This window comes from Pseudoalteromonas luteoviolacea (assembly GCF_000814765.1).
Lineage (GTDB): Bacteria > Pseudomonadota > Gammaproteobacteria > Enterobacterales > Alteromonadaceae > Pseudoalteromonas > Pseudoalteromonas luteoviolacea_H.
Genome location: NZ_JWIC01000010.1, coordinates 125,344 through 240,686 on the forward strand (window position 1 = coordinate 125,344; position 115,343 = coordinate 240,686).

Consider the following 115,343-nt stretch of genomic DNA (forward strand, 5'->3'; position numbering starts at 1 on the left):
CAATATGAAGTGAAAATAGAGTCTACAAAGTCAGGGCATGGCTTCGCCTAAATCACTGACTACCTGACTCACTCTCACTAATTGGCCTGAACTATTGCGCCATGGCTTGGCGTAAGCTTAACGGGCGCATATCAGTCCAATGCGTTTTGATATGTTCAAGGCAAGTTGCTTTATCGCCACTCACACCTGTGTCTTGCCAGCCACCGGGTATCGTCTTGTAACTCGGCCATAAAGAGTATTGTTCTTCGTGGTTAATGATTACTTTAAAAGTGCCATTTTCGTTGTCAAAGCTCATCACATTTTTCCAAAAATTAGACTGTCGCCACTGTGACGCGCGACAGTCTAGGATTTTTAGTCTTTTTTCACGCTAAGTGTGATTTCACTGACTTTATTTTGCTTGATCTGTGCATCTGTGTACGGCAAATCAATCAATCCCTTACCTGCAGCATAGTGCTCGCTGGCATCAGAGAAGTGTGGTGAATTTGGATTATTACTCTGCGAATAAGTCAATAGACCACGGGCTTGCGGACCATGCTGATCGAAGCCGACCACCATCATCCAGCTAGAGCCATAGTTAATTGGATAACCATCTGTGCTCAAGCCAGTGCTCACTGTCCAGTTTTCGTTTAATACTTCTTTTAACGGCGGCGCCAATTGCGGAGCAAACGAGGTCAGATCCATCGCATTGGTTGTCGAGTAGATGTTAAAACCACCACTATTGTGCTCAGCACCTGGCCAAGGGATACGTCGATCCCCCTTTTGCAAATACTGTAACTCGCCCAGTGGTGCATCAATGGCGAAGCCTGCATTTTCAAGGTGCTTACTTGCAGCCAATAGCTTAACCAAGGTTGCCTTGTCCGCTTTGACAATGCTTGGCGTCACAGCAGGAAATACGGGGTTAAATTGCACCAGTAAATTTTCATCTTCTAGTAAGCTGAAGAACTCTTTTGCAAGCGGCGCAGACACAGAATTCGCATTAAATTTGCCATCCCACTTTGCAAATGCACGACATGCAGGGTCGACAGGCATGCTTAAGGTGTCCGTCACTTTTAACGTTTGGCCAGCATACAGTGCACACGCAGCCATCACCGTCGGTTTATAAAGCTCAAACGACGCACTGGTGCCTGTGACGATGCTTTCTAGTTCATGACGATCAAATTTACCATCTGCGCCACGAGCAAAACGCAGTAAGTTTAAGTTATAACGAGTACGACGCGTTTGCTTATAGTCAGTGTGACCATAGAGCGGCGAGTAGCCGGTCAATTTTTCATTTAGGTTCGTTAGCCAGTATGAATTATTGGCATTTTGCACGTAATCTTGACGACGTAACTTTGGTGCGCGCTCATACGGGATTTCTTGCTGGTAGACCAATGCACTGCTGGTACCCGGTAAAACTGCCATACGCGTGTTTTTATACACTTGTGAAATCACCGGATGTGAACGCAATAGCTCTTCACCCATCGCAGGTAAATCCGGCACATTAGAATCATCAATGTAGAACACTTCACCTTGGTTGTCTGCCACAAGGGTATTGTTAAACGCTAACCCATCGAGCGTTTTAAAGGTCTCGATGAACTCGTCTAGGTTGTTAGCACGGTTCATTGCCAACCAGTGGTCAATGCCTTCCAAGTTATTTAAATTGGTATCGCGGACAACATAGGCATTTTTGTCATCCCACTTAAAGTTTTTCTGATCTTCAAGCACATAACCAATTGGCGTTGTGAAGTAGTCTTTCTTCATGGTGATCACGCCCATAGGCGTTAACACATCAACGTTAACCTGTTTCTTCTCAATATCTAGCCACTGACCATCGAATTTATACTGCAGCGGGTTCGCTGGGTTTAACTCAAGCTGATAAATCACTTCATGACGTGCTGCTGAGTAGGTATGTGTCCAAGCAATGTTTTGGTTAAAACCAATATTCACAATCCCTGGTACACCCACCACTGACGCCCCCATGGTGCTAAAGTCACCTTCTACACTGGCGTGATTAGCCCAAAATCTCAGGTTACCATTAAATGGGAAATGTGGATTTGCTAGTAATAAACCACGGCCATTGTCAGTCACTTGATGACCCAATGCCCAACCGTTTGAGCCCTGCGTAAGTTGCTTTGGCTTATAATCCGTATTGCTGGCCATTAACCACGGCTGTGACGCTTCACTTTCTTGTTTGGCAATCACAGGGAGCCATTCTGTGCCTGTACCTGGATTTGCTTGAAGAATTTGTACCAGTAAACGACCTATGCTGTTTTGAACCGCAGACGCTAATACCGATGCAACCACATCTACGCCTTCAATCGGCTTAACCCATGCTTTGCCGTCACATGCTGGTGCCAAAGTCGCGTTGCCCAGATTGACATCTTGAAGGTACTGGTTATAACCCGCAGCAAACCCCTCTGCCAATGCGCGTGTATCCGCAGACAGATTGGCATACTCACGTTCAACTCGACCACGTAAGTCAATGATTTTATAGCCCAAATCTAGACTAACAAAAAAGTTATCCTGGCCGTTTTTATGTGGCCCAAGATACTTAGCACGTTCACCTTTCACGCGCACATAGCCATCCGCCAAAATACACGCATGATCTTGTGCCTGCGCATACGCATTACCATACCCTAAGCCGAATAGAGACTTTGCTTGAATATGCGGAATACCATGCTCTGTGCGCGTGATCTTAACATCTTCATTCAAATTCACGGACGCTGTGCTTGCCTGTGCGCCAATGTGGACACCAGACAAGGCAAAAGCAGCCAAAATAGGTACTAATGTAGATTTTAACTTCATAACTTTCCTTAAGTTCTTAAACACTGTTAAAAATTTAAACCCGTGCACTCAAGACGATACAAACCGTAAAAAACCAAAGAAAATAACAAGAATATTTGTTGCAAAATAAGCAATTAAGGTTGCAAAAAAGCACTTATTTTTAACCCGTGGTTAATTTGTATTTAATTAGCAAAACCACACAAAACACTTGACTGTTAATAGAAGATCAAAATAACATAATAGTGATAATAATTCGCATTATCTATTACGGATTAACTTTTAGGACAAATAGGAGTAAATGACAGTGCAGCTGTGCAACAAGTGGTCTAAGGTGATTGCTGAGAATGAAGCAAAATTACTGGCTTATTTGAATAATATCCTACGCTGCCCATATCTGGCCGAGGACGCCTTACAGGATACGTTTTTACGCTTATCAGGTATGTCAAAGTGTCAGGATTGTCAGGTTAAAAACACCAAAAGCTATTGCTATCAAGTTGCTAGAAACATTGCCATTGATATGATCCGAAAACAAAATCGCGAATCTCTGGTTGATTTAGAATCAATCCAAACAGAACAGTTCGACGATGAAAGCTCCAATATTGAAGAAAGATATATTGACGCGCAGTTGTCTGACAAAGTAAATAGCACCATAGGTAAGCTGTCTAAACGCCATCAAAATGTGGTGAGCTTTTATCGAGATGGGCGCTTAAAACAAAAAGAAATCGCCAAGATGTACCATATTTCACCAACATTAGTGAATTTTATGATCAAAGAAGCCATTCAATCATGCCAAAATGAATTGCAGGCAGGTGCCGTTGTAGCGCACTAATCAGGTAAACCTAAAATACCTTTTACATTGAGCTTGGCGGCAATAAAGTCGCCATGAGATACGTACATCAGCCCCGCTAACTTGCGAACGGTGTAATCTTCCTGAGGATCCAATTTGCCATCTGCGAATGCAACCATCCACAATAACTCAATCACTTCAATGCGCGCTTCTTCACTGGTATTGTCATTGACAACTTTAACAAAACGGTGCAAATCTATCGCTTCATCGACTAACTGCTGTGCCTCACTACAGATAAGATCACTGCTATGCGCCGATAACTGACAATGCTGCTGTAACAACTGAGTTATCATCTTTAACTCATCAGGCGCAATATCATTATCAGCCCTCATCACCTCTACCATCAATGCACCCAATGCAGTCGCAAAGTCTACGGGTGCCTCTTGTTGAGGCTGAGCGTCTAATTTAGCCAAAAATAATCGTATACGTTCTAACAATTGTTGCCCCTTTTGATACACTTAACAGACAGATACCCTTTTCAATGGTGCTAAGTAAGCATGCAATCTCGCACAACACTTATCCACAAAATCACTGTAAAAGTGCTAATATTAACGTCACTTAGCTTGCTCAGTGCGTGTAGCTTCTCACCAAATAAGATAGGTGTTGCTGAAAAGTACTATGATTTTGACCACCAAATCCATTACGAACAAATTAAGTATAACGATGACCACTACTATTTGCAGATAAAAGCTGATTCTTACGAGCACTTTTCACAACAAAGTATTTTTTTACTGCGCCACAGTCAAACCTTATGCCGTGGCGATAGCCCCCAAATACTATTGCATGGTGGCGTACAAAAATTTGACCGTTTACCGCTTTACCCCCGCCCTTATCAACCGGATCTGAGAGCAGAAGTGAAGTGTGTAAAGGAAATAAATCGTGCATTAAAAACCAGCACTCAGCGATAACGTGCTGGTTCATCAAAGCAAATTAGTCTTTATATCCCCAAGGCGCTTTAGGTGCTTTCACCGGCTTAGTTAAGTCAAAGTCGACTCTAAACTCACGCCCTTCACGCACTAAACGATACGTAAATTTGTCATCATAGATAAACATTTGCCAAGTGTTCCCCATCGATTGAGGAATAGCATGTTCAATAAATAGCTCTTTAGAATATTGATCCGCTGGGAATGATTGCACATTGTCAAAACCTGCATCGACCGTGTGACCACCATACATAGTCGATTTATCATCACTGCCATCTTTATGACGGTGGTCGTGTTTCAGGCTTAGACCACTACCTGTTTTAGTAATGATCCAAGTACGTGACGCATCTTTACCTACGTGAAACGGTACTTGTAGCTCACGCTCGTTACAACGACGAACATGCATTACCAGCCTTTCTTCGCTAAATGCACTTGGACCCTGATTATCAACAGTCACCTTGCCTTCATATGCCTTGCCACAATGCGCTTTGATTTTGTCAAAAAAAGCATCATGAGTTGGGATAGATACAAGCGGAGCAGGACGGGCAAAAGCGGCACTACTGGCAAACACCGTTGCAGCAGCCAACAGAGAAGCTGAAAACTTATTCATCGATATGTTCCTAAATATGAAAAGCCAAAGACTAAAACGCCTTTGGCATAATGGCAAAAAAATGCGATGGTTAGCCAGAAATCTATCTGATCACTGCCACGGTCTTGCAGACTTTAACTGTTGTTCAAAGGCATCAATATGGTGATTCAGTTGCTCCGTCTCTCCAATAAAATCTAAGCCACTGAGTAATCTTGCTTTAATATCTGAGCGAACCTCGAAGGAAATATCCGCAAAATACTCACTACAGATCACCTGCTTTTCTAGATCAATTTCAATATGTACCTGTGGATGCGCGTCACACACTGCAAACAGCGCATCCAGTACCTCTGCAGGCAGCGCAATGCAAAGCATCTGATTGTTACCACAGTTATTGAAAAAGATATCTGCGAAACTCTCTGCCAAGATGACACTAAAGCCATACTGCTTGAGTGCCCAAGGGGCATGCTCACGAGATGAACCACAGCCAAAATTATCACGGGTCAATAATATAGTCGCGCCTTGATAGCGTTCAAAATTTAACACAAACTCTGGATCAGACTCGCCATTGTCTAAATATCTCCAATCATAAAATAGCGCTTTATCAAAGCCATCTCGGCTTGTCGACGTAAGAAATTGTTTAGGAATAATTTGGTCTGTATCGACATTATTCTTATCTAATGGCGCCATCAATCCACTATGATATTTACTCATCTCTGCGCTCCTCGAATATCAGTAAATCGACCTGCAATTGCCGCCGCCGCAGCCATTGCAGGACTGACTAAGTGAGTACGTCCACCTCGGCCTTGACGTCCTTCAAAGTTACGATTAGAGGTAGATGCACAGCGCTTACCTGAACCTAACCTGTCGTCATTCATCGCCAAACACATCGAGCACCCAGGCTCACGCCACTCAAAACCTGCCGCGATAAATATATCAGCTAACCCTTCTTGCTCAGCTTGCTGTTTGACTAAACCAGAACCCGGTACTATCAGCGCTTCGACGCCGTGCGCCACTTGCTTACCTTCCACAATTTTTGCCGCGGCACGTAGGTCTTCAATACGGCTATTGGTACAAGACCCAATGAATACGGTATCAACCGTGGCATCTGATAATCGCTGCCCAGCTTCAAGCCCCATATATCGCAATGCCGAACGCATGGAATCTGCTTTGATCAGATCTTGCTCTTCATCAGGGTTGGGAATGGGCTCATCAATGCCAATTACTTGTTCAGGGCTTGTGCCCCACGTCACCTGAGGCTGAATGTCTTCCGCCTCCATTTCAACCACACGATCAAACTGCGCACCCTCATCCGAATGTAGCGTTTTCCAGTAGGCAACAGCGTGCTTGAAGTCTGCCCCTTTTGGTGCAAAAGGACGTCCCTCTAGATACGCATAGGTTATGTCATCGGGCGCGATCAGCCCTGCTTTTGCCCCCATCTCAATGCTCATATTACATAACGTCATACGTGATTCCATCGACAATGCTTCGATGGCTGTACCGCAAAACTCTGCAACATAGCCGGTACCACCTGCGGTACCTAGCTCACCGATCACCGCCATGATTAAGTCTTTCGCAGTCACCGTTGGGCGAAGTAACCCATTGATCTGAATTTTAAGCGCCTTGGCTTTTTTCTGTTGCAGTGTTTGCGTTGCCAGCACGTGCTCAACTTCTGAAGTGCCAATACCATGTGCTAATGCCCCAAAAGCACCATGGGTCGACGTATGGCTATCACCACAAACTATGGTTGTACCGGGTAATGTGATCCCTTGCTCAGGCCCCATAACATGGACAATACCCTGATTAATCGACTCTAAGTCATAAAGTTGAACACCAAATTCAGCGCAATTATTTGCCAGTGCTTGAAGCTGATTTTTGCTCACTTCACTGGCCGCATCAATTGAGCGACTTTTAGTAGATACGTTATGATCCATAGTCGCAAAGGTTTTTTCTGGACAACGTACTGGACGGTTTTTCTCTCTCAGGCCGGCAAATGCTTGCGGTGACGTTACCTCATGCACTAAATGCCTATCGATATACAGTAAATCTGTCTGCTCATTAATTTGTGCAACCACATGAGATTGCCAAATTTTATCGTATAAAGTCTGTGCCACTTGCTACATCCTTCCTTTAAAAACGAATCTTAAATACGATCAACAATCGCTTGGGCAACATCTTGTGTGGTATACCCAGCCTGTGGGTAGATATCTGGCGTACCCACCCCTTGTGCTACGGCCTCCGCCACGGCTTTTTCAATGCGTCTGGCCGCTTCATCTTCACCCAGTGAGTAACGCAGCATTAATGCCGCACTTAAAATTTGCGCAATAGGGTTTGCAATGCCCTTCCCTGCAATATCGGGGGCCGAGCCACCAGCAGGTTCATACAAACCAAACCCTGACTGATTTAAACTCGCTGACGGTAACAGTCCCATAGAGCCGGTGATCATGGCGCATTCATCAGACAATATATCGCCAAATAAATTGTCACATAACAGCACATCAAACTGACTAGGTTGCTTCACTAGCTGCATGGCCGCATTATCGATATAGATATGCTCAAGCGTCACATCAGGATAGTCTTGACTGACTTCAATCACCACTTCACGCCATAACACACTCGAAGCGAGTACATTAGATTTATCAACCGATGTCACATGATTACGACGTAAACGCGCAGCATCAAAGGCAAACCGTGCAATACGCTCGATTTCTTTACGGCTATATTTTTGCGTATCAAAAGCAAATTCACTTTCGCCACTGCCTTGGCGGCCCTTTTCACCAAAATAAATACCGCCTGTCAGCTCTCGCACACACAAAATATCAAACCCTTGTGCACTGATGTCTTCGCGCAGTGGAGACGCGGCGCTCAGAGCAGGTAAAAGCTGCGCAGGCCTAAGGTTACAAAACAAACCAAAGTGTTTTCTGAGCGGCAATAAGGAAGCGCGCTCGGGCTGTTGTTCTGGTGGCAAATCGGCCCATTTTGGCCCACCTACAGAGCCAAATAAAATCGCATCCGCTTGCTCGCACGCTGATAGCGTATGAGCTGGCAGAGCTTCACCAAATTCATCGATTGCAGCACCGCCAATGGCTTGATGAGCCAAATTTAATTTAAACGCAAACTCTTCGCTGACACGTTCAAGCACTTGCTGGGCGGCTGTCATGACTTCTGGGCCTATGCCATCACCAGCCAATACCGCAACTTGGTAACTTTTTTGACTCATCCTGCTTTCCTTTGTTGTTTAAGATCTGACACTTTTCGCGCCCTATCAATTAAGTTGTAAACGCGGATCATTGCTCGGGCTGATGCTTCAACGACATCTGCTGCAAGACCTGCGCCGTGATACTGTCGACCATCACATTTCGCAATGATGTTGACCTGACCAAGTGAGCTCGCTCCTTGGCCCGTGGCATCAAGGTTATATTCAATCATCTCCACAGCTTGACCTGTGATCCGCTCAATCGCTAAAAATGCAGCTTCGACGGGGCCATTGCCTGTCGCCGCTTCCTGAATGAGTTCACCACCAAGGCTCATGCCCACCGTCGCACTGGCAATGGATTGAGAATTAGAAGACGCGTTAACAAACTGCAACTGGTAAAACTCATCTTGTTCTGCAAGTTTGTTAAAGTAAATCATGGCTTCTAAGTCGTAGTCATATACCGTGCCTTTCTGGTCCGCGAGTTCTAAAAAGCTGCGATACAGCTGGTCCATATCATAATCTTCAGCTTGATAGCCCAACTCAGATAAACGGTGTTCAATGACGTGTCGACCAGAACGTGAGGTCATATTCAGTTGGTTATTTGGTACACCAACCATCTCTGGAGCCATAATTTCATAGGTATTTTGCGCTTTTAGAACGCCGTCTTGGTGAATACCAGAGCTGTGTGCAAACGCATTCTCGCCCACAATGGCTTTATTTGGCTGTACTGGCATATTGCAAATGGTCGCGACTTGTCGAGAAGCACGATAAATTTCTTCACTGCGAATATCCGTATGAACTTTCAAATGATCTGCTCGCATTTTCATGATCATCGCCACTTCTTCCAACGAACAGTTACCCGCACGCTCCCCAATTCCATTGATGGTGCACTCAATTTGTCTCGCCCCTGCTTGCACAGCGGCAATAGAGTTTGACACCGCTAAACCAAGGTCGTTGTGACAATGTACACTCAGCCTTGCTTTATCAATATTAGGCACGTTATTACGCAAATGGTGGATAATGGCTGAAAACTCATCAGGCGTGGTGTAACCCACCGTGTCGGGAATATTAATCGTTGTGGCACCGGCAGTTATGGCACGCTCAACCACTTTACATAAGTCTGCGTATGGCGTACGACCGGCATCCTCACAGGAAAACTCAACATCATCGGTATACTTTAAAGCTTGTCTTATCGAACGCTCTGCCATCTCAATAACATCATCTAATGATTTACGCAATTTATGCTCTAAATGCAGTGGGCTCGTCGCGATAAAGGTATGAATACGGGGTCTTTGCGCCCCTTGCAAGGCTAACCCACACGCCTCAATGTCTTTTGGCATTGCACGCGCTAGGCCGCATATCACAGGCCCCTTAACCTCATGTGCGATACGCTGAACAGCCCGAAAATCAGCAGGACTCGATACCGGGAAGCCCACTTCCATCACATCAACATTCAGTCGACTAATGGTGTGTGCCAGCTGAATCTTGTCTTCTTCTGTCAAGCTCGCTTTAAGTGCTTGCTCTCCATCTCTTAATGTTGTGTCAAAAATCCAAACCTTGTCCTGCATTCCTATTTCCTCGCTCGCGCAAAATAAAAAACCCCGCTCGTTGGCGGGGTTTGCTATTTGGTTGCTCATAAACGCAACTAAGCCCCGCCCTTATCTAAATTAATCAGTAAGAGGTTAAGCAAAGTTGTCAGTAACGTGATGTTTTCCATTGTGAGCAATCGTACCTGTTGATGTATTAATTATGTTGTAACATGCCTAAAAACAGCAAATCAAGCATAAAAATTTCAATTAAAACCAAAAAACACCTAGATTAAAAAACAAAAAAACCCCAAAAAAACACAATATAGAATATATAATGCATTCTATGTGCAATTTACCCTATGTGTTACTACAAATCTTGCTCAAGGCTAAATTAAATATTAAGTGTAAAAAAACCGCCAAAAAAGGCGGTTTTTTATGGTTTATCTTCGTCTGCGTATAGCTAAAAATAATAATCCCAACAAGCTCACGATACCCCAGCTCCCTCCCCCATCACTTTGATCAGGGCTTTTATTCGGTGTCTCATTTTTGCCATCATCTGGGTCCGTGCCACCGTCACCCGGGTCCGTGTCACCGTCACCAGGGTCCTTACCGCCATCACCTGGGTCTGTGTCGCCATCGCCCGGGTCCGTGCCGCCATCACCTGGGTCTGTGTCGCCATCACCCGGGTCTGTGTCGCCATCACCTGGGTCCGTGTCGCCATCACCTGGGTCTGTGTCACCGTCACCAGGATCCTTACCGCCATCACCTGGGTCTGTATTATCATTTTGCTCTTCAACAACGACGTCAACTTCAAACGATCGCACAGTCGTCTGCTCCCACAGCACATTCAATGTCAATACATATGTGCCCGCATCACTGAACACGTGTGTGATTACGGGATCACTTAATGCATCGCCCAGTGACTGTTCATCTACATACCATTGGTATCGAATCGCCTCCAAGGGCTCGCTTGTGATGAACTTTGCAGTAAGCTGAGTTTGCTCTTTTTCAGTGATCGATTGAGGTAAGGTAATATCCAGTTCAACAATCTTTGGGCTGACTAAATCAACCACTTTCTCGCTTTTGTCGACCAGAACACCATGTTGATACACTTCCCTTTTAACCGTATAAATGCCGGCAGCTTCATATTGATGCTCTGGCTCAGCGAGATAGGAAACTGTGCCGTCTCCAAAGTCCCAAAAGTATCCCGAGCTATCGTTTGCCAAAACCAGTGGGGAACTTAAACAACATAAAACTGCACACACATTCCTTATTTTCCAATCCATGAATCAATTCCAATTTTCAAATTTGAGTATATTAACTTATGCCTAGTGTATATATAACACACAAACCCATCAGCAGTAACGCAATTACTAATACATAGGTATTAATTACAAATCTAATGACCAATAGGTATAATGAAAATTGGCTAACAAACGCGCTTATTTACTTCCATACCTACACAAGTCACATTCCTTTGTATAGTACCAAATTTAAATATAATTTAACACTTTATACACATGATATTTTTTTAATAAACTTTTATTTACTTCTTCGAGCTTTTACTTTAGCATCTAAAACAGGTCAATTAATAGACAACTTAGAATGCCAAAAGGAAACGGCTTTTGATGTTTTTAAAGCTTAACGGAAAATGACTGTTTGGCATTTTACGCATTAAATTCACACAAGGAGATTAAAATGCGCATTGGTGGTTTCCCCTTCGCATTGGGGATGGTAAGTCTATCTTTTATAGGTGCTAGCAGCATTCAAGCAGCTGAATTAAAACCTATCATCAATCAGGAGCATTTATGGGGTTCACCGATCTCAAGTCCTGTACTCAAACCCACTTATTTTACTGCAAAAAATGTAAGCGCCCCAAAAACTAAAAATACGTCAGGCGCATTAGAGCACCGCCTTGTCAAAGTGAAAGGTAACAAAACAAAGTATGAGCATTATCAATCCTACTTTAATGGTTACCCCGTTGTAGATGGGCAATTTGTTCTGATTAAAAATAATGGCGAGATAATCCAAGGTTTAGGTCAAGTCCTGTCGTTAGATAAATCAACACAGTTTATTGACGATGTCATTTTTCAACTTGATGATAAACGTATCAAAACACAACTTGAATCGGTGTTGAAAACAGCAGATTTTGAAAGTTTTACCTTCTCAAAAGTATATAAAGCCTGGAAGGGCAACCTGATCCCAGCATTTTCAGTTCGCGTTAAATATAAAGACAGAATCGAAGATCAACTATTACATGCGAGCACTTTACAAGTATTAGATAAGAAAAGTGGCGTTGATAAATTCACGCCCGCAAATACTGAGTATGTTGCGGCAGGTGGTATTGGGGGCAATGAAAAACTCGGCGCGATTTGCTACTCACCAAGCCCATCCAGTATGACAAATTGTGTTGCCTATCAATTTGATCAATATACCACTGCGAGTACAGAGCTGATTTTTGCAGATACGACCGTAAATAGCCCGCTCATTTTCAGTGATTTTAGCGGTTACCCATTTATTGTCAAAAAAGTCGGTAATCAATGCTTCTTTGAGAATCAATATGTTAAAACAATTGACTATCCAGTCGATCAGGAAGCCGCCTTTTCTTTTGATTGCAGCACCAGCACCGAACACTTTAATAAAACGCAAATAGATGACTTTTATTGGAATAACTTTAGCTACTCGGGACTAAATGACGCCCATTTTTATGGCGGCTTAGTCATGCAGTATTACCATAAGCTATTCTCAGATCTTTACCCAACACTCAATAATGACTGTAGTTATTCAGGCTATTGTATTAAGCAGTTAATGCAACGTGTGAGCAACGACTCATTAGGATCAGCACAAGCCTTTTGGGATGATATCTATACGAATTACGGCACCGGTGATGGTGGCGCAACCAGTTATTCCCATACAACTTTAAGCCTTATCGCACACGAGTCTGCACATGCGATAACCTACTGGAACAGCGGTCTTGGTGGCAATGGTGAAGCGGGCGCATTCAATGAAGCATTCTCAGACATAGCAAGTATTGCTGCACTAAGCTATCTTCAAACAGGCGTGAGTGGCAGCTATACAACCTCTCAGGCGTATTTAAACCAAACAGCTGACAATAACAATGCTTTAAAAGATAGAAAGTGGTGGTACGCGTGGGATGTGTTCTATTCAGACGTCGCTGGTCGACATTTTGCGCTGCCTTCAGCTGATGGTAAAGGGTTAGATCATCTTTCCATGCTTACCCCAGGTGAGTCGCACTATAATATCGCTGGCCTATTTAGAAAGGCATTTTATGAGTTAGTTAAATCCAAAAACTGGACTGTAGAGGAAGCATTCAAGCTGTTTATTAAGGCCAATGTTGACTGCCTTCCAAGTAATGCCAGCCTTGCTGATGCTTCATTCTGCTTGCTTTCTCAAGCATCAAACTTCAATGAAAACCGCACAGCAGCGCAAGCTGAAGAGGATGTGGATTCGGTTTTAGTGTCTGTTGGCTTAGTGGCACAAAATTCTAATAAATCCACTTTCGATTTAGACGTCTTTGCGCAGTATGACGAAATTGCGTTTGATTTAACCACTATCCCTGCCAACGAAATCGCACGCATTGATATCAAGTGGGGAGATGGCACCTCTGACTCATGGTCTAGTAATGGCACTCAAGCTATCCAGCCATATTTAGCACGTAGACAGTCTGTGGCAATCGACGCGCTCAATTTATTTGAGCTCACGGTGACTAAACATAACAACTCGCAGCTTTATGCAGGTCGACACTATTTTAGTAAAGCCTATGACAGTTGTGCACCGACCATTAATCAGCCCAATACTGTATTGTCTACCGAAGTAAGCTTAAACGAGACACCTTTGACACTGACAGCTCAAAGCTACCAGTCTGTCACCGCTGATGCCGCCGTTTTAAACCGTGGCACACAAAACACATTATTTGTCGGTCAGAATCTGAACGGTCAGTCAGTTACGGTGTTATTAGATAGCAACTATGATGGCATTTACAGTGCAGAAGAAGCGCTCACTCAAAATGCGACCGTATCCAATGGCCAAATCACATTTAATATCGACAGCCAAGTGGGCCTTGGAAAGTCTCTATTAAGAGTCGTGCTAGGGAGTAGCTATGATTACTTTACAACATGTGGCTATTTAAGCAGTGGACAAGTCGTTGACTTCAAGGTGACAACAGAACAGCCTGCTATTCCAATCTCAGCGGATTTTGAATATACCATCCTAGACGGTAATAAGGTTAAATTCACCAATACCACGACACTGGATGAAACAAGAAACCCGGCTTATCATTGGGACTTTGGATTTGATACGCCGACCAGTGACCGTAGAGATCCTTCAGACGTACAATACCCAGATGTCACAGCAAGTTACGATGTCACGCTCACAGTGAGTTACCAGGATGGTTCAGGCGAGTCAGCCACGGTCAATAAACAGATCAGCATCACTGAGCAACCGCCAGGTTCCGATCTTTGTTCAGTCGGTCGCATTATACCGGCATCCGAAAACGCGTTATATATTGACGAGCTGTCGCTCTCGACAGACTGGAACAACCTAACCTATATCGATGGCTCACTCGGTTCGAATGCGTCTGGCTACAGTTCACATATCACTGATGTGACTTTCAAACAACAACGCGAACTGACGGTTAATGTGCTATCCAACGTCATCCCTAAATCGACTGCCCAAACATTGATAGAAGACACCAACAATCATGTGCGCTTCACAATTTGGATAGACGAAAATAACGATGGGAAACTGTGGAGACGAGAGGCAAACTTCTCTAATTCAAGCAGTAATTATTTGCTGGACTGTAATGTAGACGATACTTGTCGGATCAAAGTCAGTCAGTCTCTGAGGTTACCGTACCTATACTCATGGGATCCAAAACGCTTTACGCTCAGAGCTAAACTCGAAGAATACCCATCGAATAGTCGCAGAGCAGATGGTTGTAAAAACTTCTATGACGGCGAGGTCTCGGATGTCAGTTTCATTGTTGAAGCAATCTAACTCCTAGCTCACACCTTTTAATTTTTAGTAGTAAGGACTCACCAAACAAAGTTTGGTGAGTGCCTGAGCATGCGCTCGAAAACTTTTTAACTGTTTTTAAGGGAATAACATACCTATGAAATTATTAAGTCTTTCTGTTGCACTCGCTTTAGGTGCAACTTCAACACTGGCACTTGCAAATAACATTAATCCGGTTATTGGCGAAGCTAATTATGAGCTTTCTCAAGCACAGGTAATTGATAAAAATGCGGCGCTCACTAAGCGCTTAGCGCAGCATGGTCTGAATGCTAAAACAAGACCGCATTTATTCAACCTGATCGAACAAAGAGCCAACTCAAAAGTGAGCGGTGTCATACCTTCGACTTTGAACCAGGCACAAGCAAACTGTACTAGTGCAAACAAAGAGCTGTGTTCATTTTTTATACACACAGGTGTGAGTATCAGAACCGATACCAGAACAAATAAACCACACCTTGTCGTTACTGCATTGAACTCAAAGTCTTACAATACTGAATACACAATGCTAGATATTGTGTTGATGAACGAAAAAGGCGAGTCCCTCACGCTACCAAAATACGTGGAGTTTTTTGGTGAAGGGGAAGAGCAAAAACGTAAAGAAATTCTTTCATCAACACCATTAGAAAATATCCTAACGAAATTACAAGGATCTGAAGCTATCTATGCTGATGCATGGGTAACCGTTATCTACACCAATGCAAATGGTACTCAAGTGGTCGAAGATCAGAACGTCATCGTTGAGTACTCACTACCAACATTGCTTGATCAAATCGCTGGTGTAAATGCAAAAGCAAAAGCTAAAGGCGCTGATTTTACAGTGATGGCCGGCCCAGAGCCAATTATTCACCACCCGAAAGACACGCGTTCAAAAACAAATACACCAGATAATAAAATCACAATTTGCTTGAACCGTAATTATGGGGATTGTGACTATGAAAATATTTATCCAATTTCAACACCAAATGATCAGCTGAAATTGAAGATCCCATTCCAAGGTGAGTACACGTTAACTGGTAAAGTTAAGCGTATTTATCGCCCTGACTGGACTGTCCTTGACGCTGTCGAAACAGCTAATGGCGTTAAACTTGAAGTTGGTAATGGTGGCAAACCTGTTCCTAAACCAGCTGTCGTTAATTTAGGATCCAATATCTTTATTCAAACCAAAGAAGGCGGTGGTGCCAATGAAATTGCCGGTGACCAATACCAAGATATCGCCAACTTCTTCGCGAACAATATCAAACTAGAGTATATCCCAGTAGGTAATATCATAAAGACGAAAGTTTCTTGGAATATCCCACGCGCACAAGGTGTATTTGGTGACGCTGCGCTATATGGACGTTATGCCGATGCAAACTGGATATTAAACATTGCAGCAGATATTGAGACAAGACCAGGTCGTCCAACACGTGCAAATACACTGGTGATCGGTTCAACACCTGAGAAAGGATCATGGGAATTTACCAATTTCCCACAAATGCAAATTGTTTATAGCTGTTTAGCGGAAGGCTCACTGATCACCTTACCTGGTGGCAAGCAAGTGCCAATTGAATCATTACAGATCGGCGACACAGTATTGGGTGCGAGTGAATATTCACCTTCAAACCATACACAGCTGACAATTGCTGATATTTCTGTTGGTGTAGAAGCCATTCCAATGACACAAATCACCACACGTTCAGGTAAAGAGCTCTTACTTACCGAGTCTCACCCAGTTGTAATGAATTCAGGTAAATCAATATGGGCGAGTAAAGTTGAACTTGGTGACGTGATCCACACGCAAGATGGTCCAGAGTCAGTAACTCAGATAGAAACTGTCAAATTCGTAGACAATGTTTATAACCTTCGCTTAGAGCGCAGCAAGGATGATCCGCAATATAAAGTGGGTGAAACATTCAGCTTATTCGCAAATGGCGTTCAAGTGGGTGACTTAGGCATGCAAAGTGACAATGAATTCACTGAAATTGTTGAAACTGAGCAAGATATTCTAAATCGCCTACCTGAAGCATGGCACAAAGATTACCTTAACAGTCTAAAGCAGTAAGGATATGGCCAATGTAAGGGGCCGTTTTGGCCCTTTTCACGGAGTGAAAATGATGAAAAACATAAATTATCTAATTGCGGCTTTTGCATTTCCAGTATGTGTAAGTGCAACGCCAGAAAAAGCGCCTGCTAACAACATGGCAGCGATGGACTTTCAAACAGAAGCCATAGATTTAGTGCCTCTAGGAACAGCTCATAAAAGCAAAGGCAATATCATGTTAGGCCTTAAATCAGTAGAGGGCATGGCTGTAGAGCACTTAGGCAATACCAATATCGATTTTCGTGTTGGCGTAGACTTAAGCTATCAAGAAACACTTAAGCTGATTGATGGACAAGTCGATGCAGGTTTCAACTTTCCTGTGGTTCGTGTTGATGCAGGCGCAAATTACGCCAAAGACATCAGTGCGGATCGCTACACAGGCACTTATACGGTTTACTCGTCAGTCAAACCAAAGTCTCGCATTTTAATGCCATCAAATGAAAGCGGATATAAGCCAACTGCGGCGGCTTCGGAACTAGCACAAGCCTACCCGGGCAATAAAGCAAATAACTTAGGTGACGGCTTTGTACAAGGCTTTGCTTATGGCTCCAATGTCGTTATCAATATGAAAATTGATTACCGCAATGAAGCTGACAAGCGCGAAATTGGTGGTTACCTAGGCGTAGAATGGGTTGGTAGTGTCGATGTGGACGGTCGCTTGCAAAACATCGATGAGCAGAGAAAGCAATCGGTTAAAATCACCATCAGTGGCTATCAAAGCGGTGGCGATCCAAACCGACTACTGCAAATAATTCCAAATGGCATTATGCAGTGTACGTTGTTGAACCCTGAGCCTTGCTTCAACTTATTTGAGTCAGCTGTTAATTATCTAAAAACAGATTATATCAATCAATTTAATACATTAGACGATTACAACGTCACTGAAACTTATATCACTAAATATCTTGATTCTGGTGCCCAGTTACAAACATTGATCCCAGCAGATGGCTATCAACCAGTGAACTATTTAACAAAGTTGGTTATTAAAGAGCTCGTATCACGTTGGATTGAAGAACGTTTAACTTACAGAAGAGCAAAGAATTTACAGCGCTATTATGCAGCACAGTTTGATGCCAATCAGCTTAGAGATTTAGGCGAAATTGAACGTGCTAGCCGCGCGAATGCAAATTTATTTGCAGACATTGTAGATTACTGTGAAAGAAACCCAGAAGGTAACTACTGTATCGATTATGAGGTACAAAGTGTCGGGTACTATCAGGATTATAGCGCCATCAGTGCTATCTTAAGGTAAGGACGATAAGATGAAAAACACAAATTTACAGATCACTTTACCAGCTCTCACCTTACTATCTATTGCGACAACCAATGTGATGGCCAACGAAGATCCCAAGGCAATCATACAACAAGCGCAATACAGTGAGCTTGGAGATGTGTTAACAGTATCTCAAGCACAGGGACGATTCGCTTGGTTGAAAAAATGCTACGACGGTTTACTTGTTGAGCTTTGGGAACAGATGTATGACTCCAGAGCGATCGTGCCGAAAGAGCAAAAACTGAATCAACTTAAAGCGTTATGGCTATCTAACACAAAAATTGCAGCGGGTAAGGCGCAATATCTTACATTTGCCAATCCTGACTTTTCCAACCCATATGATTGGTATGCAGGCACCAGCGAAGCGCAGGCGTGTACAACCATGCCACCAGAGTATCGCCCTATCGCATTAAAAACGACTCTCTTATCTCGTTCTTACTGTGAAAACCGCAGCTATGACAATGACTGGGAATGGATTGAGTCGGTCAAAGTAGATACGTTTGAGCACACATCAGGCAGTAAAAGTCACACCATGGTGTCTGGAAAAGTGCTCACCCTTAGTGCGAATAAGACAGTTAGCTTCACCATCACACCAGGAAATGAAGATCCGACTTTCCCGTCTTATGTTGCTGCAAGGGTGTGGATTGACTGGAACCACAACGGCCAATTTGATGCCAATGAGCGCGTATACCGTGGTGCTTCTGACCAACCATTTACTTTCAATGTAGACGTCCCTAATAATGTTCCTGAGGGCATTACCTTGATGCGAGTAGCCACGGATGCAGGTGGCGGTTTTGATGACGCCTGTGAGCGTATTCACTATGGCGAAGTAGAAGACTACCTCGTAACAGTTCGTTAAGGAATGATGATATGAAACCAATCTATTTATCTGTGCTGTCATTAGCGCTATCTGGTGCAGCATTAGCTGGTGAAAAAATAGAGTCACAGCCAAGTACTTCAACACTATCTGGTTCTGTGGTCTCTGGGCTTATCAATGATCATGTTGCAATCGGCACAGCCTATGATAGCCAGAAAAAACGTTTTTTAAATGTACAGCCTGTTGCAGGTGTCGTTGATGAATCCTTCGGTAACACCGAGTTAAAATTCACTACGGGCATCGACCTAAACTATGATGACATGCTGAGATCACTCAATGGTAGTGTGGATGTTGACGTCAACTTCCCTGTCGTTAGGGTATCCGCTGGGGCTTCTCTTGCCAAAGAAATGGCCGCGAGCACTTATTCAAGTTCATATACATTTAGTGCCTCAAGTACGCCTAAAAAACATTTATTTTTACCTAAAAATGTAAACCAAGGGTATGCCCTATCTGAGGTAGGTGAAAATATCGCCAATAACTACCAAACTAAAATTCAAACGCTGGCAGGTGATGAGTTTGTAACCGGTATTGAATACGGTGCAAGCGTACTTGTAAACCTGAAGATAGATTACGGTAGTAACCGTGATAAATCTGAAATTGGTGGTTACTTGGATGTGGACCTATACGGTGGTGTGTTTAATGTGGGTGGTCAGCTTAAGTACCTAAAAGACGATACTAAGTCGTCCATTAAAATTACGGTACGTGCTGTGCAACAAGGGGGGGATCCTAAGCAATTGCTGAGCATTATTCCAAACAACATCATTACCTGTTCTTTGGATAATCCGAAGCCATGTTTCGACATGTTCTATGAAGCTGTGAACTATTCTAAAAACAGCTTTAGACAGCAGTTAAACAACTTGTCTGATTACAATGTCGTACGCTATTACACAACCAGATATGACAACTCATCACTGGCACTACGTGCACTAGTACCTGAGTATCAGGTTGTGAGAAATGCGACAAAGTGGCTAATTAGTGAACTAGAGGATGACTTCAAACAGTCAATCCTTGATGAGCAACGAGCTCAGAGTTTATTAAATAGTTATTACGCATATCTACCTGAAGCACAACGAGTTTCTGTAGAGCGGATCAAAGACTTTGCTTATGATAATGCTTGGTTCTTCTTTAATGCAGCACAGTTTTGTCGAGACAATCCATTTGGCCATGCGTGTGAAAACAAAGTACGTGAAATGAAGCAAGCTTGCGAGCAACGCGGCCGTGCTTGTCCAGCAAACTATGATGTCACGCAGCTACAATTACCGAGCAGTGATAGCCTTGATTGGAAAAAATGCGAGCTCGCACGTCAAGAAGCTGTACGCTCTGGTGTTGTTACTGAAGATGAAAGCGCAAAGTTCCGTAACATGCGTTGGGCACCAACGTTTATTGACGTAAATGCACCAGCCAGAGGGATTTTAAACTGGCGTCTTTGCGAGGGTGCACTCAGCACCTATGGTAACGCATTCGCACAATAAACCACCAAAAGACCACAGTGGCTATGCCACTGTGGTCGCTTCCAGGAGCAGATATGAAACTAACATTGTTTCTGCTGACGATGATTTGGTCGTTTGATGCGTTTAGTAAGGTGTATTACAGTAAACAAATCAAGGATACAGATCTTGGAAAAGCATTCTCGACCCAGTCACATCAAGTCGGTGACCATTGCTTAGTTGGTCATATCTCTTATCACAAAGACTTATCTGGTAGCCTAGACTACTTTCAAAGAGTGAATAGCTCAAACATACGAAGAAGAACGTTCGGTGAAGTGCATGGTGGTGTTAATTTATTTATTGTCGCAGGCAGTGTGTCTACATCTATGACACATAGAAACGCCACAGATAATAAAACCATGACATCACAGCTGCACCTCAAACTTGACGAAGGCTACAGTACGTTAGAGCAAAGATCGGTCAAAAATGGTAAAGATTTGAGCCAATGTGGTACCCACTTTATTTACCAAGTGAACTATGGTCGAGATATTTTTATAAATACCCGACTTCACTTTAGGACAGAGGAAGATTTCAAACGTTTTGTCATTAAGATAAAAATTCGTTTGTTATTTTTCAAAAAAACCTTTACCAAAATACGTGAAATCGAGAAGTATGCTGAAAATGCAGTCTTCAGTGTTGATGTTAACTCAAACGGCCCTTTGCCCGCAGAGTTACAAGCAAAGTTAAATGCCAAGCCGACACACTGTAGCGGTAAAAACATTTCACCTTGTTTAGAAACGTTAGCAAGCCTTGTTGACTACAGTTTTGATGCCAATGGATTGGTCAAAGATTTAGCCCAATTGGAGAAGGTCCCGCGTAGCTTTGTTGTCGCTGGATTTCAAGACTCAGGACACTACGGTGCACAGGATTGGCAAGCAATACAGCAAAATTATTTGTACGAACAAACTTGGCATGCGGTAGAAGCGCATTTTGGTGATGCAGTTCGCACACTGCAAAGAGCAGAGGCCTTTTTAGCCGTTGCTTCTGAGAGTGAAAAACCACAACTTGAAGCACAAAAAGCCGCGGCGGAACAAGCCTTGTTAGATGCCACACAATTAAGAGAAACCTGTTTTGCATCTCCTTGGCTCAGCCAATGTCAATTATAAATAATAGGGCCTCTGGCCCTATTTATTCTGACTTTTTTTGATAACCTGACGCACCTTTTGCAATATACCTTAGTTGCCAAATTAGCCTATCTGTTAGCTCAGCGCGTTGTTGTGAGTCTTGATCGAGCGCTTCTGCACCTGAACTAAATACTAGCGTTACCATGGCTTCTGCCTGCATATAAGCATGGTGCGGATCAACCTTAGTCTCTGATTCAAGATAATGCGCTAACTCTAAAATAAAGTGCTTAATCTCTCTGGCGACTGCGGCACGAAAAGCTGGCGAAGTACCAGAGCGCTCTCTGAGCAATAACCTAAATTGGTTACTCGACGTCTCAATAAACTCCATAAACGTTTGCACAGACGTATCTATCACACTACCGCCACTGGCAATGCGCCGTCTGGCTTGACGCATAAGCTGCCTTAACGTCAGTCCGGCTTCATCCACCAGCGTCAGTCCCAATTCATTCATATCTTTGAAATGTCGATAAAAAGAGGTTGGTGCAATACCTGCCTCACGGGCCACCTCGCGTAAACTCAAATTAGAAAAGCTGTGCTCAGCACTGAGCTGATTAAACGCTGCTTCTATCAGTGCCTGTCGAGTTTTTTGTTTTTGTTGTGCACGCACACCTGACATGAATGACCCCTAATTTATTTGCCCCAATACGCTAATTGAGCAGTCTAATACTTGACGGCACAAGAATGAAATACTATTTTAGCGTACAAGTGTACGCTGAGATTTTGAAAAATGAAAAAACCGCCTATTATTTGGACTAATGTGATCTTTTTTAGTCTGTCTTTTTTAGCTGCCGTCACCTTAGTGCCTTGGTACGGATTTGAATATGGGTATACCCTTACTCACTGGTTAGCCTTTATTGCTTGTATGTTTTACGCTGGCATGTCTATTACCGCTGGTTATCACCGTCTTTGGGCGCATAAAGCCTATGAAACCCACCCAGTGATCCAAGTGTTTTTTGCACTTGGCGGCGCATTTGCTCTGCAAAATAGCATTTTACATTGGAGTAGTGACCACCGCGTACACCATGGCCAGGTAGATGACCCAGTCAAAGACCCATATGCCGCCACACGCGGGTTTTGGTACAGTCACATTGGCTGGATGCTGCGTGATTACCAAGGGGAAAGCTATGGTGACTATAACAATGCACGCGACCTACAACGCAACAAGATTGTGATGTGGCAGCACAAACATTATCTCAAACTGGTATTGCTCACTAATATCGGTATACCGCTGTTACTTGGTCTAGCCCTTGGTGATGTATTCGGCATGCTGTTATTAGCTGGAGTACTGCGCTTGGTGCTATCGCAACACTTTACGTTTTTCATTAACTCACTGGCCCATATCTGGGGAAGTCGTCCTTACACAGAAAAAAATACTGCCCGTGACAATGGGTTTTTAGCCCTACTCACTTATGGCGAAGGCTACCATAACTTCCACCATATTTTTGCCAGTGACTACCGCAATGGGATCCGCTGGTATCATTATGACCCAACCAAATGGATGATCCGTGCTCTGTCATTCTTTGGGCTTGCTAGCAAATTAAAACGCACACCGGTGGAGCGCATCGAAAAAGCCAAAGCAGAAACCTTGTTGAATAAAACAAAAGTTACCCTTGCAAAATTGCCTTTGGCACAAGATAAGCTTACATTGTTACAACAAGAATATGATTTGCTTTTGAAAAAGTTACAGAACTTTTGTGCAATTCAAAAACAATTACTCGAAGCTAAAAAACATGCCGTTTTAGAACAGTGTGAACAATCTGCGCTACACAAACAATACTCTGAATTAGAGCAAGCGTGGCATTCACAAAAACAAGCATGGTTGGCACTAAACTCGAGGCTGTTAAAAGGCGCAGCGAGCTAACCGCCCCTTATCGGCCTCCCCAATTAGCAAGTAAGGCGAGGCCGTGACTAAATCGAAATCCAAAGACAAACCCAGCGAGCAACCTGCACAATCTTTTCAATATGACGCCATAATCATTGGTACAGGCCCAGGTGGTGAAGGCGCTGCAATGAACTTATCCAAAAGCCAGCGCAAAGTAGCCGTCATAGAAAAGCAAACATCTGTTGGCGGTGGCTGCGTTCATTGGGGTACGATACCTTCTAAAGCACTCAGACATTCTGTCAGTCGACTTATCGAATACAAAGCCAACCCTTTATACCGATTTACGGAGCGTCCAAAGCGTTTAACGTTTCAAGACATTTTAAATCATGCCAGTGATGTGATTGGCAAACAGTCATCGCTACGTTCGAGTTTTTATGATCGCAATCGCATTCACCTTTACCAAGGTGAAGCCAGCTTTATTGATGCGAATACCGTACGAGTAACCCATCTTGACGGCTCTCAAGATGTACTCACCGCTAAAACCATTGTCATCGCCACAGGCTCTAGGCCTTACCGTCCACCTGAAATCGACTTTGATCACCCGCGCGTCTACGACAGTGATACCATTCTTGGCCTTGAACACAACCCACAGCGTGTCATCGTGTACGGTGCGGGGGTGATTGGCTGTGAGTATGCCTCTATTTTCAAAGGCCTTGGCGCGAAAGTTGACTTGATCAATACTCGAGATAGGTTGCTTTCTTTTATGGATGATGAAATTTCAGATGCATTGAGCTACCACTTTTGGAATAGCGGCATTGTGATCCGTCACAACGAAGAGTTTGCCAAGGTAGAAACCAGTGACAAAGGCGTCATTTTACATCTCCAGTCAGGTAAAAAAGTGAAAGCAGACTGCATCTTATGGGCCAATGGCCGTACCGGCAATACCGACAGCTTAAACCTAGGGGCTGTTGGTTTAAAAGCCGATAGTCGCGGACAATTGCGAGTCAACGAGTACTATCAAACACAAGTAGACAATATTTATGCTGTCGGCGATGTCATTGGTTACCCAAGCCTTGCGAGTGCAGCGTTTGACCAAGGACGTATAGCTGCCAATGCCATTGCAAATGGACAGTGTGACGAGCGCTTAATCACTGACATACCAACTGGGATTTATACCATTCCTGAAATGAGTTCCGTTGGTAAAACAGAGCAAGAACTGACCGCAGCGAAAATCCCTTATGAAGTCGGCAGAGCACAGTTCAAACACCTTGCACGCGCACAAATCGCCAGCACAGAAGTAGGTAGTTTAAAAATACTATTTCATAGCAAAACCAAAGAAATTTTGGGGATCCACTGCTTTGGCGAACGGGCGTCGGAAATTGTGCACATCGGTCAAGCCATTATGGAGCAAAAAGGCGAGGGCAATAACGTCGAGTATTTCGTTAATACGACCTTCAATTACCCAACCATGGCAGAAGCCTATCGCGTTGCGGCCCTCAATGGCCTCAATAGGCTATGTGACTAACCCATCATAAAGCGGCTGTGTCCTCAGCCGCTGATTAAAAGCGGTATTCCCCGCTGAGTCGCCATAATTGCTCGATTTGACGCGTGGGTAAATTGTCATCAGCGCGATTAGCCACTTTTGTCTCTAGGTATTGAAACTCGGCCCCAAAGCGCCAACTTTTAGAATAACGCCACTTAACCGTCGCCGTCACAGCACCGCCGTCACTTTCATTGGGGTCGAACGCCCAATGATCCATATCTTGCACTCTAAATTGCTCTACACGGCCACTGACTCTAAATTGCTGCCAGCGATGTGTCAGCAGTATAAATTGACTATCGAAGTCATTATCCACACCACGAGACACCCCCATCGCCGTATTCCCTGCCATGGCTTGGGCAATCACATGGGTTTGCTTCGTTATTTTGTACTTATATGCCAGGCTCCAAAATTTGGTGTCCCAAGCATATTGCCCCGTTTTATAATTGAGTACTTCTGGATCGCCGTTGTTGTCATACCAATATGCGCGCAAGTCATGACGATTTTGATAGCTCCAATGTGCGCCAACATAGTAACCAAAACGACCATCAATCTCCGTAAACGGCTCTATTTGCCACGCTTGTTTACTTAACTGCGGTGTCATAAATCCCGCTGTCGGACGCAGCGCCAACACCTCATTAAAAACAGATTGCCTATCGTGTGGTGCAAAACCACGCCATGCCAGCACCGCACCGAGCGGATCATTGCCTTTATAAAGTCCTGCTACCCATTGCCAATTGTGTAAACTGGGTTTTACCAACCGCTTGCCATTTCGCTTAATACTGGCCTCGATACCTATCACTCTGAGTTCTTCACCAAGCCAAGCGTTAATCGCGGAGTAGCCATAGTTATATGGCGAAGACCAGCCAATATCGGGGTTTTCCAACGACATTTTCGGGTAAAACCCACCCACACGTATTTGCGGTTGATAGGCCCCTTCGACCACGGGTTTATATTCTGCAAATAATTCCGTAAACCCGACTTTGGCCTCAGGATCTGGCACATATTGCACACTGCTGTGTGCCGACCAGCTATCTCCCAGCTCAAAGCGAGATTGCAACAAGGCTCTGCTGATATTGACGCCATCATCTCCCTGACCAAATCGATTCACCGATGCACCCCATGCATACCAGGACGGGTAGGCACTACTCGATTGCCAACTGACCTGAATTTGCCCTTTATGCTGCGCAGCATGACTTAGTATCGGTATCCCACTAAGTCCAGCAAACAGCAAATACATAGACGGTACAGCAAGTATATTTAAAGTGGCCTTATTCATAATCATCAAACTCATCTGAGAAGTCTTCTTTGGGCTTAAACAACGACTGATCAAGTTGATAGATCAAAGCATTGGAAGTGGGTAACATTTTGAATGTTTTGCTTTCAGGTTTATCTAGATTGGCAAACCCTTCATGCCAGACTTGCATGGTTAGACTATCAATTGGAGTATCAGGCAGCTCGATAGTGGCTTCTCCCTGTCCATTGGTAAGCGCAAAATAGGTGGAGTCCACCACCAAAATATAACCCAACATCCAATCATGAATATTACAGCCCAATTCAACAACCCCCGTGTTACCAAAGTTGAGAGATTGCGGGCTATCTCGATATAGCTTAAATTCAAATGGTTGTGCTGAGGAAAACGAATAAACATGATGCAAAATTGAGTCATAATTGGGAAATGATACCTCAGCACCTTTGGGTACCACCAATATGTGCGGTGTAAAAGCACGATCTTTTTGACCCATTTTATAGGCTTGCTGAAGTGTATTAGCGGACAACGGCAGTTGCTTACTTTCAAACCACACCACCGCATCTTTAACCGCTTCTCCCCCGGCATCTTTCACCTGCACAGTGATAGGTTTTGCCAATAGCCAGGGTGATACCAAGCATGTACTCAGCATGAGCCCATATTGCCATCCTGCTAGTTTTTTATTTACCCTATTTACTTGCTGCGTCAGTTGCATCTAGCACAATCCTTATCCGACTTTATTTTTCATTTGAGTATAGACCGGACGACGTAAATTATGCATTCATCGCATTTTAATTTTGAATACGTATGCAAACCATTTAGGGCTTGAAACTAAGCCCGTAAGCTAACAGTAACTCGTTGCCATATGGAAAAAAACATGCGCTATTCAAGTTCATTTTGCTCAGCAGTTGGCCTTACCGTCAGTTTATTCACTCTCTCATCTAATGTGTTTGCTGCTCGCTTTAATGTCTCCTCTCCTAATCAACAACTCACCTTCACCATCAGTGATGACCACACCCAACCCAGATATCAAGTCGCATTTAAAGGTCAAACAGTGATCAACCCTTCAACATTGGGGTTTGACTTTGCCAGAGCGCCATCAATGCGAAACAGCTTGTATATCAGCAGTGCTGAGCGTAACTCGCATCATGAAACTTGGCAGCAACCTTGGGGTGAAGCGAGAAACATTGTCGATCACCACAATGAACTACTGGTTACTTTTACTGATAAAGACAGCAAAACGGTGCAATATCGAGTGCGTATTCGTGTTTTTGATGACGGCCTTGGATTTCGTTATGAAGTCAATCAAGATGAAGCCAGATATATTACCCGCGAACTGACTGAATTCAGCATTACGGATAGTGGCGACAGTACCGCATGGTGGATCCCGGCGCGAGGCTGGAACCGCTATGAATACACTTACAATACCACGCCACTGCATGATGCTGCCCATGTGCACACGCCTTTCACGTTTAAAAACAAACAGGGCGTACATTTAAGTATTCATGAAGCCGCACTGGTAGATTATGCCGGTATGACACTGAATCAGCGCAGGCCGGGTACCTTCATAAGTGATCTCACGCCTTGGTCAGATGGCATCGCGGTGAAAACCAACGGTCGCTTTAATTCCCCATGGCGCACCATTCAAGTGGGTGAGCAAGCCAAAGATTTATTGAACTCGCACTTGATCTTAAACCTCAATGAGCCTAACAAACTCGGTGACGTATCTTGGGTTGAGCCGGGTAAATATACAGGGATTTGGTGGGGCATGCATATCGGCAAGCACACTTGGGGCAGCGGCGACAAACATGGTGCCACCACAGAGCGCACTAAAGCGTATTTGAGCTTTGCCGCTGAACATGGCTTTGATGGCGTATTGGTCGAAGGCTGGAACACAGGATGGGATGGCGACTGGTTCTATAACGGTGATGTATTTAGCTTTACGCAGCCATATCCTGATTTTGACTTTAAGGCCATCAAGGCCCATGCCGATAAGGTCGGTGCAAAGCTCATCGGTCATCATGAAACCTCTGGCAACGTCAGTAACTACCGCAATCAAATGGACGCAGCGTTTTCGTTATACGCAAAAAATAATGTCAGCCAAATCAAAACAGGTTACGTCGCTGATGGTGGCAATATAAAACGTATCGATGAGCGCGGCCATGCACGCTTTGAATGGCATGATGGTCAGTTTATGGTCAATGAATACCTAGACAACATCAAACTTGCTGCCAAGTACAAACTCAGCATTAACACCCATGAACCAATCAAGGACACGGGCTTACGCCGTACTTATCCAAACTGGATGACCCGCGAAGGTGCGCGCGGACAAGAGTTTAATGCATGGGGCACACCACCTAACCCACCAGAGCACATTCCCATGCTGGCATTTACGCGCATGCTATCGGGCCCGATGGACTTTACACCGGGAATTTTTGACATGGGCTTTAACGGCCTAGGAGATAAAACAAACCGTCCACAAACCACACTGGCTAAGCAACTAGCTCAATATGTGGTGTTATATAGCCCTGTGCAAATGGCGGCTGATTTACCAGAAAATTACCTTGCTAGACCAGACGCATTTCAATTTATCAAAGATGTGCCAACAGACTGGGAGCAGAGTATCGCACTGGCCGGTGAAGTCGGCGATTATGTGGTATTCGCTCGCCAAGAGCGTGCTCGCGGCAAGTACACAGGTAAAGATTGGTACTTAGGCGCAATCACAGATGAACATGCACGAAAAATTGAGGTGAAACTCGACTTTTTAGCAATTGATACACGCTACGAAGCGCACATTTATCAAGATGGTAAAGGGGCCAATTGGCAAAACAATCCATACGCACTGGACATCAAAAAGCAAATCGTCACCGCCAAAGACAGCTTAACACTGCAACTGGCCACCAGCGGCGGCACGGCAATTCGCTTTAAAGCCCTTTAAAACGCAAAAAAGAGCAGGTTTTCCTGCTCTTTTTCATCTCATATCAGCACTGACTGTACAACCTGAATCATGCCCCGTCTGAAGCTACTTCAGCGGCATTTAATTTACGTAAGTGCGGGGTAATAAACTGGCTTAATAGTAAAGAGCAAGCAGCCAGTGCAGCACCGAAATAAAACACCAATGACTGGTCGTATAACCACACCACACCAAAGCTGGCAGGGATCACCACAGCGGCAATATGGTTGATGGTAAAGCTCACTCCAGCAGTGGCAGCAATATCTTCAGGTCGCGCAATCTTTTGAAAATACGTTTTTAGCGCAATGGCCATCGCAAAGAAAATATGGTCTACCACATATAACACTGCCGCTAACTGTGCCGACTCCACCAGCGCATATCCGACAAATACTAGGATCAAACCAGTATACTCAACAGTGAGCGCTTTTTGCTCGCCAATACGCCCTATCCAACTGCCTATTTTTGGTGCCAAAAAGATATTAATGACGTGGTTAAGCATATATAACGCGGTAATTTCTGCGACGTCATAGCCGAACTTCTCAACCATCAAAAAGCCTGCAAACACCATAAAAATTTGTCGACGTGCACCGGAGAAGAATACCAACAAGTAATACAAGCTGTATTCTTTGCGCAGTATGAGCTTTTTATTCTGTGGTGATGCTGCCACAAACTGCCGATGCGTCACCGCCATAAACAACGTCACAGCAAGGCCTGCCCCACCAATTAATAAGTACATCCACACATAGTCACTTTGCAACCAAGTAAATCCCACCCAGATCACTGCAAATGTGCCCAGCGCAGCCATTGATTTAATGGATAAAAGCTTACCTAACTTCTCGGCTGCTTCGTCCTTTTTAAACCATTGTAAGCTCAATGATTGATTGAGTGTCTCGAAATAATGAAAGCCAATCGACATCAACACTGTGGTGGCGTACAAGCCATAAATAGTCGGAAAGAACCCTGTGATCGCCACCCCAATAGACAGCACACACAAGCTCACCACAGCAAAAGTTTGTTCTTTTAACACCAATAAAATAAACACCGCGGTAAAGGCGAGAAAGCCGGGAATTTCTCGTAAAGATTGCAACATCCCCATATTGGCACCGGTAAAGTCCGCCGCTTCCACCGCGAAGTTATTTAACATGGCAGTCCAGCCAGCAAAAGCCATCGCCATAACGATGGTGGCCAATACTAAAAAGCTCATCGGTGAGGGGGTAAACCGCCCAAATGATTGTTTTTCCATTTACTATCCTAAGCACATTGAGTGAAACGCCTGTCTAGTATATGCTCAATGAATACTGGCCAAAATCCAAAAATATGACAGAGAATTTATCAAAACAGACAAATCAGCCATGGCTAACGGTACAGTCTCGCTTTAAACGCACACAGCTTGGCAGGCCGGTATTCCCTCGAGCGACAACCATGCCAGAGTGGGAACATGTTGAAGCACACACGCATACATGGGGACAGCTCACGTATATCAGTGACGGTGTCATGACCATTTTCACGCCGCAAGGCAGCTTTGTGATCCCACCCCAACAAGCATTGTGGATCCCGCCAAATGTCGCACACGAAACCTATTGTCGATATGGCGGGCATTTTCGCAGTGTGTACATAGATCAAAAGTATCAATGCGTGCTGGGTAGTCAGGCTAACTCTTTGGTTGTCGACCCGTTATTAAAGGCCATGATCTTAGAAATATGCACTTGGTCTGATGATTACACCTTAGACGATAAAACGCTGCGCTTTGTAGAAGTCTTTATCGATCGTCTAGAGCAAGCACCCACCAGCGACTTTTTTATTCCCAGAGCCCAAGACTCACGCCTTCACCCAATTGTATCTGAGCTCTACGCCAATCCGGGCAGTCCACTCACTTTGGAGCAATGGGGGCAAACTGTCGGCGCATCAAGTCGCACATTAAATCGCTTATTTCACAAAAGCTTTGATATGGGGTTTAGCCAATGGAAGCAAAAGCTCAGGGCACTGCGCGCAGTAGAAATGCTCAACGCTGGACAGTCTCAACAAGCCATTGCACAGCAATTAGGATTTGAATCCAGTAGCGCGTTTAATACCGCATTTAAAAAAGTGCTGGGTGTGCCACCCAAACAATACATCAAAGCATAACCACTCACTTGCAGTGTGATTTTCTGCCAGACTTTGCTAACGTAAGTGAATAAAAAAACGCCACACAGGTGGCCTGTTCAATAAGCAAGGAATAATATGCTGCGCTTTATATTGCTGATGATTGGCTTTTTTCTTTTACCTGCTTGGGCAGCTAAGTCTAATTTGCACCTGATGCCCTACCCGCACAGTATCACATTAGAAAAAGGGACATTTAACGCCAGCATGCCATTGCGTGTATACCTGCCAAACTTATCAAAACAACGTAACCAATATCTGAAGCGACAACTCAGAGATACCTTCAATAATATCCGCTTCACGCAAAAGATAAGCCGAGCTGATATCATTTTTGAAATCACGGGCACTTCAGCACTGCACCCGAGTATAAATCAAAACGAAAGCTATCAATTAGCCGTCACCCCCAAAGGCATCAAGATCCATGCTTCTCAATATTGGGGGATCAACTATGCGTTGCAAACACTTAGGCAATTAGCCCATCAGTTTCCAAGCCAGATCCCCGCGATGATCATCAATGATACGCCTCGATTTGCATGGCGAGGATTAATGATCGACAGTGCGAGACATTTTATGCCGACCGATGTCATCAAACGCCAGATCGATGGCATGGTTTCAGCAAAACTCAATGTGCTACATTGGCACCTCACCGATGATCAGGGCTGGCGCTTTGCAAGTGTAAATTACCCGAAACTTCAGCAACTCGCCTCTGATGGCCTGTACTATAGCAAAGCCGAAATGCTCGAGATCGTCGCATATGCAGGTATACGTGGGATCCGTGTGATCCCAGAAATTGACCTCCCCGGTCACGCCTCGGCACTGGCAGTGGCTTACCCAGACCTCATGGCCAAGTCAGGCCCCTATACTATGGAGCGCGGTTGGGGTGTTTTCAAACCCTTACTCGATCCCAGTAACTCCAATACGGACGTATTCATTAAACATATCATCGAGGAGCTTGCTGCTATTTTTCCTGATCCCTACGTACATATCGGTGGGGATGAAGTGAAACCTGATCATTGGCTAGAAAGCGAAGCGGTTTTGGCGTATATGCAGTCACAGGGACTCAATTCAGCAGTCGAATTACACAACCACTTCAACCTCAAAGTACAATCACTGCTGAGCGCCCACAGCAAAGTGCTGATGGGCTGGGATGAGATCTTTCAACCTGCGCTCAGCAAAGCTGTGGTGATCCAATCTTGGCGCGGGTTTGACTCCCTAACTCAATTGACAAACGCAGGACATATGGGTGTCTTATCTGCGGGTTTTTATATCGATCAGCCTCAGTACACCAACTACCACTACCGCAATGATCCAACGCCACAACAACCGATCACGCAAAAGGACATAGGTCACGATACACAATGGCAGGCATGGCAATTTAGCATCACTCGGCTCAAAGGTTCGCCAGTCACAGGTCACTTTGCTTTGGCGACAGATAACAATACAGACCAACTTGGTTATGTGGCCATCCATGGTCGAAAATTAATGACCATAAAACAACTTGAAACGCTCGCCAATGTCATTCGCTTTGACATTGATACTTGGATGGGCCCAGTACGCTTTAGTTTTGTCAAAAACCAACCTGAGCAAAGCCAAATATTGATAGGGAATACCCCTTACGAGCATCACATCAGCGCACTGCCTGATGTGCCTAAGCTAAACCCAACCCAATTTGCAACCATACCCCATGCAGAGGCAAGCAAGCGTATACTCGGTGGTGAAGCGACCATATGGACCGAGCTGGTCATGCCCTATAACCTTGATCTCAGAATTTGGCCAAGACTCTATGCAATCGCAGAGCGGCTTTGGTCACCTCAAGACTTACAAGATGCACAACAGATGTATCAGCGTCTAAAAACACTGGATCAGTTTGCTGCGCAACGCATTGGCCTCAAACATCAAGTTCAACACCTACAAGGGTTGGCAGCACTCAGTAATCAAGGGGATATTGACGCACTCAAACGCTTTAGCCAACTGGTGGAGCAAGCTCAGTATTACACCCGCCACCATGTCAAATACCAACAAGGTCTCTACCACCAGCAGGCACCACTCGCTTCGCTGGTTGATTTTCTCCCCGCAGAGAGCCTGTATTTACGTCAGTGGTATCTTGTGCTGCAAAATAAAGACAACACCAAGCACTATTTAACACTGCATAATGCCTATCAGGCTTGGTTAAAGGATATTCCCAAACTCGAAGCAACATTTGCGCAATCAAGTACATTGTCCACACTACTGCCGTTGCTTGTACATCACCAAAAAAGCATTGAGCTGGGTCTGCAAGTTTTAAAATACTGCCGAGATCACACACACAGTACTGATATCAATGCATTGCGTGCTGAGATTTGGCAACAAACTCGTCGTCACGGTGAGCTCATTTTAGCGGTGAATCATTTAAACGAAGCCATATTAGATAGCTGTCTCATGAAACAGGGCTCGACATTATTAGTAGACTAAATCTGGCGATTGAGCGTCAATTGCGCCGTGTACGTTGATCCCATTTGATGTTTAACGCTCATATGCAGTAGCCACTGTGCTTCACCTACTTGCTTTGACCAAGCGCGTGTATTATCTGTACTGGCCGCTTGCCATCCTGCCTTGGTCATTTGCTGGTTGAGCCATGAGAACAACGCTGAAGATTGGGTATTTTTTAAATCAAATGTGTAACCTTTATACCAATTTTGCTCATCGCCATAATGGAAAGTACGAGACGCCAAAGTGATACTGTCTGGTAAATCATTAAACTCAGGCAGTATACGATCCGCCATTTTTCCGCGAATATACCCCCCATTTGGCGTCCAATCATACTCTATTTTTGCCGCCACAGTGCGCGCAGAACGCATGCCATTCACTTTTGCAACCAAGGAGAGTGCACCATCAATACCTGAAGATAACCCCGCCGTAGTGAGTAGTTTGCCGTTATCAGTCAACTTTTTATCTTTTGCCAACTTTACCAAAGGGTACTGCTGTGCAAAGCTATCGAACGCTTTTTCAATGGTCGTCGCATAAAGGCCATTCAACAATCCTGTATTGGCCAAAATGAACGCACCATTGCACACAGACATCACATAATCTGCCTCGCGGCTTTGTGCCTTAATCCAATTTTGCACTTGTTCATCATTGATCAAAGCACCATTGATATTACCGCCAGGGATAAGCACCGCGTCAAACAGTGTGCCGTTTGCAAAACTTTGCGCTGGCGTCACCTTCAGGCCCATTGCCGTGGTGATCTCCTTGCCCGTTTTACTCACTGTTGTCAGGCGAAACCCTGCTTGGCCAAATACCTCTATGGGCCCCACAAAATCAATGGCCTGTGCGCCTTCAAATAACAACACACCGACATGAAATGCATTTTCATCGGTCGAGTGAGCAGACCCTTTTATACAATATAAACACATTAACCATGCTAGGATTATTTTTTTCATTCATTAGCCTCTGCAGTAAAATTTTCGCGATATTGGGTTGGTGTCACGCCATACGCTTGGGTGAATTTTCGAGTTAATAACGGAGGTGAACCAAATCCTGTCAACACGCTGATGTGGGCTATCGAGTGTTCAGATGTACACAGTAACCCCTTAGCTTTTTCCAGTCTTAAGTTTTGTACAAAACGCATTGGAGATATCCCCATTTTGTCTGTAAATACCCGTTGGAAATGCCTTGGGCTCAACGCAACTTGCTCAGCGAGTATCTCAACAGATAACGGTTTATCGATATTGTCTTGCACAAATTCGATGGCACTTTGAAAGCGCTGTGACAACGTTTGTTGCGCATTCAGTAAGCTAGAATACTGACGCTGATCGCCACTGCGCCGCACGTACATCACCATATATTGCGCAACACGTTGAGCGACGGATGCCCCATGATCTTTTGCAATGAGACTCAGGGCAAGATCAATACCCGCGGTGAGCCCGCCAGAAGAATACACTTCATCGCTTTGCACAAATAGCTTATCAGACACAACTTGCACGCATGGAAATTGCGCGGCAAGCCGCTGCGAGAAATCCCAATGGGTTGCTAATGTGAGAACGCGTTCTGGCCACAGTGCAGCGACAATAAATGCACCAGTACAGATACTCACAATACGCTTAGCACTGTGTGCCAACCGCCGAAGTTGTGTCATTACGGCTTGATTATTGATGACTTTTTGACATCCTCGCCCACCAATAATTACCAGCACATCTAGTGCCTGACAATTTATGATCGTGTCGTCAGCCAATGTCTTCAAGCCGCTTTCTGCACGAATTGGCGTCATATCTTTCGCTATCGTAACCAACTTATATGCTTCTTTTGACAGTAGATCATTCACCGTCGAAAAAGCATCTAGTGGACCTGCTAAATCAACCGTTTGAAACTCATCGTATATAAAAAAGCCCACCACTTGTGACATAAGGCACCTCCTAAGAAAAAGCATATCGCATCGCTAAAAGTCATTAATGACTATAACTTATCTAAAAAGGACATACTTTGAGGACACGATAAGAGGCGAGCTGAATTCATATTTACTGACAGTGAACGCGATTATTATCAATAATCGATATTTAAACCTTCAATTAGACTGTAACTTTACACATCAAACCATGCTTAAAAAGTAAACTAAAATTTACATGCATTGGGTAGCCTTTGTGAGAAATATAAATTTAATCATTTAAAAACATGAGGTTGAAAAAAATAACACACTGCCCGTTGAAATCATTTCAATCACATTTTTTATACATTTCGCAACATTTAGTTGTATCTTAAATTCGTCTAACAAGTGAACAACATAGGTACAACATGAAAGGAACAACACACTCCATTAAAGGTGCAATGCGACACACACTACTGGCCACCGGTATTATAGCCAGTTTACCCGTATTAGCATTCGATGATATTAAGCCCAATATTGTTGGCGGCATACCAGCAGACACGACAGAGTGGCCATTTTATACACAAATACTCAGATCAAATGGCACCACGGCGTTTTGTGGTGGTAGTTATATCGGTGACGGTTATGTGCTCACTGCCGCACACTGTGTGCGTAACAGAACGGCAAGCGAACTAAATGTTAAAGTAGCAGGATTTATTCTTGGTGGCAGCGATGGTGACCGCATTGCGGTTGAGCAAGTACATATGCACCCTAATTATAACAACTCAACGCTACACAACGACATTGCAGTGCTAAAGCTGACTCGAGTCCCAACTCAGGGTGCTAGCGTCACACTTGCGCAATCTTCCATTGATTACTACGCACGTGAAGGCGATTTACTCACAGTAGCTGGCCTTGGTCGCTTACAAGAGGGCGGAACTCGTCCAACTAATTTATATGAGGTAGATGTACCATTGGTTTCTGACGCTGTTTGTCGTCAAACTGGCGGTCACTACAGCAATGTTGGCGCCACGGAGTTCTGTGCAGGTTACCCACAAGGCCAAAAAGATTCTTGTAATGGCGACAGTGGTGGTCCGATTGTGATTCAATCAGGTGGCCAAACAGTGCAGCTCGGTATAGTAAGTTGGGGTGTAGGATGTGCTCGCCCTGAAAACTATGGTGTTTACGCTGATGTTTCAGTGTATGACCAATGGATCGAGTCAATCAAAAATGGCACTGTGCCAGTACAAGTTGGCTATCAAGAGCAAACGACACTAGCTGATTTTGTGGTTGGCGACACAGTAAGACACACCTTCACCATCACTAATACGGGTAGCCCTACATTTACCTTTAACCAACTGAATGTTGCTGCGTTAGGCGTCACTAGCAACTTGGTGACAACCGTAGACACGTGTTCTGCAAGCACGCTAACGCAAAACCAAAACTGTAAGGTGAGTGTCGAGTTTAGCGCAGCAACACCTGGACTTGCGCAAACCTCGTTAACTTTTAAAGTAGACGGCAGCAACACTACATATGTTGCGCGTGTTTTCGCAACTGCAACAGATGGTTCCAATGTATGTAATGGCACGTGGGATGCAAATACCGTATATGTCAGACCAGATCGCGTCACTTACCGTGGTTCAGAGTATGAAGCAAGATATTGGACTCGCGGCGATATCCCGAGTGAATCAGGTCTTTATGGTGCATGGAAGTTAATCGGCAACGATCCTACTTGCACTAAATAAGTAAAAATTAATCATGACAATCAAAGCCGTGCGTCTGGGTGCACGGCTTTTTTCATATTATCCTCTCAGGTTGCCATCAAAATTGACAGACAAACTGCCAGCTGCCATCACTTCCTGGTACAGAGTGCGTCCACCAATTTGCCTCATAAACGCTGTTTTGATGACGGATACGCTGCCCAGCCGCAGCATGATCGCCATTTGGGAAGTTAGGATGTACAACATACTGATTGGGATCAACTTGAATATCCACACACTGGGTTGGCTTATCAGGACCCCCGCTACCATCGCACTGATAGCTTGGTGTCATGCCCTGTGCCACCTCCCATTTAGCCGTCAACAGTGACGCAGCTCCATTTGTATCATGGGATAACTCCCAGTTCATAATACCACCGGCACTATCGAGCGCTAACTGAGTTTTTGCGCGTATTGTGGGAATGCCGTTGTAGTATGAAGTCCCATCTGTATCTCGACAAGCATTCGCAGCATCTTGTGCGACCAGCGTGCGATACGCTTGCCATGTTGGACGAGAATAAAAGGGGACACCCAATACGGTTTTCGCTTTACTAAGTCCGCGACCTTGCCAATAGGCAATAGAATCCAATGCATATTGAAAGCTCGCATGATCAGCATTATTTGCGTCGTAAGCCATTAAGTTTAAGAAGTCAACATCTTGGAATACTGACTCCAATACACCGCCTCCTGTATACCCTAGCGCAACCACTGCGGCTGTTAAAAACTTCCCTTTCGCTTTGAGTTCTACACTGAGCTCTTTCATTAACAATGCATAATTATTGGCAGAGCTGCCTGGATCTGGGTATTCCCAATCCATATCAACGCCATCTAATTGATGTAGTTCAACAAAGGCCATCAAATTGCGAATAAACGTAGCGCGACCTTCTGCACTGCTGGCAAAAGTCTCAAATGCACTGTCATCTCCGCCATTCCAACCACCCACAGCAATACCCACTTTAACACCAGATGCGTGGGCAGCACTCACGAGCTGCTTCATTTTTGCTAGGTTTTCAAGTGGCTGCAATGACCCATCTGCATTGGGGAGCAAAAAGGAGTAATTAATATGTGTCAGCTTATCAAATTGAATATCGGCGACTTGACCTTGCCAGCTAGGAAAGTAACCGACAATCTTAAAACCACTTGGAGGCACAATAACATCATCCGCCACAACCGTGATCATGCGCTTGCCTGAGCTTGCCCGCCCATTATTATCATCAACAACTTCAGCTTGAATCACATGCTCGCCCAAACCTGTTGCTGTCCATGTCACTTCATAGGGTGCTGTGTTATCCGTCGCTATCACCACATCATCGACTTTAAAATCCACATATTTGATTGGTACATTCATTGGATGAGACGCGGTCGCTTTGATCATCACTGGGGAAGCAATGATATGTCGGCTTTGATCCAGAGGCGCATCAAGTTTTACAATAGGCAAAGGCGCGCCAATAGGATCGCAGATCCCTTCCTTACGCCATACGTTTTGCGGCTCTGAATACATCGCGGGATCTTGATTCTGTGTCCACCACTTTGCAGTATATTTCGCTGTTAAGTGTCGTACTTCCATACCGCCTGTATACACTTTCGTTGCTTGCCAATTGCTTAATTGACTACAGTCTAATGCCATCGTAGGCACACTGATAAGGCCCAGTGCAGCCAAGACTGCTAAATTGAGTGTTTTCATACCTTTATTTCCATGTTGTTAGCCAGCGTTTGACGGCGAGCTCTGGCTGGCTGTTATCCAATAATAAACCCGCCTGATTCCAGAGTAACAAACTGTACAAAAATCACCCACCCCATATCACTACTCTCAACTTGAAAGATTATAATGTTTGAAATGTGCCGCGCTCAAAGCATCGCGTTTTGAAAACCCATCAAGCGGTATTTTAGGTAGTCATGGTGGAACAGTGCGATTCGCCACTTTTGTTGATTGAATCAAAAGAGAAATATTTGGATGTCACTTAATATATTCAGAGGTTTTCGATTTGAATTTAAGCCTTAGCACTGCATAGAACAAAACAGAGATCAATATAATCCTACGCTCATTTTGCCTGCCCAAGCTGGCGATATCGAGCAACCAAGACGGTGATCTGCTGCTGTAACTCATCAATTGCCTGATCGATATGTAATCGCTCTGTTGGTGTGAATTTATTCTTTCGTAATAAAAAGTGCACTTCATTATCGTGGACTGGATAGTCCCAAATATGAATAGGTTTATCACTCCATTTGTGGCTGAGGTAGTTACCAACGATTTCGTCTTCAATAATAAAATCAACACGCTGTTTAGCGAGTAGCTCAATGCGTCTTTGAATCGTAGAAATACCGATGAACTGATTACCAAACCGATCTTGATTGGCAAGAGACTTAATCTCTTCACCATAATAGGAGCCAATACTCAAACCGATTGTGGCTTCAGAGCTCAGTAAAGCCATGAGCGAGTATACTGATTCAGGTGGTTTTAAAGAAAATAGCCGCATTCTTTCCATGCGATACGGCTGCGTGAAATGTCCCCATTGCTTGCGTTTGAAGGTATAACTCACCATCAGTACGACATCGACAACCCCTTTCGTTAGCTGGGCAAAGCTGCGAGCTGCTGACGGCAAACGCACAAACTCAACACACACGCCCGCATGCTCAAACACCATTTTTGCAATCTCTATATCCAGCCCTTGTGCCACGCCTTTATCGCTGACACTTGTCAATGGCGGCCACCCAGCAACCACACCCACTTTGGCGTGAGTTGCACATGCTGGATTGATTTTATCGATAGAGCGCTGAGCTGATGACACATGCCAACTAACTATCAGCACAACAAGACTTGCCAAACAATATATTCGCACAGAGGCCTAACTAATGATGCAACCATCATTTAAGTGTAGCTGCTAAATGAGGTCTTTCTTGCTTAATCGTTACGCCAATTATAAAACGCCGTTTTCATTGCTAAAAACTAAGCACTTTAGCCCACCTTGAGGATCAATATCTTTAAATACCTCCGGGTTTTGTAGACGCGCGATAAACTTAATCGAGGGCGCTTCCCTGTGCATTTCATCAATTAAAAATTGACTTTGAATCGATGGATCATTTACACAGGCAAGTACTGTTGCTCCATGACAAAGTAGCTCAGGCAGCTTTCGTAAAATACGTTGATAGTCTTTGGTCAGTGCAAAACTGCCTTTTTGGAAGGTCGGCGGGTCAATGATCACTAAATCATAAGGACCGAATTTGCGTAATTTACCCCAAGATTTGAAGAGGTCATGCCCTAAAAAAGAAATATTGTCTAATGTATGGCCATTAAGCTGATGATTACGCCTTCCTTGTTTTAACGCCGCTTTTGCCATATCCAAATTAACCACTTGTTTGGCACCGCCAGCCAGTGCTGCGACAGAAAAACCGCAGGTATATGCAAATAAATTAAGTACCTTTTTATTTTCACTGTGTCTCATCACCCAATCACGACCATTTCGCATATCAAAAAACAATCCTGTGTTTTGTTTTTTTCCAAGTGACAGTTCAAACTTTAAGTCATTCTCAGTGATAACAACTTGCTCTTCAAGCGTGCCAAACAACACCTCGACTGAATTATCTAGACGATACCTATGTTGAATAAAGACACATGTGAGCTTGTTTTGTACAACACCACTACTTATAAAAGTACATAAGCACTGTCGAAGTGCCTCCATCCAATCATCATCTTGTTCTTTGAAAACAGTACACATGATTTGCCCTGACAGCCAATCAACAGTTAATTGCTCTAGCGATGGATAACATCGGCCTCGACCATGAAAAAGACGTACTGCCTCGTCGGGAAGCTCAGTTAATTGTGAAAACACCTGCTGTAGAGGTGAAAAGTCAAATTGCATACAATAATCGCTAAAATTTAAATTTGAGCGCAATTTTACTAAACTTAATACGAATGCCAACATGATTTGGTTCATTCGCAAAAATTAAAAGTTTTAACGTCATCATTGTGATGTATAGCAAAAATAATATCACTCACCAATTTAAATATTGAACAATAAAAAACCACTTAGATTAATTACCCTGTACACAACTCTGCCACGCGAGTACCCTTAAGCTTTTGACCATTTTGCTAGTGAGAGTAAGTTCATGAGTACCGCATTTTCTCGCCGTTTTGTGACCCTAGTTGAACAATTTGCTGGCGGTAATAAACGTCAGTTTGCCGAATTAACTGGTAAATCACCATCACATATTTATCGAATTTGCCAAGGTCTTGGCCGTCCTTCAATGGCCTATCTTGAGCACCTGTATAGCTTATTTTCTGTTGATTTAAACTGGTTACTAACAGGTGAGCAAGCAGCTGACGCACCTACACAACACAGCCAAGATGATTTACTCGTAGTGCCTAAATTGGACGTTGAAGCAAGTGCAGGATTTGGTGCCATTAATGGTCAAGAAGATACCACCGAACAATTTGCACTGAATAAGCGCTGGTTGCAATCACAGTTAGGTGTTCACAGTGACCGCTTAGCTTTTGTTTCAGTGCGTGGTGATAGTATGTTACCTACCCTCGAGCATGGCGACATGGTGTTGGTTGATCTAAGTCAACAGCAACCGAGTAAGGCTGGTGTCTATATCATACAAACTCAAGATGGGTTAATGGCCAAAAGACTAAAACAAAAATCTGACCATATTGCCGTGATCAGTGATAATCCAGACTACCCTAGCTGGGAGATCAACTCACAAAATGCCGAGCAGCATGGCGTAGCTGGGCGTATCGTTTGGTGTGGGCGTAGTTTGTAACAGCTCCTTATGAAAGCCGCGTATTTTGACATCCAAGGCATTTTGGTGGCTGTATAACAGGCCACCTTTTCTTATCTCCTTTCACCTCTGATAAAAACACCATAATAAAACGAGATGGCTCAATGGTGTAATTGATTGACGTGCAAAATGTAACGATAACGAGCGAAGCGAGTACGTTCAATTTGCGCAAGGTGAGTATCGTGCGAAAGGTTTATGACACAGCGCGGAGCGCTGCCATTCTTTTCGCGCAAGGTGAAATAAGCCATTTTAACCGCAGCTAAGGGATTTAAACGCAAAAAACCCGCTGCATTTCTACAACGGGTTTCTTTAATTGGGCCCTGGCAATGTCCTACTTTCACATGGACGAAATGAGACCGAAGCGAAGCTTCGCAGTTCATTGAGATGAGCGCATGGATGCGCGATAGGACCCAGCTTCAGGGATGAATAGACAACGCAGCACTATCTACAAAGAAATAACGTAATGCAATAAAACATATAACGGTGAAATAAGCCATTTTAACCGTTGCTAAGGAAATCTTGAGTTTGCCTTGTCGGCGGTGAAGGATGCTCCCTTCACCTTGCGCTAATTCGTCTCTTTATCAATGTGCATGACCTCTGCAACATTCGAGACGATTTAGCACGAAAAAAAGCCCGACTCTTTCGAATCGGGCTTTCTTTAATTTGGCGCTTGGCAATGTCCTACTTTCACATGGGAAACCCCACACTATCATCGGCGCTATTTCGTTTCACTACTGAGTTCGGCATGGGATCAGGTGGTTCCAAAATGCTATGGTTACCAAGCAAATTCTTGTCGTGCAAATGGCTAATGACGTCTTTTTTGTCATTTCATTTGCGCAAGGTGAATTGATTTCTCATAAGAGCTTATCTAGTCACAATGCTTAAATTCGGAGAGCGTAATTAAATTCTTTCGTCTACTTATATTCTTAACTTCTAACAAGCTTAAAACCACTTTGGCGTTGTATGGTTAAGCCTCACGGGTAATTAGTACGAGTTAGCTCAATGCCTCACAGCACTTCCACATCTCGCCTATCAACGTTGTAGTCTTCAACGGCCCTTCAGTTAACTTAAAGTTAAAGTGAGAACTCATCTCGAGGCTCGCTTCCCGCTTAGATGCTTTCAGCGGTTATCGATTCCGAACGTAGCTACCGGGCAATGCTATTGGCATAACAACCCGAACACCAGCGGTTCGTCCACTCCGGTCCTCTCGTACTAGGAGCAGCCCCTCTCAATTCTCAAACGCCCACGGCAGATAGGGACCGAACTGTCTCACGACGTTCTAAACCCAGCTCGCGTACCACTTTAAATGGCGAACAGCCATACCCTTGGGACCGACTTCAGCCCCAGGATGTGATGAGCCGACATCGAGGTGCCAAACACCGCCGTCGATATGAACTCTTGGGCGGTATCAGCCTGTTATCCCCGGAGTACCTTTTATCCGTTGAGCGATGGCCCTTCCATTCAGAACCACCGGATCACTATGACCTACTTTCGTACCTGCTCGACGTGTCTGTCTCGCAGTTAAGCTGGCTTCTACCATTACACTAACCGTACGATGTCCGACCGTACTTAGCCAACCTTCGTGCTCCTCCGTTACTCTTTGGGAGGAGACCGCCCCAGTCAAACTACCCACCAGGCACTGTCCTCAACCCCGATTAGGGGCCTAAGTTAGAACATCAACACTACAAGGGTGGTATTTCAAGGACGGCTCCACACAATCTAGCGACTGTGCTTCAAAGCCTCCCACCTATCCTACACATGTAGGGTCAATGTTCAGTGCCAAGCTGTAGTAAAGGTTCACGGGGTCTTTCCGTCTAGCCGCGGGTACACAGCATCTTCACTGCGATTTCAATTTCACTGAGTCTCGGGTGGAGACAGCGTGGCCATGGTTACACCATTCGTGCAGGTCGGAACTTACCCGACAAGGAATTTCGCTACCTTAGGACCGTTATAGTTACGGCCGCCGTTTACCGGGGCTTCGATCAAGAGCTTCGACAAACGTCTAACCCCATCAATTAACCTTCCGGCACCGGGCAGGTGTCACACCGTATACGTCATCTTACGATTTTGCACAGTGCTGTGTTTTTAATAAACAGTCCCAGCCACCTGGTCACTGCGGCTCTCGTTTGCTTACGGAGTAAATCCTTCACAAACAAGAGCGTACCTTCTCCCGAAGTTACGGTACAATTTTGCCTAGTTCCTTCACCCGAGTTCTCTCAAGCGCCTTAGTATTCTCTACCTGACCACCTGTGTCGGTTTAGGGTACGATTCGATATAAACTGAAGCTTAGAGGCTTTTCCTGGAAGTAGGGCATCAACAACTTCACTACCGTAGTAGCTCGTCTCGACTCTCAGCCTTAGCGACCCGGATTTTCCTAAGTCACCAGCCTACAGCCTTTCACATGGACAACCAACGCCATGCTTGCCTAGCCTGCTCCGTCCCCCCATCGCATTTATACCAAGTACGGGAATATTAACCCGTTTCCCATCGACTACGCTCTTCAGCCTCGCCTTAGGGGTCGACTCACCCTACCCTGATTAACATGGGATAGGAACCCTTGGTCTTCCGGCGTGCGGGTTTTTCACCCGCATTATCGTTACTCATGTCAGCATTCGCACTTCTGATATGTCCAGCATGCCTCCCGGCACACCTTCAGCCACTTACAGAACGCTCCCCTACCCCGCGAACATAAGTTCGCAGCCGTAGCTTCGGTGGTATGTTTAGCCCCGTTACATCTTCCGCGCAGGCCGACTCGACTAGTGAGCTATTACGCTTTCTTTAAAGGATGGCTGCTTCTAAGCCAACCTCCTAGCTGTTTTAGCCTTCCCACATCGTTTCCCACTTAACATACACTTTGGGACCTTAGCTGACGGTCTGGGTTGTTTCCCTCTCCACGATGGACGTTAGCACCCACCGTGTGTCTCCCGGATAGTACTTTACGGTATTCGGAGTTTGCAAAGGGTTGGTAAGTCGGGATGACCCCCTAGCCTTAACAGTGCTCTACCCCCGTAAGTATTCGTCCGAGGCTCTACCTAAATAGATTTCGGGGAGAACCAGCTATCTCCCGGTTTGATTAGCCTTTCACTCCTAGCCACAGGTCATCCCCTAACTTTTCAACGTTAGTGGGTTCGGTCCTCCAGTCAGTGTTACCTGACCTTCAACCTGCCCATGGCTAGATCACCGGGTTTCGGGTCTATACCCTGCAACTTAAGCGCCCAGTTAAGACTCGCTTTCGCTACGGCTCCCCTAAATGGTTAACCTCGCTACAGAATATAAGTCGCTGACCCATTATACAAAAGGTACGCAGTCACCCTCGAAGGGCTCCTACTGCTTGTACGTACACGGTTTCAGGTTCTATTTCACTCCCCTCACAGGGGTTCTTTTCGCCTTTCCCTCACGGTACTGGTTCACTATCGGTCAGTTGGGAGTATTTAGCCTTGGAGGATGGTCCCCCCATATTCAGTCAAAGTTTCACGTGCTCCGACCTACTCGATTTCACTTCAGATAAATTTTCGTGTACGGGACTGTCACCCTGTGTCGTCCAACTTTCCAGAAGGTTCCACTAATTACACTGAAGCTTAAGGGCTAATCCGATTTCGCTCGCCGCTACTTTCGGAATCTCGGTTGATTTCTTTTCCTCGGGGTACTTAGATGTTTCAGTTCTCCCGGTTTGCCTCTTACAGCTATGTATTCACTGTAAGATACCGCTAAGCGGTGGGTTTCCCCATTCGGAAATCTAAGTCTCAAGTGCCTCTTACTGGCTTGACTTAGCTTATCGCAAGTTAGTACGTCCTTCATCGCCTCCAACTGCCAAGGCATCCACCGTGTACGCTTAGTCACTTAACCATACAACCCAAAATGGTTTGTATCGTGTCAAAGACAGTTTTAACTTCGCCAGAAGTTAAGTAATACTAAAGTAGACGCTAATTAATCAACTAAATGATTAATCGGCATTTTCTTTCGAAAACTCTGAATAACAATTGCTTGTTATTCGAGAATTTAATTATCAGCTTTCCAAATTTTTAAAGAGCAATATTAATTAGCTATAAAGCTAACTAACAATCATCTGTGTGGACACTTCGAACAAATCTGTTCTAAATCGTTAAGGAGGTGATCCAGCCCCAGGTTCCCCTAGGGCTACCTTGTTACGACTTCACCCCAGTCATGAATCACTCCGTGGTAAGCGCCCCCCCGAAGGTTAAGCTACCTACTTCTGGAGCAACCCACTCCCATGGTGTGACGGGCGGTGTGTACAAGGCCCGGGAACGTATTCACCGCGGCATTCTGATCCGCGATTACTAGCGATTCCGACTTCATGGAGTCGAGTTGCAGACTCCAATCCGGACTACGACAGACTTTAAGTGATTCGCTTACTCTCGCAAGTTCGCAGCACTCTGTATCTGCCATTGTAGCACGTGTGTAGCCCTACACGTAAGGGCCATGATGACTTGACGTCGTCCCCACCTTCCTCCGGTTTATCACCGGCAGTCTCCTTAGAGTTCCCGACCGAATCGCTGGCAACTAAGGATAGGGGTTGCGCTCGTTGCGGGACTTAACCCAACATCTCACAACACGAGCTGACGACAGCCATGCAGCACCTGTATCAGAGTTCCCGAAGGCACCAAACCATCTCTGGTAAGTTCTCTGTATGTCAAGTGTAGGTAAGGTTCTTCGCGTTGCATCGAATTAAACCACATGCTCCACCGCTTGTGCGGGCCCCCGTCAATTCATTTGAGTTTTAACCTTGCGGCCGTACTCCCCAGGCGGTCTACTTAATGCGTTAGCTTTGGAAAAGTTGTCCGAAGACCCCAGCTCCTAGTAGACATCGTTTACGGCGTGGACTACCAGGGTATCTAATCCTGTTTGCTCCCCACGCTTTCGTACATGAGCGTCAGTGTTGACCCAGGTGGCTGCCTTCGCCATCGGTATTCCTTCAGATCTCTACGCATTTCACCGCTACACCTGAAATTCTACCACCCTCTATCACACTCTAGTTTGCCAGTTCGAAATGCAGTTCCCAGGTTGAGCCCGGGGCTTTCACATCTCGCTTAACAAACCGCCTGCGTACGCTTTACGCCCAGTAATTCCGATTAACGCTCGCACCCTCCGTATTACCGCGGCTGCTGGCACGGAGTTAGCCGGTGCTTCTTCTGTAAGTAACGTCACAGCTAGCAGGTATTAACTACTAACCTTTCCTCCTTACTGAAAGTGCTTTACAACCCGAAGGCCTTCTTCACACACGCGGCATGGCTGCATCAGGCTTGCGCCCATTGTGCAATATTCCCCACTGCTGCCTCCCGTAGGAGTCTGGACCGTGTCTCAGTTCCAGTGTGGCTGATCATCCTCTCAAACCAGCTAGGGATCGTCGCCTTGGTAAGCCATTACCTTACCAACTAGCTAATCCCACTTGGGCCGATCATAAGGCGAGAGCCGAAGCCCCCTTTGGTCCGTAGACATTATGCGGTATTAGCCATCGTTTCCAATGGTTGTCCCCCACCTTACGGCACGTTCCCAAGCATTACTCACCCGTCCGCCGCTCGTCATCTTCTAGCAAGCTAGAAATGTTACCGCTCGACTTGCATGTGTTAGGCCTGCCGCCAGCGTTCAATCTGAGCCATGATCAAACTCTTCAATTAAAAGTTTTTTGAATCCGAAGATTCGTGCTCAATGAATTCTGTATAAATTGACTATATAGTCACTCATAAGAAATTGAGACTCTAAATATTTTGTTAGAACTCAATCTGTACGAGTGCCCACACAGATGATTGCTTCATATTTTTAAAGAACAGTGTAACTAACTCTTGATTAGTTACCGCAGCGTTGCTGCGAAGTGGAGCGCCATATTAACCGCTTCACTTTTAAAGTCAACTAGAAAATTTAATTTTTTAATTAATCTTTCAATTTAACTTTAACTTTCATTTTGGTTTGCGTTTTCTCTCGCAGCCCGCCGTGTCAGTGGATGCGCATTATAGGGAGTTCCTTTTTTTGATCAAGCCTTTTTATCAGAAAACTTATAAAAAACACCTAAACGAACAAAAATAATACTAAACCGCGTGAAAACACACATTTTGTCATCATTTTTTCATCAAAATGTCATGACTTTTCGAAAAAGGAATTTAAGTATTGTACATATTTGGGAAGTTGCAAGAAATTTATTGACGTGATCTTCTCACGCCAATAAACCACTATGCTATTAAGACTAGTAAAGCAAGCTGTATAGTTTTCTACGGAAACTCGCTGCCGCAGAATCCCCTTCAGGTAAAGAAGCAATAATGTCTAAATAACCTTTTCTGGCCTCGCCAAAAGCTAGATCTTTACTCAATACTTTAAACAAAGAAGTTAATGCGTCCTCTTTTTTACCCGCATCAACTTGCGCTTGAGCGAGCTCACACCACAATGCTAAGTCTTCTGGATTTTCTTCAACTGCAGCCATGAGTCTTTTAATTTCTGGTGATTCTTGCGCTTCTTGCGCCTGAACCAACTTAGCTTGAAGGTTGTTGTAATAAGCATCATGTTGATCTTCAGGGATCGTTGCAAGTAATGCTGCAGCATCATCTGTTTTTTGTATTTGAATACAGATATCTGCAAACACCAGATTTACTCTTGGGTTACCTTTAGCAATGTCATAAGCCTGTTTAGCTTGAGAATATGCCGCATTTAGATCTCCTTCACTCAAAGATTGCTTTGCTTGATCTAATAAGATTAACTCAGGTGAAGGTAAATGCTCCGTAAGCACTTTAGTTATGTCTTCTTTTGTTTTAGCACCAACTAACACATCGACTGGGGAACCTGCCTTTAATACCACTATAGTAGGAAGCGCTTGTAAGCCTACTTGCTGTGCAAGCTGTCCCGCTAACGCTTGTTGAATATCACAATCTAGTGTTGCAATTGTAATGCTACTTTTATATTGCGTAGCTAATTCATCCAAAATCGCAGCTTGGGCTACACAATCTGGATGTTGAGCACTGTAGAAGCTTAACAGTACAATATGCTCTGCCGATGATGATGAGAGTACCTGCTGAATATTTTCTGGCGTTAATGTGATTTTGTTTTCCATAATGGGTATTCTTAAATTAGATTCTAATAGCTATATAGTGTCGTGTTTGTACTTTACAAGGCCATTCTTTCCAACTATTTACTTTTTCCTTTTGTATAAGCTGACTTGCGGCGAGGTTTACGGTAATTACCTTTCTTCTTAAAAGTACTTGTTGTTGAAATCCCTTTAAGCGCATTTGTATTAAGTGTTTGCGATAACCCGACTAATTCAGATAACTCATTCTGAAGAGGTAGCATAAATTGATTATATGAAGCTGTTTTTTGTGCAATGTTCGTTAACTGCGATTCCCACAGCGCGGTTCTATCTGGTAACGATAGATTGTTGGGAATTGTATTAATGAGGCCACGGCCCAGCTCGGTGGACTTAATTGATTTTCCTTCCCTATTCAAAAAATTCCTTTTAAATAAAAGCTCAATAATGCCTGCCCGTGTGGCTTCGGTTCCTAAACCGTCCGTTTCCTTTAGCACTTTTTTAATATCACTGTCTTTTACATAGCGCGCAATACCAGTCATAGCACTCAGTAATGTCGCCTCTGTGTAAAAACTTGGAGGCTGGGTATGCTTTTCAATCACTACTCCCTCTATACAATGCAGAGGCTCCCCCACTTCAAGTATAGGTAATTGCTTTTTCTCTTCTTTATCTTTCTTATTTGATTTATAAAGCACTTTAAAACCCATATCAATCACGGTGTCAGCCTTTGCGATAAACTTGCCACCAGAGATCTGTAAATGTGCTTTTGTTTGAGAGTATAAATACGCAGGGTAAAATTGTGCTAGATATTGTCTACAGATTAATCCATAGACTTGCTGCTCTTGATTACCTAACTGCGCTGTTTTTAAATGCTTTTTAGTTGGTATGATGGCATGGTGAGCTTCTACTTTTTTATCATTCCAACATTTGCTTTTAAGACTGATATCAGCATTTTCTATATGCGATTTTTCCTCACCTTTATTATTTAGTACCGCAGCCAATATATCACTGCGCTCATTGAAGTGATCTTTCGGTATATATCGATTATCCGAGCGAGGGTAAGTGATTAACTTATGCTTTTCATAGAGAGATTGACAAATATCCAGCACTTGTTTCGCTGACATAGCAAACCGCTTATTTGCATCAATTTGCAGGGCTGATAGGTTGTAGGGTAACGGTGGATTTTGTTTTTTCGGGATTTGCTCAAGCTCAATTAAATTCGCTGGTTTGTCTTTTATCCTACTGGCAACATTTTCAGCCAACGATTTTAATAACACGCGCTTTTCTTCATCCATATACGCTAGGCAAGCCTCACTTGGGACCCATTTTGCGTCAAACTGCTCACCAGTTTGCTTTTCAATGATGGCGTTGACTTCATAAAAAGGCTTTGACACAAAGTTTGTAATTTCTTCATCACGACGGACAACCAGGCCCAACACCGGTGTCTGTACTCTGCCGACTGATAATACCCCTTGAATACCTGCTTTTTGACCTGCTAATGTAAATGCACGCGTCAAATTCATACCGTACAACCAATCAGCTCTTGCTCGCGCCAGCGCAGAAATGCTCAAAGGCATAAATTCAGTATTAGATTTAGATTGGTTAAGTGCTTTTTTTACAGCACTAGGGTTTAAATCGCTTATCAGCACCCGCTCAACCAATGACTTTTTAGCTTGAGAAAGCTTCGCTTCTTGAATAACTTCATCAACAAGTAACTGCCCTTCTCTATCTGGGTCTCCTGCATGAACCACAATACTCGCTTGCTTGATTAAACGCTTTACCGTTGCCAATTGCTTTTTTGTTTTTGGTTTAGCTTTAAATTTCCATTCCTGTGGAACGATCGGCAAGTCTTGTATTAGCCACTTTTTATAACGCTCATCATAGTCTTCAGGCTCAGCTTGTTCTAACAGATGACCAATACACCACGTGACACAATCACCATTACCCACCTCTATAAAACCATCTTGCTTTTTATGAGGTTTTGGGAGTACGTCGGCAATTGCTCGCCCGAGTGAGGGTTTTTCTGCTATGTATAGCTTCATAAAATTCATTAACTGTATATATTTACAGTTATTCTAGCCAACTCTATTAAACAAATCTAGAGTCAGATATATCATGAACTGATAATTCCGTCATTGTACGATAATCTTATATAACTCACTGTATAGAAGAGTTTATGTCTTTAATAGATTCAGCTGACCATGTTTTTGCTCGACTAGTTGAGTCATCGCGCTGGCAGCTAATTCAACCTCATCAGCATACTTTGACAACTCTCTGGCTGCATCCGCAATGCTCGTCGTATTCATGTTTACTTCTTCCGTCACCATACTTTGCTCTTCAGCTGAAGTCGCAATTTGAGTAACTTCATGTGAAATATGGTGCAACTCAGTTACGAGCACTTGCATTGTACCAGCCGCTTGCTGGCTCAATAATGTTGCATCACTACCTTTCTTAACTGTTTGCTCAATGATTTGCTCAGAACCTGTGATCTCATTTTGTAAATTTTCAATCAATGTAGCGATATCGTCTGTAGATGCTTGCGTTTTAGAAGCTAAGGACCTGACCTCATCGGCCACCACTGCAAATCCTCTTCCCTGCTCACCAGCTCGTGCAGCTTCTATTGCTGCATTTAAGGCTAATAAATTTGTTTGCTCGGCTATCGCTCGGATCACATCAAGGATGTGGGAAATATCGTTACTGCGTTTAGCTACTTTGTGAAATGCCGACTGTGCAATTGCAACTTGCTCGGCAATTTCTTCCACCTTAGCCGTTGTTGCCACAATCCTCGTCTCACATTCTTTGACCGCTCCAACAGCTTTATCCGTCGTCGATGCCGCTTGCTCAGATGCTCTGGCAACTTCACTTGCTGTCGCGCTAAGCTCATTGATCGCTGTTACAACACTATCAATTTCAATATGCTGATTTGAGACTTTGTTTTTTATGTTTATTGCAGCTTCAGTGGTAGCATAAGATTGTTGATATGATTGCTGAGCAAGTCCTTTTAAATCTTGGATCATGTCTCTCAGCTTATTAGTAAACAAATTAAAGCCATTCGCTAAAGAAATTAGCTCTGCATGATGTGTCACATCCAGGTTATGCGTTAAATCACCTTCACTAGAGGCAAGGTTGCTAACCCGAGTTTGAATATATGAAAGAGGCTTGGTAATGGTATTAATTAAATAAATACTCAAAGCCAACGCCGCCGTTACCACGACAATACCCAGCATCAACATCCAGATCCCAAGGTCATTTGTAGACTGACGTAATTGATTTTCAATCATGAAGGCCGATGATAATACCTCTTGCTTTGGGACCTCGATAACCAAAGACCACACCGTATTTGCCAAGTTTATCTCTATTGAGTTAGCAAAAAAGATAACGTCACCAAACTCATAATAACCAGCCTCTTGATGCAAATGTTTTAGTTTATTTGCCAGTGTACGATTTAAAATATCATCTAGAGGCTCTCCTAGCCTGTCATTATAATGGCTTGCTCCAGCAACTAGACCTAGCTCACTAATTAGATATACTTTTCCTTGACCTTGATATAGCTGGCTTGAAAGCTCCTGTACTAAACGCTGTAGACTTGGTAAGTTAACATCTACACCGATAAGCCCTTTAAAATTTCCATCCTGTTTTACAGGCACCGTTAAGGAAGTCATCAGCATTTCATTACCTGCCGAAATTTCATATAAATACGGCTCCATAATGCATGGAAAATTATGATCTTTTGCACATAAATACCATTCTGCTTCGCGTATACCATGGTGGTTTAGTATTTCTGAGTATTTAGCCTCAGAAGATGCAACACGATGCTGTGTGATACCTGAGCTATCTTGCGTAAAGTACATTTCGAGTGCACCACTTCCCACAACCGAATGCGTAGCGCCATTAGAAAAGTGGAAATCTTTTTGGTCGTACGCATTTTCTTCGAAATGTACATATATTGAAGAGATATCAGAGCTTGCTTGTAGGGCACCCTTTAGTATCGATTGAACCTCACTACGTGCAAGGGGATCTTGAAATGTGGATTCCAATGCACCTGCGAGTGTATTAGGCACACGATATGCAGAGTTCAAAAACGCGGCTATCTTTTGTCCATAATAATCACCTTGAGCAGCTAATCTAGTATTGATTTCCGATAAAATAACCGATTGTATTTGTTCACCTTGCTTTTTATTTTCTTGTTGTAGATGTAGCCATGTAGTTATCACAAGCATCGCTATCACTGAAATAACTAGCATAATAACAAAAAGCATAAGTTTGTATTTTATCGATATTTGTCGCATAAGTGACCTTGCAATTCCAATTAGATTAACCACAGAGGAGATATAGATAACGCATAAATAAGCGTCGTATATAAGCTTCGCTATTTAATTTTTGAGTATATTGATTATGCTACAGAAATATTAAAGTTTAATTGACGATAAGTTTTTGAAGTGAAATTTGCAAGAATTAAATATCTTTAAAATCGAATAAATTAAAAATAAAAATTTATATTGATAAAACTGAGAAGAGAAGAAAGTTGGGCACCTTGGTGCCCAACTCAAAGATGATTTCAATCTTCTTCTATTTTGTCTTTACCTGTCGTCTTATCTGTCGAATCGATTCGGTGATGAATTGCCGACTTAATAAGCATATAGCCGCTAATTGGAGCTGTAATTAATAAAAACAAAGAAATTAAGATCTCTTTTAAGCTAAGCCCATCACCATATTGGCTATAATGCGCCATCGCCGCAAAAAGCAAACAAGCCATGCCTAAAGTTGTAGCTTTTGTCGGCCCATGTAAACGCATGAAGAAATCCGGCATTTTTACCAAGCCGATTGAGCCTACAAGTACCAAAACTCCGCCCATTAAAAGCAAAACTGAAATTACAATATCCACTTAATTGGCCCCCTATTCAATAATATCGCCACGAAGCAGGTATTTACACACCGCAACCGTGCTCACAAAACCCAATAAAGCAATTAATAACGCAGCTTCAAAGTACAGCGACGTTCCCATGTTCATCCCATATAGTATAATCAGAGCAATGGTATTGATGTACATGGTGTCTAATGCCAAAATTCTGTCTGGGACTGATGGGCCAACGACTAAGCGCCATAAATTTAACAGTAGCGCTAAACCAATCATGGCGAATACTATTAAGATGATCGTGTCTAACATTCAAAGATCTCCTTTAAAGGCGCCTCATATCGAGATTTAATGGTATTGATCAACGCCTGCTCATCATCCAGGTCTAATACATGGATAAGTAAGTATTTTTGGCAATTAGGGTCTTCACCTTCGACGGTTTCAGGCCACGGGTAAACTTCGGCGCTAACAGTACCCGGCGTGAGTGATACCGTACTTGCCAAAATTGTAATTGGCATAGCCTCATTAAGATCGAGCGGTACCTTCACAAAACCCGGCTTCAGCTTTTTGGTTGGACCAAGAATTTTAATCGCTACTTCGATATTGGCTGTCAATATATCATATAAAACCAGCATTAAATGGCTCAACGCTCTAAATGGCCTGACGACCAGTGGCTGCTTAGTTCTGAATGGGTGTGTTATCAATGGAATAACAATCGCCAAAACCAGGCCTAAAATAATATGGCCAAGTGCAACTGTGTTGTTCAGCAACAGCCATACAGAAAATAATAACAAACTCCTAAACGGCGTTGGCAACCATTTATATTTAGCTTCAAGTCTCATTTACTTGCCTCCTAATACATGTTGGATAAGGCCGTAAAAGTTATGTAGCTCAACCGCTGCAAACTGCGCATAATCCGTTACTGGACCTGCAAAAATAACCATTAGAGGCGATGCCGCCACTAACATTAAAACAGCCAGCATTTGGACAGGATGTGCCTTCTCTTCTGTATTAGCTTCACCTTTACCCGTGTGATGCCAAAATACAGTGCTTCCCGCTTTAGAAACCGACACAAGTACTGCCAGACTCGCTATTAGGTAAATTGGCCAAAACCAATGCCCGTGCGCAGATTCCAGGGTAGATTCTAAAATCCAAACTTTACCAATAAACCCTGACAATGGCGGCATGCCGATGACGGTTACAGCAGCAAAAATAAATGCACCACCAAGAAACAGCGGTTGTGCAACAGGACGGCCAGCTGTGATGCGGTCACTCACTTTGCCCCTTTGCTTACCCACTAGGTCAGCAATTAAGAATAAAGCAGCCGAAACAAGCGTTGAATGCACTAAATAATAAATTGCGGCAGCGCTGCTATCTACAGTCTGAGCTGCAACAAGAGCAACCAATGTACCAACAGAGACGACAACCAGGTTCGCAACCATTTTGCGTAAGTCTTGACTTGCAAGCACACCGATTGCACCCATTACGATGGTTGCCAAGGCTAGCCACCAAAGCCAATGCTGCGCCATGTGACTCAACTCACCTGCTTGCTCACCAAAAATCAAGGTGTAAACACGCATCATTGAGTACACACCAACTTTAGTCATAATGGCAAATAGCGCAGCAACAACTGGCATTGCTGTCGAGTACGTATTCGGTAACCATAAATGAAGCGGTAATAGGGCCCCTTTTAGAGCAAATACGACCAGCAACAACAAACCACCGATTTTCGCCAGATATACATCGTCACCTTGCAACTCCATGACACGAGTTGCCATATCGGCCATATTTAATGTGCCCAAAGTCCCGTATAAGATACCTAGCGCAATTAAGAACACAGACGACCCTACAAGGTTTAAAATGACATACTGCAACGCCGCACGAGTATTTCGCTTGTCTCCACCGTGCATCAGTAACGAATAAGACGCAATCAGTAGTACTTCAAAGAATACGAATAAATTAAATGCATCCCCAGTTAAGAAAGCACCGTTCACACCTAAAATTAAAAAGTGTAACAGCGGGTGAAAAAAACTACCTTCTTCATCATCGCCAGCACAGCTATATAAGGCACAAACTAAACCTAAAAATGATGTGAGCGAAACCAACAAAGTTGAAATCGGATCTGCAATTAATACTATTCCAAATGGCGCAGACCAATCACCAATAGCGTACACTTGCGTACTGTTTGCTTTTACATAAGCCAGTAACGACACAGATACTACCGTCGTTATCAGGCCCATCAAAACAGAGACATAACGTCTAATTTTTAGGTTCTTCCCGCACGGCGGCATCAGCATAAGTACTGCTGCCAGCATAGGCAGTAAAACAGGTAAAGAAGTTAAATGTTGACTCATGCTTTACCCTGCTCCTTCACCTGACGAGAATTCGTTTTCGATTTATCAGGTACTACCCCGTTGACGTGATCATTACCTAAATCAGCACGACCACGGATCGCTAAAATCACCACAAATGCAGTCATCGCAAAGCCAATTACGATGGCTGTTAACACTAGCGCTTGAGGCAGTGGATCAGCGTAACTTTCACTGTAACCAAGTACAGCGGCTTGGTTCATTGATAAACGACCTGATGCAAATAAAAACAAGTTAACCGCGTACGAGAGCATGGTTAAACCAAGTACTACCGGAAACGTTCTTGCGCGTAAAATCAAAAATATACCGCAGGCCACTAACAGGCCCACGCACGAAGAATACAAAAGCTCCATTAAATATTCACCTCTTCTTTGGGTGCATTTGCAGTCACTTTACCAAGGCTTGCTAATATCATCAGCGTTGCGCCAACAACAGTGATGTAAACACCTAAATCAAATACTAATGCACTGGCAAGCTCAATCTCACCAATCAATGGAATATCAAAATAATCAAACCACGTAGTCAAGAACGGTCGTCCAAATACCCAACTACCTAAACCTGATAACATCGCTATCGCAATACCTGACGCGATAATCTTTCTGTAGTTCAAGGTAAATCGTTCTGCTATCCAATTTGAGCCATGTGCGATGTATTGCAAAATAAAGGCAATTGCTGTGACTAGGCCTGCAATAAAGCCACCACCAGGCAGGTTGTGTCCTCTTAAGAAAATGTAGAACGACACTAATAATGCAAGCGGTAACAAGCTTTGTGAAATAGAAGCTAACAGAAGCGGATAACGTTCTTTCGCCCATGGCCTGCCTTCAGAGTCACTGCCAGGCATAAACAGCGGTAAATGAATAATCAGTTTGTATATACCTAACGCTGCAATACCCAATACAACGATCTCACCAAGCGTATCAAAGCCCCTAAAGTCAACAAGGATAACGTTAACAACATTAGTACCACCGCCTCCCGTTTTTGCATTAGCGACGAAGAAATCAGAGATCGAGGTTAAAGGTCGTGTGATCAGGGCATAACAAATACTACCAATGATGACACCTATCGCAGACGCAATACCTAAATCTCTTAACGTTCTAATCGAGCTAGACTCTTTTGGTGTTTTCTGCGGTAAGAAGAACAACGCTAGCATCAACAGAATAATGGTCACAACTTCAACCGTTAACTGTGTTAACGCTAGATCTGGTGCTGAGAAGCGCGTAAATGCAACAGATACCATCAGACCCACGACAGATATCATTAACAACGCAACCATACGTGTACGATGCCATATAACGGTGCCAATCGCACCAATCATTAATAAACCCGCGCCAATGCCATTGTGGATATCAACAGGCGTTAAGGCGTTTTCGCCAACTAACTGGCTCATCTCAAATAATGGCCAACCTGCACTGACAAGCACAACCAACAGCATCAACATCAAATAGCGCTGTAACGAACCATTCTCGATAGCACTGATTTTATTCTGACTCCAAGTCACTACCGAGTGCATCATCTTCTCAAAACCTTTCTTCGCATTGATTGGCGGCAAAGATGCTTGAAATTGGAAAAGATATTTACGCTGAGTATAGATGAGCAAACCACCACAAACAGCAATCGCACTCATGAGCAGTGGCAAGTTCAAACCATGCCAAATGGCAATGTAAAATTCAGGAGGTTCACCACCTAACACGGCACCAGAAGCCAACCTTAAAATCCCATCAACGATAAAATTAGGGAACATGCCCACAATCAAACATAGCGCTACCAAAATTTCGATTGGTACACGCATATAGCGCGGTGCTTCATGAGGCTCCTTTGGCAAATCAACAGGATCGCCATTAAAGAATACATCATGGATAAATCGCGCCGAATAAGCTACAGAAAATGCTGCGGCAATGGTAGCTAAAATTGGTATAAGCCATGACATTGACCCCAGTAACTGCTGATGCAATGTTTCTGCAAAAAACATTTCTTTCGACAAGAAGCCATTTAACAATGGCACACCAGCCATAGATGCTGCTGCAACCATCGCCAATGTAGCGGTATAAGGCATAAAGCGCCACATACCATTGAGCTTACGCATGTCTCGGGTGCCCGTTTCATGATCAATGATGCCAGTCGCCATGAAGAGCGACGCCTTGAACGTAGCATGATTAATGATATGGAAAATAGCCGCGACAGTAGCAAGCTCGGTATCCAAGCCCAGTAGCAGGGTGATAAGACCAAGGTGACTGATAGTCGAAAATGCCAGTAACCCCTTTAAGTCATGTTTAAATAAAGCGATATACGCACCGACAAGCAACGTTATCAAACCTGTCAGGCCCACTAAAATAAACCAAATCTCTGTGCCCGCCAACGCAGGGTAAAAACGCGCAAGTAAGAAAATACCCGCTTTAACCATTGTAGCCGAATGTAAGTAAGCACTTACAGGCGTTGGTGCTGCCATCGCATGAGGCAACCAGAAGTGGAATGGAAATTGAGCTGATTTAGTAAATGCACCCAATAACACGAGCACTAAAGCTACTTCATAAAGATCGTGTGATTGAATTAATTCTCGGCTAGCAAGAATAATATCTAAATCATAACTGCCAACAATATTGCCGAGTAATAGTAAGCCAGCAAGTAACGCTAACCCTCCGCCACCGGTGATAGCCAGCGCCATTTTTGCGCCTTTACGCGCTTCTGATTTGTGCCACCAGTAGCTGATCAACAAGAATGAGCTAATGCTGGTCAACTCCCAGAACACCCACAGCTGCAGTACATTGTTAGACATTACAATACCAAGCATCGCTGTCATAAATAGCATCAAGTACGCATAAAGCTTGGGCATTGAATCATTTTCACTCAGGTAATAACGTGCATAAAAAATTACTAATATGCCAATTCCTAAGATCATAAATACAAATAACAGTGCCAAACCATCTAAACGGAAAGACACATCCAGATCGAGTATCGGTACCCAATCTAGCGTTGCGCGAACAGCTTCCCCAGCAAACACTGCGGGAGCTAAATCAATGGCTAATAAAAGAGCCACAGTAGGAGCAATCAAGGTGATTGCAGTAGACTGATTGCGAGAGAGTTTACCTGTTAATGAGGAAAGTAAACTACCTAACAAGGATATCAATGGTATCCAAAGCAAAGTCATAAAGAAGCCTTATATCTTCGATGCCGTTCATCACTATTAAATGCACGTTATGATTACGTCATGGCGATCGTGTTCTGTTTATTTTTTACGTGCATTTTTATCACACATAACGTCTACCAGTTATACTTTATTAGTGTTTGACTTGTCTAGAGTTTCACGTACTGGCTGTGCAAATTGTAGTCAAGATTAACAAACAATTCAGATCCTGTTCATAAAAGGTACGCTCATTTAACCCAGCTCAACGTGTAGCACTTAGCTCATTCAGGTAAACTTGATAATCACTAGGTCCTAATAAAGTTTTATCTAGAGACTTTAACCATAATCCTAAATATTGGTTTGACAAGTGGATTTCATGATATTCCATCTTTGACGCTGCGTGCTGCGGTTTATAGGATTGAAGCAGGCCAAATTTACATGTATCACTTTGATACCAACCTGATGGTGCAGTTGTTCCTACATATAAATTGGGAGCTTTAAACCCCTCTGTTTTACAAAGCCTATTAGCTTTGCTGACAGGTAGGGGATATTCATCTTCAAAATGAGCAAAATGCATCAGCTCATGGATAAACAGTTCAAACTCACTTTTGTGATGCAAACGCATGACGCCATTGTACACGTTAGCTAAACCTTGCGCTTGCGCCATAATCACCAAATGCCTTGCCTGTAATACCGCACTTTTTTGTACTAACGGCTTGATATCACATTGAATGAATGCTGATGCATGACTGTTGCACTGTGTTATATCGCCGATATAAAGCGGCTCTGATAAGCAATAGGGTAAAACATCGGATAGCGCACTTTGAGCGTACTGAGCCTTCAGCCGCTTAAGTTGCTCAAGCCCACTCAAGGTTTCTGCTAACAACAAGATTGTATGCTCACACTCATTTACTTGCGTTTGCTCATCCAATACTGAGAAGCCCATGTGCCTAATACTGTCTCTATCTAATTTATCAACAGCACGGCCTAAACCCATTGCACTAATAGAAGCATACGGTTCTATATGCCCAACTCGCGCATGCACACGTTCCATGGCATGAAAGCGTTTTTTTTCCTGCAATAATGCCAGCAAGCGGGTGTGTGAAGAAGTCGGTGCTTTACGCCAATATTGTTCAAACAACAACCAGGCCTGCTCGTTTCTGCCAAGCCCAAATAACCGAATACTCCACTCAAAAGCAAAAGCCGCGTAACCTGAGCGACGTAACGTGCGCACTTGCTTATCGCTGAGCCGCTCAGGTATCTTCGTCAGTGTCAAATAGGCTTGGCTCAACGGGTTGTATGCTTGGGCAGCTTGGGCTACCAAGTGAGGGAGTTGGGTGGTAATCGATTCGTGTCGAAATGGCGTTTGCTGACTGCTACTTGGCACAGCCAGCAAAATAAAGGCAATGCCAGTAAGATACTGACGAAACATCATTTAGCTAGTGCTGGCTCGCAACAAGGCTTCTCTGAGTAAACGCAGCTCTAACTTAGCATACTTATGCTCGACAAACTCATATACGTTAGTGGCTAACGTTAGCCTAAAATACTCTGCCGCCTGTATAAATCGCCCTGCACTGAGGTGTATTTTAGCGATATAAAAGTATGCTTCACACAGTCTTTGTGCATACTCCTCTTGTGACTTAGCCCCTTTTGCAATCCCTTCAAGAAACTGTTCTTCACTTAATTGGTTTAGATAAAACTGAACGATTTGGGTGGACCAAGTATCTCTATCCAGTTGTAAACTATTTTTATTTAACTGCGCCTTTGCAGCAACAGGGTCTAGTGCACTGTGGGCGATATACAACCATAGCATTCTGTACGCATCATCCGGCGCGCTGGATAAGAAACGCTCAAAATCGTCTACCGCAAGTTCCGCCCTTCCGCCGTAATAAAGCGCAATACCACGATTTAAATACGCATATTCATAGCTGGAGTCAAGCTCTAGCACTGAATCAAAGCTTTCGTATGCCTCTGTAAACTCTTGGCGTAAGGTGTGATGTATTCCCAAAAAATTGTAAGTTTCAGCTAAATCAGGCTTCAGTTTCAAAGCGCGGTTAAAGTCAACTTGCGCTAGCTGGGGCAAGCCTAAGCTATCATATAATTTACCACGAATGTGGTACAACTCGGCTCTTTGGTTGCGAGTCAATTCTGCACTGTTTAATAACTCACTGTATCTAGCCACTTCAATTTGAGCACGGGGGTCTGGCTGTAAGGGCTCAGTAAATGGTACTGGTAACACCGATTGTAGCATTTCTTGAACGCTATCTTGCTGTGTACTCTGACAGCCCATTAAGCTCAATCCTAGCAGTGGTAATAATAAAAATCTCAAGGTATATCCCTCTTTGGGCCAGATAATTGATTGTGTCAGCCATTAAAGCACAAAAAAAGGGGCCATTCAGCCCCTTTTAACGAAACTTATTGTTTCTTTACAAAAAATTACTCACCTTTTGGCGCTTGCTCTGCAGCAGGCTCCGAAGGCTCTAGTGCTTCTTTGATGCTCAGGCGTACACGGCCTTGACGATCAACTTCTAGCACTTTTACTTTAACTTCTTGACCTACCTTCAGGTGATCTGACACGTTATTAACACGCTCTTTGCTGATTTGAGAAATGTGTACAAGGCCATCTTTACCCGGTAGTACATTTACAAACGCACCAAAGTCAACGATGCGATTTACTTTACCGTTGTAGATAGTGCCAACTTCTAGCTCAGCTGTTAGGGCTTCAATACGTGCAATCGCTTCTTTAGCGCTATTACCATTGGTTGCAGCAATCTTAACAGTCCCGTCATCTTCAATTTCGATCGTTGTGTCAGTTTCTTCAGTTAGCTGACGGATTGTTGCACCACCTTTACCGATTACGTCTGCAATCTTCTTCGGTGGAATGTTCATCGTGTAAATACGCGGAGCGAATTCAGAAAGTTCTTGTGAAGGTGCAGCAATTGCTTGGTCCATCACGCTAAGGATGTGCATACGCGCCGCTTTAGCTTGACTAAGTGCGATTTGCATGATTTCTTTAGTGATACCTTCAATCTTGATATCCATCTGAAGTGCCGTCACACCAGCGCTACTACCTGCCACTTTAAAGTCCATGTCACCTAGGTGGTCTTCATCACCTAAGATATCTGAAAGAACAACGAACTCTTCGCCTTCTTTAACTAGACCCATTGCGATACCAGCAACTGACGCTTTAACAGGTACACCCGCGTCCATCAGAGCAAGAGAAGTACCACATACAGATGCCATTGAAGATGAACCGTTTGACTCAGTGATTTCAGATACAACACGTACTGAGTAAGGGAACTCTGCTAAGCTTGGCATTACCGCTTGAACACCGCGCTTTGCAAGGTTACCGTGGCCGATTTCACGACGCTTTGGAGAACCGATGAAACCAGTTTCACCTACACAGAATGGAGGGAAGTTATAGTGAAGCATGAAGTGATGCTTATGCGTACCAACTAGGTCATCCATCATCTGTGCGTCACGCTCAGTACCTAAAGTAGCAGTTACTAATGCCTGAGTTTCACCACGTGTGAAGATTGATGAACCGTGTGTACGTGGAAGTACGCCAGTCATTACGTCAAGTGCACGAACCATATCTGGTTCACGACCATCGATACGTTTCTCGCCTGCAATGATGCGACCACGAACAATTTTCTTCTCTAAAGAGCTGAATAGTTTACCAACTTCTTGCTCGTCTAGCTCTTCGCCTTCAGCAAGCTCAGCAGTTAACTTCTCGATTACTTCTGCTTTTGCTTCAGATAGCGACTCTTTACGTGCTACTTTGTCAGTAATACGGTAAGCCGTACCTACTTTTTCTTCTGCAATTGCAGCGACTTTGTCTGCTAGTACAACGTTTTTCTCAGGTGCAGTCCATTCCCAAGCCGGTTTGCCAGCTTCAGCCTTGAACTCTTCAATTGCTTTGATGATAGCTTGAGATTGGTCGTGACCGTATACAACCGCACCTAACATCTCTTCTTCAGTTAAGATTTCAGCTTCTGATTCAACCATCAGTACCGCATTTTCAGTACCCGCTACCACTAGATCTAGCTTACTTTCAGCTAACTCTGTGACAGTTGGGTTTAGTACGTATTGACCATCGATGTAACCAACACGCGCTGCACCGATAGGACCATTGAATGGTACACCAGAAATTGCTAGTGCTGCAGAAGTACCGATCAACGCAACCATATCAGGCTGAATTTCAGGATCTGAAGAAACTACTGTCGCGATAACTTGAACTTCGTTTACGAAACCGTCTGGGAATAGTGGACGAATTGGACGGTCAATTAGACGTGCTGTTAATGTTTCTGAGTCAGAAGGACGACCTTCACGCTTCAAGAAACCGCCTGGGATACGACCAGCTGCGTACATTTTTTCTTGATAGTTAACCGTTAGAGGGAAGAAGTCCTGACCAGGCGCTGCTTCACGCTTACCAACAACAGTCACTAGTACTGATGTGTCACCGATGCTTGCTAAAACTGCACCGTCAGCCTGACGTGCGATTGCACCTGTTTCCAAAGTCACTGTATGTTGACCTAATTGGAATTCTTTAATTATTGCTTGCACAAAAATATTCCTTAAAAAATATATTAAAACGCCAACAACAACCAATTACAGTCTTAAATAGAACAACCAAAATTACTGGCTACTCATATAGTTCTACTTAAGCACTACAATTGGCAGAAGTATCGGCGCTTGCTCAGCACTATGCATGAGCGAGGGTAAGTATACTGCTAGTACACGCACAAAAAAAGGGGCGAATTCGCCCCTTTTTTATTGTCGGATAAAAATCCAACAATTCATCAAATTCTTAGCGACGTAGGCCAAGCTCTTTGATCAACGCAGCGTAACGCTCAACGTTCTTACCTTTAAGGTAGTCAAGAAGGTTACGACGTTGGCTAACTTTACGTAATAGACCACGACGAGAGTGGAAGTCGTGTTTGTGGTCAGCAAAGTGGCCTTGTAGTTTGTTGATATCAGCAGTTAGAAGTGCAACTTGAACTTCTGGAGAACCAGTGTCGCCTTCTGCGCGTGCGAATTTTGCTACGATTTCTGCTTTTTCTTTGTTGCTTAGTGACATAATAAACTCCAATTTAAATAAATTTAATGCTTTAGCCGATCACTAATTCAGCCAAAGCGACAAAGCGGCGGCATTGTATCAGTAATTAATGCCGCTGACAAAATTATTGTGCGCTTGAAAGTGCTCTTTTTGCCTTTAGATGGCCATGCTTGTTACGCTCACCAATACCGATAAACGTATCTTCAGCCATCACCTTAATAACACCTTCAGGAACTTCCCCTACAACGACTGTCTGCCCGTGGCTAAAAGCAATGCCTTGCTCTTGGGTTAAAGTAATCGTCGGTAGGTCGACCAAAGCGGTATCCATCGGAAGTAATAAATCATCAATGTAAGTAGACGGCTCCACACCATCAGCTTTAGCTTGTTGTAACTTTTCTTCTAGCGCTTCGATGGTGATCATCTTTTCTGCTGGGTAGTGACCAACGCCACTGCGATGCAACATGATAACATGGGCACCACACCCTAGCTTTTCACCTAAATCATCAACGATGGTACGAATATAAGTGCCTTTTGAAACATGCACGGTCATCTGGATCTGCTGATGCTCAGCGTCATATTCATCCAATGTGATACTATATACGTTTATTTTGCGACATTTACGCGGCACTTCAATGCCTTCACGTGCATACTTATATAACGGTTGGCCTTGGTATTTAAGTGCAGAATACATCGATGGATATTGGTCAGACTCACCCAAAAAGCTCGCAACTTCCTGCTCTAATTGCTGTTGCGTGATTTCAACCGGACGTGTTTCAACAATTTCACCATCCGAATCCGATGTGGTTGTACGCTCACCTAATTGTGCACGAACAACATAAGTTTTATCAGTATCCAATAAAAACTGTGTAAACTTTGTTGCTTCACCAAAACAGATAGGCAGCATACCAGTTGCAAGCGGGTCTAACGCACCAGTGTGACCTGCTTTTTGTGCAAAGTAGATACCTTTAGCCTGTTGCAAAGCTTTGTTAGATGAGATCCCTTGTGGCTTGTGTAAAAGTACAATGCCATCAACTGGGCGACCTTTACTACGACGGGCCATTACTCTTCACCACCTTCAACCGAATCATTATCTTCACCGCGCTTTTCTTTATCAGTGCGGATGACTTCATCAACCAAGTTAGAAATACGCATCCCTTCCATTAGTGAGTTATCAAGGACAAATCTTAACTCTGGCATAATACGTGCGCGGATACGTTTACCAAGCAATGAACGGATATAGCCCGTTGCATCATTCAGAATTGCTAGGTTTTGCTTCGTATCCTCATCGCTTTTACTGCTTAAAACAGTTACGAAGATTTTTGCGTAGGATAAATCACGAGATACTTCAACTGCTGATACAGTCACCATACCTAATCTTGGATCTTTAATTTCTCGCTGCAAAATAACCGCAATTTCTTTTTGAATTTGCTGTGCAACGCGATCCGTACGAGAAAATTCTCTCATTGTCACCACTTATATAAACTATTGATTTTTATGCTATAAAAACCCAAAAAACACAAACACAAATGGGGGCTAATGCCCCCATTTCAAGGTTTAGACCCTGTGAGAATTACAGTGAACGCTGTACTTCAACAGTTTCAAATACCTCAATCTGATCACCAACTTTAACGTCGTTGTAGTTCTTAACGCCGATACCACATTCCATACCGTTACGAACTTCTTGTACGTCATCTTTAAAGCGACGAAGTGACTCAAGCTCACCTTCGTAGATAACCACGTTCTCACGTAGTACACGAATTGGTGCGCTACGCTTAACGATACCTTCCGTTACCATACAACCAGCAACAGCACCAATCTTAGGCGACTTGAATACGTCACGTACTTCAGCAAGACCAATGATCTCTTGTTTGAATTCAGGCGCAAGCATACCAGCCATTGCTTGTTTCACTTCTTCGATCAGGTCGTAGATAACACTGTAGTAACGAAGATCAAGGTTTTCAGCTTCAATCACTTTACGCGCAGATGCATCAGCACGTACGTTGAAACCAACGATAATAGCATTTGAAGCCGCTGCAAGTGTTGCATCAGTCTCAGTGATACCACCTACACCGCTACCTACAATCTTCACTTTAACTTCGTCTGTAGACAACTTAGTTAGTGAGTCAGAGATTGCTTCAATTGAACCTTGAACGTCTGCTTTAAGAACCACGTTAACTTCAGAGATATCGCCGTCAGTCATGTTAGTGAACATGTTTTCAAGCTTCGCTTTCTGCTGACGTGCAAGTTTCACTTCACGGAACTTACCTTGGCGATATAAAGCAACTTCACGTGCTTTACGCTCATCTTTAACAACCGTTGCTTCGTCACCTGCCGCAGGTACACCTGAAAGACCTAAGATCTCTACAGGGATTGAAGGACCAGCTTGTGAAATTTCTTTACCGTTTTCGTCTCTCATCGCACGAACACGACCGTACTCAAGACCACAAAGAACGATGTTACCTTGCTCAAGCGTACCGCCCTGTACAAGTACAGTAGCAACTGGACCACGACCTTTGTCTAGGCGAGATTCGATTACAACACCTTGTGCCATACCTTCTTGAGGCGCTGTAAGCTCTAATAGCTCAGCTTGCATCAAGATAGCTTCAAGTAGGTCGTCAATACCTAGACCTGTTTTCGCTGAAATATGAACAAACTGCGTGTCACCACCCCACTCTTCTGGAATAACATCCAATTGAGCAAGTTCGTTTTTAACGCGATCAGGGTCAATACCCTCTTTATCCATTTTGTTTACAGCGATGATAAGCGGTACTTCAGCAGCTTTTGCGTGCTGTACAGCTTCTTTAGTCTGCGGCATTACACCATCATCAGCAGCTACAACTAGTACAACGATATCCGTTGCTTTTGCACCACGTGCACGCATTGATGTAAACGCTGCGTGTCCCGGAGTATCAAGGAACGTGATCATGTTACCGTCAGTTTCAACATGGTATGCACCAATGTGCTGTGTGATACCACCTGCTTCGCCATCTGCAACTTTCGCTTTACGAATATAGTCTAGCGTTGACGTCTTACCATGGTCAACGTGACCCATTACAGTAACAACCGGTGCACGTGGACCAACACTTTCGTTGTCACTGCGATCGTTGAGTACTTTCTCTTCAAGTTCGTTCTCTTTAACAAGAACAACTTTATGACCCATTTCCTCTGCAACATACTGTGCAGTTTCTTGGTCAATAACCTGGTTAATCGTTACCATTTCACCAAGCTTCATCAGTGTTTTAACTACTTCAGCACCTTTCACAGCCATGCGTGATGCAAGCTCAGATACTGTAATTGTTTCACTGATGCGCACTTCTTGTTTAACTTCTGCCGCAGGCTTTTGGAAACCGTGCTGAAGAGAAGTAGGCGCTTTAAGCTTGCCTTTTTTACCACGTGACTGTGCGTTATTTTCGCCTTTCGCCTGTGGCTTTTTCTTTTTCTTACGACGTGCACTTTTTTCTTCACGTGCATCAGATTCATCTTCTGCTTCACGTGCGTATGTAGAAGTCGTCATGTGGTGATCTGCAGAAGCTTCGCGTTTTTTGCGCTCTTCTTCTTCAGCTTTCCAGCGTGCTTCATTCTCTTCTGCTAGACGACGAGCTTCTTCTGCTTGACGTTTTGCTTCTTCTTCAGCTTTTTTCACAGCTGCTGCTTCTGCTTCTGTACGAAGACGTTCTGCTTCGATTTTCTCTTGCTCTTGTTGGGCGCTATCCACTTCTTTACTCTGCTGTTCTTTCGCTTGACGTTCTGCTTCTGCTTTACGTTTGGCTTCTTCTTTAGCTTTGCGCTCAGCTTCCTCTTTGGCTTTTCGCTCTGCCTCCTGTTGGGCGTTGCGTTCAGCTTCTTCTTTCGCTCGTTGCTCAGCTTCTTGTTGAGCTTTCAATTCTGCTTCTTTGCGCGCAGCTTCCTCTGCAGCTAAGCGTTCTTGCTCTTTTTGCTGCTCGATTGCGCTCTTTTTAACGTAAGTGCGCTTTTTACGTACTTCTACCTGAACCGATTTAGCTTTACCAGTCGAACCAGTAACACTTAATGTACTCTTGCTTTTACGCTGAAGAGTCATGCGCTCAGGGCCATCTGAACCTGTACCGCCATGTTGCTTGCTCAAGTGATCAAGTAACTTGGCTTTTTCAGATTCACTTACCTGATCGCCTTTGGCTTTGGTGATCCCTGCATCTGTTAACTGTTGTAGTAATTTATCGACAGTTGTACCAATGTTCTCGGCTAGTTTCTCTATGCTCACTTCTGCCATGCTATGCGTTACCTCCCGTTAATAAACTACTCTTCACTAAACCAGCAAATATTACGTGCAGCCATTATAAAGTCGCCCGCTTGCTGTTCAGATAATTCAGTGATCTCAACTAATTCGTCGATACCCTGTTCTGCTAAATCTTCTAGGGTGATAACGCCTTTGCTCGCCATCACAAACGCTAAGTGACGATCTAAACCTTCAAGGTCTAGTAAGTCTTGAGCAGGTTCGGCACCTTCCAAAGATTCTTCATCACGCAGTGCTTTAGTTGTTAAAGCATCTTTTGCACGTTTACGTAACTCTTCAACTGTGTCTTCGTCTAATCCCTGAATTTCAAGGAATTCAGCAACTGGAACATATGCAACTTCTTCAAGTGTTGAGAAGCCTTCGTTGATTAAGAACTCAGCAAAGTCGTCATCAATATCTAAATTGTCCGTAAATAAACTGATCAGTTTATCAGATTCTTCAGCGTTCTTACGCTCCATATCTTCAACTGTCATTACGTTCAATTCCCAACCAGTTAACTGGCTAGCAAGACGAACGTTTTGTCCATTACGACCAATTGCCTGTGCTAGATTGTCTGCTTCAACGGCGATTTCCATCGTGCGAGAATCTTCATCCATCACAATAGAAGCAACTTCTGCTGGCGCCATCGCATTGATTACGAACTGAGCTGGGTTGTCGTCATATAATACTATATCAACACGCTCTCCGCCTAGCTCTGTAGACACTGCTTGTACACGTGCACCACGCATACCTACACACGCACCTACAGGGTCTATACGTTTGTCATTTGATTTAACAGCAATTTTTGCACGTGAACCAGGGTCACGAGCTGCACCTTTGAGCTCGATCATCTCTTCACCAATTTCTGGTACCTCGATGCGGAATAATTCCATCAACATCTCTGGCTTAGAACGTGTCACAAATAACTGCGCACCGCGTGCTTCAGGCTTTACTTCATAAAGTAGACCACGAACACGGTCACCTGGACGGAAGCTCTCACGTGGTAGCATATCTTCACGGTAGATAACGGCTTCAGCGTTGTTACCAAGATCAATCACTACAGTATCGCGTGACGCCTTTTTAACTACACCCGTAACCAACTCACCCTTTTGATCTTTATATGCATCAACCACTAAAGCACGTTCAGCCTCTCGTACTTTTTGTACGATTACTTGCTTCGCCATTTGAGTTGTAATGCGGTCAAATTGAATTGATTCAATTTGCTCTTCTACATAATCACCAAGTTGTAACTCTGGCTCTTCTACTTGAGCTGCTTCAATGGTAATTTCAGAATATGGGTTTTCTAATGAACCATCTTCTAGCGGCTCTGCTACCTGCCAACGACGGAATGTGTCATATTCACCCGTTTTTCTATCGATAGAAACACGTACTTCAATTTCACCGTCATGTTTTTTCTTTGTGGCAGTCGCCAGTGCGAACTCTAACGCCTCAAAAATTTTCTCTCTTGGGACTGCTTTTTCATTGGATACAGCTTCTGCAACCAACAAGATCTCTTTTGCCATAGGTTTTGCCTCGCTTGCCCTGGTCCTTCGCACTTAATCTTAAAATTTGGCGATGATATTAGCTCTTTCGACGTTACTAAGCATAATGTGATGCTCTTGTCCGTCGACAGTCAGCGTGATCATATCGCCTTTAACTGCTACCAGATCGCCTTTAAAATTACGGCGACCATCTTGTGGAAGTTTAGTGCGCAAACGCACCTCTTCACCTTGCGCGTCCTCATAATGAGCTTGTTTGAATAATGGTCTATCCACACCCGGTGAAGACACTTCTAAGTTATATTCATTTGTAATGGGATCTTCTACATCCATAATCGCACTAATCTGGCGACTTACTTCTGCACAATCGTCAACATTAATGCCATTCTCATGTTCAATGTACACTCTAAGTGTAGAATGACGACCCGCTTGCACAAACTCTAGACCGAGTAGCTCAAAACCGCATGCTTCAACAGCCGGCTCTAGCATAACGGTTAAATCTTGCTCGAGTTTTGACACAAATTACCTCCATACAAACAAAAAAAGGGCTCATGGCCCCATCAATTCAGCTGCATGTTCTTGGGCCTAAATTGCTAATATCTAGCACCAGACACAACAACGCCCCGAACCAAGCGGGGCGTCACACCAAAAACAAACTGTGTGGCCAAAGGCCGTGCTTGGTTGCGGACTGTACCAGCCTAAATTAAGCTTGCGCTTAAACGCAAAACGCGCATTACCATGAATGCGCGACCTTTAAGAAATATCAAATTTCTTAATATTGGTTGCGGGAGCCGGATTTGAACCGACGACCTTCGGGTTATGAGCCCGACGAGCTACCAGGCTGCTCCATCCCGCGTCCACATGCAGCAATATGCTGCTCAATTGGCGTGTATTATAGAGATTGTTCCATTAATACGCAACAGCTAACTAGATAAAATAGACAGCGTTACACAATCCTCTATTAAATCCATTAGTCCTTTAACAATCATTAACATACAGCACTTGTACCTGTTTTGGTTTTCTCTATACTGCACATTTCTTACAATTAGGAGACAATAATATGAATAAAAGGTCATTCCAAGCAACAATTGCTGCGCTATCTACTTTAGTTTTTAGTGGTGTTGCAGTCGCAAATTCATGTGCAAGTGCAGGCCCTCAAACACCCCGCGATATTGATAACCTTGAAGGCGAAAATAAGCGTATCTTCAGTCTCGCCCCTCCTTCATCACAGATGAACCTGTGTAATATTCACTTTCATAAAAATGCAGAACACAAAGCAAAAGACTTCTCTGTATTTGCCGGCGACAGTAAATACGGTGGTTATCAGTGTAATGCAACGTCTAGCCTAACTGCAGCTGAATTAAAAGCACCGAAAGGTAAAGTATGTAAAAATGTTAAGCCTGGTGACACCATTGAAGTGCACTGGGTACATAGTTCTTGTGATGTGAAGCCTGGTAAAGGGCTTGGAGCATGCCTTAATGAACAATGTGCCAATCCAGATCTGCGCGTAGAAACGCAAGTTTTCCTAGTTGTAAATGATAAAGATGCATTAGACTTCAATGATTTAAGCTATGATGGCAACGTTGTAAATGGCTATCACCAGCCAAAGCACATTCCTAATACAACGGGTAAACCAGTCGAGTTTCTAGGATCTACAACAGGACCTAGTTACAACGATAAGCAGTGTTCTCCTCTACAAGTGACTTGGAGTGTTCGTCCTGCTTGCGCCAAAGTTGACATAAATAGTTTAGCACAGTGGTGCGATGACAATGTGTTTGAAGAAGATCACGCTCACGGTGTTAGGCAGCTAGTTACAGATCCTAAACTACTATCCCCTATCAAGTAGTTGAATACATTAATGCAGAAATGAACTCTTTCCATTTCTGCATTAATGACAATTAAGTTTGCAATCATAAAAGTCTCATGCCTATACTTGAGTTTGATGCGGTTTTTTTATACAACATTTCAGGCCGCATCGTAGGCAGTTACCCAAGTTTATTTTGTTTTGTTTGTTGTATCAGATTAAGTGATGACGAAACAGATTTGATTAAAAACTTGAGCACGGATCCGCTCTGATCGTAATTGGAGCGATTATGAGTATTTCACCTTATCAATATCAACTTTTGAGTCAGTCTTTTGCGACTATCAAGCCAAACTTTCACTGTTTCTGTGTGAGTTTCAATCACCGTCTGAAAATGCATCCAATGTCAATGGTCATTCCCGATGGTGAAAAGCAAATTTTAACCATCGAATACCAACTACGCGCATTTATTCAGCAAAGCCTGATACGCATGGCGAATCAACAAGAGTTATGTCGCTATATCATTGAAAACATGTCCACAATTAAGGCTCTCCGTCCATCTGCCTGCGATATAAGAATATTGTGTAACTGTTTTTTGGATACGCTTAAAGTTCACTTGGGTAAACAGTTTACATTAGCGGTGAGAAATGCATGGAAACGTGCTTTACATATTGTCGCAAACGTTCTCAAGGCTGAGCTATTTGGCATGTCAAATATTGTTTACTTAGATCAAATTAGACAAAAAAAACAAATTGGCCACTCTTGAAGTAAAGGTGACAATGTAGCACATAATCAGTAGACTGACCCCAAATTAGGTTAATTAGGTGAGTTTATGAAACGTATCGCTATTTTATTGGGTTTAAGTGCATTTTTTACCACTGGCTGTGATGTATTTGAAAACTCCAAAGCCCAAATTGAAGCGCAGTACTTAGCTGAGAATCAAGAGCTACAAGCCGTTATCGAGCAGATCCGTGAACAAGGGCTTGAAGCCATGGCCAAAAGCGCACAAGCAGGTACAATGGCAAGCTGTGTCGCTAGTAAACTTGACGGCGATCCGATGGGTGCATTAGTTGAAGTAGAAGGTGCGCTTCAAGATGGTGCAAGTGTAGCTGAGTTAGCAAATTCAATTGCCAGCTTAACAGATCAGGAAATTAGCTTAGAAAGTATACCTGAGTTATTAAAAGCGGGCGCTGAAACCGTCACATATTTGAAAACACTATTATCAACATATGATTTAGCAGAACTGCAAACGCAGTTCAGTACTATGCTTGAGCAAGGGCAAACTAAAACCGAAGACATCGGTACGCACCTACGTGGTTTGATCGAGCAATGTAATTAACACTGTTGCCGGTCATGCATCGTATATGCATGACCGTTCTGACCACTAAAATAGTCTCCAACGGCGTTTTTTAGTGCGTACCTTATGGACCCAGTTGACTTCTATCGTTGTCACAGCAAGAACATCACTGTGTGCCTTAGCTATCAATTCATAGCTAACACTTTCAATAGAGCCAAAATTTAGTGTATATGAAAAGCTATCAGTATTAGCCCAACACTGCAAAATGCGTTTAGATTCACTTTCTCTAAGGCAATAATCACCTGCTGTTGGTGCCGATATATCGAAAACAACATCAGCATAACAGGTACGTCCTTGGTTCAGTGCAACACATTTTGTAGGTGATGCATTCAATATTCCTTTACGTTTATCATTAGCAGTAGATTCTGTTGCCAGAGTTGCTAATGAAGCCCAAATTACCCAAGTGAATCTAAAATACATACTTCACTCCAGTAAAAAATACTCGGGCATAATTCGAGTCCACTAACGGACTACTCTTCACGCCTCCAGAGCCAATCAATACTGAAGCGCCAGCACTGTAAACCCAATCTTGTGCAATAGGATAGTTAACCTGTGTTTGAACAAAAACTGTCGCGCCATCACCAGCGGTAAAACCATACAAATAATCATTGACCTCAGATGGTGATACCCCATAAAAATAATTATTGAAGTTTTGCGAGTAGTAATTAGCGCCAAAGTTTAACCAAAGATCCCAATTGCGAAGTTCAAAGTTACGCGTTGCTTCGATATGGAAAACCCAACCCTTGGAGTCACCAAATACATCATAGACCAATTCTGCTACAGCTAGAAAATCACCCACGGTTCGGTAATAGGCTAACCCTAAAGACTGATCAACTTTACGTTGTTTAATGGTTTTTAACGTGTCAACTGGAGTCTCTTCATTGGAATAATACCCTTTATCCGAAAATGGGATTTGATAGTTGCCAAAAATTGCATCTAACCCCCAATTCTCTTCTTGAATTAGCTGATAACCCAAATCAGAGCCACCAAAAAAGTCGCCCGAATGCGTATTCAGATAAAACTGTTTATATTGGATTTTGGCATCAATCAAAGGTGATAGAGAGGAAAACTCATGTTTAGCGCCAATTAACTTTGGTAGCTTAGTATTCACATAGAAGGCCCCAACACTGAGTTGCCATTCAAAGTCATCTTCTTCGTACCAAGGTTCAGCATATGCTTTACCCACAATGATGATATACAGTGTGAGAAGCACGGACGTTATTTTTTTCATTACTTATTATCTTTATTGCGCGTTTGTGCCGAATTCAATCACAGATCATACCTGAGCATTTCTCATACAACAAGAAAACAATTAAAAACCAGCATCCCTATATTTTTACATGAATTTTATATAAAACATCATATTGTGGGTGTCACCGCTCGTGAAGCTGAGAAATTGTGTCTCCATGACAAGGTTGTAATCGGTCATTGTATTTAATCGGCCGGTTCACAAAAGCTTTAACCATGAAGGTGTTTGGATAAAGCGTATGCCAAATATACTGTAGAGGTAGGATATCGTATCTAGGCTCTTTTCGCTCTGTAAATAAGCTGAACATTACTCAACTTATAGGTTTATGCTCTGCATGATAAACTTTACAAAAAGTAGTCGAGGAACAGTTAAGTGCTTATCTCCACAGCTCTTTTTTAGGGTAAATCACGAACCTGTATGAAATAAACACGCGTAGCACTATGGCAGTTATTCAGATCCCAAGTACTTAAATAGTACACGTTTGTAAATCTGTTCTATTGCCAATAAATCAGCAATCGCAACGTGTTCATTGACTTGATGTATCGTGTCATTTTTTACACCGCACTCAACTACCTGTGTTAGTTCATTAGCAAAAAAGCGACCGTCAGATGTTCCGCCTGCAGTGCTGAGTGATGGATATTGACCTAACTCTTGAGAAATCACATTCTCAACCAAAGATAAAAAGCAATTATCTGCTTTTTTACCCGTATAAAATGACTCACACGGACGCTCCCAAGCCACCTTTATATCGGCGTTAATGGTTTGAGCAACCTCTGTCAACCTTTGACAAATATCATGGCTTTTATATCCATGGCTATAGCGTACATTAAACATGATTTCACAGGTAGCTGGTACCAAATTATCAACGATGTTAGGGACTGTTAACCCAGTCACCTGAAGCGTCGATTTAGAACCAGGTTCATCTTTTGACCAAGCCAAGTTCGCTAACTGAGTCACTAACTCACCAGCAATATGTGCTGCATTGACAGTAAATTCAGGATAAGCGACATGGCCAGATTTACCCTGCACGATAAAACGTCCGGAAATTGCACCCCGACGACCATTTTTTATTGTGTCACCAACATGCTTGTGAGACGTAGGCTCACCTACGAGACAGGCGTCTAGCACCACTCCCCTTTGCTGTAAATACTCCGCTATCAATACCGAGCCATCCGTTGCCTCCCCTTCTTCATCAGAGGTGATCAACCAATAAAAAGTCCCCAGCTTTGCTATGTTTGCATTGCAAAAGTCCTTTGTAGCAGTAAGCATAGCCGCCACTGAACCTTTCATATCAGCAGCCCCTCTGCCATAAATGACACCATCGATAATATCACCAGAAAACGGGTCAACTCGCCATCCATCTGAAGTGGCAGGCACAACATCTACATGGCCAGAATAAGAAAAAATAGGGCCTTCACCAAACTTCCGATGTGCAATTAAATTTTTGACACCATTAGACTCAATGACTTCTATGTTAAATTCGAGTTCAGATAACCGTTCAGCAAGGTATGCGATTGTCCCAGCATCATTTGGGGTCACTGAACGGGCTTTAATCAAGCGTTGTAGTATCGATGCAACGCTGGGGACGCTTTTAGCATTATTTTTAAGTGGGTAAGACATGAGCAATCATCTATCTGACTTTTTTCTCATTAAACGTATGTTAGGTGTCTAAATTATGACTGCTTAGTTGCATCTTTATGACTTAAGCTAGGTTTACCTGCCAAGCTCAATTGTATTTGCGCACAATTAGCAACATAATTGCGTGCTAAAACTTAATCCAAATCAAACTTTCAAAAACTTCTGAAAGATGAAAAGTCAAATTTGATCTAGAACAGCTTTTTTTTCATCAAAGCCCTTACTATGGAGTCATTAAAAAGAACCACCTTGTTTAGGTTCAGGAGATGAAAATGAATAAACTAACAGCTGCTTTGATTTCAACTTTATTAGTAACAGCACCTCTTGCTCATGCACAATTTAGTGTTAACGTGGGTGCTATACATGTAAACCCTATCGACTCGGCGTCTGCAATTAATGAAAACAAGGCATTAGGCCTATCAGCCGATTCAGACACGCAGCTTGGTATCACGTTCGATTATCACTATAACGACAACATTGTATTCGAATTAGTGGCAGCCACACCATTTTCTCACACCGTAGAAGGTGCAGGAGGTTTAGCTGGTAATGACATTGCAAATATTAAACACCTACCACCAACACTTTTAGCGCAATACCACTTTTTTGATAAAAGTGCCAAGCTACGCCCATTTATCGGTGCAGGTCTAAACTACACGGTATTTTTCGATGAGGAGCCAACCGCAGCACTAAAGCAAACACTTGGTACTGATGACGTAAAAGTTGACTTAGACAACTCCTTTGGATTGGCTTTACAACTTGGTTTGAATTATGAAATCAATGACAAGTGGGGCTTACATGTGATGGTATCAAAAATGGATATTGATACGGATGCAACAGTATACGCAAATGGCGTAAAGGCTTTAACATCAGATGTTGAGATCGACCCATTTGTCGCAATGATTGGCGCTAAATATAAGTTCTAATCTAAGAATAACTTTCTCAATCTTGGCCACTTATGTGGCCTTTTTATTATTGACCTTTTTTTGCTCAAGCATTTCCTTCCAATGCACAATTTCATTGGGGAGTTCAGGTTGCGCTCCTCTAAACTCAGCTAACTCTAGTAAATCTTCGACAGCTACAATGCCCTGTCGGCTTTTGAATACGCCTCGGACATAGGCAATCGCATGCAAGCCTTTTTCAGAATGAAACTTCTGTTCTATGTAAAAGTATTTATGATCCCACCCGACCACACGTGTGGTTACAGAGAACTTTTGCATCGGCTTAATATCTCGGATATACGTAATGGCTGTCGCATTAACTATTGGAAACCATTTTCGTTTTAGAATTTTATTTAAAAGCCCTAACCGCTCTGTCATCCAAGTTCTAGCAATGTCCATCATTGCCAAATAGCGCGAATTAGTAAGGTGTAAATTAATATCGCAGTCAGTAGGTAATGCTCTGAAGTCAATCGTTGTTGGATCCAACATGCCTTCGTAATTTTTATTTTGTTTAATTTTCCAAAATAGAAGCAATAGTCGAAAGTATAGATTCATGTTTCAATTGGTCTAACCAGTAATTTGTCTCGCCAGTGTATCATAGCCTTTAATTGCAACAAGCGTGTTCAGTTATATATTTAATGACATGTTAAATTTTGAGCAACTTGCTTTATTTTATAAACTGAATTAAGTTTTCATTATCTTCAAGATAAGTATTTATTTATGAATAACATATTCAAACTTGGCTTCTGTATCACAGCCCTAAGCTTTAGCAATCATGTCCTCGCTAACTTTGATTTAGCAGGCAAGGGCATGGTGACTTACCCAACTGGGATTACCAAAAGTTTTGACTTCGGTTTTGGTTGGCAATCGTCTGATAAAAAATTCCGTATCGGCAAAAAAGCTTACTCTATGTCTCAGTTGCCTGAGTCTTACTCTATTGCATTAACACTTAGTAAAGACGAGTCTCGAGTTTGGATCCAAGAGTTTAACGCAGGGTACATCGAATCTTTTGAATGGCAAATTGGCACCAATAAGCTGCAATTAGCCAAAAAAGATTTTAAGGTTCCAGTAAAAGGGAATTACCTGCTTACCCTTAATAATGTTGATTACTTTCTAAGTCGCAACAATATCAGTATTGATGTGCATTTCGATGAATCTGGTGTCAAACATGTGCGGCTGGAAGGGGTTACAAGAAGTATGGGTACCAAGAAATAGGTACCCATTTAAACGTATGGCTAGACTTTTACGGTTTTTCGGTTGATGCCGTATTCTCTGAGTTTATTTGCGACCGCCGTATGACTCAGACCTAAGCGCTTGGCTAACTGCCTAGAGCTGGGATATGCTGGATAGAGCTTTCTCAATAAAGTCGCTTCAAATCGCTTCACAGCTTGCTCTAGTGTCCCTTCAAAATCTGACTCAAGATACCCCAAATCATGCGTGAAAGTCGGTAACTGCATATTCTCAATGCGCAACTCTTTATCATCCAATAATGACACCGCTCGATAAATGGCATTTTCAAGCTGACGTACATTACCAGGCCACGGATATTGCTCTAAAAACTCTAAACACTCAGGATGTAACGAAGGTACCGCTTGACCATTTTGCTGTGCATATTTCTGAATAAAATGCTCTGCCAACGGTTTGACATCTGCTTTGCGGTCTCTCAACGGCGCAATTTCTAGCGTCAATACGTTAATTCGGTAGTAAAGATCTTCTCTAAAACCACCTTCTTGCACCATCGCAGGTAAGTCTTTTTGCGTTGCGGCGATAATGCGCACATTGACTTTAACTTCATTCTCATCACCCACCTTTCTAAAGGTGCCATCTTGTAAAAAGCGCAGCAGCTTAGTTTGCAGCTGTTCAGACATCTCGCCCACTTCGTCAAGAAATACGGTACCGCCATCTGCTTGCTCTAATACGCCGCGTTTAGAGGGAACTTGCTCATCAAAGCTCGCGTACCCAAATAATTCAGACTCAGCCACATCATCTGGTAGTGAGGCACACGACAAAGCGATAAAAGGTTTTAAAGAGCGATTTGATGCATAGTGACATGCTCTGGCTAATAACTCTTTACCAGTGCCTGTCTCACCCGTAATTAAAATTGGGGCTTCTAACTGAGCCATCTTTCGCGCTTCGCGAACAACACGTCGCATTGCGGTACTTTGATTGTGAATAGTCGCGAAACTTTCTTGACCATAACGTCTAAACGCACTGACCTGTTGCCCTAAACGGCTTTGCGACTTGATATTAATTACCGCACCTGCCAGCACATCACCTTCTGTTCCTTGAGGCACAGAAATCGGTAGGATATCAGCAATATAATCTTCGCCAGCAACTTCCACCCGTGTTGTTTGACCCAACACTTCGCTGCCTTCTAGCCAACGGGTAAAATTAAATCCTTTGAGCAGTAAATTAATACTACTGCCTATGACTTCGTCAAGGGATAAGTTTAAGTCTCTGCACGCCGCATCATTACAGTGCCGAACACCACCTTTAGCATCAATTGAAATCACCCCATCAGGCAACGCACTTAATAACGTATTTAATTCATTGTGCTCTCGCTCAGATGGCAGGAAAGCCGTCGTGCGAACGTCTTCAACACCATCAATAAGCCTAATTTCAGGCATGATTTTTTGAAACTGCTCAAATTCAATGGGGGGAAAGCTCACATACATACGGCAATTCACAGAGTCGACTTCAATCCCCTTTAAATCAACTCTGTAGTTCACCAATATATTGAGTATTTCTTGTGCAATACCTATACGGTCGGCGCAATGAATCTCTAAACGCATCTGTTCCTCAAAACGGTTTTTTACCTCTGGGCGGATCATACTCTAAGAATAGTCTTCAGCCTAGCAAATTGTAAACATTTTTGGACAGATATTTTATAAGTCATAATTAATGATAATGACCTATAATAAATACATGATATTCATAGCATTTAATTGAAAATAAAAGATTGCAAGCCATTCACCTTGCAATTTATAATACTAAATAACTAAACAATGTTAAATAAATGGTGGGAGAGCCAATGAAAGCAAAAATAGTAGCCATAGTTCTAACAACCATTTTCATTAGTGCATGTTCTGTTGAAGATCCATATGAAACAGGCCCTACTGAGTCACAACAAACCGAGCAAGCGGAACAAGATAAGCAGCAAGCAGAATCAGTAGACTGGCAAATAAGCCTTTTTGACACCGCGAATAATGGTGTAGAAGATGCATCAATCGTTATCGACGGCAATACCTACCAAAGTGATACAAATGGCGTTATTTCGATACCCACTTTAAAACAAGGTAACTATAGCATTGCAGTCATTAAAGAAGGGTTTGAACCTTTATTGACCACAATCCAAGTATTAAATAATAACCCTCAACTCCAATTACAATTAACAGCAAAACCGGCTGATTCACTGACTTTATTTTTTGCTGGTGATACCATGTTTGGCCGACGTTATATGGATCCTAGTTTAACCACCATGGGCAACTCAGTGCCTGATGTTGAAGGCGCGCTGATCCGAGCTGCCTCGGCAGCGCAAAACGCCATTGAGCTTACTCGGTATATCAAGCCTTTGGTCGAGCATGCTGATTTTTCATCGGTTAATCTAGAAACACCCATTTTAAATACCCCAACAAGTGTCCACCCTACAAAAGAGTTTGCTTTCTTCTCATTGCCTGAGACCCTCCAAGGGCTCACCGAAATTGGCGTCGATTACGTTGCGCTGGGCAATAATCACGTTTATGACTATTTGCAGCCTGGGTTGCAAGACACCATAAAATACGTGTCGGAAGCGGGGTTGCTTTTCAGCGGGGTCGGCAATAACAATACGGAAGCCTATGCACCGCTCATCACCACAGTCAAAGGCGTGTCAATCGGGCTCGTTTCCGCAACTTCTATCACAGGTGATGATAACCCCATCAACTATGTGGCTGAGGCGCAAAAAGGCGGCGCAGCAGATCTCACAGAAAGTCAGCAAGCTATCTCTGCCGTCGAGCAAGCAATTGCACAAAGTGATTATGCTATAGCCCAATTGCATGGAGGTGATGAATACTCATATGCACCTACTCGATATATTTCAAATCGCTTCAATTTACTGAGTAACCTGCAACCCGACCTATTAATTGCGCATCACCCACATGTTGCTCAGGGATTTAGTTTACTGAATAACACGCCTGTGTTACTTGGACTTGGCAACTTTGTATTTGAGCAAAACCGCATCGAAACACTGCTTGGAGTCGCCGTCCTCCTCGAGGTTTCTCCTAAAGCCGCACAAAAAACCACACGTGCCAGAGCATATCCTATTTACCTAGAAGACTATCAACCTAAATTAGTTACCGGCTTTTTAAGCGACTATTTAATGAGACGACTAGGAGAGTTCTCACAAGAGGGCGTTTCTGTGATCCCCAAACAAGGATACGCAGATATCGACTTTTATAATACTCAAGTTCCAAACCCCGTGGAAACAGCGCAAATCACACTCAGTGCAGGCCAGCATATTATTGATTTAAGAGAGTTTGTACCGAGCAACGCCTTTTTAACTAAGGTATCATCCAGCAGTCCAGTATCCCTAAAGCTAGGTAGAGATTTAATGTTGTTTGGTGACTTCGAGGATTGGGATAACGATGATACTTTTGGAGAGGTTTCACGCTGGGAAAATGACAGCGACAACATCACACCTTGTTTAACAGGCGCGCGCAACGGCAGACAAGCGATGTGCATGGTGCGAACTCAATTCGACAATCGACCATTACGTATGCCTTTTAAACATACGATTAGAACGATGCCAATCACGCCCAGTGAGTCTACATCAGAAGCCTATCATGAAATGAGCCTATATGGTTACAACAAAGGGATGAATGCGGGTGCACTTGATGTCGAACTCTCAATCACCACATCTGAAGATAATCTGCTCTTTTCTGAACAGACAATTCGTATTTCAGATCCCGGAGAATATGATTGGCATAAGTTTGAATATAGCTTTTCATTGCCGGATGATACAAACACCCTTGGACCAGAACAACTTCCTGCTCGCGCCGTTAAACTAACGTATTTGCACTCCCCCCCTGACAATGGTGAAGCAACACTTATCCTAGACGATTTAGCCTTAATATCGTGGCAAAAAGATATTTCATTGTCAGACAATGTTTGGCAAGACAAATCCATTCATGGCTTGGATTTTTTACGGGTAACAACGCAACAGGATGTAACTTTATCTTTTGAATTTTCGGCATTTAATTAGGTATTTCACGTGTCGATAAAGCAGCAATTTTTTATTATCAAACGACAAAAGACTTTTTGGTCTACGATGCTGCTGTGCGCACTCATTTTATTGGTCACGCTAAGCGGGACCTTAGACAAACTTAATGCACTTATTTATCTAGAGCTGAGTCAAAACCTTAATCGACAGAGCACACAAGTGGTCGTGATTGAATCCGACAACCTTGTAGCGGAGCAATCGGAGATAATCTCAAAGTTAAGGACACAACAAGCTAAGGCAATTGTCATATTCAGTCATGTTTCGGGCAGTCAGCAGCTTTCCTTTGATAACGTTTACTTTCCTTACGCAGATCCAAGGTATTGCTTACCCAAATTAGAGTCCTGGCTAGGCTATGAAATTGTCATCAAAGATACACCGCAAACGTGCAAAAATGTTTGGCAAAATATTTTTGACCCCACATATAGCGCACAGGGCCAATTGCTCGATTTTTCACTCGCCCCCCAAGCATTAACTAAATTTAGCGCCCAACGGTTGCTTTCCGATGATGTATTTTTAGCTCAACTGCAAGACAAAGTGGTATTAGTTTCGCAGCGCCAGTTGGCCTTTGCGTTGCCTGTACGCGCACCCAAAATAAACTCTTTTAAAGACCCTATCTACCTCCACGCATATATTGCAGACAACTTTGCCGAGCAAACTCTCGTCACCCTGATGCCCATTTCTTATGCCGCAGCATTACAACTATTTATTTTAACTATCTTAATCATCACCTATCAACGCTCAAGCTTTAATACTGGTTTACTTATTGCTTGTGCAGTCATCCTGCTCTCCGTGTTTTCGACTTACATCAGCGTGCGCTTTTTTGACTACTTTTTACCAACCGGACAGATTATTTTTACCAACCTTGTTACTTTGCTATGGATTTTCTTTTCTCGAAAATGGGTGGAAGAGATAGAGCTAAATGACATCATAGGTAACGTACAACAACGTATGATGGGTCGGTATTTACCACAAGCGTTTAGTGCACAAAGCAGTCCTTGGGATGCAATTATTACACTTGTAAACCAGCAACTTGCGCTCAATAGGTCTATTTTTCTCGCACGCACTGAAGGTGACCACCGGCTCCATGAAATTCGAGCTATTAATTGCAGTTTGTCTGATATCCACGAAATGCGAAGAGACTACGAGCGTCCACCTTACTCGGATGCAATCAAAGCATTTGGCGCACTGCATATCACACGACCTTTCTTCAATGATCTAAAAGAAGCCGAAGCCCAATATGTCGTTCCTTTGATGTATGCCGGCGATATTCGAGGGTTTTGGGCTATGACCGTTGAGCCCAACGAGTATTTTGATGAAGAGCGTTTCGTTCAAAATGTCAATCGATTTGCCAATCAAATCGGTGAGTTGTTGTTTCATTTTCGAATATTCGAAAATCAGCAAAAAGCCAACACCAGTGCTTTAACAAAAGTACTCACACTTGCATTACAGAAACCTTTGAGCCAACAAGTAAAATCCTCCATCGGTGATATGGAACAGAAGCTGTCAACGCTTGAACACGTGTTTAATCAAATCCACACTGCCGCGATCATGTTTAACCTATTTGGTCAGGTGGTACAAACCAATCAAAAAATCGAAGAGATCGCAAAACACAATGAGATGTCGTTGTTTGAAATGACCGCGTTGGACTTGTTGGAGCGTGTTACTCATTTAGACAGTGAAAAAGCCAAAGGAAAGTTGCGTTATATCACCTTACAGCAAGGCGAACTTTACATGCCTGCCCAGTTGGGTCAAGCCACTTTTATTTTGAGTATTCGCTCGTTGCGTGCATCTCGCTCCACCAGCAGTATCGGTGAGCCTTTTGAAGTCGGTGGCATACTGTTTGAATTTATTGATATTTCCTACTTGATTAAGCAATTAGAAGATCCAGCTCTTTTATTAAAACAGCTTGAAATGATGCAACCTGCTGCCCCAGAAGATAGCGAAATCAAGGTGCAGACTTAATGGAGTGGGTACTGCAACTCTTTCCCACAGGCAGTGGCCTAGGCCAGTCTGTTATCACCACCGTCTGGGTAGGTATTGCCGTTGTTTGTATGCTGAACCTACGGTTTGGATTTCCGCTCACAGGCTTGGTTGTACCTGGTTATTTAGTCCCCCTATTTATTGTCACGCCCGTATCCGCTGTCGTGATCATCATAGAGGCAATCGTCGTTTATGGGGTGATGCTATTTAGTGCAAAAACAATGATGGAGCGTTTCGGTTTTAGTGAAATGTTTGGCCGAGACCGATTTTTTGCCATCATTCTGATCAGTATTTTAGTCCGGGTTGTGATGGATACCCTGTTTTGGCCACTTGTAGCGATGTACCTAGCACAATGGGACATCACGTTTGATTACTCTAGCCAGCTATACAGCTTAGGGTTAGTGATCATCGCCCTAACCGCAAACGTTATGTGGAATGGCGGCTTTAAATACGGAATGCGTGTCACGCTCATCCAACTCTTTGTGACCTATCTGTTGGTTCGTTTTGTCTTGATGCCATTTACCAATTTCAGCATCGCTAATTTAGCAATCATGTATGAAGCAGTAGCGGCCTCAATAGTCGCCGCACCAAAAGCCTATATTATCTTAGTGATCACCGCCTTCATTGCTTCTCGTGCCAATATTAAATACGGCTGGGAATTTAATGGCATTATGCTACCTGCCCTTTTGGCTTTGCAATTGATGCAACCGAGCAAATTACTTACGTCATTTGCTGAAACCGCGGTGATCCTCGTACTGGGTGGTTCAATATTAACCTTCACACGGCTGCGCCATGCAAATTTTGAAGGCGCAAGATTACTGCTGTTCTTCTTCAATATCGGTTTTTTATACAAGATCGTTTTGAACTATGTGGTCGTCCATTATTACCCTACCTTGAAAGTCACAGATACATTCGCTTTCGGCTACATGTTATCTACCTTGTTGGCATTAAAAATTTACCAAAAAAATGCCTTAGGCTTAGTAATACGCGCGACTTTTCAGACATCTATCGTCGGTGGACTCATTGCCATTACCACCGGCTTTTTAATCATGTTTATTCCTGCAATCTTTGCCACGCAGCCTGCTCAAGTTGGTTCAAATGACAACACTGAGATTGCTCTAAGCCAACAGATCAGCGCGTATAAAAGTTATCTTTATACTCAACAAACTGAGCCTGTATCAATTAGCCAGTATCAGCAGGCGCAATCTATTCAACACTTCGTTAGTGCGATTCGCGTACTCAATAGAGACCGTAAAGATCCAGAAAATATTATCTTAGCAAGACGCTTATTAGCTCAGGCACAGTTTTCACTGTCTGAAGACGAACGATACTTATATATCAAGGATACAGATACGAGTACTGTAAGAGGCTTTTTCGCATTAACCAAACAGTCCGATAAATCTCATATAATCAGTGTCCCTTTTCCTTCCAGTGAACGTGTCGCAAGCGATGCAGCAGGACTCTTATTTGAACTACTTGGTAGCAATGCGCTCGTACTTGGTACACAGTTCACCCCGTCTATTGCGACACAGCAAGTGTCACAACAAAGTCCCTATTACAGTGCATTTTTCTCTGTCTTTGAAGAATTAGAGGTCTTGCAAATACGTTCAGTCAATCAATATACACGTGTTCATCTGCAATTAAGCCCGCACGGTGTGAATAGCCAATTCTGGATTTTTAATCAACTACCTACCTCCCTCTCTCAACGACAATTAACGAACTTAATGGGGTTTGAACGAGGTCAATTTGGTATGTTACACGCCAGTAGCCTTCCAACCCCCGATTTTGGCGGGAGAATGGTTGAGGCGTATATTGATGGTGCCAGTTATTCCAACTTACTTTCAGAAGTGGTGTTGAGCGCAAATAGTGGAAATGATGTCGCCGCCACATTTACCGACGCTAACCTTGAAGAAATCATCGATAGCTTTGCGCCCTACATCAGTGCAAAAGGCAGCAACCATTATCAAGAGCTCACCAATAATGAAGCGGCTCTATGGGAATTTGAAATTCTCGGTCCGCTCTACAAGCTGGTAGCTCAACAAACCGATCGAGCATTTGACCAAGATGAGCTTAACCGTTTGGCACGAATAAACCACATTGCCAATATGATGGGCTATCAATTGCAAATCATTGATAATGATCAGGCACAGTATATTGTATTGGCACCTCTAAATAACCAGCAAAGCCTACAGCAGGGACAAGGTCTATACGTCATAAACCTCCATCCAAGTGCGATGCTTAATATTCAAGTTCCGCGACCCTTATTTGAAAGTAACACGCTGAAATTCTCAGGTCGGCTTTTTGCAAGTACTGAGGCTAAAGCCCTGTTGATCGCAGGGGCACATCCATATGCAAATGAACAAGCCAATGTAATGGCTCCTGGCAATGTGAGAAGTCTATTTAACGTGATGCACCAAAGTACATTGCGATATTTCGCTGAACAACCCCTTCTGAGCCTTCAAGTACGAAGCCACAGTGCTCCTTCGTATATTAGACCCAGTGCCATCGCTTTTCAGTTTACTCACCCAGATACACAGCACACGAATACATTAAACGCGCTGCAAGAAACGTTAAATGACCTAGGTGTGAATACCCAAATTGTAGGTGGGCAAGTACAGACCCGAGGGCTAGAGATAGGCACTTCGCCACAATCTGGCTATCGATTATTTAGCCCGATCAGTGAACTGGCAACATTATGGCTTGCCTCTGATTTCAAACAGCATTTTGCAATTTCTGAGCAGGCCCTATTGCAACGGTTACTTGCGGTATCAGAGCGGCCTGAAGTCAAACATTTAAATACATTGGTATTAAGCCCAAATGATTGGTTATTAGATAACCCCCCCTCTGTACACACCATTTTGCAGCTTGCTGAACAGTACTCACAAGACCAACATTTACCTCTACTGTCAGAATTTTGTCAAAAGTATCCTGAATGTCGATTGCAAGCAGTGCGAATTGAGCAGTCTAAGCAATTGGCACTCACGATTAAGCTGCACGACAAATTGCTTGCCATTTATACGCCCACTAGTAACAAAGTATTAACGATAAAGGACTTCAATTACGCTACAGGGGGGCCAATGCATGTATTGGATTAAAAAATTACTCCATCTAGCAGCCACCACGATGCTACTGCTAGTGATCCTTTGGATCAGTTTTAAAGGGGCGTTATGGCTTGCCTCTGCAGAGCAATTAGAAGAACGCAGCGAAGAAGAGACCCGTTCAGTGGTACATTGGTTACCAAACGACAAATATATTGCTTTTAACTTTTCATCATCCAGAACCCGCTCAGTTAGATTGCTATCAAATGCCATCTTTGAAGGACAACAAGTATTTGATGAACCAGTTAATTATGCAATTGAGTACCAACTACTTGATACGCAAGGAACGCTGTTAGATAAGCACACTTACCACCATGCATCTAAGCTTGTACTTGCCGCACAAGAACAACAAGTAAAGCAAATCATCGAAGACAGGAAAGCCCTGTCAGTTGCCTCAGGGCAATCATTTTATATTGATGTTTCTCGCTACCCCACCGCGAGTCAAATTAAATTAAAGCTAATTCCTGAAGAGGACACGCTCAGAGGCGTTGTTGTTCGGCTCCATGCACAAACCCCCACTGATACCGATGACAGTCAACAAATTTGGCTAAAGTTGCCGCTAGATTGGCGAGAAAGAATGCTGAATTACCACACGCTTGGTGGGAATGCCCTCACCGCTTGGGAACTCACCAATGCCGTACGCTATGACTGGCAGAAGTTAGCACCTCAGGGGATCCCTAATATTGATTTTGTCAGTGACATATTATATGAAACCCTGCCCTATAACGTCATTACCTATGACTTCTCAGCGCAGCAATGGGATCTGGATAGTTTTTATAGCGCGCCAAATTTAACAGCAACGTTTAGAGTTAAAAGTACTGAACCACTGCATTTTTCAGCCAATGTACCACTGAGCACATTACGCCTTACATGGCATGACCTAAATCAGCAAAGTGCCCCCTCTGAACTTCAAGCAGTCAGTGTAGGTGACAATTTATATAAGATAGAGCAAGTCCGTCCAGGGTTATTGACTGTACAATCAAGCCTTCCGGCACTTACACAGTGGTTTCAATTAGAACAACCGATTGCGGCGTTGCATAGCTACTATTACGTTTTAACAACAGACACGCCTGCCATGTACACAGTGGCAGGCGGAAGTGACGTGGTTTTAGACCTAAGAGGCCTAGATACCGAAGATTCGTACGCGTTAGTCACTTTATACGATGCACAAAACCAGGCTTTTGCCCGCCATAAAATCAACTTAGAGTCTCGTATTTCGCAATTTGATCGGCTAATTACACCTGAGACACTGCGTCAGACTATCAATGAAAGTGAAAAGTACTATCTCAGGCTTCCTCAAAGTACAACTAAACTCAGTATCTCTAGCCAGAGCAGCATCGCGGTTAAGTTACAAAGTAGGCGCCGAGATTTCCACTACCAGAATGTCGTCTGTGAACAGCTATGTGACAACCCTTTAACTGACTTTGTGGAAATTGGCGCATGGTTCGCGCAAAAAGCCACCAACGAATTTACCTTTACTGAATTACAACAAATCCTTAAGGTACGTTTGTTTGAAGCGCCACCATTACCTGTCATTAAAGAAACAGACTACGCCTCAGAGTCTTTGTTTGAGCAACACCCCATTTCCAACACTGCACTTGTTTATAGCCCCGCTAACTATTTTGAGCCGCTCAGTGAACCGACTCCTGTGCACTTTCGACAGATTGATAATATCCATTCAATAAACCCGATTGAGCACTCTACACTTAAACCTCCTAGTGTCATCGCCTTAATGCAAGAGTTACCGCAATACATAGAGTTTAACGCATCAAATAATGTCATTGATGACAAAGTAATTGCTAGCGCAAAAATGGCAGACACCTTATTTATAAATCAAGGTAATAACCGCAACTTTATTAAAACAAGATTATACAAGGTAAGTCGTGGTGATGTGCTATCTATGAATTATCGAGACAAACATAAGCCTCTATCAATTGTGATTAAGCCTTTTGTTTACCCGGCTGCGAAAGGTGAGCAAATCCCGCTCATCATCAATACGCATCTGAAAGGGCAATATCAAGCTGGTATCACTAATGAATACACTGTTGCGGCAAAACGATATGCGTTGATGCCATCACAAAACCCTGCATTTATGTTACATCCACAATCAACTGACATTGTTAGCTATCCCTCCATTACAATAAAAATAGGGACAGATATGCAAACACTTGAAAAATTTGCCATCTCAGCTGAAGATGACATGTGGATAAGTATTTTAGAAGAACATAGCGCACAACCACTTACTCCATTATGGTGGCAAAATGAAAATACATAACATTATCTCGGCGCTCATTGGTATTGCGAGCTTTAGCAGCTTTGCACAGACACAATTACAATGGCAGCAGATCCGTAACTGGGTAGCAAAGCCTCAGGCCATTGCGCCTTGGGACTATCAACAACAAGGGACTGTACGAAGCCCTATACATACATTAATTGCCACCTCTGCTATACATGGAGGCGGCGCGCTAACGTACCGTGTGGCAGCCCCCACGTGCTTTGTCTCTGTTCCACATCAATTTCATGACAAATATACACTCAAGATCGGGCAGGCATTATTTGAGAGCTCATGTAGTATGATGGTATACAATACCCACCACAGGCACAGTCAAAGCCCTGATGATTTACCAATGGACTACTCTAAACGCAAGCAAGGGATACATGTGGCAGCTGTAAAGGCATTTCATTATACCCACCCCAATGCTTCGATTTTTCAGCTACATGGATTTAATCAAAAAAAGCGCAAATCACCTGAAGGGAAAAAAGCAGATTTTATTCTCAGCCAAGGCAGAAGTTATAATGCTAAGCTGGCGAAATTGCAGCGCTGTTTAATGGGTTTAAGCAGCAATACATTTATTTATCAGAAAGACATTTTCGAACTTGGCGGTACAAAAAATGTACTTCATAAAGTCGGGCTAGCCCCCCATCGGTTTATCCATATAGAAATCAGTAAACCGATGCGCAAAAGACTTATTTCTCAATCAACCAGTATGGAGCAATTTAATTTATGCCTCTCATACTCACGTTGATTGCGATATTCAGTTTATTCAGTGCAGGCAGCCTTGCACAAGACGCCAACTTGCAAGCCGATGTGCAATGGTATGACTTAGAGACGCTAGAACTTGAGCGCAGTGCAGCTGATATTAGTCTTACTCACCAACAAGCTAAATATTTATTTTTACCTGCCGGTCAATGGCTTTCAACATCCTATGACACCCTTGAGTCGCTGTCATTTTGGCAGGGGCAAACCGTCAATGCGTTAATGCAAGTTTCTAAGCAACAATGGCTATGCCAACAGAGTATGTGTCAGATCAGCGCTTCTACTCGCTCACGCATTTTCAAAGTCATCAACCACCAGCAAGATGGAAAGTTTGAAATTTGGAGAGGCTATCAGCATACCCATAGAGACCCGTTTCGCCGTGCCGTTGAACTCCCTATACCTGGCAAAACCGTCGCGATTGCACAAGAGCACACCACTCTCTATCCTTTGCACAGCCAGCAAAGTGTCAAGGTGTATTTCAAACAGGCTAAAAAATTAAAGCTTACCGTGCATCGTGATTTATATGATTTACAAAAAGGGGGCAAAGTTGTTGCGTTAGTGAATGATATACCGGTTAGCATAGTCAACGTGTCAGAAGCTCAAGCACAGGAATATACTCAACATAAACTTGGTGTTGAAAGCTTTGACTACTTAGCAGTCCCCGCAAATAGTTATTTAACCTTAACAAGCAGAAGTAAAACTTGGGTTAAATTAGAGCAAATACATCGAGCCATTTATGATCAAAATGCAGGGATTAAATATAAAGAAAAATTATTTAATCCATACTGGGTTAATAATTTAGACAGCGCCCTACATAAGGTTTACTTTGAAAACAACATCAACCAAATCACCCAATTTAAGCCTGAGAACGTCAGCGCACTTGAGTTAAGGCGTCATCAAGAGCTGATTGGCACAATATCAGCAGGGACATTTTTGACCCCACTTAGCAATGGGTCAAAACCACTGACAACACAGAAAAGACTGGTTTCGATTTACCAGAGTGCGCGCGCCGCAAAACAGCAATTACTCCAAAGCCAGACAAACAGTATGCTGCAGTATAACCGCCTAACCAAGTCACTCACTTTTGATTTGAGTCAAGAGCTACGGGTAACAAATAATGCGCGGTTATACATCAGAACTAATCGACCCGCTGAACTCGTGGTCGATATTAACGCTGTTCGCCATAAAATAGCGGTTACCCCAAGACACGGGTTTGCCCCCATAAGCTTGGATATTGCTATGGATACAGATCATATTCGTGTTTTTTCAGCCAGTGATGCAAAAATAGAAATCGCCCTACAAATTCGCACGTTATTGCCGTTACCCAATAACGAACTACTCTATGCACAACCTGGTAAGCTCGCACAGAAAAGCCCAACAATTTCAGCACTTTTATCGCGAATACAATCCGACAAGGTGAAAAGCTACATCAATAGCTTGTCCAACTTCAAACTAGAAACAGGCTCAAACACTTCTCCTTTGACGACACACAAAAAAAGTCATTGGATGTACCAACTTGGTGAGGTTGAATACCTCGCAAAACATGCGCCTACCAAAGCACTCCCTAAACTCAAGGCATTGTTGAGTAGCCCTTTTTCTGATGTGCAACTGCGCGCTTGGCAATTGCGTTTAGCCTTACTTACACAACTAGATCGAGACAATGCCGTATTGCGATACCTTGGTGCACTCCTACTGAGTCCAAACCCAGCATTAAGTCACTTTGCCGCAGAAGGTCTGCTAAGCCGTTATCAACAAACTAACCAAGTCTTCAATATTCAAGGTTTATGTGCACTTAAACAACAGCTCAAAGGGTGCGCTGAGCTACTGAGTAGTACTTTATTATCCCAAGGAAAATTGCTTGAAACACTGTGGCTTGATCATGATCAACAGCATACCTCAGATACTCTCTATAACCGCTTAGGCTACACGACCTATGGCGGGCAATTACCAGACATACAACCTAGATATGATATTGTCCATCGCGAACAAGCCCAATTAATCGCTGAAACCGCTGCTTATAAAGCTTACCAAATCGGTGAGCAGCCTATATCTATCACCGCCCATTCAAATATTAATATCCAAGTCAGTGCTCGTAGTTTGGGTATGCAGTCCGGTGAAAGTGGCCTTACTTGGTTACACCTTGACAAAGGCAGTCACCTTTATTTTATGCCAATTTATAGCGATATATTGTCGACCACATCAGTCGTGACACCAATTGAAGCGCCTTTATCTGTGGCGTCTAGCAGTGTGATCTCATTGCGCTCAGGAGAGACGCTGACATTGAGCAGTAAACAAACCACATTTGCACAGATTCAAATATTTGATGAGCGCCACTTTAACCCTTACTCTACACAGCAAATGAGTGAGTTTGCGCTTGGTACGCCATTTTTGGAGCTCTTACATACCACCAATTCACACAATACCGCGGCGTTCACAAAGTTACTCAATAATAGTTTGTATCGACTTGAAAACAACACGCTCGCTGAACATGAATTCACCGCGTTATTCTCCAAGCTTAATGGATTAGACGTGCCTGCATCACTGTCGAAACTGCACGACCGTGTACAAAGCTTTGGCCATTGGGTACCACTGCGAAAGTACTTGAATTACGCAGGTACTCAACTTATTGACCTCTCACCAATTGAGACACGTAGTATTGCAGAGCAAATCAGTCGACACACTGCCAAAAGGGACGATGTCAAAGGGATCACGATCCGTCCATACCATACGTTGTCTTTAGATTTAAATGAGCTAAAAACAATGCAAATCCGGCTGATATTTCACTTCTCTGATGCAGAACTGGTATCAAATGCAGCAACTTTGGTCGCCATTAACACAGGTAATGACGAGGTCGCTTGGCCTATCACGGATCAGCAGAGTCCTTTTGGTTTAACCCAGAATGAATTAGGTAACGGCATTGTGAAAGTCCGTTGGTTAAATCCCTACTTATCGCAAATTCTCCAAGTTGAAGTACAAGTGAAAAATGGCCGCACCTGGCAAAGCATGGAGCTGGACCAACGTCAACTATTCTATTACGCGACTCAATCACAACCAATTTTGGCACGACTAGATAAAGACGCCTTGGTTAAAATTGAACGCTTTAACGACAAGCTTCGCCAAGAAGAGATAGGGTTTTATCCAGCTGGTAACATCGAAATTCCAAGGGACTATGCACGCCTTGCTAGACTCTTTGCTTGGCGGCTCAATATGAATCGTCAAAAGCTGGCGGTTGCTCCCCCTGTAGCACCTCTACAATTGAACAGAGCAAAATTAAAGTTTGAGCGCCTTGCAAAGCACTTCAACGAACCGCTGATCAGCGCCAATGGTAATCGGACGCATATTGAAGGGTTTATGCGCTATGACAGAGACGGGATTTTTCAAACGAATGACCCCATTGATACAGCCCATAGACTTGATTTTGGGATCCGGCTGAGAAATCGATATCGACAACACTGGTATCGGCTAGAGGGGGCCTATAGAATCAATAATCTGCGTTATGAGTCTTTAGCGGTAAACGGCATATACAATTGGTTGGACCATGGTACGCCTTGGTATGGTGAAATCGGTGTCTATAACCGATGGCAAGAGGCTGAGCTTGCTCAAGAAAGCCACTTAACTAGTCATATCGACGCGACCATCGGACAAATTTGGCGCGATGACGTCTCTGTAAGACATCAATGGTGGTGGCAACCCTACTATTATTACACCAGCATAGAGAAGCAAGAATATTTAGATGATCCTTTCATCAGCCAAGATATGTATAACTTTTATCGTGCAAACCATATGCATGGCTGGCGAAGCGGTTATCGCATCCGTTATCAACCTTGGGTGGATAGCCAGTTTAGCGCCCAAATCAGTACGACTTCTAACGAGGATTGGACGAGCCTGGATACTGCAACTTTGAGTGGTAGCTGGCAGCAATACTATGAAGGGCATATTTTTACACTAGGACTCAGCAGTAGTTATGTATTTGCCGATCAAAATCGCCCAAATGCAACTTGGCAGTATTTAACGTCGATCAGCTGGCAAACCTTGTTTGATTTTAGCGAGCATACAGCAGGTTGGATCAGCTTAAACTGGACCCAAGATTGGTTTAGAAACAACCATAACGTGCGCTTCGAGGTCACTTTAGGTAACTTGCAAAATACCGGCTTTGCCCCATTTGCCCATGACGAAATTATTTTCGAATCTCTACAATTGACCCATTTCTTAGAGCAAGACATCAATGGCAGATAAAACATTAAAACGACAACTACAAGACCTATTGTTTGCCGACACAGAGCAATTTTGGCTCAACCTTTATCAGCATAAATATCAAAAACTCGTAGACGAATTAGCTAACTGGGAGTTAGTAAGGAATAAACCGGAGCAAGAGCAGGCTTCGTACTGGCAGTTGCTGCAAACTATCGCTTTTTTACGCCATAAAATCGAGAGCTACCACGGTAACTTGCAAGCCATTGATGCAGATTATAAAAGCTTTATAGAAAGATTGAATAAAGCAGAGTTGAAAGCAGAAAAAGAATTACATATTTTAAAATATGCAGAGCAGCTTGGCGCCTCACGGCTTGATTTGCAAAAAGACAAATTGGCATTCGCACGTTGGTTCGACGAAGGGGCTGTGATAGCTCGATACCAATCTAAAGTGTCCGAAATTGAGCAGGACTTAAAATTCTTAATTGCCAAATTAGGTGCGCTTACCAACCGTTACCTACGATCCAGTAAAGATGATTTGAATACCGCGTGGCAAAAACTCGACTTGCAGCCATTCTTTATTCATTTACTCGCTCACAGTAACAGCCTGCATATTCGTCACGGTATGATCCGCGCACTCGTCAATCAAGTCTCTTTGATCCATGAATTTAGTGCTGATCCTGAACTAGATGCTGAACTGGTCGCTCAGCTCATTGAACTACTCGAAGCTGACAATACCCCCTATCTTGCTATCATCGATATTTTAGAAATACTGATCCATCAAAGGCCGACATTTATTCGTAGCTTTATGTGGGCAAAAGTTGCTGAATCGGTCAATGATTTTGCTGATAAACCTAAAAATAATGACCAACTTTTTATTTTAGTCGCGATGCCCAAAGTACTTGTGCAGCAACGTACTTTAACTGATTCAGATGTTAAACTGCTTCAACAACTCAGTGCTCACCCATATCAACGGGTCAGGCAAGCAACAATTGAATGCATTCCTAATTATGAGGATAACTTTGCCCTTAAATTGTTGGAAAGCCGATTTCGTGATGAAACTGCAAACGCCATTCGCTTTACACTTGTTAAACAACTGACCGCGGCAAGGTTTAGCGAAAATGGATTTGCATTTAAACACTGGAAGCTTTGTTTGCAAAGTGAGGAAAGCTTCGAAATAAAGCGCATTACATTAGAACAAAGCGCAAGACTCATGCTCAATATGCAACTTGACACCGACAACCCAGACTCGGTATTTGAGCAATTTATTGACATTCTTAACCTCCAGCTTGAGCAAGAACCCAATATTGCGGTAAAACGTTTTATATCTCGAACACGAGAGCAACTAAATAGCTTCTATATACAAGAGCTTATCGTTAATATTGAAGACCAGATCGCACTCGGCAACACCATTACCGTACCGGGTAATGTGGATCATCAAGACTTGGGCAGAGCACTCAGCTATATTGCACAGTCAGAGCTAGGCTTTAATGGCTATCAGCACGATGGACAATGGCAGATCCACAATGGTACTTTGAAGGGCCGAAGGTTTTGGCGATTTTGGCATGAGTTTTTCACCCCCAGCACTGATAAACGCCAAAGTTATAGCCATACTAAAGCCAAAAAACCGTCCGCAGAGCTGCATGTGCCAAGTTGCTCAACAGCAGAGATCAGTGAAACCAATGTCCCTGGAGAAGCGCTGTTCAATTTAAAGGAGCAAAGTGCAAGGCCCTACTTACCACTGCCTGACTATTTACTGTCTATCTTGAGCCAAGACCACCTGCCTAAGCAGGCAAAAAGCTACACACCAGATGGTATTTTAATCATTACACGCCCACCAAAGCTCATTCAGCGTATTCGCGCATATTGGCATATTTCTTTAAAATTTGCGGCATTGGATAAGCTAAGAAAAGGCGGAGAACTCGAGCAACAAAATTATATTGATGCAATCAAAAAGCTTGGGTTTCAAATTGAATTTATCGGATATGGTTCGACGCTTAAAGCCCAATTCCCCGTGGAATCTGGTATTAAGCAGCTCTTTTCACGCGCGTCTATCACCACTGCACTCATTAATATAGGTCTTGGCTTTAAGGAATACCTGTACTCAATATACCAAAATAGTATCGGCCAATTAGTATTTTTTGTTTGTACATTTATGGCCTATTTTTGGTCTCGACATATTAAAATTAGTCAAGCTATACAGCGAAATCGTAAACATATTCCTATCTCAATTGGTGGCTGGGGAACACGCGGAAAGTCTGGTACAGAGCGCTTAAAGTCCGCCCTATTTAGCAGTATTGCATTAAAGGTCATCACCAAGACAACGGGATGTGAAGCCATGATGATCTACACCACCAGTAATGGCGATCAGCATGAACTACCGTTATTTCGACCTTTCGATAAAGCCAGTATTTGGGAACAAAGCGATGTATTGGCATTTGCCAAAGCGGTCAAAGCAGATGTATTTCTATGGGAGTGTATGGGGCTAACCCCTCGCTATGTAAGGATCTTGCGCCGCTGGATGAATGACAACTTCGCGACAATCACCAACGCCTACCCTGATCATGAAGATATATTAGGCCCAACGGGGTTAGACGTGGCCACTGAGATGTCTTCATTTATCGGCTCTAACACCCAAGTATTTACTGCCGAACAAAGTATGTACCCTGTACTCAATAAATCAGCAGAACAAAAAGACTCAACGCTCATTCAAGTTCACTGGGGTGAAGGTTTCCAAATTACGGACGATATTAGAGCGCTCTATCCCTATGAAGAACACCCCGATAATATCGCACTGGTGTGCAAAATGGCGCAATACATAGGGATTAACAAAGATTATGTTTTTAAAGAAACAGCCGAGCGCATTGTGCCTGACATAGGTGTTTTACAGCACTTTGAGCAGGCCCCCATCGGTGCTGTAACGCAATCTTTTGTCAACAGTATGTCTGCCAATGAGCGACTCGCTACAATAGAAAATTGGAGACGCCTAAACTTATTTGGTCAAAGCCAGCAACCTAAAGTGCAAACTATCGCCCTTATCAATAATCGTAATGACAGAATTGCACGCACCAAAGTTTTTGCTCAAATACTGATAGAGGATTTAACGTTCGATTATATTGTGGTGATTGGTACAAATGTTGACGGCTTCCTCGCATATTTTAAACAAGCTTTGCAAGCCCGTATAACGCGTATCATTGACAATAATGATCGAGAAGACCTTGCAAAATTACTCGAACAGTTTAAGTGCTTAGTCTCAGATCAAATGCTCTGCGATAAACTAAACGCACTGCTACCTGACACAGGTTTGAATTGTCAAACCCTACATAACACAGAACAGATGGCTGCTTTTTTTGAACAGCATGTCAGCTGTGGGCGACAACGTCGTTACTTAAATCACTTAGTTGAAAGCTGGCATATGGCCAATAAAATCATTTCGACAGAAGAACTAAAAACACACCAAAAAGAGATCTCCGAACACCTAAACTCACTACTTTCGACACGCACTCGACTGATTGAAAACCCGTACATCAGCGCTGATGAACTCACACAAAAGATCGCAAAACTCGGACTGGATGGACAACATCAACTCATTATTGGCATGCAAAATATAAAAGGTGCAGGACTTAACTATGTATATGCATGGCAAAAGTGGCACCATCTACATCAAACGTGTGATCACTTGCTGACCCCTCACATTAGTCAAGCGCAATTTAGACAAGGCCTACTTAAACTCGCCCAAACTTCTCGAATTGGTGTAATCGAACACGACTACTTCAATGACTTTCTTAGTAAGTTAAGCAAATTGCCCCACGCCCAAAATGAGTTTAGCCAAGCTGAAATAGCGCATTTAAAAGAACGCCTGCAAAGCAAAGATTCTAAATCAAATGAGGAGACTAAAGACGTAAAGCAGAACCGTATAACTCGGTTTGTACTACAAGTCGTCGAATCATTTTTGGATGCAGGCGCAGCTGTTAAGCGCAAAAAAACGGCACAACAGGTTTATAAAGACATTGCTTCACAGCGGATCACGCTTGAGAAGGCCATTGCAGTCTTGGCAGCATTAAATCGAAGCCAGAAACCGGGTTGGCTGGCCCTACAACAGAAACGAAAGAAGCGTTTCAATCAAAAAAACTAATACTTTTTAATTAAATTAATCTAAATTCAAATTAAAGGAATAATAAATTCCAGTCATTTTTTGTATTTTAATTGACCCGAACACTTAAAACTAGGAAAATAAGATTAGTCAAATACAATTTATTTTAACAATTTACTAACAAATGGATGTTGCGTAATCAAGTTGGGAGTATTATATGAAGTTATCCACGTCATCTGTATTATTAGTGACTGCATTGACAGCAAGCCAGAGTGTTCTGGCGGACAATAATTTAATTGCCAATGGTTCATTTGAACAATCAGGAAATATTTCAGGGACATGGAAACTCTTCGACAACCTTTCTGGCTGGGAGCGCACAGGCGCTCGTTTTGAAATTCAAACTGATAGATTAGGTTTAATCGCACCACAAGATGGCACTCAGTATCTCGAGTTAGACTCAACCAGTAATTACACTGCGTACCAAAACATTGCGACCGAAGCCGGTAAGCGTTATGTGGTCAGCTTTTATTACTCACCTCGAGTAAGAAACAACAACCAAACCAATCAAGCAACGGTTACTTGGGATGGACAAGTTATCGCCAATCTAAATGGCACTAACCGAGGCTGGCAACATGTTACCGTTACTGTGACAGCCAATAGCGCACAAAGCACACTTGCGTTTACAGGCAGTGGCACGTCAGATTCATACGGTGCCTTAGTAGATAATGTGTCTGTCACTGCGGATTGCGTGACCGGCTTGTTTGGTATCAACAATTATGGCAACGCCGGTGAAGGTTATATCTTTAACATCAATTTAGATACAATGACCTACAGTAAAGTTGCTGGCGTTTCTCATACGGCATCTAATATCGCGAGCAAAGACGGTGTGCTTTATTTCATGGAACAGAATGACAAGCAAACCAAAGCATCTACACTATGGTCACTTGATTTAGATGGCAATGTAGAGACGGCGGTTGCCAATGCAACTTCCTGGCCTATCTACCGTTCAGCCGTCAGCGACGATGGTATTCATCTGCGCGCTACAAGTAAGACTTACATGTATGACTATAACCTACAGACAGGTGAAAAAACAGTATTAGGGAAGCTGAAATATTCAGGCGATGACTTTAGCCACGGTGATATCGCATACTCAGCGGATAACAACACGTTATACGTACTAACAGGTAAAGCACTTTATACCTTAGATACAGCAGATATGAGCCTCACTAAAATTGGCGAACATGGCGTAAACTGGGCATCTGGTCTAGCGATTTCCGATACGGGCACTTTATATGTATCAGGCCGACAAAGCGGACAGAACGCAAAAATTTACTCGCTTAACCCAAATACCGCAGTGGCGACTGAAATGATGGAAGGACCAGCACATATCAACGATCTCACTTTTGTCGATAATTACTGTCGTTAATAATTATTAATTTGGAAAAACCAGCCCCTTGGCTGGTTTTTTTATACCACAAAGCGTCTAAACCTGGCTGGTAAGGCTTCCCCATCGCCTATGAGCTGGGTATACTGACGCGTTTTTCTTGCATAGTTAGTCAACACTAACTTCCAATGTAGAGCTTTTGGGGACTGGCCTCCCATTAATAATTGCGTCCAAACGAACACTCTGACGGGTAAATAGTTTGCCGCTACAATAAAGGCCAAACAACACACATGTGATAAATCTGGAAGTAATAAATATGAATTCAATACCTAATCGAGGTGAGTTTTTAGGCCACCCTAAAGGCCTATTCTTGCTATTCGGCACGGAAATGTGGGAGCGATTTGGCTACTACGGTATGCGTGCAATTTTAGTACTTTATCTAGTAGCTCAGGTACAAAATGGCGGTTTTGGCTGGACCAATGCCGACGCACTAAGCTTATACGGTACTTTTACCATGGCCGTATACCTGACCCCGCTGTTTGGTGGCTGGCTAGCAGATAACGTACTAGGACAGCGCAAAGCCATCATCATTGGTGGTATTTTAATGGCGTCGGGCCATTTCATCATGGGTATTCCACATAGTGTTGTAGCAGGCCAAGAAGAAAATGTCTTTTACATTGGTCTAGCACTACTGTGTATTGGTAATGGTTTATTCAAACCAAATATTTCTTCAATGGTAGGTGACCTATATGAAGACGGTGACAAGCGTCGTGATGGCGCATTCACTGTCTTCTATATGGGAATCAACATAGGTGGCGTATTTGGCCCACTCGTTGCCGGCTATGTCGCATCCGAAATCAACTGGCAAGCAGGTTTTGTAGCGGCAGGTATCGGCATGGTGATCTCCGTTATTATGCAAATGTTACTGAGCAAGAAATATTTAGGCGATATTGGTGTCGTTCCAGCTGCGAAGTTATCACAGCAACAATCAGAATCAGGCACCAAAGAGCCACTGACTAAAGTTGAAAAAGACCGTATTCGCGTCATTTTTACTATGTCTGTATTCAGTATCATTTTTTGGATGGGCTTCGAACAAGCCGGTGGCCTTATGAATCTATTTGCAAATGACTACACTGACCGTATGCTAATGGGTTATGAAATCCCAGCGTCTTGGTTCCAATCTTTAAACTCCATTTTCGTCATCATTTTTGCACCCATTGTTGCCATGATTTGGTTAAAACTGGACAAACGTGAGCCAAACTCCCCCGTCAAATTTGCCATTGGCCTAGTCTTTTTAGCGTTAGGCTTCCTAACTATGATGTTCGCTTTAATGACTGAAGGCGCAGCACCTGGTGGCACACTGCAAATCAGCATGATGTGGCTAGTCCTTTTTTACCTATTTCATACTCTGGGTGAATTATGCTTATCTCCAATTGGTCTATCCATGGTGAGTAAACTGGCTCCACTTCGTCTCGCGTCACTGCTTATGGGTATTTGGTTCCTATGTACAGCAGTCGCAAGTAAGATCGCAGGCTTTGTCGGTTCGTTTATTGGTGACGGCCAAGAAGCGATGGGCAACGCGATGGGGATCTTCATTGGTTTGGGTGTAACAGCGCTACTTTCTGCGTTGGCCATGTATTTACTGAGTAACAAGCTGGTTGATTGGATGCATGGTGCCGAAGGCGACAATGAGCCACAGACACAAGCACATTACCTAGAAAAAGAGCTCGAAGTGACTGGCGAAAGACAGTAAACCGTAAATAAAATTGATGAAAAATCCGCACTTCTGAGTGTGGATTTTTCATGTTCCAACCTAAAAACGTACACATTAATTTACAGCATCCCCCTCATTTACCTGATTGATTCATATCGTGTATATCACTGTAGACTTCTTGAACAATCTTTTGAAAACAAAAAAAGAACAATAAAATCAGAATCTTGAAATTATATCTCTTTCTGAGGTGTGTAAATTAACAACCTAATTTTCAGTTTAATTACAGCTTTTCAATCTAAAAAAATTGTCTGTTTTCATTTTGTCTTAAAACGGCACCAAATGTGCAATCAAATTTACAAAACCATCATGAGTGAATTGATGTCGAAACCTTTCACTTTAGGCCATTTTGATTAATTATCCACTGCATAAATTACAACAAGCAACCCAGTGCTTAATGCAGGAGAATGACAATGAGTGAAGTAAATAATCCTCTTGGCCTTGTAGGTATCGAATTTACTGAATACGCAACCCCAGACGCAGATTACATGGACAAAATCTTTGCTGATTTTGGTTTCTCTAAACTTAAAAAGTTTAAAGGCAAAGACATCGTTCATTACAACCAGAACGAAATCCATTTCCTTCTAAACAACGAGCGTGGCGGTTTCTCTGCCGAGTTTGCTAAGTCACACGGTCCTGCTATTTGTTCAATGGGCTGGCGTGTAGAAGACGCACAAAAAGCGTTTGACATTGCTGTAGAGCGTGGTGCAAAACCAGCCACTGATTCTGCAAACAAAGACCTACCATACCCTGCTATTTACGGTATCGGTGACAGCCTTATTTACTTCATCGATGTATTCGGTGATAAAGGCTCTATCTTTGAAAATGATTTTGAAGATCTAGAAGAGCAAAACATTGTTGAAGACAAAGGTTTCATTCGCATTGACCACCTAACTAACAATGTTTATAAAGGTACAATGGAAACATGGGCAAACTTCTATAAAGGCGTATTTGGCTTTGAAGAAGTGCGTTACTTCGACATCAAAGGTCAGAAGACTGCGCTACTTTCATACGCACTTAAGTCACCTTGTGGTACTTTCTCGATTCCAATCAATGAAGGTAAAGATGACAACAACAACCAGATCGATGAGTACCTAGACGAGTACAATGGTCCGGGCGTACAGCACCTTGCATTCTTAACAAACGACCTTGTTGGCTCTCTAGATAAGCTAGACAAAACAAACATCGCGACTTTAGATATTGTTGATCACTACTACGATACAATTTTCGACCGCGTTCCTTGGGTTGCTGAAGATAAGCAAAAAATCAAAGAGCACCAGATCCTAGTAGATAGCCAGAGCGAAAACTGCTACCTACTTCAAATCTTCACCAAGAACCTATTCGGTCCTATCTTCATCGAGATGATCCAGCGTGTTGATGACGGTGGCTTTGGCGAAGGTAACTTCCAGGCTCTATTTGAGTCAATTGAACGTGACCAAGAGCGTCGTGGTGTGATTTAATTATCCACCAGTCAAAGACAAATTAAAAAGCAGCTTTCCTAAGCTGCTTTTGCTATTTAAACTTGGCCATATTCTGGCAAAAGCACAAATAAAAATGCATAGTCATATGCAGCTTGTAGAAAAAAGGAAAGACCATGTCTTTTATCAATGAAACACACGATATTAATTTAAAAAGCTGGGTTGCAAGTGCAAACCAAGCAGGTAACGATTTCCCAATTCAAAACTTACCGTTTGCGTCATTTCGTCGCAAAGGCAGCAATGAAGAATTCCGTGGCGGCGTAGCCATTGGTGATCAAGTACTAGATCTAGCAATCGTTGCAGCTGCAAACATCTTTAACGGTGTAGCGCAAGAGGCGGTTGACGCGGCAAATGCACAAGCACTAAACGAATTCATGGGTCTTGGTAAAGCACACTGGTCAGGCTTACGTTTAGCACTTTCTCGTGCATTACGCGAAGGTTCTGAGCACCAAAGTGCCCTTGAGAGTGCACTTGTAGCACAAGATGACGTTGAATATGCTCTTCCGTGTCACATCGGTGACTACACTGATTTCTACACATCAATCTATCACGCAACAGCAGTAGGTAGCTTGTTCCGTCCTGATAACCCACTTCTACCTAACTACAAGTGGGTACCAATCGGCTACCATGGTCGTGCTTCATCAATTGATGTATCAGGTCAGACTTTCCCGCGCCCTAAAGGTCAAACTAAGGCACCAGATGCTGAAGCACCATCATTTGGCCCTTGTAAGCGTCTAGACTACGAGTTAGAACTAGGTATTTACCTTGGTAAAGGCAATGAGCTAGGTGATGCGATTGCAATTGAAGATGCAGAAGACCACGTATTCGGTTTCTGTCTATTTAATGACTGGTCAGCACGTGACCTACAAGCATGGGAATACCAACCTTTAGGTCCATTCCTTGCGAAGAACTTTGCATCAACAGTCTCACCATGGATTGTGACAACGGAAGCGTTAGCTCCATACCGCACTGCGTGGCACCGTGACGAAAACGATCCACAACCAATGAGCTACCTAGAGTCTGCACAGAACCGTGAGGCTGGTTCATTTGATATTCAAATGGACGTACTTATCGAAACAGATAAGATGCGCAGCGAAAATGCAGCACCAAGCAAGGTTTCTGAGTCAAGCTTCAAGCACAGCTATTGGACAGTTGCACAAATGGTTACGCACCACACGGTCAACGGTTGTAACTTCTTACCAGGTGATATGCTAGGTTCAGGCACACAGTCAGGTCCGGAGCATGAAGAAGCAGGTTCATTACTTGAACTGTCTCGCGGCGGTAAAGAATCGATTACTTTAAGCAACGGCGAAGAGCGTAAATTCCTTGAAGACGGTGACAAGGTAATTATGCGCGGCTGGTGTGAAGCTGATGGCTTCAACCGCATCGGCTTCGGTTCAGTAGAAGGCACTGTGCTTCCTGCAAAATAATTGAATAAAATAATTTCATTCAAATCAAAGGCGTGCATAAACACGCCTTTTTTTTATGCTTTTATACTGGATTTTTGTATAAAAATTGTTAGAGTTAGGCGTTATCTAATTTTTAAAGTGTTATGTTAAGCGTTATCAAAAGCCTAGTTTTAAAGCTATTTCAACCCAAACAAGTAATGCTGCGCCAAAATGGCGAAGTTATCTTGTTGACTGTGCCTGCTTGGGTTCAAATTGCCTGTGTATTGTGTTTAATGACGACTTTCGCTTGGCTTAGCTATACAACTTCACAATATTTCTCACAAAAAACACACCTGATCGAAATATCAAAAGAAGTCTCGAACAAAGAAGCTGAGTTTCTAAGTAAACAAGCAGCGCTTGAGGCACAACTTGCTCAACAACGAACACGGATTGCGCAGCTCGATGCCCAACATGCAGTGTTAAACGAATTGATGGCGTCGCTGCCTAATACCATCACAGAAGGTGACATTAAAGATGATGATTCCACTTCTTCTGATATACCTGAACACAAAGAGGGGCAATTAGACGAAGCTGACTTACACGAAGTGCATACTGATTCATTTCATCATCATGCAACTGAGCTAAACGATGCCCAGAGTAGCCTTCTTATGCAGTTGCATCACTTGATTGCCAAAAGAAACGGAGTATTACTTGCCAGTATGCAAGAGGCAGGTATAGAAGCAAATACCACCAATAAAGCACAAGGTGGTCCGTATCATCAAGTTCAAAGCGATAACTTGCCAAAAGCCTATCTTAACGCTATTGACAGCTCTGTACAGCTAAACCAGCTAGAGAGCTTAGTGCAAAAACTCCCTGCCAGCATGCCAGTAAGAGAAGATAAATATTATATTTCCAGTGCTTTTGGGTATCGTAAAGACCCGATTAACGGTCGCCGCGCTTACCATAAAGGCGTGGATTTAGCAGGGTGGCACAAAACAGAGATCATCGCACCTGCAGATGGTACAGTGGTCAGAGCTGGAAAATACGGTGGCTATGGCAAATTTGTTGAAATTCAACATGCCAATGGGATCACGACACGTTACGGACATTTACACACTATTAAAGTCAAAAAAGGCCAACAAGTTAAGCAATCTGATGTCATTGCTCTTATGGGCAGCACAGGGAGAAGCACCAGTACACACTTGCACTACGAAGTATTACAGGATAAAAAGCATATAAACCCTGTTAAACTTGCAAGAGTACTCGAACGTGTTCAATAAACTAAAAAATAATAAATCCTCAGCGCTCTATGTTGCCATGGTCTCTCCGAACACCAAAGTGATCGGCGATATTCACTGTGATGGTGAGATTCAAATTGATGGCGTAGTCTGTGGTAATCTCGAAGTCGAACATTTGGTCATTGGTGAGCAAGGGGCCATCGAAGGTAATATTAAAGCCACACAGGTCCATGTAAAAGGCACAGTGAATGGTTGCATCACAGCCCAACAAGTTTGTTTAGAGCCTTCCGCCAAAGTGCATGGCGATATCATTCACGATACCTTGAGCATCGAAGCAGGAGCGCATATTGAGGGTCAGCTCACACACAAGACTGACCTCTCAAATGTTACTTCTATTGATAAGCAAGAAAAAGCCTAATTTCTCTCGGTAATATACATGGTGACATCGGCGTGAAACACCTTCACGCCCTCGGTATTAAATACCTCAACTGGCACTATCAAATCCTCTTTATCTTGCCATTGATGTGGCAGTGGGATCACCGCTTCAGCTCGCAAATCACTGTCTGCCTTTTTGAGGTATTGCACTGTCATCCCTTTCGGGATCCATCGATGTGTTTGCACAGGCACTGTCGCATCCGTGACTACCCCAGCACACAGCTCTGCCAAATTACACTGGGCAATCGCATGCACTGTACCAATATGGTTATGCACCGCACGACGATTAGGCATTTGCGCGCAAATACTACCGCTACTTAAATGCGTGATTTTAGGTTTAATAGTCGCAAAGTAAGGGGCTCTTTTACATACCGCTTTGCTGAATAACCAATTTCCAAAAGGTAGCCAACGAAATTTTTTATAAGTATTTAACAGTGAACTTGCCATAAACTATCCTGCCTTTTTTGGTTAAACCTAACACATCAGACCAGTTAACTCTAGTGTTATCAGTATATAAAAATATCCATATATCTATACAGGCTATTCAAGAAGTAAGCGCCTTCTAGAACAAAAAGTACAACAAACAACCTGAGACAATAAAAGGTAAAGCGCTGTTTTAATGATTACTATTCATTCATAATTCTTAGTAACCCCTTTCGATTAATAAAATATTATTGTATTACGGCGATTTGTCCTGTCTTTTTTTTCTGCGCGCAATACAATAGCGTCGAAAAGGAGACAGCATGCAACAGCACACCAGTAAATCACTTATTTTCATCCTAGCCCTTTTGGTTATATTTTGCCCGCTCGGCATTGATTTGTACTTACCCGCCTTTGTCGATATGCAAAACGCCTTAGCAGTGAGCGAAGCCAAAATCCAGCAGACTGTCAGTATTTATATGCTTGCCGTAGGTCTTGGACAATTGATCGCAGGACCACTCGCAGATAAATATGGGCGAAAACCAATCGCACTTTCAGGAGTAAGCCTGTTTATGATCGGTGCCGCACTGGCAACAATTGCAGAGTCATGGGAGTCAGTGATGTTTGCTCGAGTATTTCAGGGGCTCGGCGCATGCGCTACTTTTGTCAGTGCTTTTGCCATTGTACGTGATAGCTTTGGTAACAAAGGCAGTGGGCAAATGATCACTTATTTAAATGGTATTGTCTGTTTTATCCCTGCACTAGCACCTATTTTAGGCGCGTGGCTCACTATCGAGCTCGGCTGGCGTAGTAACTTCGCATTTTTGTTTGTTTTTTCAGTACTTGGGCTTATTCTATTGTTTTTTATTTTTAAAGAGACAAAGCCTGAAGACTCCATTTACAAAGGGCACATCTTAGATTTACGCCGGTTTGGGCCTATGATAAGTAATCCGAAGTTCATGTTTAATGCGTCTATCACTATGGTGTGTATGTCTGCCATGCTCGTCTTTGTGGTTGGTGCGCCAGGCTGGATAATGTCTCACTTAAATCTACCTATGGCGGACTTTACTTTCTGGTTTGCACTCAATGCATTCATTAGTATCGTGTCCAGTTTTGTTGCACCTCAATTTATTAAACGCAACAGCCGCCGTGCATTACAATTTGGCTTAACATTATTTTGTGGTGCGGGCATCATCACAGTCGCCCTACCACATACGGGCGCCGCCAATTATATGTTACCAATGTATATCGCATCTATCGGATTTGCTTTTACCATTGGTGCCGCAGCTGGAAACGCACTGGCTGAGTTTCCAAAACAGGCAGGTACAGCTTCAGCATTAATAGGTCTTATGCAGATGAGTGGCGCTGGACTGCTCGCCGTCTTAACACAGCCACTTGGGCTCATTGCCCCCTTACAATTAGCGTTACACCTATGTTTAGGGTTGCCTTTCTTACTACTGCTATTTTCGAAATATAGACAGGCTTTACACAGTGTCAATTAACATGACATTTTTTCTATTCCGTCGTAAATCTGTCATATGAGAAAGGTAGACTGTTTCTAATAGCTACACAGGCTGTTGTTTGGAAGGCATAGTACTTCTTTTTAGCATTTATTTATATCGAATCAATATCCCCCAACCTTGTTATGCGGGTTTGATAACCCGCATAGTTTTTAAAAATTGCAATAAAACAGTTTCAATCTTTTTCCGAGTGATTAAACTAGCCTCTAACTGTATTACATTTAATCTACTATGCTAAATCCTGAATTTTTAATTTCATTCCTATTTGCAAGCTTCATCATAGCCGTGGCTCCAGGGCCTTCAAATGCATTCTTGATGGCGCAAACCTTTACTCATGGTAAAACGGCTGGTATGCAAAGCGCACTTGGCTTTGCACTCGGTGGAGTGGTACACACTATTTTTGCCGTAGTAGGACTATCTGCTATTTTAAAAGCATCCGAGACGGCATACACGGCAGTCCAGTATCTCGGAGCGGCATATTTGGCCTACCTAGGGGTCATGACATTCAAAGCCACCATGTCCAAAACACATGAAGAGCAAGCTGAGAGTGAAGATAGCACGGCAAGTAAATCAAACCAGAATGTGACTTTTCAAGCCATGATGACCGAAGTGCTCAACCCAAAGGTCGCACTCTTTTTTATCGCCTTTATCCCACAGTTTGTCGATACTAGTTTAAATACATCTACAACCGTTCAATTGGCATTGTTTGGTCTACTCTATCCCATATTGGCTTTCCCTGTTGATTGTGTGTATGTGTATGGTGGAGATAAAATTGCAGGCTATTTTCGCACGCACCCCAATGCACCTATTTGGATAGATAGAATTTCAGCAGCCATCTTTATCGCATTAGCTGTGAACCTTCTACTGTAAGGAAATATATGAAATTTACAAAGGTAAACATACCTGCCAAAAAACACATCGCGCTAGTTGCTCATGACGGTAAAAAAACAGCAATGGTGACATGGTGTCAAACACACAAAACCACACTACAACAGCATACTTTAAGTGCCACCGGAACAACGGGTGCACTTATCAAATCTAAAACCGGATTGGCAGTATCACCACTCCTCAGTGGACCTATGGGTGGAGATCAACAAATTGGCGCAAAAATCGCTGAGCAGCAAATTGACATGCTGATATTCTTTTGGGATCCCCTGTCACCTCAACCTCACGACCCTGATGTAAAAGCGCTCTTACGGCTGGCCGCCGTGTGGAATATTCCAGTGGCATGTAATGAAGCCAGCGCAGATATGCTGCTGACTTCAACTTATATGAATGAAGAATTACCAAGAGCTCAGCCTGACTACTCAGATTATATTGCTACCAGAAGTCGCTAGCGATAAATGCGCTCAGCCCACTTAGTAAGCCCTGCGGTGACGCTACCAAAGTTGTCACCATTCAACATAGGAATATCACCCAATGCCGTTTGTAATGCATTTTTCAGTAATGGTGATTGCGCACTCCCCCCAGTGAGATAAATGATATCCGGCCGAGTACCCGCATCCAAAATAGCTTGCTCAGCGAGCGAGACCACTTGTTGCAAACTCGTCTCAATGGAGTCTGTTAACTGCGTAAGATCAATATCTTGCATCAAGGCCTGCTCGATAAATGATAAATCGACTTGATGAGAGCTGACTTCACTCAACGCTATTTTCGCAAGTTCTGCTTGCCTAACAAACTGATGAGTCATTTTGTTTTCTTGGATCACTTGCAAGCGCTTAAGCTTCTCTGGTTCATTGACATCACGCAGCATTGCCTTCAACTCTCGGCTGAACCCACCACTATAAAAATCACTCTGCAATTGGATATCATTGATTTTACATGCTTGCCAAAAAGCTTGTTTTGGCAGCGGTAGCCCCGATTTAAACTGTCCACCTAGACCACATACTGGCATTAATTTATGAAAAGCCAGTGCAATATCTAAATCATTTCCACCAATACGCTTACCTGTGTGAGCCAAAAAATGTGTACTACGATCAGTACATTCTCTATAACTTGGCCCCATTTGCACAAATGAGCAATCGCTTGTTCCGCCACCAATATCTACAACAAGCACTTTTTGGTCCTGTTGTAGATCTGACTCAAAGTCTATACCTGCAGCCAATGGCTCATATAAAAACTCGACATCCGTAAAGCCTGCTCGCTTTGCCGCTGTGGTCAAAATAGACAGCGCCTGTTGATTACTCTGCTCTCCACCTACAGCCTGAAAGTTGACTGGTCGACCGATCACAGTATGCGTCAGCGATACCCCCAAGTGACGTTCAGCTCGTGCTTTGAGCTCCATAATCATGGTCGTTGCAATATCTTCAAAAAACGCGATTTGCTCAGGCTTAAGTCCAATCGCCCCAAAAAAAGATTTAGGAGATTTAACAAAGTAGCCTTCTTCCGGCATAGAAATGTATTCTTCAATCGCTTCTTGGCCAACAAATACACCACTCTCTTGAGGCATCAAATCTAAGTCGCTTCGAGCAAATTGTGCGCCTTTCAATATGCCACCTCTGTGCGATCTATACTCTGATTGCGCACTTTGTTGAATTCCTTTTGCAACATACTCAGAGATCAATGAATTATGAAGTGCATATAGTGTTGAAGGAAGGTAATGTTTTGAATTTTCCAAAGGCACCAACTCCACAGCCCCTGAACGCATCACACCCATCGCACAATTTGAGCTACCATAATCAAATCCAACGACCATTCTTACCTCACATTCACTACAAAAAAGGACGAAATTTACCATAGCTCATTTAGATTTGAAAGAATATCGTCCTTATAACGACCCGCGGATCCTTAGAAAGCTGGCAAATCTTGGTTTTCCATATCGTGTAAGTCCTTGGTACTGAAACGTAATTGTACTGCCAATGGGTGGGGGAGACTTGCGCAGCTCATCTGTAAAACCGGTGCCAATATTAAACGTTACTCCTTCCATCGTTTTTACCGTAATCGCGCCCATCATACCTTGATATTTCCCTTTACCAGGTAAATGTGCCATCACGATAGCTTCCGCATCAAACTTAGGCTTGTATTTGAGTATCTGGGCTGTTCTGCCCGCCTGATGGGTTGCTTGTTTTTCGTGTAACATCACTCCTTCCCCACCTCTCAGTAGGACCTGATTATAAAAGTCATCTAAGTGCGCTTTTGTTTTAAAATGATACTGTGGAATAGGTTTAATATGAATGCTGTGTAAACCGTTGACAATACCTTGGTATTTTTGAAAACGTTGCTCAAATGTCAGCATCGGATCTGGCGCATCAAAAATCAGATAATGGACTTGTTGCCAATTGTCATGATCTGGCACCTTCCTGCGCACTAAACTGCTGACAAACGCAAAGTTGTTATACCCTGCCCATAACTCTCCATCCAACCAGCGATTAGGTAATACTGCGGTAAACCATTTCGGGGCATGAATAATACGTCCAGTGCGAGTTTTGAGCTGCTTCCCATCCCAGATTGCACGCACACCATCGTACTTTTCACTGACCAAGTACTCGCTCACTGGCTTTTGTTGTTCATATACTTTGGCAAGTTGTACATCCGGTGCAGAATTTGAAAAAGAAAACGGGCTGGCGAAAAAAGTAATGACTATAAACAGCCAAAAAAAGATGTGTTTCATGCTACTTTCCTTTGCAGATAAAAACAGACAATAACGGCCATCACGATTAAAACCTCTTATTCGTGTTTCAGTGGCTCTTATTTAAAGTAGCATCTTTAATCAACTTGTACAGTTTAGCTTGGTTTTACTATATCCTGCCACATTGCTGCCAAGCTCTCACATCGCCATGTTGCTTTTGAAAAGTCTTGCCCTGCTGAGTGTAGATGTGAGATCACCACCGTTTTCACCCCTGCTGAGACGGCAGATGTAAGCCCTGTTTGTGAGTCTTCAACTGCTATGGCATCCTGTGCGCTAATATTGAGTTTAGCCATTGCTAAACAATAGGGTTCAGGGTGTGGCTTAGGATCAGTTACATCATCCTTGCAGACAATGCACTCAAAAAACTCTAACAAACCATAATATGTTAGCACGGGCAAAGCTTCATCTCGCGTACTACCAGTGACCAATGCCAATTTGTAATGCTGTGAACAAAGAGAGAGGACATCGATAGCATGCGGCATCAGTTTAGGCTTTTGACTGGCAGCAGTCTCAACAAATTGAAGGTTTTTTAGCTTCGCAAGCTCAGTCCCTGACTGAGGAAGGTTGTAGCGTTGCTGCAAAATATGGCCTGTTTTGACAGTCGGCACACCTGAGAACTCATCACAAAATTCAGCTTCGCTAATTAAGATATCATAGGGTGCAAGCACCTTACACCAACTGGCGTAATGGAGCGCCTCTGAGTCTACCAACGTACCATCAAAATCGAATAATATTGCCTGTAAACCCATAAACACTCCTTATTTTTAATTAACCTTTTAATGCAGTTGGTGGTTCTGCATATGCTTCTTCGCCTGTATCTAATTCTACTAATTCATAACCACGTTGTTTACGAACAACTTTTAATACTGGCTTTTCAAAAGCAGACTTTAACCTATCAGCATCCGCTTGCAATTCTTCAATTGTATGACCAAAAGGAGCGGCACCTGTCTCTGACCAATTAGTCACCTTACCATTGATATTGTATTCAACTTCATGAATTTGGTATAGCGGTGACTCACTATCTTTACCTTCACAAAAAATCACGCGATAGTTCCAAAATCCAGACATGTTTGACTCCTCTTACTTAAACTACGATGCGACTGTATCAGCTAATTCAGACAGTTGCATTAAAGAAATAAAAAACCCGTGTTATTTATCCAATAACACGGGTTTAAAAAGTTATCTATTCACTTCAACTAATAATTAAAAGAAGCGAACCTTGAACTCAGCACCAATGAAGCGCTCTTCATTCAACATACCAGTGTTGTTATTGAAATCTACACCACCGATAACAACTTGCTCATCAAACAAGTTACGTACAAATACAGATGTTTCGTATTCGTTGTCACCAGACGCCCATGCATAACCCGCTCTCACGCCTGTTTCAAATAATGCTTTGCCTTCAAATTCAACTGATTCATATAAGAAAAAGTTGATTTTGCTACGGTAAGAAGTATCTGCGTATACGAAGAAGTCGCCACCTTCAAGCTCTTTAGTGTAACGAAGCGTTGCATTTGCAATCCACTCTGGTGCATGTGGCAGGCTATTACCATCTAACTGATACAAACCGGCTGCATTCTTTGTATTTGTGATAGTACACTGTGCACAACCTTGAATAGCTAGATTTGGATCATCGATCTCTGTTTTGTTATAGCTCAAGTTAAAGGTTGCATTTAGTTCATCAGTTAGCACCCATTCAGTGTCTAATTCAAAACCATAACCAGTTGTTTTATCAGCGTTAACTAGACGGTTGAAGTTTGCACCACCACCTACAGCTGTCAATTGTTGGTCATTCATTTGGTAGTAGAACACGGTACCATTTACACGGCCCTGACCGTCTAGCACATCTGATTTAACACCAAACTCAATCGAGTTAGTTGTTTCTGACTCAGCGACTGTTACGTCATCACCAAATAGGATACGACCCTGAACACTTGGCGCACGGAAACCATTGGCCAAACGACCGAATAAGTTAACATCGTCAGTTAATTTATACGTTGCACTTAAGTCCCAGCTTACATGGCTATCGCTTGGGTTAGCTGTACCAACTAAAGAGTCAGCTGCACCAACTGGGCTCTTAGTACGCTCCGCACGGAACTCTTTTTCATCATCAGAGTAGCGAAGACCTAAAGTGACATCTAGTTTATCAGACACTGTGTAATCAAAAGAACCAAACACCGCCCAAGCAGATGTCTCTTGATTTTGAACTGCATAGCCATTTTGCAAACCGAAGTTTCCAGCTGCTGCGTCGAATGCTAATGTATCAAAGCTATAACTTTCAATAGTCATTTCTTCATCAAACAAGAACACACCGACTTGGTAATTAAAATCACCAGAATAGTTGCTTGATAAACGCAGTTCTTGTGTGTACTGATCGTGTTCAGGTAATGCATCAGCAGTTTCAGATGGGAAGAAAATCACACCAGGTCCCTGCACTGGAAGGAAGGCAGCACCATAACCACCATCTACATCTGCGCGAGAGTATATCTCAGCGCTTTCCCATGCTGTGATTGACGTCACAGTGTGCTCAGCAAGATCCCACTCTAGTTTTAAACTCAGGCCTTGCGTTTCAACTTGCTGTGTTGCGCGAGATGAAGCATCATGGTAAACAACATCATTATCATAAACAGGGTTGATGTTATTTGAACCTTGCTCAATTAAGTTCGCACGGAAAGGAATTGGACGACCATCAAGGTCACGAACGTGGTAGTTTAACAAACCTGTAAAATCATCACCTTCGTATAAAAATTGAATACGCGCTGCCTTTTCGCTGTAACCACCTAATGAGTCGTCTTTAGCAAACTCATTTGTTACCCCTTCTGGAGAGCGCACATCGATATAATCTGGCTGCTCTTGCCATAAGACAGATACACGTGTAGAAATTTTGTCAGTTAAACCTGTACTTACAGCGCCTTCGAAGTCAACAGACTCACGGCTACCATATGATACTGACGCGTAGCCATCAA

General features: G+C 43.3%; 83 protein-coding genes, 1 tRNA gene and 3 rRNA genes (1 of these 87 running past the window's edge). 36 read left to right on the forward strand and 51 right to left on the reverse strand.

Annotation, left to right across the window (positions count from 1 at the left end):
* Nucleotides 1-91: 91 nt before the first annotated feature.
* Together JF50_RS22035 and JF50_RS22040 are read right to left on the reverse strand one after the other, a co-directional pair.
* Nucleotides 92-295, reverse strand: a complete 204-nt coding sequence (locus JF50_RS22035) for an MbtH family protein (RefSeq protein ID WP_039611504.1) — start codon at nt 293-295, stop codon at nt 92-94.
* A gap of 56 nt (nt 296-351) precedes the next feature.
* Complete coding sequence (locus tag JF50_RS22040) at nt 352-2,784, reverse strand: penicillin acylase family protein (RefSeq protein WP_039611505.1); 2,433 nt, start codon at nt 2,782-2,784, stop codon at nt 352-354.
* 277 nt (nt 2,785-3,061) lie between these two features.
* Here JF50_RS22040 and JF50_RS22045 point away from each other — a divergent pair, with 277 nt between their 5' ends.
* Complete coding sequence (locus JF50_RS22045) at nt 3,062-3,592, forward strand: RNA polymerase sigma factor (RefSeq protein WP_039611506.1); 531 nt, start codon at nt 3,062-3,064, stop codon at nt 3,590-3,592.
* On the opposite strand, the gene JF50_RS22050 is transcribed toward JF50_RS22045, so the two are convergent.
* Nucleotides 3,589-4,047 carry a TerB family tellurite resistance protein gene (locus JF50_RS22050; protein WP_039611507.1) on the reverse strand — a complete coding sequence of 153 codons (459 nt, stop codon included), beginning with the start codon at nt 4,045-4,047 and terminating at the stop codon, nt 3,589-3,591. The genes JF50_RS22045 and JF50_RS22050 overlap by 4 nt on opposite strands.
* Before the next feature lie 60 nt (nt 4,048-4,107).
* Between JF50_RS22050 and JF50_RS22055 the strand changes: the two genes are divergently transcribed.
* Nucleotides 4,108-4,518 (forward strand): hypothetical protein, encoded by a 411-nt coding sequence (locus JF50_RS22055; RefSeq protein ID WP_052262679.1) that lies wholly within the window; start codon nt 4,108-4,110, stop codon nt 4,516-4,518.
* 22 nt (nt 4,519-4,540) lie between these two features.
* Here the strand turns inward: JF50_RS22055 and JF50_RS22060 are convergent, their stop codons facing one another.
* The 6 genes from JF50_RS22060 to JF50_RS26495 form a co-directional block, all read right to left on the reverse strand.
* Entirely contained in the window at nt 4,541-5,143 is a 603-nt protein-coding gene (locus tag JF50_RS22060; protein WP_039611508.1) for a hypothetical protein, read from the reverse strand.
* Nucleotides 5,144-5,233: 90 nt separating this feature from the next.
* Nucleotides 5,234-5,833 carry a 3-isopropylmalate dehydratase small subunit gene (gene leuD / locus JF50_RS22065; protein ID WP_039611509.1) on the reverse strand — a complete coding sequence of 200 codons (600 nt, stop codon included), beginning with the start codon at nt 5,831-5,833 and terminating at the stop codon, nt 5,234-5,236.
* Entirely contained in the window at nt 5,830-7,233 is a 1,404-nt protein-coding gene (leuC, locus tag JF50_RS22070) for a 3-isopropylmalate dehydratase large subunit (RefSeq protein WP_039611510.1), read from the reverse strand. Before leuC ends, leuD begins: the two co-directional genes overlap by 4 nt.
* A 29-nt stretch (nt 7,234-7,262) precedes the next feature.
* A complete protein-coding gene (gene leuB, locus JF50_RS22075) occupies nt 7,263-8,339 on the reverse strand; it encodes a 3-isopropylmalate dehydrogenase (RefSeq protein ID WP_039611511.1) in 1,077 nt (358 codons plus the stop codon).
* Entirely contained in the window at nt 8,336-9,883 is a 1,548-nt protein-coding gene (gene leuA, locus JF50_RS22080) for a 2-isopropylmalate synthase (protein ID WP_039611512.1), read from the reverse strand. Before leuA ends, leuB begins: the two co-directional genes overlap by 4 nt.
* A 401-nt stretch (nt 9,884-10,284) precedes the next feature.
* A complete protein-coding gene (locus JF50_RS26495) occupies nt 10,285-11,130 on the reverse strand; it encodes a PKD domain-containing protein (RefSeq protein WP_052262681.1) in 846 nt (281 codons plus the stop codon).
* Nucleotides 11,131-11,542: 412 nt separating this feature from the next.
* Between JF50_RS26495 and JF50_RS22095 the strand changes: the two genes are divergently transcribed.
* From JF50_RS22095 to JF50_RS22120, 6 genes are all read left to right on the forward strand, one after another.
* Nucleotides 11,543-14,860, forward strand: coding sequence for a GEVED domain-containing protein (locus JF50_RS22095; RefSeq protein WP_039611514.1), 3,318 nt, complete (start codon nt 11,543-11,545; stop codon nt 14,858-14,860).
* A gap of 115 nt (nt 14,861-14,975) precedes the next feature.
* On the forward strand, nt 14,976-16,919 hold the full coding sequence (locus JF50_RS22100) for a Hint domain-containing protein (RefSeq protein WP_039611515.1): 1,944 nt from the start codon (nt 14,976-14,978) through the stop codon (nt 16,917-16,919).
* Between the two features lie 49 nt (nt 16,920-16,968).
* On the forward strand, nt 16,969-18,210 hold the full coding sequence (locus JF50_RS22105) for a hypothetical protein (RefSeq protein WP_235423497.1): 1,242 nt from the start codon (nt 16,969-16,971) through the stop codon (nt 18,208-18,210).
* 10 nt (nt 18,211-18,220) lie between these two features.
* The gene (locus JF50_RS22110) at nt 18,221-19,090 is read left to right on the forward strand and encodes a GEVED domain-containing protein (RefSeq protein WP_039611516.1); all 870 of its coding nucleotides are present in this window, start codon (nt 18,221-18,223) and stop codon (nt 19,088-19,090) included.
* Nucleotides 19,091-19,101: 11 nt separating this feature from the next.
* Nucleotides 19,102-20,580 (forward strand): hypothetical protein, encoded by a 1,479-nt coding sequence (locus JF50_RS22115; protein WP_039611517.1) that lies wholly within the window; start codon nt 19,102-19,104, stop codon nt 20,578-20,580.
* Nucleotides 20,581-20,633: 53 nt separating this feature from the next.
* The gene (locus tag JF50_RS22120; RefSeq protein WP_039611518.1) at nt 20,634-21,701 is read left to right on the forward strand and encodes a hypothetical protein; all 1,068 of its coding nucleotides are present in this window, start codon (nt 20,634-20,636) and stop codon (nt 21,699-21,701) included.
* Between the two features lie 22 nt (nt 21,702-21,723).
* Here the strand turns inward: JF50_RS22120 and fabR are convergent, their stop codons facing one another.
* A complete protein-coding gene (gene fabR / locus JF50_RS22125; protein ID WP_039611519.1) occupies nt 21,724-22,335 on the reverse strand; it encodes an HTH-type transcriptional repressor FabR in 612 nt (203 codons plus the stop codon).
* Between the two features lie 111 nt (nt 22,336-22,446).
* Between fabR and JF50_RS22130 the strand changes: the two genes are divergently transcribed.
* A complete protein-coding gene (locus JF50_RS22130) occupies nt 22,447-23,580 on the forward strand; it encodes an acyl-CoA desaturase (protein ID WP_039611520.1) in 1,134 nt (377 codons plus the stop codon).
* A gap of 43 nt (nt 23,581-23,623) precedes the next feature.
* Nucleotides 23,624-25,066 carry a Si-specific NAD(P)(+) transhydrogenase gene (gene sthA, locus JF50_RS22135; protein WP_039611521.1) on the forward strand — a complete coding sequence of 481 codons (1,443 nt, stop codon included), beginning with the start codon at nt 23,624-23,626 and terminating at the stop codon, nt 25,064-25,066.
* A 34-nt stretch (nt 25,067-25,100) separates the two neighbouring features.
* On the opposite strand, the gene JF50_RS22140 is transcribed toward sthA, so the two are convergent.
* Together JF50_RS22140 and JF50_RS22145 are read right to left on the reverse strand one after the other, a co-directional pair.
* Nucleotides 25,101-26,360, reverse strand: a complete 1,260-nt coding sequence (locus tag JF50_RS22140; RefSeq protein ID WP_039612124.1) for a hypothetical protein — start codon at nt 26,358-26,360, stop codon at nt 25,101-25,103.
* The gene (locus JF50_RS22145; RefSeq protein WP_052262686.1) at nt 26,353-27,045 is read right to left on the reverse strand and encodes a hypothetical protein; all 693 of its coding nucleotides are present in this window, start codon (nt 27,043-27,045) and stop codon (nt 26,353-26,355) included. The genes JF50_RS22140 and JF50_RS22145 overlap by 8 nt, the downstream gene beginning before the upstream one ends.
* Before the next feature lie 162 nt (nt 27,046-27,207).
* Here JF50_RS22145 and JF50_RS22150 point away from each other — a divergent pair, with 162 nt between their 5' ends.
* Entirely contained in the window at nt 27,208-29,268 is a 2,061-nt protein-coding gene (locus JF50_RS22150; RefSeq protein ID WP_039611522.1) for a glycoside hydrolase family 97 protein, read from the forward strand.
* Nucleotides 29,269-29,335: 67 nt separating this feature from the next.
* Here JF50_RS22150 and JF50_RS22155 read toward each other — a convergent pair whose 3' ends face one another.
* Nucleotides 29,336-30,526 (reverse strand): MFS transporter, encoded by a 1,191-nt coding sequence (locus JF50_RS22155; protein ID WP_039611523.1) that lies wholly within the window; start codon nt 30,524-30,526, stop codon nt 29,336-29,338.
* Between the two features lie 74 nt (nt 30,527-30,600).
* On the opposite strand from JF50_RS22155, the gene JF50_RS22160 reads away from it, so the two are divergent.
* Nucleotides 30,601-31,407 (forward strand): AraC family transcriptional regulator, encoded by an 807-nt coding sequence (locus JF50_RS22160; RefSeq protein WP_039612126.1) that lies wholly within the window; start codon nt 30,601-30,603, stop codon nt 31,405-31,407.
* A 96-nt stretch (nt 31,408-31,503) separates the two neighbouring features.
* Nucleotides 31,504-33,873 carry a beta-N-acetylhexosaminidase gene (locus tag JF50_RS22165; RefSeq protein ID WP_052262688.1) on the forward strand — a complete coding sequence of 790 codons (2,370 nt, stop codon included), beginning with the start codon at nt 31,504-31,506 and terminating at the stop codon, nt 33,871-33,873.
* On the opposite strand, the gene JF50_RS22170 is transcribed toward JF50_RS22165, so the two are convergent.
* Nucleotides 33,870-34,841, reverse strand: coding sequence for a DJ-1/PfpI family protein (locus JF50_RS22170; protein ID WP_039611524.1), 972 nt, complete (start codon nt 34,839-34,841; stop codon nt 33,870-33,872). The two genes, JF50_RS22165 and JF50_RS22170, sit on opposite strands and share 4 nt — an antisense overlap.
* Entirely contained in the window at nt 34,838-35,803 is a 966-nt protein-coding gene (locus JF50_RS22175) for a GlxA family transcriptional regulator (protein WP_039611525.1), read from the reverse strand. Before JF50_RS22175 ends, JF50_RS22170 begins: the two co-directional genes overlap by 4 nt.
* A gap of 386 nt (nt 35,804-36,189) precedes the next feature.
* Between JF50_RS22175 and JF50_RS22180 the strand changes: the two genes are divergently transcribed.
* Nucleotides 36,190-37,506: a trypsin-like serine protease gene (locus tag JF50_RS22180; protein ID WP_052262690.1), complete on the forward strand. Its 1,317-nt coding sequence runs from the start codon at nt 36,190-36,192 to the stop codon at nt 37,504-37,506.
* Between the two features lie 76 nt (nt 37,507-37,582).
* Here JF50_RS22180 and JF50_RS22185 read toward each other — a convergent pair whose 3' ends face one another.
* The 3 genes from JF50_RS22185 to JF50_RS22195 form a co-directional block, all read right to left on the reverse strand.
* Nucleotides 37,583-39,202 carry a glycosyl hydrolase family 18 protein gene (locus JF50_RS22185; protein ID WP_080760332.1) on the reverse strand — a complete coding sequence of 540 codons (1,620 nt, stop codon included), beginning with the start codon at nt 39,200-39,202 and terminating at the stop codon, nt 37,583-37,585.
* 358 nt (nt 39,203-39,560) lie between these two features.
* On the reverse strand, nt 39,561-40,328 hold the full coding sequence (locus JF50_RS22190; protein WP_052262693.1) for a substrate-binding periplasmic protein: 768 nt from the start codon (nt 40,326-40,328) through the stop codon (nt 39,561-39,563).
* Nucleotides 40,329-40,436: 108 nt separating this feature from the next.
* On the reverse strand, nt 40,437-41,378 hold the full coding sequence (locus JF50_RS22195; RefSeq protein WP_039612131.1) for a class I SAM-dependent methyltransferase: 942 nt from the start codon (nt 41,376-41,378) through the stop codon (nt 40,437-40,439).
* A gap of 247 nt (nt 41,379-41,625) precedes the next feature.
* Here JF50_RS22195 and JF50_RS22200 point away from each other — a divergent pair, with 247 nt between their 5' ends.
* The gene (locus JF50_RS22200) at nt 41,626-42,279 is read left to right on the forward strand and encodes an XRE family transcriptional regulator (RefSeq protein ID WP_039611526.1); all 654 of its coding nucleotides are present in this window, start codon (nt 41,626-41,628) and stop codon (nt 42,277-42,279) included.
* Between the two features lie 686 nt (nt 42,280-42,965).
* Here the strand turns inward: JF50_RS22200 and rrf are convergent.
* From rrf to JF50_RS22310, 22 genes are all read right to left on the reverse strand, one after another.
* Nucleotides 42,966-43,080: ribosomal RNA gene (rrf, locus tag JF50_RS22205) — 5S ribosomal RNA — on the reverse strand.
* 180 nt (nt 43,081-43,260) lie between these two features.
* Nucleotides 43,261-46,143: ribosomal RNA gene (locus tag JF50_RS22210) — 23S ribosomal RNA — on the reverse strand.
* Nucleotides 46,144-46,400: 257 nt separating this feature from the next.
* Nucleotides 46,401-47,933 (reverse strand): 16S ribosomal RNA (locus JF50_RS22215).
* The 16S, 23S and 5S rRNA genes sit together here, the layout of an rRNA operon.
* Nucleotides 47,934-48,496: 563 nt before the next feature.
* Nucleotides 48,497-49,354 carry a tetratricopeptide repeat protein gene (locus JF50_RS22220; protein ID WP_039611527.1) on the reverse strand — a complete coding sequence of 286 codons (858 nt, stop codon included), beginning with the start codon at nt 49,352-49,354 and terminating at the stop codon, nt 48,497-48,499.
* Nucleotides 49,355-49,428: 74 nt separating this feature from the next.
* The gene (locus JF50_RS22225) at nt 49,429-51,366 is read right to left on the reverse strand and encodes a DNA topoisomerase III (protein WP_039611528.1); all 1,938 of its coding nucleotides are present in this window, start codon (nt 51,364-51,366) and stop codon (nt 49,429-49,431) included.
* Between the two features lie 132 nt (nt 51,367-51,498).
* Nucleotides 51,499-53,544 carry a methyl-accepting chemotaxis protein gene (locus JF50_RS22230; RefSeq protein WP_235423498.1) on the reverse strand — a complete coding sequence of 682 codons (2,046 nt, stop codon included), beginning with the start codon at nt 53,542-53,544 and terminating at the stop codon, nt 51,499-51,501.
* 338 nt (nt 53,545-53,882) lie between these two features.
* Nucleotides 53,883-54,209: a Na+/H+ antiporter subunit G gene (locus JF50_RS22235; protein ID WP_268747841.1), complete on the reverse strand. Its 327-nt coding sequence runs from the start codon at nt 54,207-54,209 to the stop codon at nt 53,883-53,885.
* Nucleotides 54,210-54,221: 12 nt separating this feature from the next.
* Complete coding sequence (locus JF50_RS22240) at nt 54,222-54,491, reverse strand: K+/H+ antiporter subunit F (RefSeq protein WP_023397675.1); 270 nt, start codon at nt 54,489-54,491, stop codon at nt 54,222-54,224.
* Nucleotides 54,485-55,021 (reverse strand): Na+/H+ antiporter subunit E, encoded by a 537-nt coding sequence (locus JF50_RS22245; protein ID WP_039611530.1) that lies wholly within the window; start codon nt 55,019-55,021, stop codon nt 54,485-54,487. The genes JF50_RS22240 and JF50_RS22245 overlap by 7 nt, the downstream gene beginning before the upstream one ends.
* Nucleotides 55,022-56,533, reverse strand: a complete 1,512-nt coding sequence (locus JF50_RS22250; RefSeq protein WP_039611531.1) for a monovalent cation/H+ antiporter subunit D — start codon at nt 56,531-56,533, stop codon at nt 55,022-55,024. It abuts the gene before it with no gap.
* Nucleotides 56,530-56,901 carry a Na+/H+ antiporter subunit C gene (locus JF50_RS22255; RefSeq protein WP_039611532.1) on the reverse strand — a complete coding sequence of 124 codons (372 nt, stop codon included), beginning with the start codon at nt 56,899-56,901 and terminating at the stop codon, nt 56,530-56,532. The genes JF50_RS22250 and JF50_RS22255 overlap by 4 nt, the downstream gene beginning before the upstream one ends.
* A complete protein-coding gene (locus JF50_RS22260) occupies nt 56,901-59,693 on the reverse strand; it encodes a monovalent cation/H+ antiporter subunit A (protein WP_039611533.1) in 2,793 nt (930 codons plus the stop codon). The genes JF50_RS22255 and JF50_RS22260 overlap by 1 nt, the downstream gene beginning before the upstream one ends.
* 238 nt (nt 59,694-59,931) lie before the next feature.
* Nucleotides 59,932-61,104 carry a hypothetical protein gene (locus JF50_RS26500; RefSeq protein ID WP_052262695.1) on the reverse strand — a complete coding sequence of 391 codons (1,173 nt, stop codon included), beginning with the start codon at nt 61,102-61,104 and terminating at the stop codon, nt 59,932-59,934.
* Nucleotides 61,105-61,998: a lipoprotein NlpI gene (gene nlpI, locus JF50_RS22270; protein ID WP_039611534.1), complete on the reverse strand. Its 894-nt coding sequence runs from the start codon at nt 61,996-61,998 to the stop codon at nt 61,105-61,107.
* Nucleotides 61,999-62,105: 107 nt separating this feature from the next.
* Nucleotides 62,106-64,235 carry a polyribonucleotide nucleotidyltransferase gene (pnp, locus tag JF50_RS22275; RefSeq protein ID WP_039611535.1) on the reverse strand — a complete coding sequence of 710 codons (2,130 nt, stop codon included), beginning with the start codon at nt 64,233-64,235 and terminating at the stop codon, nt 62,106-62,108.
* A gap of 244 nt (nt 64,236-64,479) precedes the next feature.
* Nucleotides 64,480-64,749, reverse strand: a complete 270-nt coding sequence (gene rpsO / locus JF50_RS22280; protein ID WP_036975065.1) for a 30S ribosomal protein S15 — start codon at nt 64,747-64,749, stop codon at nt 64,480-64,482.
* 103 nt (nt 64,750-64,852) lie between these two features.
* Nucleotides 64,853-65,788, reverse strand: coding sequence for a tRNA pseudouridine(55) synthase TruB (gene truB / locus JF50_RS22285; RefSeq protein WP_039611536.1), 936 nt, complete (start codon nt 65,786-65,788; stop codon nt 64,853-64,855).
* The gene (gene rbfA / locus JF50_RS22290) at nt 65,788-66,192 is read right to left on the reverse strand and encodes a 30S ribosome-binding factor RbfA (protein WP_039611537.1); all 405 of its coding nucleotides are present in this window, start codon (nt 66,190-66,192) and stop codon (nt 65,788-65,790) included. The genes truB and rbfA overlap by 1 nt, the downstream gene beginning before the upstream one ends.
* A gap of 106 nt (nt 66,193-66,298) precedes the next feature.
* Nucleotides 66,299-68,977, reverse strand: coding sequence for a translation initiation factor IF-2 (gene infB, locus JF50_RS22295; RefSeq protein WP_039611538.1), 2,679 nt, complete (start codon nt 68,975-68,977; stop codon nt 66,299-66,301).
* A 26-nt stretch (nt 68,978-69,003) separates the two neighbouring features.
* Complete coding sequence (gene nusA / locus JF50_RS22300) at nt 69,004-70,503, reverse strand: transcription termination factor NusA (protein WP_039611539.1); 1,500 nt, start codon at nt 70,501-70,503, stop codon at nt 69,004-69,006.
* A 39-nt stretch (nt 70,504-70,542) separates the two neighbouring features.
* Complete coding sequence (gene rimP, locus JF50_RS22305; protein ID WP_039611540.1) at nt 70,543-70,998, reverse strand: ribosome maturation factor RimP; 456 nt, start codon at nt 70,996-70,998, stop codon at nt 70,543-70,545.
* A 260-nt stretch (nt 70,999-71,258) separates the two neighbouring features.
* Nucleotides 71,259-71,335: transfer RNA gene (locus JF50_RS22310), tRNA-Met, on the reverse strand.
* Between the two features lie 204 nt (nt 71,336-71,539).
* On the opposite strand from JF50_RS22310, the gene JF50_RS22315 reads away from it, so the two are divergent.
* From JF50_RS22315 to JF50_RS22325, 3 genes are all read left to right on the forward strand, one after another.
* Nucleotides 71,540-72,325 carry a delta-class carbonic anhydrase gene (locus JF50_RS22315; protein WP_039611541.1) on the forward strand — a complete coding sequence of 262 codons (786 nt, stop codon included), beginning with the start codon at nt 71,540-71,542 and terminating at the stop codon, nt 72,323-72,325.
* Nucleotides 72,326-72,572: 247 nt separating this feature from the next.
* The gene (locus JF50_RS22320; RefSeq protein ID WP_039611542.1) at nt 72,573-73,046 is read left to right on the forward strand and encodes a globin; all 474 of its coding nucleotides are present in this window, start codon (nt 72,573-72,575) and stop codon (nt 73,044-73,046) included.
* 66 nt (nt 73,047-73,112) lie between these two features.
* Nucleotides 73,113-73,619 (forward strand): hypothetical protein, encoded by a 507-nt coding sequence (locus JF50_RS22325; protein WP_052262699.1) that lies wholly within the window; start codon nt 73,113-73,115, stop codon nt 73,617-73,619.
* Between the two features lie 45 nt (nt 73,620-73,664).
* On the opposite strand, the gene JF50_RS22330 is transcribed toward JF50_RS22325, so the two are convergent.
* The 3 genes from JF50_RS22330 to dapE form a co-directional block, all read right to left on the reverse strand.
* Nucleotides 73,665-74,057, reverse strand: coding sequence for a DUF3019 domain-containing protein (locus JF50_RS22330; protein ID WP_039611543.1), 393 nt, complete (start codon nt 74,055-74,057; stop codon nt 73,665-73,667).
* Nucleotides 74,047-74,868 (reverse strand): MipA/OmpV family protein, encoded by an 822-nt coding sequence (locus JF50_RS22335; protein WP_039611544.1) that lies wholly within the window; start codon nt 74,866-74,868, stop codon nt 74,047-74,049. Before JF50_RS22335 ends, JF50_RS22330 begins: the two co-directional genes overlap by 11 nt.
* A gap of 465 nt (nt 74,869-75,333) precedes the next feature.
* Nucleotides 75,334-76,506, reverse strand: a complete 1,173-nt coding sequence (gene dapE, locus JF50_RS22340; protein ID WP_039611545.1) for a succinyl-diaminopimelate desuccinylase — start codon at nt 76,504-76,506, stop codon at nt 75,334-75,336.
* Between the two features lie 287 nt (nt 76,507-76,793).
* Between dapE and JF50_RS22345 the strand changes: the two genes are divergently transcribed.
* Nucleotides 76,794-77,444 carry an OmpW family outer membrane protein gene (locus JF50_RS22345; RefSeq protein ID WP_080760334.1) on the forward strand — a complete coding sequence of 217 codons (651 nt, stop codon included), beginning with the start codon at nt 76,794-76,796 and terminating at the stop codon, nt 77,442-77,444.
* Nucleotides 77,445-77,474: 30 nt separating this feature from the next.
* On the opposite strand, the gene JF50_RS22350 is transcribed toward JF50_RS22345, so the two are convergent.
* The gene (locus JF50_RS22350) at nt 77,475-78,014 is read right to left on the reverse strand and encodes a thioesterase family protein (protein ID WP_039611547.1); all 540 of its coding nucleotides are present in this window, start codon (nt 78,012-78,014) and stop codon (nt 77,475-77,477) included.
* Between the two features lie 165 nt (nt 78,015-78,179).
* On the opposite strand from JF50_RS22350, the gene JF50_RS22355 reads away from it, so the two are divergent.
* Nucleotides 78,180-78,674, forward strand: a complete 495-nt coding sequence (locus JF50_RS22355) for a hypothetical protein (protein ID WP_039611548.1) — start codon at nt 78,180-78,182, stop codon at nt 78,672-78,674.
* Nucleotides 78,675-78,694: 20 nt separating this feature from the next.
* Here the strand turns inward: JF50_RS22355 and tyrR are convergent, their stop codons facing one another.
* The gene (gene tyrR, locus JF50_RS22360) at nt 78,695-80,251 is read right to left on the reverse strand and encodes a transcriptional regulator TyrR (protein ID WP_039612134.1); all 1,557 of its coding nucleotides are present in this window, start codon (nt 80,249-80,251) and stop codon (nt 78,695-78,697) included.
* Nucleotides 80,252-80,490: 239 nt separating this feature from the next.
* On the opposite strand from tyrR, the gene JF50_RS22365 reads away from it, so the two are divergent.
* The 13 genes from JF50_RS22365 (at nt 80,491) to JF50_RS22425 (ending at nt 106,792) form a co-directional block, all read left to right on the forward strand.
* Nucleotides 80,491-82,698 (forward strand): CapA family protein, encoded by a 2,208-nt coding sequence (locus JF50_RS22365; protein ID WP_152614626.1) that lies wholly within the window; start codon nt 80,491-80,493, stop codon nt 82,696-82,698.
* 9 nt (nt 82,699-82,707) lie between these two features.
* Nucleotides 82,708-84,678 carry a hypothetical protein gene (locus JF50_RS22370; protein WP_039611549.1) on the forward strand — a complete coding sequence of 657 codons (1,971 nt, stop codon included), beginning with the start codon at nt 82,708-82,710 and terminating at the stop codon, nt 84,676-84,678.
* Nucleotides 84,678-87,791 (forward strand): poly-gamma-glutamate biosynthesis protein PgsC/CapC, encoded by a 3,114-nt coding sequence (locus JF50_RS22375; protein WP_039611550.1) that lies wholly within the window; start codon nt 84,678-84,680, stop codon nt 87,789-87,791. The genes JF50_RS22370 and JF50_RS22375 overlap by 1 nt, the downstream gene beginning before the upstream one ends.
* Entirely contained in the window at nt 87,778-90,069 is a 2,292-nt protein-coding gene (locus JF50_RS22380; protein WP_039611551.1) for a hypothetical protein, read from the forward strand. Before JF50_RS22375 ends, JF50_RS22380 begins: the two co-directional genes overlap by 14 nt.
* Nucleotides 90,056-90,820 (forward strand): hypothetical protein, encoded by a 765-nt coding sequence (locus JF50_RS22385; protein WP_052262701.1) that lies wholly within the window; start codon nt 90,056-90,058, stop codon nt 90,818-90,820. The genes JF50_RS22380 and JF50_RS22385 overlap by 14 nt, the downstream gene beginning before the upstream one ends.
* A complete protein-coding gene (locus JF50_RS22390) occupies nt 90,799-95,067 on the forward strand; it encodes a hypothetical protein (RefSeq protein ID WP_039611552.1) in 4,269 nt (1,422 codons plus the stop codon). The genes JF50_RS22385 and JF50_RS22390 overlap by 22 nt, the downstream gene beginning before the upstream one ends.
* Nucleotides 95,057-99,157: a capsule biosynthesis protein CapB gene (locus JF50_RS22395; RefSeq protein ID WP_039611553.1), complete on the forward strand. Its 4,101-nt coding sequence runs from the start codon at nt 95,057-95,059 to the stop codon at nt 99,155-99,157. The genes JF50_RS22390 and JF50_RS22395 overlap by 11 nt, the downstream gene beginning before the upstream one ends.
* Before the next feature lie 175 nt (nt 99,158-99,332).
* A complete protein-coding gene (locus JF50_RS22400; RefSeq protein ID WP_039611554.1) occupies nt 99,333-100,541 on the forward strand; it encodes a DUF642 domain-containing protein in 1,209 nt (402 codons plus the stop codon).
* Nucleotides 100,542-100,815: 274 nt separating this feature from the next.
* Nucleotides 100,816-102,252 (forward strand): peptide MFS transporter, encoded by a 1,437-nt coding sequence (locus tag JF50_RS22405; RefSeq protein WP_039611555.1) that lies wholly within the window; start codon nt 100,816-100,818, stop codon nt 102,250-102,252.
* A gap of 431 nt (nt 102,253-102,683) precedes the next feature.
* Complete coding sequence (gene hppD, locus JF50_RS22410; protein ID WP_039611556.1) at nt 102,684-103,730, forward strand: 4-hydroxyphenylpyruvate dioxygenase; 1,047 nt, start codon at nt 102,684-102,686, stop codon at nt 103,728-103,730.
* A 134-nt stretch (nt 103,731-103,864) separates the two neighbouring features.
* The gene (fahA, locus tag JF50_RS22415) at nt 103,865-105,178 is read left to right on the forward strand and encodes a fumarylacetoacetase (protein WP_039611557.1); all 1,314 of its coding nucleotides are present in this window, start codon (nt 103,865-103,867) and stop codon (nt 105,176-105,178) included.
* Between the two features lie 122 nt (nt 105,179-105,300).
* On the forward strand, nt 105,301-106,416 hold the full coding sequence (locus JF50_RS22420; protein WP_039611558.1) for a M23 family metallopeptidase: 1,116 nt from the start codon (nt 105,301-105,303) through the stop codon (nt 106,414-106,416).
* The gene (locus JF50_RS22425) at nt 106,406-106,792 is read left to right on the forward strand and encodes a bactofilin family protein (protein WP_039611559.1); all 387 of its coding nucleotides are present in this window, start codon (nt 106,406-106,408) and stop codon (nt 106,790-106,792) included. Before JF50_RS22420 ends, JF50_RS22425 begins: the two co-directional genes overlap by 11 nt.
* Here JF50_RS22425 and JF50_RS22430 read toward each other — a convergent pair.
* A complete protein-coding gene (locus JF50_RS22430; RefSeq protein ID WP_039611560.1) occupies nt 106,789-107,256 on the reverse strand; it encodes a hotdog fold domain-containing protein in 468 nt (155 codons plus the stop codon). The genes JF50_RS22425 and JF50_RS22430 overlap by 4 nt on opposite strands.
* A 296-nt stretch (nt 107,257-107,552) precedes the next feature.
* Between JF50_RS22430 and JF50_RS22435 the strand changes: the two genes are divergently transcribed.
* The 3 genes from JF50_RS22435 (at nt 107,553) to JF50_RS22445 (ending at nt 110,086) form a co-directional block, all read left to right on the forward strand.
* The gene (locus JF50_RS22435; protein ID WP_039611561.1) at nt 107,553-108,731 is read left to right on the forward strand and encodes a multidrug effflux MFS transporter; all 1,179 of its coding nucleotides are present in this window, start codon (nt 107,553-107,555) and stop codon (nt 108,729-108,731) included.
* A 249-nt stretch (nt 108,732-108,980) separates the two neighbouring features.
* Complete coding sequence (locus JF50_RS22440; RefSeq protein ID WP_039611562.1) at nt 108,981-109,619, forward strand: LysE family translocator; 639 nt, start codon at nt 108,981-108,983, stop codon at nt 109,617-109,619.
* Between the two features lie 8 nt (nt 109,620-109,627).
* Nucleotides 109,628-110,086: a methylglyoxal synthase gene (locus tag JF50_RS22445; protein WP_039611563.1), complete on the forward strand. Its 459-nt coding sequence runs from the start codon at nt 109,628-109,630 to the stop codon at nt 110,084-110,086.
* Here JF50_RS22445 and yegD read toward each other — a convergent pair.
* The 5 genes from yegD to JF50_RS22470 all read right to left on the reverse strand — a co-directional run.
* Nucleotides 110,083-111,444, reverse strand: coding sequence for a molecular chaperone (gene yegD, locus JF50_RS22450; protein WP_039611564.1), 1,362 nt, complete (start codon nt 111,442-111,444; stop codon nt 110,083-110,085). The two genes, JF50_RS22445 and yegD, sit on opposite strands and share 4 nt — an antisense overlap.
* Before the next feature lie 72 nt (nt 111,445-111,516).
* Nucleotides 111,517-112,359 (reverse strand): DNA ligase, encoded by an 843-nt coding sequence (locus JF50_RS22455; protein ID WP_039611565.1) that lies wholly within the window; start codon nt 112,357-112,359, stop codon nt 111,517-111,519.
* 113 nt (nt 112,360-112,472) lie between these two features.
* Complete coding sequence (locus JF50_RS22460) at nt 112,473-113,126, reverse strand: HAD family hydrolase (RefSeq protein ID WP_039611566.1); 654 nt, start codon at nt 113,124-113,126, stop codon at nt 112,473-112,475.
* Nucleotides 113,127-113,145: 19 nt separating this feature from the next.
* A complete protein-coding gene (locus JF50_RS22465; protein WP_039611567.1) occupies nt 113,146-113,445 on the reverse strand; it encodes a hypothetical protein in 300 nt (99 codons plus the stop codon).
* 135 nt (nt 113,446-113,580) lie between these two features.
* Nucleotides 113,581-115,343, reverse strand: partial view of a TonB-dependent receptor gene (locus tag JF50_RS22470; RefSeq protein ID WP_039611568.1) — the 3' portion only. The gene runs 526 nt beyond the window's last position; only the last 1,763 of its 2,289 coding nucleotides appear in the window; its start codon lies off the right edge, out of view; the stop codon is at nt 113,581-113,583.

Coding starts and splice junctions, on each gene's coding strand:
- JF50_RS22035 (WP_039611504.1), bottom strand. CDS start 295: ATGAGCTTTGACAACGAAAATGGCACTTTTAAAGTAATCATTAACCAC.
- JF50_RS22040 (WP_039611505.1), bottom strand. CDS start 2,784: ATGAAGTTAAAATCTACATTAGTACCTATTTTGGCTGCTTTTGCCTTG.
- JF50_RS22045 (WP_039611506.1), top strand. CDS start 3,062: ATGACAGTGCAGCTGTGCAACAAGTGGTCTAAGGTGATTGCTGAGAAT.
- JF50_RS22055 (WP_052262679.1), top strand. CDS start 4,108: ATGCAATCTCGCACAACACTTATCCACAAAATCACTGTAAAAGTGCTA.
- JF50_RS22060 (WP_039611508.1), bottom strand. CDS start 5,143: ATGAATAAGTTTTCAGCTTCTCTGTTGGCTGCTGCAACGGTGTTTGCC.
- leuD (WP_039611509.1), bottom strand. CDS start 5,833: ATGAGTAAATATCATAGTGGATTGATGGCGCCATTAGATAAGAATAAT.
- leuB (WP_039611511.1), bottom strand. CDS start 8,339: ATGAGTCAAAAAAGTTACCAAGTTGCGGTATTGGCTGGTGATGGCATA.
- leuA (WP_039611512.1), bottom strand. CDS start 9,883: ATGCAGGACAAGGTTTGGATTTTTGACACAACATTAAGAGATGGAGAG.
- JF50_RS26495 (WP_052262681.1), bottom strand. CDS start 11,130: ATGGATTGGAAAATAAGGAATGTGTGTGCAGTTTTATGTTGTTTAAGT.
- JF50_RS22095 (WP_039611514.1), top strand. CDS start 11,543: ATGCGCATTGGTGGTTTCCCCTTCGCATTGGGGATGGTAAGTCTATCT.
- JF50_RS22100 (WP_039611515.1), top strand. CDS start 14,976: ATGAAATTATTAAGTCTTTCTGTTGCACTCGCTTTAGGTGCAACTTCA.
- JF50_RS22105 (WP_235423497.1), top strand. CDS start 16,969: ATGATGAAAAACATAAATTATCTAATTGCGGCTTTTGCATTTCCAGTA.
- JF50_RS22110 (WP_039611516.1), top strand. CDS start 18,221: ATGAAAAACACAAATTTACAGATCACTTTACCAGCTCTCACCTTACTA.
- JF50_RS22115 (WP_039611517.1), top strand. CDS start 19,102: ATGAAACCAATCTATTTATCTGTGCTGTCATTAGCGCTATCTGGTGCA.
- JF50_RS22120 (WP_039611518.1), top strand. CDS start 20,634: ATGAAACTAACATTGTTTCTGCTGACGATGATTTGGTCGTTTGATGCG.
- fabR (WP_039611519.1), bottom strand. CDS start 22,335: ATGTCAGGTGTGCGTGCACAACAAAAACAAAAAACTCGACAGGCACTG.
- JF50_RS22130 (WP_039611520.1), top strand. CDS start 22,447: ATGAAAAAACCGCCTATTATTTGGACTAATGTGATCTTTTTTAGTCTG.
- JF50_RS22140 (WP_039612124.1), bottom strand. CDS start 26,360: ATGAATAAGGCCACTTTAAATATACTTGCTGTACCGTCTATGTATTTG.
- JF50_RS22145 (WP_052262686.1), bottom strand. CDS start 27,045: ATGCAACTGACGCAGCAAGTAAATAGGGTAAATAAAAAACTAGCAGGA.
- JF50_RS22150 (WP_039611522.1), top strand. CDS start 27,208: ATGCGCTATTCAAGTTCATTTTGCTCAGCAGTTGGCCTTACCGTCAGT.
- JF50_RS22155 (WP_039611523.1), bottom strand. CDS start 30,526: ATGGAAAAACAATCATTTGGGCGGTTTACCCCCTCACCGATGAGCTTT.
- JF50_RS22160 (WP_039612126.1), top strand. CDS start 30,601: ATGACAGAGAATTTATCAAAACAGACAAATCAGCCATGGCTAACGGTA.
- JF50_RS22165 (WP_052262688.1), top strand. CDS start 31,504: ATGCTGCGCTTTATATTGCTGATGATTGGCTTTTTTCTTTTACCTGCT.
- JF50_RS22170 (WP_039611524.1), bottom strand. CDS start 34,841: ATGAAAAAAATAATCCTAGCATGGTTAATGTGTTTATATTGTATAAAA.
- JF50_RS22175 (WP_039611525.1), bottom strand. CDS start 35,803: ATGTCACAAGTGGTGGGCTTTTTTATATACGATGAGTTTCAAACGGTT.
- JF50_RS22180 (WP_052262690.1), top strand. CDS start 36,190: ATGAAAGGAACAACACACTCCATTAAAGGTGCAATGCGACACACACTA.
- JF50_RS22185 (WP_080760332.1), bottom strand. CDS start 39,202: ATGAAAACACTCAATTTAGCAGTCTTGGCTGCACTGGGCCTTATCAGT.
- JF50_RS22195 (WP_039612131.1), bottom strand. CDS start 41,378: ATGCAATTTGACTTTTCACCTCTACAGCAGGTGTTTTCACAATTAACT.
- JF50_RS22200 (WP_039611526.1), top strand. CDS start 41,626: ATGAGTACCGCATTTTCTCGCCGTTTTGTGACCCTAGTTGAACAATTT.
- JF50_RS22220 (WP_039611527.1), bottom strand. CDS start 49,354: ATGGAAAACAAAATCACATTAACGCCAGAAAATATTCAGCAGGTACTC.
- JF50_RS22225 (WP_039611528.1), bottom strand. CDS start 51,366: ATGAAGCTATACATAGCAGAAAAACCCTCACTCGGGCGAGCAATTGCC.
- JF50_RS22230 (WP_235423498.1), bottom strand. CDS start 53,544: ATGCTTGTGATAACTACATGGCTACATCTACAACAAGAAAATAAAAAG.
- JF50_RS22240 (WP_023397675.1), bottom strand. CDS start 54,491: ATGTTAGACACGATCATCTTAATAGTATTCGCCATGATTGGTTTAGCG.
- JF50_RS22245 (WP_039611530.1), bottom strand. CDS start 55,021: ATGAGACTTGAAGCTAAATATAAATGGTTGCCAACGCCGTTTAGGAGT.
- JF50_RS22250 (WP_039611531.1), bottom strand. CDS start 56,533: ATGAGTCAACATTTAACTTCTTTACCTGTTTTACTGCCTATGCTGGCA.
- JF50_RS22255 (WP_039611532.1), bottom strand. CDS start 56,901: ATGGAGCTTTTGTATTCTTCGTGCGTGGGCCTGTTAGTGGCCTGCGGT.
- JF50_RS22260 (WP_039611533.1), bottom strand. CDS start 59,693: ATGACTTTGCTTTGGATACCATTGATATCCTTGTTAGGTAGTTTACTT.
- JF50_RS26500 (WP_052262695.1), bottom strand. CDS start 61,104: ATGATGTTTCGTCAGTATCTTACTGGCATTGCCTTTATTTTGCTGGCT.
- rpsO (WP_036975065.1), bottom strand. CDS start 64,749: ATGTCACTAAGCAACAAAGAAAAAGCAGAAATCGTAGCAAAATTCGCA.
- truB (WP_039611536.1), bottom strand. CDS start 65,788: ATGGCCCGTCGTAGTAAAGGTCGCCCAGTTGATGGCATTGTACTTTTA.
- rbfA (WP_039611537.1), bottom strand. CDS start 66,192: ATGAGAGAATTTTCTCGTACGGATCGCGTTGCACAGCAAATTCAAAAA.
- infB (WP_039611538.1), bottom strand. CDS start 68,977: ATGGCAGAAGTGAGCATAGAGAAACTAGCCGAGAACATTGGTACAACT.
- nusA (WP_039611539.1), bottom strand. CDS start 70,503: ATGGCAAAAGAGATCTTGTTGGTTGCAGAAGCTGTATCCAATGAAAAA.
- JF50_RS22315 (WP_039611541.1), top strand. CDS start 71,540: ATGAATAAAAGGTCATTCCAAGCAACAATTGCTGCGCTATCTACTTTA.
- JF50_RS22320 (WP_039611542.1), top strand. CDS start 72,573: ATGAGTATTTCACCTTATCAATATCAACTTTTGAGTCAGTCTTTTGCG.
- JF50_RS22325 (WP_052262699.1), top strand. CDS start 73,113: ATGAAACGTATCGCTATTTTATTGGGTTTAAGTGCATTTTTTACCACT.
- JF50_RS22330 (WP_039611543.1), bottom strand. CDS start 74,057: ATGTATTTTAGATTCACTTGGGTAATTTGGGCTTCATTAGCAACTCTG.
- JF50_RS22335 (WP_039611544.1), bottom strand. CDS start 74,868: ATGAAAAAAATAACGTCCGTGCTTCTCACACTGTATATCATCATTGTG.
- dapE (WP_039611545.1), bottom strand. CDS start 76,506: ATGTCTTACCCACTTAAAAATAATGCTAAAAGCGTCCCCAGCGTTGCA.
- JF50_RS22345 (WP_080760334.1), top strand. CDS start 76,794: ATGAATAAACTAACAGCTGCTTTGATTTCAACTTTATTAGTAACAGCA.
- JF50_RS22350 (WP_039611547.1), bottom strand. CDS start 78,014: ATGAATCTATACTTTCGACTATTGCTTCTATTTTGGAAAATTAAACAA.
- JF50_RS22355 (WP_039611548.1), top strand. CDS start 78,180: ATGAATAACATATTCAAACTTGGCTTCTGTATCACAGCCCTAAGCTTT.
- tyrR (WP_039612134.1), bottom strand. CDS start 80,251: ATGCGTTTAGAGATTCATTGCGCCGACCGTATAGGTATTGCACAAGAA.
- JF50_RS22365 (WP_152614626.1), top strand. CDS start 80,491: ATGAAAGCAAAAATAGTAGCCATAGTTCTAACAACCATTTTCATTAGT.
- JF50_RS22375 (WP_039611550.1), top strand. CDS start 84,678: ATGGAGTGGGTACTGCAACTCTTTCCCACAGGCAGTGGCCTAGGCCAG.
- JF50_RS22380 (WP_039611551.1), top strand. CDS start 87,778: ATGTATTGGATTAAAAAATTACTCCATCTAGCAGCCACCACGATGCTA.
- JF50_RS22385 (WP_052262701.1), top strand. CDS start 90,056: ATGAAAATACATAACATTATCTCGGCGCTCATTGGTATTGCGAGCTTT.
- JF50_RS22390 (WP_039611552.1), top strand. CDS start 90,799: ATGCCTCTCATACTCACGTTGATTGCGATATTCAGTTTATTCAGTGCA.
- JF50_RS22395 (WP_039611553.1), top strand. CDS start 95,057: ATGGCAGATAAAACATTAAAACGACAACTACAAGACCTATTGTTTGCC.
- JF50_RS22400 (WP_039611554.1), top strand. CDS start 99,333: ATGAAGTTATCCACGTCATCTGTATTATTAGTGACTGCATTGACAGCA.
- JF50_RS22405 (WP_039611555.1), top strand. CDS start 100,816: ATGAATTCAATACCTAATCGAGGTGAGTTTTTAGGCCACCCTAAAGGC.
- hppD (WP_039611556.1), top strand. CDS start 102,684: ATGAGTGAAGTAAATAATCCTCTTGGCCTTGTAGGTATCGAATTTACT.
- fahA (WP_039611557.1), top strand. CDS start 103,865: ATGTCTTTTATCAATGAAACACACGATATTAATTTAAAAAGCTGGGTT.
- JF50_RS22420 (WP_039611558.1), top strand. CDS start 105,301: ATGTTAAGCGTTATCAAAAGCCTAGTTTTAAAGCTATTTCAACCCAAA.
- JF50_RS22430 (WP_039611560.1), bottom strand. CDS start 107,256: ATGGCAAGTTCACTGTTAAATACTTATAAAAAATTTCGTTGGCTACCT.
- JF50_RS22435 (WP_039611561.1), top strand. CDS start 107,553: ATGCAACAGCACACCAGTAAATCACTTATTTTCATCCTAGCCCTTTTG.
- JF50_RS22440 (WP_039611562.1), top strand. CDS start 108,981: ATGCTAAATCCTGAATTTTTAATTTCATTCCTATTTGCAAGCTTCATC.
- JF50_RS22445 (WP_039611563.1), top strand. CDS start 109,628: ATGAAATTTACAAAGGTAAACATACCTGCCAAAAAACACATCGCGCTA.
- yegD (WP_039611564.1), bottom strand. CDS start 111,444: ATGGTCGTTGGATTTGATTATGGTAGCTCAAATTGTGCGATGGGTGTG.
- JF50_RS22455 (WP_039611565.1), bottom strand. CDS start 112,359: ATGAAACACATCTTTTTTTGGCTGTTTATAGTCATTACTTTTTTCGCC.
- JF50_RS22460 (WP_039611566.1), bottom strand. CDS start 113,126: ATGGGTTTACAGGCAATATTATTCGATTTTGATGGTACGTTGGTAGAC.
- JF50_RS22465 (WP_039611567.1), bottom strand. CDS start 113,445: ATGTCTGGATTTTGGAACTATCGCGTGATTTTTTGTGAAGGTAAAGAT.